Source organism: Kitasatospora sp. NPDC092039, from assembly GCF_044756065.1.
Lineage (GTDB): Bacteria > Actinomycetota > Actinomycetes > Streptomycetales > Streptomycetaceae > Kitasatospora.
Genome location: NZ_JBIVSD010000002.1, coordinates 1 through 113061, shown reverse-complemented (window position 1 = coordinate 113061; position 113061 = coordinate 1). Strand labels below are relative to the sequence as shown.

Sequence of the window (113061 nt, the reverse complement as noted above, 5' to 3'; positions counted from 1 at the left end):
TCAGCTTTCCGGCGGCCGCCTTGGCGTGCGGGGGCAGGGCGCCGATCTCGCGGTTGGCGAGAGAGAGCGCGGAGCGGTCGCCGGTGTGGGCGACCTTGGCCTGCTTCAGCTCGTCCAGGGAACCGGCGGCGGCGAACGCGGCGACCGCCTCGTCCCGCGCCTGCTCCACCACCTCGGGCTTCAGGGCCTCGACCTCGACCGGGTCGTACGACTTGTTGGGTGCCGACATCTCTATCTTTCCCGTGCTCCTGCTCGTCCGTGCTCAAGGTCTTTGGGCCAACGCCAAAGGTCGAGTGTAGTCGCAGCGGGTATCACCGCTGCCGCGAAGCCCGTCCGGGGAGCGACGTCCGGCCCGCTCGGGAGCGGCCGGTACGGCACGGAGCACTCGGTGCTCGTCGTCCACGCTCCTTCAGAGCATGAAGTCGGGTACCCCGGCGGGCAGGATGAATCGGAACCGGGCGCCGCCGCCGGGCGCGCGGTCGACGCGGATCGAGCCGCCGTGGGCCTCCACGATGCCCTTGACGATGTAGAGGCCCAGGCCCGTGCCGCCGCGCTTGGAGCCGCGCCAGAAGCGGGTGAAGACGCGCGGCATCGACTCCTCGGGGATTCCGCTGCCTTCGTCGCTCACGGTGACCGCTGTGCCTTCCACGATGCGGGGCGGGGTGCCGCCGCGCTCCCAGAGGGGCGCCTCGACGACCTCCTTGGCCGGTGCCACCTCGATGGTGACAGTTCCCTCGCCGTGCCGCACCGCGTTTTCCAGCAGGTTGGCGAGCACCTGGTCGATCTTGTCCGGGTCGGCCCACAGGACGGTCAGCGGCTCGGCGATCCGGATGTCGAAGCGGTCCTCGGCGATGCCGGTGGCGACCTTGCGCTCGACGTGCCGGCGCACCGCCGCGGCCAGGTCGACCACCTGCTTGCGCAGCTCCAGCCGGCCGGAGTCGATCCGGGAGATGTCCAGCAGCTCGGCGATCAGCCGGGTGACCCGGTCGGCGTCGGCGTCCACCGTCTCCAGCATCAGCCGCTTCTGCCCGTCGGTGAACCGCTCCCACTTGGCCAGCAGCGTCGCCGTGAAGCCCTTGACGCTGGTCAGCGGGGAGCGCAGCTCGTGCGCCACGGTGGCGATCAGCTCGGCGTGGCTGCGCTCGGTGCGGCGCCGGGCCTCGGTGCCGCGCAGGGCGATCACCAGCCGCTCCAGCGGCCCGCCCGGCGCGCTGCGCACGTACCGGGCGGAGACCAGCACCTCGCGCCCCCCGGGCAGCAGCAGGTTGCGCTCCGGCTGGCGGGTGCGGATGGCCAGGCCGCCGTACGGGTCGGTCAGCTGCCACCAGCGGCGGCCGTCCAGGTCCTCCAGCGGGAGGGCGTCCTCCAGCACGCTGCCGAGCGCGGCCTGCGGGAGCACGCCGGTGAGCCGGGCCGCGGCCCGGTTGAAGCAGACCACCCGGCCCAGCGCGTCGGCGACCACCAGGCCGTCCGGCAGGTCGTCCGGGTCGAGCTCGGGCCCGCTGCCGACCATGGGTTGCCTCCCCGATTACCCACCGTGCCGTTCCCCCCACCGAGGCAGACCCTAGCGCCTCCCAGGCCCGTGCAGTAGGGCTTGCAACGGGTGATCCGGACGCGCCCCCGGCCGGGTCAGGCGTTCGAGCGGCAGCCGCCGGGCGAACGCTGGGCGCGGGCCGAGGCGTACAGGCAGACGGCCGCGGCGGTGGCCAGGTTGAGGCTCTCCGCGTGGCCGTGGATCGGGACGCGCACGACCTCGTCGGTGAGCGCGCGGGTCTCCTCCGGAAGCCCCCACGCCTCGTTGCCGAACACCCACGCACCGGGCGCGCCCAGGGTGCCCTCGTCCAGCTCCCGGTCCAGGTCCCGCTCCCCCGCGCCGTCCGCGGCGAGCACCCGGACGCCGGCCTCGCGCAGCTTCCCGACGGCCTCCTCGACCGGCACGCCGACCGCCACCGGCAGGTGGAACAGGCTGCCCACGGAGGCCCGGACGGCCTTCGGGTTGTAGAGGTCCACCGAGGCGTCGGTGAGCACCACGGCGTCCGCGCCGGCCGCGTCGGCGGTGCGCAGCACGGTGCCGGCGTTCCCGGGGTCGCGCACGTGGGCGAGGACCGCGACCAGCTTGGGGCGGGCCCTGAGCACCTCGGCGAACGGGGTGTCGATGAAGCGGCAGAGCGCCACGATGCCCTGCGGGGTCACCGTGTCGCAGATCCCGGCGATCACCTCGTCGGTGGCGGTCAGCACCGGCAGCCCCTCCGCCAGGGCGGCGTCGACGATGCCGGCGTGCCGCTCGGCGGCCTCCGGCGTCGCGTAGACCTCGACCACGGCGTGCTCGCCGGTGCCCGGCAGCCTGCCGAAGGCAACGGCCTCCCGGACCGCCTGCGGGCCCTCGGCCAGGAACCGGCGCTCCTTGGTGCGCTGGTTGCGCTTGGCCAGCCGGCGGGCGGCGACGACGCGCGGCGAGCGCAGGGAGGTCAGCAGGGGGGTGTCGGTGCTCGGCATGGTCTCGTTCTCTGGAGGCGCTGAAGGAGGGGCAGAAGCAGGACCGGACCCGCAGGCGAACCTGCGGGCCCGGTCGGAGCTCAACCGATCTCGGAAGATCAGGCGGCGTCGGCGGCGGCCTTCGGGGCGTTCACGTCGGCCGGCAGCGCCTTCTGGGCGACCTCGACCAGGGAGGCGAACGCACCCGGGTCGTTGACGGCCAGGTCGGCCAGCATCTTGCGGTCGATCTCGACGCTGGCGGCCTTCAGGCCCTGCACGAAGCGGTTGTAGGTGATGCCGTTGGCACGGGCCGCAGCGTTGATGCGCTGGATCCACAGCTGACGGAAGTCGCCCTTGCGCTTCTTGCGGTCGTTGAAGTTGTAGACCAGCGAGTGGGTGACCTGCTCCTTGGCCTTGCGGTACAGGCGCGAACGCTGGCCACGGTAGCCGCTGGCGCGCTCCAGGATGACCCGGCGCTTCTTGTGGGCGTTGACTGCCCGCTTGACGCGTGCCACTTGATTACTCCTTGGGTTGGACCACGGACTACTTCACGTGGTCCGTCATTCGAATGGGTCGGGAAGGATCAGCTGCCCCGCTTGCGGCTCGCGCCGGGCGGGAGGGCGATCACTTGCCGAGAAGCTTCTTGATCTTCTTGGCGTCAGCGGGGGCCAGCTCGATCGTCCCGGCCAGCTTGCGGGTCAGCGTCGAGGGCTTGTGCTCCAGGAGGTGGCGGCGGCCGGCGCGCTCGCGCAGCACCTTGCCAGAGCCACTGATCTTGAAGCGCTTGCTGGCGCCACTGTGCGTCTTCTGCTTCGGCATTTCGCCGTATCTCCTCGTCGGTCCCGTCCACGCCCGCGCGGCGGCTGCCACGCGGGCGTGAACTGGATGGATCTGCGGTGACCGGGCGGGCCGCCCCGTCACCCTGTGGGCCGGTCTCCCGGACCTCCTGGCCGGTGAAGGCTCAGGCGCCCTGGGAGGCGGCCGGCTGCTCGACCGGAGCGTCGGCCTCGGCGGCCGGCGCCTCGGCCGGGGCGTCCTGCGCCTCGGTCACGGCGTCGTCGGTCACGGCGTCGTCGTCAACCGCCACGTCGTCGTCCGCGGCGGCGTCGGAGCCGGCGGTGCGGCCCTGACGCTCGGCCTTGCGGGCGTCCGCGAGGGCGCGGGCCTCGGCCATCGCCTCGGTCTTCTTCTTGTGCGGGCCAAGGACCATGATCATGTTACGGCCGTCCTGCTTCGGCGAGGACTCGACGAAGCCCAGGTCCTGGACGTCGTCGGCGAGCCGCTGGAGCAGACGGAAGCCCAGCTCGGGGCGGGACTGCTCACGACCGCGGAACATGATCGTGATCTTGACCTTGTCGCCCTGCTTGAGGAACCGGACGACGTGACCCTTCTTGGTGTCATAGTCGTGCGGGTCGATCTTCGGCCGGAGCTTCATCTCCTTGATGACCGTGTGCGCCTGGTTCTTGCGCGCCTCACGGGCCTTCATGGCCGACTCGTACTTGAACTTGCCGTAGTCCATGAGCTTGCACACCGGCGGCCGGGCGGTCGCCGCGACCTCGACCAGGTCGAGGTCGTACTCCTGCGCGAGCTCCAGCGCCTTGGCAAGCGGCACGATGCCGACCTGCTCGCCGCTGGGACCGACGAGTCGCACCTCGGGGACGCGAATCCGGTCGTTGATGCGGGGCTCGGTGCTGATGGGGCCTCCTCGGTTGCACCTTCTGCGATGCGGCCGTCGGACGGCGGTCGCACGTAGTGGACTCGACCACTGGGCGGGGCTTCATTCGTGCTGCGCTGCCCGGTGGGTACACCGCCGCACGAAAAAAGCCCCGCTCGGTACAAGCGGGGCTCCACACAACCGGGGGCGACGCCCGGTGAGGGGCGTTGCGGGCGACTCGGCGCCAGGGGCGCCCGTCGCGGACCGGGACCCGTCGACCGCGAGGCCGATCGGGTGGGAGACTTTCGTGGCTTGCCCTCTCGGGCCTCCTCGGTGGAGCCTCCTCTTGCTGGCCAGGGACCCGTGAGGGAACCCGGCCGGTCAGTCTCGAAGCTTACAGCGTCGTGCCGTCGAACGCTATTCCGCCCCGCCGCGGGGCCCCTTGTACGCTCCACGTGTACCCACACGGCACAACGGAACGAGCCCCCCTTGAGCAGCGAGCCCACCCAGAACCCCGGCGCTGAGGACGACGCGATCGGCTTCGACGACCTCACCCGCGACATCGCCGAGGTCCCGGCCGTCGAGGTGATCACCACCGTCGCGGTGCACCTGATGAGCGCCGCCGCCGTCAAGTGCGGTCTCGCCGAGGGCGGCGAGAAGGACAAGGACCTGGACGAGGCCCGCAAGCTGATCACCGCGCTGGCCGGGCTGGTCAGCGCCGGCGCCCCGGAGATCAGCAACTTCCACGCCGCGCCGCTGCGGGACGGGCTGCGCTCGCTCCAGCTCGCGTTCCGCGAGGCCTCGGTCGTCCCGGACGCCCCGGGCGCGGGCCCGGGCGAGAAGTTCACCGGGCCGGTCTACTCCTGAGCCCGCTCGCGAAGGGAGCGCCCCGCCCGGGGCGCTCCCTTCGCGTCCACCACTGCCCGCGCCCACCGGCCCTCGGGGGTACCGGCTTTCGGGGGGGGTGCCGGCCTTGGGGGGCTACCGCTTGTAGAGCGGCTCCCCCGGCAGCTCCGCGCCGGGCGGCAGCACCGCGAGGTCCAGCCCCCGGTCCAGCCGCACCCGCAGCACCGGGTCGGCGGCCACCGCCTGCCCGACCCGCTGCGCGGCCGCCTGCAGCCCGGCCTGGTCCAGCGCCGGGTCGAACACCACCGCGAGCACCCCGTCCGAACCGTCCGAGGCCGCCAGCAGCCCGGTGACCACCTGCGGCTCGGCCGCCAGCAGCCCGCGGACCGCCTCGCGCACCTCCGGGTCCCGGACCGGCGGCAGGAACGGGCGGTTCTCCGCCAGCGCCCGCAGCCGGGCGCCGCTCAGCTGGAACGGCACCGGCCCGGCCGGGTCGATCAGCAGGGTGTCGGCACGCTCCGCGAAGGCGACCATCGCGGCCTGCGGGGCCGCCGTCGGCGCCGGGCGGGCGTCGGCGCGCCAGCGGGTCAGCGATTCGAGCGAGGTGAAGGCCGGCAGCGCGCGGCGGCCGTCCGGGGCCTCCAGCACCGGCACGGCCATGTCACTGGTCTTCTCGTGCCGGTGCCCCTCCGGGCTCACCTCGACCTCGCCGAGGATCGCGACGATCGGGACCATCAACCGGGTGGGGGTCAGCGCCGCGAGCACCTCCGGCTCGGCCGCGCGGTCCCGCGACCAGCGGTCGAGCGCCTCGGTGAGCGCCGGGTCGGCGGTGCCGTCGTCGTCGGAGAAACCGGGATTCGGGATGCTCTTGCCGACGAACGCCGGGTTGGAGAAGTCTTTGCGGTCCACCCGCCCGACCCTATGCCACCGCGCCCGAGCGGCCCCATTCCGCTGCACGTCCCCCGCCCGCCAGGGCCTCCCCGCAGTTTCCCCGCACGGGGCCTACCCACCGGTAGTGCGGTGTGGCACCCTGCGGCCATGGTGATCCTCGACGCACCCGCGACCGCGCCCGCCCCGGTCTCCGACCGCCTCCGGTACGACCGCGCCACCGCCCACCTGGACGGGCCCGTGGCCGTCGTGGACCTCGCCGCGTTCGACGCGAACGCCGCCGACCTGGTCCGCCGGGCGGGCGGCAAGCCGATCCGGCTGGCCAGCAAGTCGCTCCGCTGCCGGGCGCTGCTGGAGCGGGCGCTGGCGGTGGACGGCTACCTCGGGGTGATGAGCTTCACCCTGGAGGAGTCCCTCTGGCTGGCCCGCGCCGGCCTCCGCGACATCCTGCTCGCCTACCCGTCCGCCGACCGGGCCGGCTTCGCCGAGCTGACCGCCGACCCGGAGGCCGCCCGCGGGATCACCGTCGTCCTGGACGACCCGGCCCAGCTGGACCTGATCGACGAGGCCCGCGGCGGCGACGCCGAGGTGCGGGTCTGCCTGGAGCTGGACACCTCGCTGCACCTGCTCGGCGGCCGGGTCCGGGTGGGCGCCCGGCGCTCGCCGCTGCGCACCCCCGAGGACCTCGGCGCCTTCGCCGAGCTCGTCCAGCGCCGCCGGGGCTTCCGGGTGGTCGGCCTGATGGCGTACGAGGGGCACGTCGCCGGGGTGGGCGACCGGGTGCCCGGACGGCCGGTGCGCTCGCAGCTGATCCGGCTGATGCAGGCCAAGGCCCGGACCGAGCTGGCCGAGCGCCGGGCGGCGGCGGTCCGGCGGCTGCGGCAGGTCGCCGACCTGGAGTTCGTCAACGGCGGCGGCACCGGCAGCGTGGAGTCCACCGTGACGGAGCGCGCCGTCACCGAGGTGGCGGCCGGCTCCGGGCTCTACCAGCCGCAGCTGTTCGACAACTACCGCTCCTTCCGGGGCCGGCCGGCCGCGCTGTTCGGCCAGCCGGTGGTGCGCCGCCCCGGCCTCGGCGTGGTCACCGTCCTCGGCGGCGGCTACCCGGCCTCCGGCGCGGCCGGGCCGGACCGCTCGCCGGTGCCGTACCTGCCCGCCGGGCTGCGCTACGACCCGATGGAGGGCGCCGGGGAGGTGCAGACCCCGCTGCTCGGCCCGGCGGCGGACGACCTGCTGATCGGCGACCGGGTCTGGTTCCGGCACGCCAAGGCGGGCGAGCTGTGCGAACGCTTCGCCGAGCTGCACCTCATCGAGGGCGACCGGATCGTCCGGACGGTGCCGACGTACCGGGGTGAGGGGAAGACGTTCCTCTGACGCTCCGTCCGACCTGTGCCCTACCGTGGTACCGACACCACGAACAAGCAAGGGGACCGCATGGACGCCGAACTCGTGCAGGAGATGGTGAGGTCCGGGGCGACCTCCGTGGCCGGCCTGATGGCCACCGCCGCGTGGAACCAGGCCAGTTCGCGATTCGCCCGGCTGTTCGGCCGCGGCGAGCGGGACGAGGAGGCGGGCGCCGAGCTGGAGCTGATCCGCGCCGAGGTGCTGGAGGCCGACGGCGACGAGGAGGTCCTGGCCGACCAGGCCGCCGCCCTCCGCAACCGGCTGCGCGCGCTGTTCCGGGCGGAACCGGAGGCGGCCGAGGAGCTCTTCGAGATCCTCGAGGAGTTCGCGCCCGGACGGTTCAGCAAGGTCGGCGGGACGTACATCATCAACACCATCGACGGGAACTCGACCGTCAACAGCGATCTCGTGATCCAGGCCGGCATCATCCACGACTTGCGACGCTGACCTTTCCGGAGCCTTAAAGGGGCCCGATGGAACGGCTAACCACAGCCGTCCGTCGGGCCTTTGCGCTGCTCGGGGCCCTACAGTCCGTCAACAAGCACAGCACGCGCGACTATTGCCATCTGGTCCAGACCAATCCTACGCTCTGGCCGGGGGCCGCGCGCCGGGCCGGCGGCTCCCGAACGGGCAGGCGTGCCCGTTCCCCCACACTCGCCCGGAACGACGGTCAAGGAGTCCCCACCCCATGTCCATCAAGCGAAGTGCCCTGTCCGTCGGCGTGATCGGCGCCGCGGTCGTCGCGGTGGCCGGTGCCACCGCCGGCACCGCCAGCGCCCACGGCACGATGACCAACCCCGTGAGCCGGATCGCCGCCTGCTTCGCCGAGGGCCCCGAGCACCCGGTGTCCCAGATCTGCAAGGACCTCGTCGCCGCGAGCGGCACCCAGCCGCTGTACGACTGGAACGAGGTCAACATCGGCAGCGCCGCCGGCAACCACCAGGCGCTGATCCCGGACGGCAAGCTCTGCTCGGCCAACCGCGACAAGTACGCGGCGCTGGACTGGCCGCGCACCGACTGGCCGGCCACCGCGGTGAAGGCCGGCGCCTTCACCTTCCAGTTCCGCGCCACCGCGCCGCACGTCGGCACCCAGACCGTCTACATCACCAAGGCGGGCTACGACCCGACCAAGCCGCTGAAGTGGTCGGACCTCGACCCGACCCCGGTGGCCAAGGTGCAGGTCGACCGCAACACCGTCAACGGCTCGTACTCCTACTCCGGCACCCTGCCGCAGCGCACCGGCCGCCAGGTGCTGTACACGGTGTGGCAGCGCAGCGACAGCCCGGAGGCCTTCTACGCCTGCTCCGACGTCGACTTCGGCGCCTCCGCCACGGCCGTGTCGGCGCTCGCCGCCCAGGCCCCGGCCGCGCCGAGCGACGCCCAGATCGCGGCCGACGCGTCCAGGTCCACGGTCGCCCACCACGGCCACGGCGGGGACCCGGACTCCCCGGCCGGCCAGGTGGTCCCGACCGCCGCCGCGGCCGTGGGCGGCACCTCGGCCACCGGTCCGCTGCTGCTCGCGGGCGCGGCCGCGATCGGTGCCGGCTGGGCCGGCATGGTGCTCCGGCGCCGTCGTGTCGAGGCTGTTCGACGCGACTCCTGACGCCGGGCGCGGGACCGGGCCGGCCACACCCCCGTCCGGCCCGGTCCCGTGGCACGTTCCAAGAGCGGCGGCCCACCCGGAGGGTTCCCTCCCGGGTGGGCCGCCGCCGTGTGAGGAGCGCGGGGCTCAGGTGGTGGTGCCCCCGGGGCCGCCGGAGCCGGAGCCCGTCCCGGGCAGTCCGGGGATGCCCGGCAGCTTGCCCTTGTAGTCGGTGATGCCCTGGAGGATGGTGTCCATCACCGCGACGTCCGGCGACTTGTCGGCGATGTCGAAGCCGAAGTGCACCGAGACCAGCGACTTCCCGTCGGCGGACGGGAAGACCACGGTCTGCACGGTGCCGTTGTTGCCCTTGGGCGCGTCCACCTTCCAGCGGACCAGGTAGCCGTCCTTGCCGTTGACCTTCACGGCCTCGGACTTGAGCTCCTGGTGCCCGGTGACCTCGCCGTACGCGTCCTTGGCCGCCGACGCGATGTCGGCCTTGGCCGCCGCCTGGACGTCGGTGCCGCCGCCGTCGATCCGGCCGGTGTTCACCCCGCCGAGGGAGCACTCGCCCTGGCCGCCCGCACAGGTGTACGAGCCGACGCTGAGCACGGCGTAGCCCTTGTCGGTGGTGCCGGCCTCCCAGCCGTCCGGGACGGGCAGGGTGAGCCGGTTGACCACGTCGATCGCCTGGTCGGCGCTCGGGCGGGGCTTACCGCCGCCCTTGCCGCTGCCGCCGTTGCCGCCGCTCCCGCCCTTGCCGCTCCCGCCGCCGTTCCCGTCACCGCCGTTGCCGGGGTCGCCGAAGTCCGGGACGCCGCCCCACGGGCCGTTGCCGTCGGACTGCGGGGCCGGGCGGGCGCTGCGCTTGGGGCGGTCCCCGTGGCCGTCCATCGCGAGGTAGGTGATGCCCGAGCCGGCGCCCAGGCCGAGCAGGGCGGCGACGGCCGTCGCCAGCACCAGCTTGGAGGGCCGGCGCCGGGGCCGGCGCGGCGGTCCGGCGGGCGAGCCGTAGGCGGTGCCGAAGGGCGGCGGCTCCGGGTAGCGGACGGTCGGGCCGCTGTCGAGCACCTCGCCCTCCAGCACCGTGGGCCGCCCGGCCGGTCCCGCCCCCGGGTCCGCGGCGGCGGCCGGTCCCTGGTCCGCGGCAGCCGGCTCCGGCGCGGCCGGTGCCGGGGCGTCCGAGGGTGCGGGCCGGGTGTCGGCCGTCCAGCCCCTGCCGTCCCACCACCGCTGGGGCCTCGGGTCACTGGTGGTGTCCTTGGGGTCCGGGTACCACCCGGCGGGAATCTGCTCACTCACGACAGAGAATCTAAAGGCAGCCGGATAAACGCGAAATCAGCGCAGCACGGAATTCCCGCCGTTTTCGATGAGATTCCGGTGAGAACCCGCGCGCCGGGCCGGGCGGACCCTACAGCGGCGTCACGTAGGCCCCGGAGATGCCCCCGTCCACCAGGAACTCGCTCGCGGTGATGAACGAGGAGTCGTCGCTGGCCAGGAAGGCCACCGCGGCGGCGATCTCCTCGGCGCGGGCGAACCGGCCGAGCGGGATGTGCACCAGCCGGCGGGCGGCCCGCTCCGGGTCCGCGGCGAACAGCTCGCGCAGCAGCGGGGTGTCCACCGGTCCGGGCGAGAGCGCGTTGACCCGGATGCCCTCCCGGGCGAACTGCACGCCCAGCTCGCGGGACATCGCCAGCACCCCGCCCTTGGAGGCGGTGTAGGAGATCTGCGAGGTGGCCGCGCCCATCCGGGCCACGAAGCTGGCGGTGTTGATGATCGAGCCCCGCCCGTGCCGGCGCATGTACGGCAGCGCGGCCTTGCAGCACAGGTAGACCGAGGTCAGGTTGACCTCCTGGACCCTGTGCCAGGCGTCCAGGCCGGTGGTCAGGATCGAGTCGTCCTCGGGCGGGGAGATGCCGGCGTTGTTGAACGCGACGTCCACGCTGCCGCAGGTCTCGTACGCCTCGTCGAACAGCGCCTCGACCATGTACGGGTCGGTGACGTCGGTGTGCACGAAGAGCCCGCCGACCTCCTTGGCGGCGGCCCGTCCGGTCTCCTCGTCGAGGTCGGCGCAGACCACCTTCGCCCCCTCCGAGGCGAGCCGCCGGGCGGCGGCCAGGCCGATGCCGCTGCCCGCGCCGGTGACCACGGCGGTGCGGCCGACCAGCCGGCGGCAGACGGGTCCGTCCTGCGCGGCGTGCTTCTCGCTCATCGGGCTGTCACTCCTCGCTGTGGATGAAGACGTTCTTGGTCTCGGTGAAGTGGCGCAGCGCGTCCGGTCCCAGCTCACGGCCCACCCCGGACTCGCCGAAGCCGCCGAAGGGCGTCCAGTAGCGCACCGAGGAGTGCGAGTTGACCGACAGGTTGCCCGCCCGTACGCCCCGGGCCAGGCGCAGCGCGCGGCCGACGTCCCGGGTCCAGATCGACCCGGACAGGCCGTAGCGGGTGGCGTTGGCCAGCCGCAGGGCGTCGGCCTCGTCGGTGAACGGCAGGACGGCGGCGACCGGGCCGAAGATCTCCTCGGTGACGGCCGGGACCTGCGGGTCCGCCGGGGCGACGACGGTCGGCGGGTACCAGTAGCCGGGCCCGTCCGGGACCTTGCCGCGGGCCAGCACCGGCAGTTCGGGGGTGAGGTAGGAGGCCACCCGGCGGACCTGGGCGGCCGAGATCAGCGGGCCGAGCTGGGTCTGCGGGTCGGTCGGGTCGCCGGTGCGCAGGGTCTCGACGGCGGGCAGCAGCAGGGCGAGGAAGTCCTCGTACACCTCGCGCTGGACCAGGATCCGGCTGCGGGCGCAGCAGTCCTGGCCGCTGTTGTCGGCGAAGGACATCGGGTCGGCGGCGCGGGCGAGGTCGGCGTCGGCGAAGACGATGCTGGGGCTCTTGCCGCCGAGTTCCAGGGTGACCCGCTTGGCGCGGGCGGCGCAGCGGGCGGCGACCTCCTTGCCGACCACGGTCGAGCCGGTGAAGACGATCTTGCGGACGGCCGGGTGGTCCGCCAGGGCCCGGCCGGTGGTGGCGCCCGCGCCGGGGACGACCTGGAACAGGCCCTCGGGCAGGCCCGCCGCGAGGGCGAGTTCGGCCAGCCGCAGGGCGGTCAGCGGGGTGGCCTCGGCGGGCTTGAGCAGGACGGCGTTGCCGGCCGCCAGGGCGGGGGCGAAGCCCCAGGCGGCGATCGGCATCGGGAAGTTCCACGGCGCGATCACCCCGACCACGCCGACCGGCTCGTGGAGGGTCACGTCCAGGCCGCCGGCCACCGGGATCTGCCGGCCGGTCAGCCGCTCCACTCCCCCGGCGGCGTACTCCAGCAGGTCCCGGACGTTGCCGGCCTCCCAGCGGGCGTTGGCGGGCAGGTGGCCGGCCTCGTCCACCTCCAGGGCGGCCAGCTCGGGGACGTGCACCTCGACCTGGTCGGCGAAGCGGCGCAGCAGCCGGGCGCGTTCGCCGGGGGCGAGCGCGGCCCAGCCGGCCTGGGCCCGCACCGCCCGCCGGACGGCCGCGTCCAGCTGCTCGGGGGCGGTGTCCGGGACGGTGGCGAGCACCTCGCCGGTGGCGGGGTTGCGGACGGTGCTCGCGGCGCCCGCGGCGGGCTCGGTCATGGGTCACATCCGTCGGTCATGGGTCACATCCGTTCGAAGGATCGGTAGCGCTCCCAGTCGGTGACCGCCCCGTCGTAGGCGGCCTGCTCGACCCGGGCCATGTTCAGGTAGTGCTCGACCACGTCGTCGCCGAAGGCCTCGCGGGCCAGTTCGCTGCCGGCCCACAGCTCGGCCGCCTCGCGCAGCGATCCGGGCACCCGGGGGTACTCCTCGACCGCGTAGGCGTTGCCGAGGCAGGGCGCGGGCAGTTCCAGCTTGCGCTGCAGCCCGTGCAGGCCGGCCGCGATCATCCCGGCCACCGCGAGGTACGGGTTGACGTCGCCGCCCGGTACCCGGTTCTCCATCCGCAGGCCGGGGCCGTGGCCGACCACCCGGTAGGCGCAGGTGCGGTTGTCCCGGCCCCAGGCGACGGCGGTCGGGGCGAAGGAGCCCGGGCGGTAGCGCTTGTAGGAGTTGATGTTCGGCGCGTACAGCACGCTGAACTCGCGCAGCGCGACCAGCTGGCCGGCCAGGAAGTGCCGCATGGTGTCGGTCATCCGGCCGTCCCGGTCGGCGAAGGCGGGCGCGCCGACGGCGTCGCGCAGCGAGAGGTGGATGTGGCAGCTGTTGCCCTCGCGCTCGTCGTACTTGGCCATGAAGGTGAGCGCGCAGCCGAGTTGGGCGGCGATCTCCTTCGCGCCGGTCTTGTAGACGCTGTGCTGGTCGCAGGTGGTGAGGGCGTCGGCGTAGCGGAAGGCGATCTCGTGCTGGCCGAGGTTGCACTCGCCCTTGGCCGACTCCACCACCAGGCCGGCGCCGGCCATCTCGGTGCGGATCCGGGACAGCAGCGGCTCGACCCGGGCGGTGCCCAGCATGGAGTAGTCGACGTTGTAGAGGTTCGCCGGGGTCAGGCCGCGGTAGCCGCCCAGCCAGGCCTGCTCGTAGGTGTCGCGGAAGACCAGGAACTCCAGTTCGGTGCCGATGTCGGCGGCCAGGCCGTGCTCGGCGAGCCGGGCGATCTGGCGGCGCAGCAGCTGGCGCGGGGCGGCGTCCACCGGGTGGCCGCCGTGCCGGGCGAGGTCGGCGGTGACCTGGGCGGTGCCGGGCTGCCAGGGGGTGAGCCGCAGGGTGTCGAGGTCGGGGCGCATCGCGAAGTCGCCGTAGCCGGTGGCCCAGGAGGAGAAGGCGTAGCCGTCCACGGTGTTCAGGTCGACGTCGACGGCCAGCAGGTAGTCGCAGGCCTCGGCGCCGTGCTCGGCGACCTCGTCGAGGAAGAACCGGGCGGCGAAGCGCTTGCCCTGGAGGCGGCCCTGCATGTCGGTGAAGGCGAGCGCGACGGTGTGCACCTCGCCGGCGTCCACCAGGGTGCGCAGCCCGTCCAGGGTCAGCGGCGGCCGGGGCGGTGAGCCCGCGGCGACCTGTTCGGACCTATCGGACATTTCAGACATGGCCGAACCCTCCTCCTCGATCACTCTTCGAGATCAAGCGGTCACAGCGAACCGTACGGCCTGCGACTCGCGGGGCGGAAGAGGGCGGGTGGGTGTCGGGTGCCCGTGGCGCGCCGACGCGCGTGGCTGACGGTGGATCAGGTGCCGCGGAGGGAGAATGCGCGCCATGGATCGCAGGCCTTTGATCGGCGTCAGCACCTACCTGGTGGACGCGAGTTGGAGCGATTGGCGGGACCGCCGGGTGGCGCTGCTGCCCGAGCGGTACACCGCGCAGGTCCGGGACTCCGGCGGGATCGCGGTCCTGCTGCCGCCGGACGCGCCGGAGCGCGCGCCGGAGGTGCTGGCCCGGCTGGACGGCCTGGTGATCGCGGGCGGGCCGGACATCGACCCGGCGTACTACGGGGAGCCGGCCCATCCGGCGACCGAGGTGGACTCGCCGGAGCGGGACGCCTGGGAGGTCGCGCTGCTGCGGGCGGCGCTGGCGGCGGGGATGCCGCTGCTGGCGGTCTGCCGGGGGATGCAGGTCCTGAACGTGGTGTGCGGCGGGACGCTGGTGCAGCACCTGCCGGACGTGGTGCCGGTGGACGTGCACGGCGCACCGCCCGGGTGCTACGGCACCCACGCGGTGCGGCCGGTGCCGGGGACGCTGCTGGGCGGGCTGCTGCCGGAGAGCGAGCTGGAGGTGCCGACCTTCCACCACCAGGCCGTCGACCGGGTCGGGGCGGGGCTGCGGGTGAGCGCCCACGCGCCGGACGGGACGGTGGAGGCGGTGGAGGGCCCGGGGTTCGCGCTCGGGGTGCAGTGGCACCCGGAGCAGGGGGACGACCTGCGGCTGATGCGGGCGCTGGTCCGGGCAGCCACCGCGGCGGTCCTCGACGCGCTGGCGCTGGGATAGCGCAACTGGGCCCGGCAGCAGGGGATTTCGGCTGTTCGGACGGGTGCGGAGTACGGCGGATCCGGCCCTCCGAACGGCAACGACAACGGTCACCAGTACAGCCTTTGGATCTTTGTCGATTCTGCGGTTCACTTCGGTTGCGGGGCGGTCGCAGCGCGCCCCCTTTCGCACCCGTGCGCCCAGAGAGGACTTTCATGGCCGGGCACGAGCATTCGCACGATGATCATGCGCATGACCACAAGCACTCGGGTTCGCCGTCGCAGCCGCACTCGCGCTCGCACTCGCACTCGCACGGGAAGGGCGGCCACGGACACGGGCCCGGGGGTCACTCGCACGGACCGGGGGGCCACGGCGGCCATTCGCACGGCGTCGCCGCCGACGCGGACCGCCGCTGGCTGCTCAGCGCCCTCGCCCTGATCGTCGTCTTCATGGCCGGCGAGGTCGTGGTCGGCTTCGCCGCCGGCTCCCTGGCGCTGATCTCGGACGCGGCGCACATGCTCACCGACGCCGCGTCCATCGTGCTCGCGCTGATCGCCATGCGGCTCGCCGCCCGCCCGGCCCGGGGCGGCTACACCTACGGCCTCAAGCGTGCCGAGATCCTCTCCGCGCAGGCCAACGGGGTCACCCTGCTGGTGCTGTCGGCCTGGCTGGGCTACGAGGCGGTCACCCGGCTGTTCGAGCCGCCGGAGGTCACCGGCTCACTGGTGCTGGTCACCGCGCTGGTCGGGATCGTGGTCAACCTCGCGGCCACCTGGTGCATGTCCAGGGCCAACCGCAGCTCGCTGAACGTCGAGGGCGCCTTCCAGCACGTGCTGACCGACCTGTACGCGTTCGTCGCCACCGCCGTCGCCGGTGTGGTCGTGGTGACCACCGGCTTCGCCCGGGCCGACGCGATCGCCTCGCTGATCGTCGTCGCGCTGATGCTCAAGGCCGGCGTCGCACTGGTCCGGGACTCCGGACGGATCTTCCTGGAGGCCGCCCCGGCCGGGATCGACCCGGACGCGGTGGCCGACCGGATGGTCACCGAGCCGCTGGTCGAGGAGATCCACGACCTGCACATCTGGGAGATCACCTCCGGCCAGCCCGCCCTGTCCGCGCACATCCTGGTCACCCCCGGCGGCGACTGCCACGCGGTGCGCCGCCGGCTCCAGGGCCACCTCGCCGCCGAGTACGGGATCACCCACAGCACCCTCCAGGTCGACCACGTCGGCGAGGACGAGTCCGGCGGGCTGCTCCAGATCGCCGGCCCCGGAGCATCGGCCGTCGACGCCGAGCACTGCGCCGACGCCCACGGCCCGGTCCACCGCGCCGGGCCGCACGAACACTGACAACCACCCCGTCCGTCACCGCGGTGCGGCATGATGCTGAGTCGTGACCGCACCGCGACTGATGCTGCTCGACTCCGCCAGCCTGTACTTCCGGGCCTACTTCGGCGTACCGGACACCCTGCGCTCGCCGCAGGGCGAGCCGGTCAACGCCGTCCGCGGCCTGCTGGACTTCATCGCCCGGCTGGTCCACGACCACCGCCCCGCGGAACTCGTGGCCTGCATGGACGCCGACTGGCGCCCGCAGTGGCGGGTGGACCTCGTCCCCTCCTACAAGACCCACCGGGTCGCCGAGGCGGCCGAGGACGGCGAGGAGGAGGTGCCCGACACGCTGGCCCCGCAGGTCCCGGTGATCGAACAGGTGCTGGACGCCCTCGGCATCGCCCGGGTCGGCTCCCCCGGCTACGAGGCCGACGACGTGATCGGCACCCTCACCGCCCGCGCCACCGGGCCGGTGCAGATCGTCACCGGCGACCGCGACCTCTTCCAGCTGGTGGACGACGCCCGCGGGATCACCGTGCTCTACCCGGTCAAGGGGATGGGCAACCTCCAGGTCACCGACGACGCGCTGCTCCTGGAGAAGTACGGCGTGCGCGGCGCCCAGTACGCCGACATGGCCGCCCTGCGCGGCGACCCGTCGGACGGCCTGCCCGGCGTCAAGGGCATCGGCGAGAAGACCGCCGCCCAGCTGATCGACGAGTACGGCGACCTCGCGGCCATCCGCGCCGCCGCCCTCGACCCCGGCTCCAGGCTCACCCCGGCCCGCCGCCGCAACATCGTCGAAGGCGCCGCCTACCTCGACGTCGCCCCCAAGGTCGTCCGGGTCGCCGACGACGCCCCGCTGCCCGCCTTCGACCCGGCCCTCCCGCGCGAGCCGCTGTACCCGATGACGCTGGAGGAACTCTCCACCCGCTGGGGCCTCGGCACCTCCCTGGACCGCCTCCTGGAGGCCCTCGCCACCCGCTGAGCCGCCGTACGCCGAGGGCCCGCACGTTCCCGCCGGAGCGTGCGGGCCCTCGGCGTTCCTTGACGCCACGTCACTTTGCAATGCAAAGTTCATGGCACAGCAAAGCGGAAACGCGTGACAAGGGGTGGATCATGGCGTCAACACACCGGGCCGGCCCGGCCGAACTCCTCGCCGAGACGGAAGGGCTCCGGGCCCGGGCCCGGACCCGGCTGCGCGGCTCGGGGGTGCCGCTGCTCGGCTTCGGCCTGCTCGCCCTGGCCGCCGTGCCGGTCTCCGGCCAGGCCTACAACTTCGGCGCCAACGGACGGTTCGTCGCCTCGTACCCGTCCTTCGCCTACTCCGAGCTCATCGACCTCTGCGTGCCGCACGCACCGGACGGCTCGTGCCGGACCGGCGACTTCGACGGCGCCGTGCTCCGCTTCCTGGCCTGGGGCGTCTGGTACGCCCTGCTCCCGCTCGCCTGGCTGGCCGTGGCCCGCTGGTACCGGCGGCGCGGCGAGGCCCGCGGGATCGTCCCGCACCGCGACGGCTGGGTCGGCGCCGCGGTCGGGATCGGCGTGCTGCTCACCGCCGTGCTGCTCGGCCTGGTCTTCGCGCGCCATGTGCCGTTCGGGCTGTCCCTGCTCGTGAACACCTACGCCTCGCCCTGGTACGTGGTCGGCATCGGCCTGATCATCCTCGGCCTGACCGAACGCAGCCCCCTGGTGACCGCCGCCGGCCTCGCCCACACGGCACTGCTCACCGCCTACCTCGCGGCCCCCTGGGAGAGCGGCTGGCTGCCCTGGCTCGACCGCGGAAACGGCGGCTGGGCCGACGGCCCCCAGCCGAAGGCCCTGCTGCTGGCGGCGGTCCTGCTGGCCGCCGGCCTGGCGCAATGGACGGCGGCCCGCCGCACACCGGGGGCGTCCCGTACGGTCACCTCTTGACTTCCTCCCCTCCTGAAGGAAGGGATTCCCCTCAGCCTCGCGGCTGAGCCGCTGCGCGCGAGCGCGGCGGTGGGACGACTTCCTGCTTCACCGACGACCGCCCGCCCGGAGTTCTCCGTTGAGGTCTTACACCGTCTCCACAGGCTGCTGCCGCCAGCCCGGCGGCCAGGATGTTCTCAGCTGCGTTCACGTCCCGGTCGTGGGTCGTCCCGCATCCGCACGTCCACTCGCGGACGTTCAGCGGCATCCTGCCCTGCAGGATGCCGCAGGCCGAGCACAGCTTGGAACTGGGGAACCACCGGTCAACGGTGATCAGCTCGCGGCCGTACCACTGGGCCTTGTACTCAAGCATGGACCGCATCTCAGTCCACGAAGCGTCCGAGACGGCTCGGGACAGCTTCCGGTTCTTGAGCATGTTGCGGACCGTCAGATCCTCGATCACGACCGTTTGGTTCTCACGGACGAGTCGGGTGGTGAGCTTGTGCAGGAAATCACGGCGCCGGTCGGCGATCCGTGCGTGGACGCGAGCAACCTTGAGCCGGGCCTTGTCCCGGTTCGCGCTGCCCGCGGCCTTGCGGGACAGTTCCCGCTGGGCCCTGGCCAAACGCCGGCGGTCACGGCGTTCATGCTTCGGGTTGGTGATCTTCTCCCCGGTGGAGAGCGTCACCAGGCTGGTGATCCCGGCGTCGATCCCGACCGCGGCGTTCACCGGGGCCGGCATCGTCGGCCGGTCGTCGCACAGCATCGAGACGAACCAGCGTCCCGCACCGTCCTGCGACACGGTCACCGTGGACGGGACCGCATCCTCCGGGAGCGGCCTCGACCACACGACGTCCAGCGGCTCGGCCATCTTCGCCAAGGTCAGCACGCCGTCCCGGTAGCGGAACGCGGAGCTGGTGTACTCAGCAGACCTGCGGGACTTCTTCCGGGACTTGAACGTCGGGTACTTCGCCCGCTTGAGCCAGAAGTCGACGAACGCCCCTTGCAGATGCCGCAGAGCCTGCTGCAACGGAACGGAGGAGACCTCGGACAGGTAGGACAGTTCCTCGGTCTTCTTCCACGCCGTCAGCATCGCAGAGGTGGCATCGTAGTTGACCCGCTCCTGGCGCAGCGTCCACGCCTCGGTCCGGGCCTGCAACCCCAGGTTGTAGACCTTGCGCACGCATCCGAACGTACGCGACAGCTCGGCCGCCTGCGCATCGGTCGGATAGAAGCGATACTTGAACGCCCGCTTCACATGGTTCGCGGTCACACTCTCAACCTAGCGCGATCACTTGTAACGATCGAATCTCCCGGTCAGAGCACTACGGTCCGCCCAACGGCGAAACGCGGCCCGTTGCCCTGCTCCGCAGGAGATCCATTTCCTCCCCCGGCTGAAGCCAGGGGTATCCATGGAGGACCCCGATGAGCGTTGCTGACGAAGCCGAGGAGCAGCACCCGACCCTGGCCCTGGACGACACCGTCCACCAGCGGGTCCGGCTCGGCATCCTGGCGATCGCCCGCGAGGCCGACCGGGTCGAGTTCGGCTTCCTCAAGGAGCAGCTGGGCGCCACCGACGGCAACCTGTCCCGCCACCTCAAGGTCCTGGAGGAGTCCGGCCTCGTCGCCGTCGCCAAGGGCTACGTCGGGCGCCGCCCCCGCACCTGGATCACCCTCACCCCCCACGGCGCCGAAGCCCTCGACCGCGAACTCCGCGCCCTGCGCGCCCTCGTCCGCCGCCTCGACGCCGCCGGCCCGGGCCACGCCCCGGAGTAGGAAGTCGGCCGGGCCGACTTCCTACTCCCCGGGGGCACCGGGGGCATCGGCCATTCGGCCCAGGTCAGGCAGCGGCACCGTACTCGCGTGTCAGCCTCCGGACCTCGGCGTCCTTGAAGGCCTGCACCTCTTCCACGATCCCGCTCCTCGGCAGCTCGGCCAACGGAACGCAGAGGTCCATCCGCTGAATGCAGACGCCCACCATGTACTTCCCCTGCTCTGTGAGGTACAGGCGGATGCCGTAGTAGCCCTCCTCGCAGTCCGTGTCGTTGTTGAACCGGCACGACGCGCAGGTGTCGGGGAGCCGTACGGGCAGCAGTCGCTTGACGTAGACCGCCCGGCTGCCGAGCGCCCGGTAGAGGGTGCGCTCGTCGGAGGTGCCGGCGGTGAACGTCCGGAGCACCGGTTCCGCGCCGACACGGGCCAGCACTTCGGAGATCGCCGCGGTCGACTCCGCTCCGTCGTGGATGCTGGTGAGCATCCGCACGTCCGCGAACTGGCCGTACGACTCGACCAGGTTGACGACCCGGTCCACGTGCGCCATTCCGGGAACGACGATGTTCACGGATACCTTGACACCGTTGGCGACGGCAGCCCGGACGGTCTGCTCCGCGGCGCGGATCTTCGTCCCGGCCAGACCCGCTGACCTGAACCGCTCGGACTGGACGGCCCCGAGCTCCTCGGCGGTCGTGCCGAAGACCGAGACGTTGACCCGGTTGAGTCCGGCCGCCGAACACTGCGGCATCACCTGCCGACCGCGCTCCCCATTGCTGGTCATTCCGACGCTCAGCCCCATGCCGGTGAGCGCCGCGACCAGCGCGGGCACCTCCGTGTGGAGAGTGGGTTCCCCTCCGGTGAGGTGGACCTCCCCGGCGTCGAACGCGCTCGCCACGGCTCGCACCGCCCGCCGGAAGGACATGTCCGGAGCCATCCTCGCGGCCAGGAAGCCGACTCCGTTCGTCTCGCTGTAGATCGATACGCGGCCGGTCCTGCCCGGACCGGCCGCGAAGGGCAGTTCGGTGCGGCCTCGATGGTCGGCGGTGACCGGCGTTCCCTCGTTGTGGCAGAACGTGCAGGCCAATCCGCAGTCGTCGATCACCTTGATGCGGATGGTCCTGTCCCGGACGACCCTGACTGCCGGACGTTGGGTTGCTGACAAGGCTCGTCTCCTGTCACTCGAACATAAGCCGGGCGATCGACTCGATGTCGATCCCGTACCGGCGGTAGACCTTGGTCGTGTTCTCGCTGGTCAGCTCCTCCAAGGGGAGCTTCAGCGCGAGCGCGGTCGCGTGGACGTGTTCGGCGCTGTCGCCCTCGATCTCCAGGTACGGGGGGATCAACGGCCAGTGGTCGATCTCGATGGCCGCCCCGCCCAGCGTCCAGGAGGACCGGCGGTTTTCCTGGTACGCCTTCGGCTGGTAGCCGAGCTTGCCGAGGAGCGCGTTCGTGACGTCGAAGTCGCCGACGGTCGTCTCCGTCTCGCTCACGCCGTCGATCGCGTCGGAGTGGATCTCCTTGACGCACAGGGTGACGTCGGTACCGGTGTCACGCAGCCGGACCCACGCGCCCGATCGACCAGGGATGTCGTAGACGTAGCGGCGCTGGAAGCGGTCGCCCAGGTGCTCGGCCCCGGCTGCGGTCAGGAGCGCGCGCATAGCCTCCGGATCGACGTTGAGGATCTTTGCCTCGAACTCAATTGCGGTCATGGAAAGTTGCCTTCCTCGATGCGGTAGGGACGTACGAGCGCACGACGTCGGCGATGCCGTACGCCACCTCCTCGGGCGTACGGCCGGTGCCGTCCACCGGCAGCAGGCCGAACGCCCGGTACACGCGAGAGCTCTCCGCCACGTTCGGCTCCTCACGCTTGTGCCAGTAGGTCAGCGTCCCTTGAACGGCCCGCTGATGAAGCCGCTCCTGGCGCACGCGTTCGTCCACTTCCAGGAGGATCGGCACGTCCGGAACCAGCACTTGGTCCGGATACTCCGGCGCGCAGTCGTGCCCCATCGCCCTGTGCGTGGCGATGGTGCGCGGGAAGTAGGACTCGACCACCACCGTTCGGCCGGCCTCGATGAGCGACCGGGCCGTCTCCGACTTGATGTGGTTGGCCATCATCCACCAGTGGAAGCGCGCCGGCAGGATCCCCGTGGCGTCGACCTCCGCGCGCGTGCGGGCGAACATCGGCAGCGTCCCGTCCATGAGGTGAACGCCATTGACGAGGGCTGCGACCAGCGGGGCGACGGTGGTCTTTCCGCTCGCACTGAGACCGTCAAGGGTGATGAAGAGCCCTCGGGTCACGTCCATGTGCACTCCATTCGCTGGCCCCAGTTCCACGGGGCCGAGGGGGCTCCGCGCAGGCACGCGACGCGGTGGGCGGCCTTCCTGCGGGTGTCGGCGTCGAGGTGGGTGCGGCGCACCGTGTCCATCACCGTGGTGAGGACGACGACGTCGCGCACGACCTGGTAGCCGGACCAGGCGCCGATGTAGGGATGGGCCGGGATCCGGCCCTCCCGCTCGTAGGAGAAGTAGGTGTCGGCGTAGGTCCGGTGGTCCTCGCGCGGGCCGGTGAGCAGTTCGGAGCGCCAGCGGGCCGCGACCAGGTCCCACTCGCGGTGACCTCGCATCAGCGGGCGGCGCAGCAGGAGCCCGACGTGGACACCGTCGTCATGGACCGGGACCATGCCGAGGGCGCCGAGGACGACCGTGTCCGGAGTCGGCCAGTCCAGGTAGTCCCACTCCTCGCGCAGCTGCGCCGTGCGCTCGCGCAGGAAGCGGCGGGCGGCATCGTCGAGCGGGGCGTCGTCCAGGCCGTCCAGCAGGTGGGCGAACGGGTCGTGCTCCCTCAGCCACGGCGCCGACGCGGGGTCGATGCGGTGGGTGAGAGCGGTCACCCACGCGGACAGGGACGTGTCGGCGCTCGGTTTCCCCGGGTCCGGCCAGAAGGTGACGGCCCGGCCCTCGGTGCCCGTCCGGACGTCGGTGTACCAGGGGGCCGTGACCGCGACCCGGTGCTCCCGGAGGAACTGTGCGCCCTTGATCAGAGCCCAGGCCTCGTCCAGGTCCGGGTGCACGACAGCCAGTGTGCGCGACGCGGGCAGCGACCACAGGTGGTTCGGGCTGTCGCTGACCAGCTCGGCCTGCCTGGCGTCGTCAGCGGTAGCCACGTAGGCCTGCGTCAGAGCCTCATAGGAGGCCGCAATGTCCAGCCTGCGGGCGGGGGCCGTGGTCTTGAGCAGCGTTCTGGTGCGCGGTCCGACGCTCACGGCGCAGTCCTCGGGTACGGAGTGGATGGATGGGCTGGAAGGGAACTCGGTCCGGCACGGCCAGCCGGGCGCCTGCGCAATTCGACATCAGCAAGCCGGGGCCGAGGGTTCCCTACGGCAATGTCCGAGCGCAGCGACCCGATTCGTCTGCCGATCTGCTCGATCACGGCGGCCTCCGGCCGTGCCGGAGGAGGCAGCTCGATCTCGGCCCAGATCTCCTTGCCACCCTCGGGAAGGTTCTCAACACCGAAGCGGGACACGACCCCCATCACCAGTCTCAGGCCTCGTCCACAGGTCGCCTCGTCGCTCGCCGACCGGTACTCGGGCTTACCGCCTCCCGGGTCGGTCACGGACACGCGCAGCACGCTCGGGGCGTACGCCAGGGATGCGGCCAGATTCGCGTCCGGCCGGTCCCCGCCACAGCCGTGCAGGACGGCGTTGGCTCCGAGTTCGGACAGGACGAGTTCCACGTCGTACAGCACGTCACCGCGCTGCCGGTCGTCCAGGACGAGCAGCGGTAGGACTGTTCTGGCCCAGCGACGGAGCTCGCCGACCCGTTCCCGTTCGGCGGGAAAGCTTGTCGTGATGATGGGTGATCCAGGCTCCATGGAGGGCGCCTCACTCACTCGCAGTCGGAGCTCTTGGGCGGGAAGTCGTACTGTCGCCCAAACATGACGGAACATTCGCGCTGCGGCCGGTAGCCGCCTTGCACGAACAGCAAACCGTCCGAGCTGGCCGAGAGTAAGGTGTTGGCTACCGTCAGTTGTTAAACCGGTTAAACGGCATCGCCAGGAGACCCCCATGGGGCGTACTCGCCAACCCAATGAGCGGCTGGGCCAGCTCATCCGGGAATCCGGCCGACCGAACGAAGCCCTCGCCCGGGCCTTGTGTGCCGTCTCGGCCCGCCACAACGATCCGGCACGACCGAGCCGAGTATCCGTCACGCAGTGGGTCCGACACGGTGTGATGCCTTCCGGGAACATTCCGCAGTACATCGCTGAGGTGCTCACCAACTGGCTGAACCGTGACATCACCCTGGCGGCCATGGGGTTCGGGGACGATCAGCCGGATCTACGCGACTGGGGCTTGGATACGCTGAAGGCTCTGGCGGCTCTTGGACGGATCGACGTTGAGGTGGAACGCAGACAACTCCTCCGCACGCTCACGTACTCGCTGGGGGCGCTGGGCATTCCCCCCGACAGTTGGTGGGAACACATGGCCCGTACCGGTGACCGAGGAATCACCCAGCGCCGGGCCGGTCAGGCCGACGTGGACGCCGTTCGGGAGATGACGGCACTGTTCTCCCAGCTCGACCAGCGCCGTGGTGGCGGGCACGGACGCACAGCCGTCGCGCAGTACCTCCTCACGGACGTCGGGGAGTTCCTCCAAGGCACCTTCTCCTCCGACGAGATCCGGCGCTCCATGTTCTCCGCTGCATCCGAACTCGCCTACCTGGCCGGGTGGACAGCGTTCGACAACGGCGAGCACCCCACCGCTCAGCACTACTACACCGTCGCTGTGAAACTGGCGGCCGAAGCCGACGACCCCTCGATGGCCGGTCACGTCCTGCGCGCCATGGCCCACCAGGCCGTTGACCTCCACAAGCCGCACCACGCAGTCCGGGTCGCTGAGGCGTCCATGGCCGGCGACCGGTATGGGCTCGCCAGCTTGCGCGAACGTTCCCTGCTCGGCGTCGTCCACGCGCGCGCCCTGGCCGCCGCGGGCCGAACCGCCGAGGCGAACGCCGCGCTGCTCCAGGCCGAACGCGACCTGTCTGCGGCATCCGCCGGCGACGACGAGCCGGCGCGGGTGTTCTTCTTCGGCGAGGCGTCCTTGGCTCACGAAACAGCATCGGCGCTACGCGACATCGGCGATCTGGAAGGCGCAGCAAGGGAGTTCGAACGCAGCGTCGCGACCCGCAAGGCCTCTGCCTTCACCCGGACCCACGCAGTCACTCTCGGCCACCTCGGCCTCGTGAAGGCCCGGCAACACTCTATCGAGGAGGCCTGCACGATCTGGTCACAGTCGCTCGACGCCATGCAGACCGTCCGCTCCGCCCGCACCCGAGACGTCGCATTGCAGATTCGCAGTGCGCTGTCGCCCTATCGCGGGCGGAAGGTGTCGACCATCGATACCGTCGACAGGCGCGCCGCCGAGTATCTGGCCGCCACCATCTGACCCGCTGTCCTGGCGCGGTCCGTTCAGAGGAGGGGAAGTACGTGGGTGATGTCTTCAGCGTGGAAGCGCTCGGGCACGTCGTGGGAGGCCGCACGGAACCGACCGACGACTACTGGGGAGGGACACGCGCCATCATCCGACTGGATGGCGACAGATTCCCGCTCGACGCGACGAAGGGGCTGGAGGAGTTCTCCCACCTCGACGTGATCTTCCGGTTCCACAAGACCGACCCCAGCGACCTGAACTTCGGTGCACGTCGCCCCCGGGACAACCCCGACTGGCCCGAGGTCGGCGTGTTCGGCCACCGGAACATGCGGCGCATCAACTGGCTCGGGTCCTCCCGCTGCCGCCTCCTCAAGGTCGACGGCCTGGACCTGCACGTCGAGGACCTGGACGCCATCGACGGCACCCCGGTCCTCGAAGTGAAGCCGTGGTTCGAGGAGTTCGGCCCGCGTGGGCAGGTGCGTCAACCCGTATGGACCACCGAGATGCTTCGAGACTACTTCGCCCCGGCGTCCCCCTGGTCCTGATCCAATGTCGCTAATCACAGTCTCCCTTCATCTGCACAGCAGGGAGACTGTGGTTGATGCCCTCGCTCGAATCGAGCGAGGGCATCAAAGCCAAGTATGGAGGTCTCGTTCGCTGCAGGAAGTCGGCTGAGCCGACTTCCTGCAGCGCTTCACTCAAGTCCGTTGCCGCCTCGGCCTGCCGAAGCGGCAACGGTAATCCCCCGCGAAATCGCCTATGCCTCTGCCCCCGCCGTCGGCGGGGGCAGAGGCACTTCTCTTCTGCGTAGGAAGTCGGCTGGGCCGACTTCCTATGCAACACGGTGGAGGCCAAAGCGGCGAGGCGAAGCCGAAGCTGCGCAGGGGGTGGGGGGTGGGGGGTGGGAGCTGCCATGACCGAAGGCCTGGCGGCTCCCACCCCCCACCAAAACGTCGTTGAAGAGGTCAGCCGACGGAGGAGTAGGCGATGATGCCGCGGCGGAGGCCGTCGACGGCCTTGCGGGCCGTCCGGCGGAGTTCGGCGTCCTCGCCGGCGGCGTCCTGGATCTGGCCCAGCACGTCGATCAGCTGCTTGGTCCAGCGGACGAAGTCGCCGGCCGGCATGTCGGCGTCGCGCAGCACCTGGTCGAGGTTGTGGCCGAGCGCCCAGCGGTAGGCGACCCAGGCGAAGCCCAGGTCGGGCTCGCGCTGGCCGACTCCCTCGGCGGTGTTGATCCGGTGCTGCTCCTCCAGGGCGTCCAGGTGGCCCCAGATCCGGACCATCTTGCCGAGCGCCTCCTTGGCCGCGCCCTCCGGCACCCGGGGGGCGCCGGCGTCGTCGGACTGGCGGGCCTCGTACACCAGCGCCGAGGCGCAGGCGGCGAGTTCGGCGGCGGCCAGGCCGCTCCAGACGCCCTCGCGGATGCACTCGGAGGCGAGCAGGTCGAGCTCGCCGTAGAGCCGGCCGAGCCGCTTGCCGTCGTCGGTGACGGTGTCGCCCTGAAGGTAGCCGAGGTCGGTGAGCAGCGCGCAGACCCGGTCGAAGGTGCGGGCGATGGTGTGGGTGCGCGAGCGCATCCGGCGTTCCAGCAGCTCGGTGTCGCGGTGCAGCCGGTGGTAGCGCTCGGCCCAGCGGGCGTGGTCCTCGCGGTCGGAGCAGCCGTGGCAGGGGTGTTGGCGCAGTTCGGTGCGCAGCCGGGTGATCTCCGGGTCGTCGGCGGCGGCCGCGCGGCCGCGCCGGAACCGCTCGGGCTCCAGGTGGCCGGCCTTGGTGCGCAGTGCCGAGGCGAGGTCGCGCCGGGACTGCGGGCTGCGCGGGTTGAAGGACTTGGGGATGCGGACGCGTTCGATCGCGGCGACCGGGTGCGGGAAGTCGATCATGGCGAGCCGCTTGACCTGCCGCTCGGCGGTGAGCACCACCGGGCGCGGGCCGTCCTGGAAGTCGGGGTGGCGCGGGCCGCCCCGGCCGGAGCGGTTGACCGGCGGCAGGCCCGGGTCGAGGACCAGGGCGAGGCCGGCGAACTTGCCGGTGGGCACGTGGATGACGTCGCCGGGCTTGAGCTGCTCGATGGACTCGACGGCGGCCGCGCGGCGCTGGCTGCTGCCCTCGCGGGCCAGCTCGTTCTCGCGGTCCTTGAGCCGGCGGCGCAGTTCCATGTACTCGTCGAAGTCGCCGAGGTGGCAGGTCATCGACTCGCGGTAGCCCTCCAGCCCCTCCTCGTTGCGCTGCACCTGGCGGGCGATGCCGACCACCGAGCGGTCCGCCTGGAACTGGGCGAAGGAGGTCTCCAGCAGCTCGCGCGAGCGGTGCCGGCCGAACTGGGAGACCAGGTTGACGGCCATGTTGTAGGAGGGCCGGAAGCTGGACTTGAGCGGGTAGGTGCGGGTGCCGGCCAGGCCGGCCAGTGCCTCCGGGTCGAGGCCGCGCTGCCAGAGCACCACGGCGTGGCCCTCGATGTCGATGCCGCGCCGCCCGGCCCGGCCGGTGAGCTGGGTGTACTCGCCGGGGGTGATGTCGGCGTGGGTCTCGCCGTTCCACTTGACCAGCTTCTCCATGACCACCGAGCGGGCGGGCATGTTGATGCCGAGCGCCAGGGTCTCGGTCGCGAAGACGGCCTTGACCAGGCCCTTCACGAAGAGCTCCTCGACCACCTCCTTGAACCGCGGCAGCATCCCGGCGTGGTGCGCGGCGATGCCGCGCTCCAGCCCGTCCAGCCACTCGAAGTAGCCCAGGACGTGCAGGTCCTCGTCGGGGATGTCGGCGCAGCGCTCCTCGACGATCGCCCGGACCAGGGCGCGGTCGGAGTCCTTGTTGAGCCGCAGGCCGGAGCTGAGGCACTGCTGGACGGCGGCCTCGCAGCCGGCCCGGCTGAAGATGAAGGTGATCGCGGGCAGCAGGCCCTCGGCGTCGAGCCGGTCGATGACGTCCACCCGGCCCGGTGTCCAGACCCGGCCGGGACGGCCGTTGGGCATCGAGCGGCCCCGGCCGCGGCCGAAGCGGTCGCGCGGGTTGCGGTCGAGTTCGGAGCGGGCGAGCCGGACCAGCTCGGGGTTGACGGCCTTGCCGGGGTTCTTCAGGTTGTTCTTGGGGCGGCCGTCCCGGTCGGGGTTCGCGAACAGGTCGTACATCCGGTTGCCGGCCATCACGTGCTGCCACAGCGGCACGGGCCTGGTCTCGGAGACGATCACCTTGGTGCCGCCGCGCACGGTGTCCAGCCAGTCGCCGAACTCCTCGGCGTTGGAGACGGTCGCGGAGAGCGAGACGAGGGTGACCGACTCGGGGAGGTGGATGATGACCTCCTCCCAGACGGCGCCGCGGAAGCGGTCGGCGAGGTAGTGCACCTCGTCCATCACGACGTAGCCGAGGCCGTCGAGGGTGCTGGAGCCCGCGTAGAGCATGTTGCGCAGCACCTCGGTGGTCATGACCACCACGGGTGCGTCGCCGTTGACGGTGTTGTCGCCGGTGAGCAGGCCGACCTTGGCGGCGCCGTAGCGCTTGACCAGGTCGCCGTACTTCTGGTTGGAGAGCGCCTTGATCGGCGTGGTGTAGAAGCACTTGCGGCCCGCGGCCAGGGCCAGGTGCACGGCGAACTCGCCGACGATGGTCTTCCCGGAGCCGGTGGGGGCGGCGACGAGGACGCCGGATCCGGCCTCCAGCGTCTCGCAGGCCTCCAGCTGGAAGTCGTCCAGCGGGAAGTCGTACAGCTGCTGGAAGCCGTACAGGGCGGTGGCCTGCTCCTGGGCCCGGCGACGGCTGGCCGCGTACGCCTCGGCGGGGCTGAGCTCCTGGTCGCCCTGGGGCTCTGGATCGGGGGTGTTCATCGCCGTCCGGGTGTGGTTGGTGTGATCTCGCATCTCAGCGAGAGGTTACCCGGCAGGACTGACATCGATAGCACCGTTTTTCCGTGCGACGAGATCACCCCCGGGGTCGCTACCGAGGTCACTTCCCTCTCAGATCCATAGTGGCAAATGTCTTCAAGTGATCGGGAGGGGGCCAGGTCCGAACGTCTCCGATCATTCCCGGTGGCGTCCGGTGGCCGCTCCCTACCGTCGTGGTCACAGCCGCGGACAGGCGCGGAACGAGCCGCGGAACACCCGCCGACCCACGGGAGGACAGCCACGATGGCGAACCTGGAGACGACCCTCAAGGAGGCCATGGCGATCGACGGCGCCATCGGCGTCGCCCTGGTCGACTACGGCAGCGGCATGGCCCTCGGCACCCTCGGCGACGGCGGCGAGCTGGACCTCAACGTCGCGGCGGCCGGCAACACCGACGTGGTCCGGGCCAAGATGCGCGCGATGGAGGCGCTCAACCTCCTGGACAACGAGATCGAGGACATCCTGATCACGCTGACCCACCAGTACCACGTGGTCCGGCCGATCACGACGCCCAGCGGGCGCGGGCTGTTCCTCTTCCTGGCGCTCAACCGCAGCCGCTCCAACCTGGCGATGGCCCGCCACCGGCTCAAGCAGATCGAACTCGCGCTGGAGATCTGAGCCCGGACCGGCCCCGGGAAGGGGCCCGTGACGACGGGGGCACGGCCGGCCCGGGCCGCCGCACCGCCTACCGGCGCAGCAGCTCCGCCAGCCCCTCCGCCAGCCGCTCGTACTCCCCCGGCCGGTTGTACAGCTGCGCGCTGACCCGCAGCACCCCGCCGCCGGCCCACGGGCGGACCGCGACCCGGGTGCCGAGCCGGCGCCACACCTCGGCCATCAGCGCCTTCACCTGCGGCTCGGTCTCGCCGCAGCCGGCCGGCAGCCGGACGGTGCGCATCCACACCCCGGGCGTCGCGGGCAGCGCCGGCAGGCCCGCCCGCTCGACCAGCACCCGGTGGCCGTACCCGGCGAGGGAGGTGTTGTGGGCGGTCACCGCGGCGCGGCCGAGTCCGCGGAGCAGTTCGAATCCCGCCGGGGCGGCCAGCCAGGGCGTGTAGTCGCAGGTGCCGCGCCACTCGACGTTCCCCGGGAAGCCCCCGTCGTGCTCCCAGGAGAGCGCCAGCGGGCGCACCCGGCCGGTCCACTCGGGGCGGACGGCGAGCACCCCGGTGGCGCGCGGGGCGAAGGCCCACTTGTGCAGGTTGCCGAACCAGAAGTCGGCGTTCGGGTCGATCGGGGCGGGCAGCATGCCGGGGGCGTGGGCGCCGTCCACCACGGTGGTCACACCGCGGGCGCGCAGGTCGGCGAGCAGGGCCGGGCCGGCCACCAGCCGGGCGGTGGGCGAGGTCAGCTGGTCCAGGACCGCGACGGTGGTGCGCCCGTCCACGGCGGCCAGCACCGCCTCCCGGACGGCCTGCTCGTCGGGAGCATCCAGCGGCACCCGGGCGACCACCACCTCGGCGCCCGTCTCGGCGGCCTTGCGGGCGGCCGCCCGGGTCACCGCGCCGTAGCCGTGGTCGGTGACCAGGATCCGGTCGCCGGGCGCGAACGGGATGCTGTCCAGGGCGATCGCGGCGGCCTCGGTGACGTTGGCGACCAGCGCGAGCCGGTCCGGGTCGGTGTCCAGCTCGGCGGCGATCAGGGCGCGGGCGGCGGCGATCCGGGCCGGGAGGTCGGCGAAGAAGCCGTCCGGGTCCCGTTCGTGCTCGGTGCGCAGCCGCTGCTGCGCCCGCTGCACCGGGAGGGGCACGGCGCCGAAGGAGCCGTGGTTCAGGTGGGCGGTCCCCGGGGACACGCTGAACAGTCCGTCGGCGGCGGGCAGCGGTGCCGGGGGTTCGACGGTCCGCAGGTCCTCGATCACGGTTTCCTCCGCTTGCGCAGACTGATGTGTGACATTTCACATGACAGACTACTGGTCGGGACCCGCACCCCGCGACCACCATCGGGCCGTGACCATCACCGACGCCTTCCTTGCCCTCAGCGCCCGTACCGGTCGGTTCACCTTCGGCGCGCCGCGTGCGTTCACCCTCGCCGAGGACGGTACCCGGCTGCTGCTGCTCCGCTCGACCGGTCCGGAGGATCCGGTCGACCGCCTCCACCTGCTGGACACCGCCACCGGCGAGGAACGGCTGGTCGCCGACCCGGCCGCACTACTGCCCGGCCGCACCGGCCGGCGCGACGACCTGCCCGCCGTCGAGCGCCGGCTGCGCGAGCGCACCCGGCTGGTCGCCGCCGGCATCGGCACCTACGCCGCCACCGCCGACCTCGCCACCGCCGTCTTCACCCTGGACGGCCGGCTGTTCCGCACCGACACCGCCGCCGGCACCAGCGACGAACTCCCGGTCGCCGGGCCCGCGTTCGACCCCCGGCCGGACGCCACCGGGCAGCGCGTCGCCTACGTCGCCGAGGACGCCCTGTACGTCACCCCCGCCCTCGAACCGTTCTCCCCCGCCGACGGCGCCCGCTGGGGCGTCGCCGAGTTCGCCGCCGCCGAGGAGCTCGGCCGCGCCCGCGGCCACTGGTGGCGCCCGGACGGCGGCGCGCTGCTGGCCGCCCGGGTGGACGAGTCCGCCGTCCCCCGGCGGTACTTCGCCGACCCGGCGCACCCCGGCGAGGCGCCCGAGGACTTCGCCTACCCGCAGGCCGGCGGCCCCAACGCGGACGTCCAGCTCTGGGTGCTCGGCCTCGACGGCACCCGGGTCCGACTGCGCTGGGACGCCGAGGAGTTCCCGTACGTCTGCGCCGCCTCCTGGGCCTCCGCCGAGGAGGTGCTGCTCACCGTCGCCGACCGCCTGCAGCAGACCGTACTGCTGCTGAGCGCCGCCCCGGCCACCGGCGAGACCGGTGAACTCTCCCGCACCACCGACGAGTTCTGGGTGGACGACCTGCCCGGAACCCCCGCCCGGCTGGCCGACGGCCGGCTGCTGACCGTCCACGACACCCCGCAGGCCCGCGGCCTCGCGCTGGACGGCAAGCCGCTGGACACCACCGGCCTGCAGATCCGCCGGGTGGTCGGCCGGCTGCGCGGCCGGCTGCTCTGCGAGACCGGCGAGGGCGACCCCTTCGACCAGTACGTCCACCTGATCGACCCGGACGGCGGCGCGCCCGAGCCGCTCACCACCGGCCCCGGCCTGCACTCGGCCCTCGCCGCCGCCGACGTCCTGCTGCTCGCCTCGGCCACCGCCGACGGCGTGCGCCGCGTCGTCAGCCGCGACGGCCGCGAGCTGCCGCTCACCGACCGCAGCGCCCCGCTGCCCCACCGGGTGGAGCCGCGGCTCGCCCGGGTCACCGAACGCGCCCTGCCCAGCGCCGTGGTGTACCCGCGCGACCACGTCCCCGGCCGGCGGCTGCCCGTCCTGCTGGACGTCTACGGCGGGCCCGGCTACCAGGCGGTGGCCGCCGAGCCGCGCCGCTGGCAGCTCAAGCAGTGGTGGGCCGACCAGGGCTTCGCGGTGGTCACCGTCGACAACGGCGGCACCCCGTTCGTCTCCCCGGACTTCACCCGGACCATCTTCCGCCGCTTCTCCCGGGTGGCGCTGGACGACCAGGTCGACGCCCTGCACGCGCTCGCCGAGCGCCACCCGGACCTCGACCTCGGCCGGGTCGGCGTGCGCGGCTGGTCGTACGGCGGCTACTTCGCGGCGCTCGCCGTGCTGCGCCGCCCGGACGTCTTCCACGCCGCCTGCGCGGGCGCCCCGCCCACCGACTTCCGGCTCTACGACACCGCGTACACCGAGCGCTACCTCGGCCTGCCGCAGGACAACCCCGAGGGCTACGCCGACGACTGCCTGATCACCGACGCGCCCGGCCTGAGCAGGCCGCTGCTGCTGATCCACGGGCTGGCCGACGACAACGTCCACCCCTCGCACACCCTGCTGCTCTCCCAGGCGCTGACCAGGGCCGGCCGGCCGCACAGCGTGCTGCCGCTGCCCGGGGCCACCCACATGACCCCGGGCGGGCTGCTGGAGCAGCTGGCGCAGGCCGAACTCGCCTTCCTGCGGGCCTCCCTGGGGTGATCCGTCGCGCCACCCGGGCCCGGTGAGGAGAGGGCGCCGCCACCCGAGGGTGCGGCGCCCTCTCGCTTGCTCCCGACCCCTTCACGTAATCCGTGACATGTGAAATATTACCTGCGCTTCAGCTACCGCCCCCGGAGCACCGGAACACCCTCCGAAGCACCCCATCCCCCGAAAGGACCGGTCAGTTGCGCAGACTGTCCGCGGCCCTCGCTGCCGCGCTCACCACGAGCGCGATAGCGGCCACCCTGCTGGGCACCCCCGCCCAGGCCGCTCCCCCCGCCACCCTCACCGCCACCGCGGCCGCCGAGTCCGCCCAGCAGGGCGCCGAGGCCCCGCCCGCACCGATGGCCCCGCAGGAGCGCGAGCGCCAGGCCCTGCGCGGCAAGGCCCTGGAACAGCTCAACAAGGGCGCGCTCGACCAGGGCGTCGCCGCCGAGTCCGCCGCCAAGCGGGCCCCGGCGAAGGTGCGGATCGGCGACGACTACGTCCAACTCGCGCACCAGCGCACCGACAAGGTCTTCGTGATCCTCGCCCAGTTCGGCGACCAGGTGGACGACACCACCCAGTGGAACGGCCAGCCCCGCTACGGCGGCACCCCGGGCCCGCTCCACAACCGGATCCCCAAGCCGGGCAAGGACGACAACCACACCCTGTGGTCGGCGGACTTCGACCGCGCCTACTACCAGAAGCTGTTCTTCGACGACACGCCCGGCACCGTGTCGATGCGCAACTACTACCGCACCCAGTCCTCCGGCCGGTACGACGTCGAGGGCACCGTCAGCGACTGGGTCACCGTCCCGTACAACGAGGCCCGCTACGGCAGCAACAAGGGCCCGCAGGGCTCCGGCGCCTGGACCCAAGGGCAGGAGTTCATCCGGGACGCCGTCAAGGCCTGGTACGACGGCGAGATCGCCAAGGGCCGCTCCGCCGCCGACATCAGGGCGCAGCTCGCCCAGTACGACGTCTACGACCGCTACGACTACGACAAGGACGGCGAGTTCGGCCGGCCGGACGGCTACCTGGACAACGTCGTCGTGGTGCACGCGGGCGTGGACGAGACCTGGGGCGGCGGCGCCCAGGGCGCCGACGCACTGTGGGCGCACCGCAGTTGGGCCTTCCCGGACGCGACCGGGCAGACCGGCCCGGAGGGCAACCGGATCGGCGGCGCCCCCGTCGGCGACAGCGGCCTGTACGTCTACGACTACGTCCAGGGCGGCGAGAACAGCGGCGTCGGCCTGTTCGCCCACGAGTACGGCCACAACCTCGGCCTGCCCGACCTGTACTCCACCACCGGCGGCGACAACAGCGTCAACTTCTGGTCGCTGATGTCCTCCGGCTCCTACCTCGGCAAGGGCCCGAACACCACCGGCGGCTACCCCGGCGACCTCGACGCCTGGAGCAAGCTGCAGTTCGGCTGGCTGGACTACGACGAGGCGCAGGCCGCCACCCGCTCCACCCACGCCCTCGGGGTGAGCAGCTACAACACCGACCAGGCCCAGGCCGTCCTCGTCCACCTGCCCGACGGCACCACCCGCACCGACCTCGCCGACCCGTACGAGGGCGGCAGGCAGTGGTGGAGCGACACCGGCGACAACCTCGACAACTCCCTCGCCCGGGAGGTCGACCTGCGCACCGCCGCCGGCCCGGCCGCCCTGGACGCGGCGGTCTGGTACGACACCGAGCAGGACTACGACTTCCTCACCGTCGAGGCCTCCACCGACCAGGGCCAGCACTGGACCGCCCTCGGCGGCACCGTGGACGGCGCCCCGATCGGCAGCACCAACGCCAACGTCCCCGGCCTGAGCGGCAGTTCCGGGAGCTACAAGCAACTGCACATCCCGCTGGACGGCTACCTCGGCCGGCAGGTCAGGCTGCGCTTCCACGTCACCTCGGACGGCAACACCCACGGCCGGGGCGTGCTGGTGGACGCCGTGAAGGCCACCGCCGGCCCCGCCGTGCTGTTCGCCGACGGCGCCGAGAACGGCACGGACGGCTGGACGGCCAACGGCTTCACGGTCATCACCGGCCGCACCGCCGTCAAGCAGCACCCGCGCGCCTACCTCGCCGAGAACCGCCGCTACACCGGCTACGGGGCGTTCCTGAAGACCGGCCCGTACAACTTCGGCTACACCGGCGTCGCGGGCAAGGCCAACGTGGTGGACAACTACCCGTACCAGGAGGGCGTCCTGATCTGGCTGTGGGACACCTCGTACGGTGACAACAACACCAAGGACCACCCCGGCGGCGGGCTGATCCTGCCGATCGACGCCCGCCCGGCGCCGGTCCGCTTCGCCGACGGCACGCTGGTCAACGGGCGGGCGCAGACCTACGACGCGACCTTCTCGCTCAAGCCGACCACCGCGTTCACCCTGCACAAGGGCGGCGTCGCGGTGCGGGTGCCGGCCAAGCCGGCCGTCCCGGTGTTCGACGACCGCACCGGGGTGTACGGCGACGCGGCCACGCCGCAGCTGACGGTGAAGGTGCCGGACACCAACACGAAGATCGAGGTGGTCCGGGAGTCCCAGGGCGGGAGGGTCACCACCGTCCGGGTAGGCCCGGCCTCCTGACGACGACCAAAGGCGCGAAACGGCCCCGGATCCCCCCGACGAAAAGGGATCCGGGGCCCGCTCGTGCGCCCGGAGCCGGGCCGGTGCCCCTCAGCGCCCCGGACCGCGGGCGGTGCGCGCGGCGGTGGCCACCCCGAGGACGGTGATCGCGGCGATCCCGAAGGTCATGTACCGGGCCGCGTCGACCGGGGCGTCCCCGCCCAGGTTGACCAGGGTCCCGGCCAGCGCCGAGGTCACCGAGAAGGCGATCAGCTGGGTGGTGTTGACCGCCGCGGCCGCCTTGCCGCCCTCCGCCGGGTCGTCGCTGCTGCGCATCGCCGCCACGCTCAGGTGCGGGAAGGCCAGCCCGATCCCGGTGCCGGCGACGAACAGCGCCGCCGCCCACAGCACCACCCGGAGCCCGGAGGCGTGCCCGGTCTGCGACAGCCCGTAGACCAGCAGGCCGCCGACCAGTACCAGCGGGGCAGTGCGGACCGCCAGGGCCCGGCCGCGGGCCGACTCGATCCCCACGCTGAACAGCTGGGCGGTGGTCCAGCCGGCCGAGACCGCGGCGCCGAGGAATCCGGCCACCAGCGGGCCGAGGCCGCCCAGCTGCTGGCCGAACAGCGGGATGAAGTTCTCCGCCACCACGCCCGCGCAGAGCACCGCGACGGTCAGGTAGAGCCACTTCAGCGGGCTGCCGGCCCGGTAGGTCTGCTGCGGCAGCACCGTCGCCGCCGCGCGGCGCTCGACCGCCACGAAGCCCGCCAGCAGCGCCACACCGGCGAGCAGGCAGACCGCCGTCGGCCAGCCGCCCGGCACGGTCGAGCTGACGCTGAAGGCCGCCGCCGCCAGGGTGAGCAGCAGCAGCGAGGGCATCGGCACCGGGCCGCTGCCGTGCCCGTCGCCGGAGCGTCCGGGCAGCACCCGGCGGGCCAGCAGCGCCAGCACCAGCGCGGCGACCAGCAGCAGGACGTACGCCCCGCGCCAGGCGCCGAGCTGGGCGAACAGCCCGCCCAGCGACGGTCCGACCAGGGTGCCGACGCCCCACATCGCGGAGACCAGCCCGGCCGCGCGGGTCCACAGCCGCTCCGGCAGGGCGCCGCGGATCACGGCGTAGCCGAGCCCGGCCACCAGCCCGCCGCCGAGGCCCTGCACCACCCGGCCGAGGATCAGCGCCGCCATCGACGGGCTGAGCGCGTTGAGCACCGCGCCGGCGCCGAACACCAGGAAGCCCAGCACGTAGGCCCGGGCGGCACCGAGGCGGTCCAGCAGCCGGCTGACCAGCATCGAGGCGATGACGGCCGCCATCAGGAAGCCGGTGGCCACCCACGCGTAGTACCGCTCGCCGCCGATGTCGGCGACGATCGAGGGCATCAGGGCGGCGGTGAAGTAGAGGTTCATCGCGTACAGCGCGACGCCCCCGGCCAGGATCGAGGCGGCGGCGGCGTACCGGCGGGAGAAGAGTTCACGCCACCCGCCGCAGGCTCCCGCGGCCGGCGTCTCCGACGGGTAACCATCCAGCTCGGCAGCGGTGGTGGCGTTCTTGACGGCAGCTGATTCGGTCACGTCCGGTACGCTAGGACTTCAACAGAACTTGAAGTCAAGGAGTCCGCCATGACCACCGCGCCGGTCGATCTGCTGAGCGTCGGCGAGGTGGCCCGGCGGGCCGGGATCGCCACCTCGGCGGTGCGCTTCTACGAGGACCAGGGGCTGATCTCCTCCGAGCGCACCACGGGCAACCAGCGGCGCTACCGGCGGCACGTGCTGCGCCGGATCTCGCTCATCCTGGTCGCCAAGCGGCTCGGCATCCCGCTCGCCGAGGTCGCCGAGGTCTTCACCGGCCTGCCCGAGGACCGAATGCCCGGCAAGCACGACTGGGAGCGGATCTCCCGGCGCTGGGCCGAGCAGCTGCGCGCCCGCCGGGCCGAGCTGGAGCGGCTGGAGGACGAGCTGACGGGCTGCATCGGCTGCGGCTGCGTGTCGCTGCGGCGCTGCCGGGTGCTCAACCCGGGGGACGAGCTGGCCGCCGAGGGCCCGGGCCCGCGCCGGCTGCTGCCGGAGGAGGGCCTGCTGCCCGTCGAGGAGTGACCTGGCCGAGGAACGACCGGGACGGGGAGCGACCGGGACGGGAAGTGACCGGGACGGGAAGTGCCGGAGCCGGGTGGAACCCGGTCGGACGCGGCCCTCGCAGGGTTCCCCGCCGCGTCCGACCGGGGGTCTTGTGGCGCCTCAGGCCTCCGGGAAGTGGCAGGCCGCCCGGCGCTCGCCTGGCCCGGCGATCCTCAGCAGCGGCCGCTCGGTCCGGCAGAGGTCCTGGGCCTTCGGGCAGCGCGGGTGGAAGCTGCACCCGGGCGGCGGGTCGGCCGGGCTCGGCGGGTCGCCGAGCAGGACGATCCGCTCCCGGTTCCGCTCCGCCTCCGGGTCCGGCAGCGGGACGGCGGACAGCAGCGCCCTGGTGTACGGGTGCGCGGGGCTGCCGTACACCTCGGCCTTGTCGCCGATCTCCACGATCCGGCCCAGGTACATCACCGCGACCCGATCGCACACCCGCTTGACCACCGAGAGGTCGTGCGCGATGAACACGTACGCCAGTCCCAGTTCCTGCTGGAGCCGCTCCATCAGGTTGACCACCTGGGCCTGGATGGAGACGTCCAGCGCGGAGACCGGCTCGTCGGCGACCACCAGCCGCGGCGAGGTGGCCAGCGAGCGGGCGATGCCGATGCGCTGGGCCTGGCCGCCGGAGAACTCGTGCGGGTAGCGGTCCAGGTGCTCGGGGATCAGCCCGACCAGCTCCATCAGCTCGGCGGCCCGCTTGCGCGCCGCCGTCGCGCTCTCGCCCTGGACGAGCAGCGGCTCGGAGATGATCCGGGCCACCGTCTGCCGGGGGTTGAGCGAGGAGTACGGGTCCTGGAAGACCATCTGGAGGTCGCGCCGGTGCGGCCGCAGCCTGGCCTGGGAGAGCCCGCCGATCTCGGTGCCGTCGAAGGTGACGGTGCCCGAGGTCGGGTCGAGCAGCCGGACGATCATCCGGCCGGTGGTGGACTTGCCGCAGCCGGACTCGCCGACCAGGCCGAGCGTCTCCCCCGCCCCGACGTCGAAGCTCACCCCGTCCACCGCCCGGACCGGCGCTCCGGGCCGGCCGGTGCGGCCGCGCCGGCCGGGGAAGGTCTTCACCAGGTCCCGTACGGACAGCAGCGGTTCGGCCGCGCCCTTCGTCGACGGCGTGGTCATCACAGCACCCCTTCCGGCACCAGCGGCAGGTGGCAGGCGGCCTGGTGGCCGGGGGCGAGCAGGTCGAGCGGGGGGCGCTCGGCCAGGCAGCGGGCGTGCTCCTCGGCGGACGCGGCGGTGGTGCGGGCGCAGCGCGGGGCGAAGGAGCAGCCGGGGACGGGGGCGATCAGCGACGGCGGGCTGCCGGGGATGGCCCGCAGCGGGGCGTCGTCGGTGTCGTCCAGGCGCGGCAGCGAGTCCAGCAGGCCGCGCGTGTACGGGTGCGCCGGCCGGGCGAACAGCCGGTCCACCGGGGCCTGTTCGGCGGCCCGGCCGCCGTACATGACCAGCACCTCGTGGGCGACCCGGGCGACCACGCCGAGGTCGTGGGTGATCATCACGACGCCGAGGCCGCGCTCCTGCTGGATCCGGGCGATCAGGTCGAGGATCTGCGCCTGGACGGTGACGTCGAGCGCCGTGGTGGGCTCGTCGGCGATCAGCAGCTCGGGCTCGCAGGCGAGCGCCATGGCGATCATGACGCGCTGGCGCATGCCGCCGGAGAACTGGTGCGGGTACTCGTCGACCCGGCGGGCCGGCTCCGGGATGCCGACCTCGGCCAGCATCTCCACCGCCCGGGCCCGGCCGGCCTTGCGGCCGGCCTTGAAGTGCACCCGGTAGTGCTCGGCGATCTGCTCCCCGACCGTGTAGAAGGGGTGCAGGCTGGACAGCGGGTCCTGGAAGATCATCGCGATCCGGCGGCCCCGGACGGTGCCGAGCTCCCGCTCCCCCAGGCCGCCCAGCTCCTGCCCGTTCAGCCGGATCGAGCCGGTGACGGTGGCGCCGCGGTGCAGGCCCATGACGGCGAGCGAGGTGACGGACTTCCCGCTGCCCGACTCGCCCACCAGGCCGAGGGTGCGCCCGGCCCGGACGGTGAAGGAGATCCCGTCCACCGCCCGGACGCTGCCGCGCGGGGTGTCGAAGGCGACCTTGAGGTCCTCGACCTCCAACAACTCGGTCATCAGTACCTCACTCTCGGGTCGACGAACGCGTAGAGCAGGTCGACCAGCAGGTTCGCCGCGACGATGAAGAAGGCCGCGAGCAGGGTGACCCCGAGGATGACCGGCTGGTCCGACCGGGCCAGGCCGTCGTAGAACAGCCGGCCGACGCCGGGCAGGCCGAAGATCGACTCGGTGATGACCGCGCCGGCCAGCAGGCCGCCGAGGTCCATCCCGAAGATGGTCAGGATCGGCGTCATCCCGGAGCGCAGCCCGTGCTTGACGGTGACCGTCCGCGGTGGCAGGCCCTTGGCCCGGGCGGTGCGGATGTACGGTTCGGCCATCGCCTCGATCATCGAGTTGCGGCTCTGCCGGGCGTACATCGCCGCGTACAGCAGGGCCAGCGCGATCCACGGCAGCAGCAGGTTGGAGCCCCACTGCAGGGGGTTCTCGGTGAACTCGTGGTACGCGGGGTAGGGCAGCACGCCGGCCGTCCTGACGACGCCCCAGATCAGCATGATCGAGGTGAAGTAGACCGGCAGCGAGGCGGTGCCGACGGACAGCACCATCAGCGCCCTGTCGAGCGGCCGGCCCTTGCGCAGCGCCGAGGTGACGCCCGCGCCGAGGCCGAGGACCAGCCAGAGCACGGCCGCGCCGAGCGCCAGCGAGACGGAGACCGGCAGACGGTCGGTCAGCAGATCCCACACCGGCAGCCCGTACTCGTAGGAGTAGCCGAGGCAGGGGAAGCCGCAGTGCACCGCGCTGGGGCCGGAGCCGTAATCGCGGCCGGCGAAGATGCCGCCCAGGTAGGCGAGGAACTGCTCCCAGAGCGGCTTGTCCAGGCCCATCGCCGCCTTGACGTCGGCGAGCCGCTCGGGGCTGCAGGTCTTGCCGCAGGCGGCCGCGGCCGGGTCGTTGGGCAGCAGGTAGAAGATGGTGAAGGTGATGGCGCAGATGGCGAGCAGGATGCCCGCCACGCCGAGCAGCCGGCGGCCGAGGTAGAGGATCACGACCGGCCTCCCCGGGGGTCGAGGATGTCGCGCAGCGCGTCTCCGAGCAGGGTGAAGGCGAGCACGGCGACGAACAGGAAGGCGGTCGGGATCAGGAAGTAGGTCGGGTCGGTCTCGTAGTGCACGATGCTCTCGGCGATCATCTGGCCCCAGGACGCGGTCGGCGGGCGGACGCCCACGCCGAGGTAGCTGAGCGCGGCCTCGGTGGCGATCATCCCGGGGATGAGCAGGGTGGTGTAGGCGATGATCGGGCCGGAGACGTTCGGCAGGATCTCGCGGGTGAGGATCCGCCAGGAGCGCGCCCCGCCGACCTTGGCGGCCTCGACGTACTCGCGGTGCTTGAGCGAGAGGGTCTGGCCGCGCACCACCCGGGCGATGCCGGGCCAGGTGAAGAGCCCGATCACCAGGGTGATCAGCAGGATCCGGTTGACGTCCTTGGCCACCGACATCATCGCGATCATGAAGATCAGCGAGGGGAAGGACATCGTGAGGTCCATCAGCCGGGACAGCACGGTGTCGGTGCGCCCGCCGAAGTAGCCCGCCGCGATGCCGGCCAGGGTCCCGACGACCACGACGACGGCGGTCGCGGTGAACGCGATCAGCAGGGAGACCTGCCCGCCGTGCAGCACCCGGGCGAACAGGTCGCGGCCGGTGATGGGCTCGACGCCCAGCCAGTGCCGGGCGCTGATGCCGCCGAAGTCGCCCCGGGGCAGGCCGCCCAGGTACGGGTCGACGGCGCGCTTGTCGAACTCCTCGGGGGTCCAGCCGCCGAGCGAGCTGAGCGGGCCGGCCAGCGCGGCTGCCAGCAGCAGCACGCCGACGGTGACCAGTCCGAACCGGGCCGGGCCCTTGGCCCACAGCTGGTCCCAGACCAGCCGCCAGGGCCCGCGCCCGGAACTCCTCCCGGCGCCCGGCGCCGTGGACCCGGTCACGGCGACGGGCTCGGGCACGGCGACGGACCCGGCCGCGGCGACGGGCTCGGGCACGGCGACGGACCCGGTCACGGCGACGGGCTCGGGCACGGCGACGGACCCGGTCACGGCGACGGGCTCGGGCACGGCGACGGACCCGGCCGCGGCGACGGGCTCGGGCACGGCGACGGACCCGGTCACGGCGACGGGCTCGGGCACGGCGACGGACCCGGTCACGGCGACGGGCTCGGGCACGGCGACGGACCCGGCCGCGGCGACGGGCTCGGCCGTTCCCCGCCCGGCTCCGGCCGTTCCTGGTCCGGTGCCGACGCTCCCCGCTCCGGCACCCTCCGCGCTCGCCCGTCGCTCGTCACGCTCGGCACCGGCGCGTCCTTCGGCTCCCGAAGGTGTGGTGGTGTTGCTCATCGCTGCCGGTCCCTCACTTGCCCTTGGCGGGGTCCTTGAGGCCGACCGTGGCCAGGTCGATCATGCCGGCGTAGCCCGAGTTGCCGAACGCGCCGGCCACGTTGGTGCCGACCAGCAGCGGGCGGCGCTGCCAGAGCAGCGGAACGGCCGGGGCCTTCCTCATCAGCTCCTCGTCCAGCTGCTTCCAGGCCTTGTTGGCCTCGGCGACGTCCGTCATGGCCGCGATCTGGTCCATCCGGTCCATCGTGGCCTGGTCCTTGAACTGGCTGTAGTTGCCCTGGTTGCCCTTCTCCTTGATGGTGCGGCCGTCGAAGAGGAACGGCAGGAAGGTCGCGCCGGAGGGGTAGTCGGGGCACCAGCCGCTGAGGGTCAGCTCGGGGGCGTTCTTGATGTCGCCGACGGTGTCGGCGAAGGCGGACGCGTCGACGGTGTTCACGGTGACCTGGACGCCGGCCTTGGACAGCGACTGCTGGATCGCCTCGGCGCGGGTCTTGTCGCCGGTCGAGACGGTGAGCGAGACCTTGAGGTCGGTCCTGCCCGCGTCCTTGAGCAGCGCCTTGGCCTTCTCCGGGTCCCCGGCCACCGGGATCTTCAGCGGGTCGGACTTGGCGCCGCCGGTCAGCGACGGCGGCAGGAAGGAGGTCGCCGCGTCGGTCACCGCGGGCCCGCCGAAGGCGGTCACCTGGGCCTCGCGGTCGACCGCCCACATCATGGCCTCGCGCACCTTCGGGTCGTCGAAGGGGGCCTTGGCGGTGTTCAGGTAGAGCATGTCGGTGCAGCCGGTCTGCTCGGCGACCATGCGGGACCTGACGTCCGCCTTGGGCAGCACCTTGGCGACGGTCTCGTGCTGCATCCAGGGCATGTTGATGGCGTTGGCGTCGGCGCCGTCGCTGGCGATGATCCGGTCGTCGGCCTGGCCGCCCTTGATGCCCTGGGTGACCACGACCCGGTCCGGGTAGGCCTTGCGGACCGTGTCGGTGGACTGGTCCCAGTTGGTGTTGCGGACCAGCACCAGCTGCTTGCCGCGGTCGTAGCTCTCGATCTTGTACGGGCCGGAGGAGAACGGCCGGGCGTCGTACTGGGTGCCCCTCTCCTGGGACTGCGGCACCGGGGAGAAGGTCGGCAGGGTGACGGTGTCCGAGAACTCGGCGACCGGGCGCTTCAGGTGGAAGACGATCGTGCGGTCGTCCGGGGTCTCGATGCTCGCCAGGTGCTCGCCGTTCAGCGGGCCCTTGTAGTTCTCGCCGCCCTCCATGTACTGGATCGCGTAGTCGGGGCCGCCGGTGAGGTCCGGGGAGAAGGATCGCTCGACGTTGTACTTGATGTCGGCGGACCGGATCGGCGTGCCGTCCTCGTACTTCAGGCCTTCCTTGAGGGTGAAGGTCCACACCTTGCCGCCCTCGGAGGACTTGCCCAGGTCGGTGGCGAGGTCCGGGACGATCTCGCTGCCGGCCGCCCCCGGCTCGGACTTGAAGGTGGTCAGGGTCCGGTAGATCAGCCGGGTGCCGAAGTCCATGTGCGGCACCACCCAGTTGCGGGCCGGGTCGAGGTGCGCGAAGTCCTGGTTGGTCAGGACGGTGAGGGTGCCGCCCTTGGCCGGGGTGCCGCCGACGACCGAGCCGGCCGCCGCGCCCGGGCCCCTGCTGTCGGACGGGGCGGCGCCGCTGCCGCTGTCGCTCTTGTCGTTCGAGCAGGCCCCGAGGCCGAGAGTGATTGTCGCCGCGAGGGCCGCCGCGAGGGCGGCGTGGGTGCGCCTGGTCATGTGCAACTCCGCTGTGGGGGGCCTGATCGTCCGACCTGGCCGCTGCGCTGTGTGACCCGTAACATAGTAATGTGAAATTGCACTGCACAAGAGGTGACGCCACCCGTTACCGAGCTGTGTCCGTGCCCCGCATCTTCCCAGCCCCGCCTAGGAGTTCACCGGTGACCCTGCCCCCGACCGGCCTCAACACCGGGAGCCACGACCTCCCGGTCTCCGCCGCCCTCGCCTCCTACATGGCCACCCAGTGGGCCGCCACCCCCCTGCCCGCGGACCGGCGCGTACCCGGCCACGACCGCTTCCCCGGCCGCCGCGCCCGGCTCTCCGCCGCCTTCCCCGGCGAGCGGCTGGTCGTCCCCGCCGGGCGCCTCAAGGTCCGCTGCAACGACCTCGACCACCGCTTCCGCCCGCACAGCGCGTACGTCTGGCTCACCGGCCTCACCGGCGAGGACCAGGCCGACCACCTCCTGGTCCTCGAACCGGCCGGGCCGGACGGCCACGAGCCGGTCCTCTACCTGCGCCCGCGCTCCCCGCGCGACGGCGGCGAGTTCTACCGCGACCGCCGCTACGGCGAGTTCTGGGTCGGCGCCCGGCCCGACCTCGCCGAGGCCGCCCGGCTCACCGGGGTGCGCACCGAACACCTCGACGACCTCGGCAAGCTGCTCACCGGCCCGCAGCCGCCCACCCGGGTGCTGGCCGGCACCGACCCGCTGGTCGACGAGGCCACCGGGCGGCCCGCCGGGGACCACCGGGACGGCGAACTGGCGGCCGTGCTATCCGAGTTGCGCCTGGTCAAGGACCAGTGGGAGGTCGGACAGCTGCAACTGGCCGTCGACCACACCGTCACCGGCTTCGAGGACGTCGTCCGCGCCCTGCCCACCGCGCTGCGCCACCACCGCGGCGAACGCTGGATCGAGGGCGTCTTCGACCTGCGCGCCCGCGCCGAGGGCAACGGCACCAGCTACACCACCATCGCCGCCTCCGGCGCCCACGCCTGCGTGCTGCACTGGATCCGCAACGACGGCGCCCTGGACCCCGGCTCCCTGCTGCTGCTGGACGCCGGCGTCGAGACCGACACCCTCTACGCCGCCGACATCACCCGCACCCTCCCGCTCAGCGGCACCTTCAGCCCGGTCCAGCGCCAGGCCTACGACCTCGTCCTCGCCGCCCAGAGCGCCGGCATCGCCGCCCTGCGCCCCGGGGCCCGCTTCCGCGACTTCCACCGCGCCGCCATGCGGGTCATCGCCGAGGGCCTCGCCGACTGGGGCGTCCTGCCCGTCTCCGCCGAGGAGGCCCTCGCCGAGGACAACGGCCTCCACCGCCGCTACACCCTCTGCGGCAGCGGCCACATGCTCGGCCTCGACTACCACGACTGCGCCAAGGCCCGCGCCGACCGCTACCTCGACGGCACCCTGGAGGAGGGCATGGTCCTCACCGTCGAACCCGGCCTCTACCTCCAGCCCGACGACGAGACCCTCCCCGCCGAACTCCGCGGCCTCGGCATCCGCATCGAGGACGACCTCGTCATCACCCCCGACGGCGCCCACCTGATGTCCGGCGCCCTTCCCCGCGAGGCCGCGGCCGTCGAGTCCTGGATGGCCGACCTGCTGAGCTGAGGCAGCGAGCGGACGATCAGGCCACCTTGATCGTCCGCTCGCCCCGCCGGACCGTCACCTCGACCTCGCCGCCGATCGCCGCGGAGTACGCCCGCAGGTTGTCCAGGCTGTCCACCTGCCCGTGCTCGATCTGCGACACCCGCGCCTGGCTCACGCCCATCAGCGCGGCGACCTCCTTCTGGGTCAGCCCTGCCGTCTTCCGCATCTCGGCCAGCTCGTAGCCGCGGATCCGAGCCAGGCTTTCCTTCCGGATCCGAGCCCGGTCGGCCTCCGCCTCCGGCGAGGCCAACCAGGGATTGATCCGCTGCGCCTCAGCCCACACCTCGGTCCAACTACGGCCCTTCATGCTCACGCTCCCTCGTCGCTCTCATCGACGTACTGCTCATAGCGAGCTTCCGCCAGCGGGATGTTGGTGTCGTACCACCGGGACAACTCCCCGTTCTTGTCACCGGCGACCAGGAAGATCGCCTCCCGCTCGGCATCGAAAACGAAGAGCATTCGAACCTCGGAGCGCCCAGTCGAACCGGGCCGAAGTTCTTTCAGGTTGTGCAACCTGCTTCCATGAATCCGGTCCACCATCGGGCGCCCGAGTAGCGGCCCCCTTCTGGCGAGCAGCTCGATCGCATCGGCGATCTGGTCGGCCGTGTCCGGGTCCTTGGCAGCGATGTCCAGGAACCAGTCGTTCACCGGACCAACGAGTGTGATCTCCCACATGGCGCCAAATTAAGTTATCCCTTATACGTTACCGCGCGCTTCCCCGCTCAATCCACTCCTGCGAGGGACAACACCCACCACCCGGCGCGCCCCCGGCGCGCTACCCCCGCGCCGCGTGCCAGAGGTCGGTGACGACGGCCTCCGCCGGGCCCGTGCGGGCGAGCTTGTGGGCGGTGCCGGCCCACAGGTGCATGGCGGCCGTGTCGCCGCGGCGGGCGGCGGCGGTGCGCAGGGGGGTGGTGAGGTGGTGGACCTCGGGGTAGGCGGGCGGGGCGTACGGGCCGTGGCGGTCGATGAAGGCGTTGCGCAGGCCGCGGGCCGGCCGACCGGTGAATGCGCGGGTGACGGCCGTCTCCGGGAGCTCGACGAGCGCCGCCCGGTGGGCGGCCGAGGCGCCGGACTCGTCCGACCGCAGCAGCGCCGTGCCCAGCTGCACCGCCACCGCCCCCGCCCGCAGTGCCGCCGCGACGGCCGCGCCGTCGCCGAGCCCGCCCGCGGCGACCAGCGGCAGCGCCGTCACCTCCCGTACGGCGGCCAGCAGTTCGAGCAGCGGCAGCTCACCCGGCCGGTCCGCCACCCGGTGGGTGCCCCGGTGGCCGCCCGCCTCCGGGCCCTGCACGCAGAGCGCGTCCATCCCGACGGCCTCCGCCGCCCGCGCCTCCTCCGGCGTGGTGACGGTGCCGACCTGGGTGGTGCCGGCCGCCCGCACCGCCGCCGCCTCCTCGGCGGTCGGCAGCCCGAAGGTGTACGAGACCACCGGCACCGGGTCCGCGAGCAGCGCGGCGAGCTTGGCGTCCCAGTCGTCCCGGTCCGGCCCGATCTCCTCCGGCAGCGTCACGCCCCGCTGCTCGGCCTCGGGCCGCAGCCGCTCCCGGTACGCCGCGACGGCCGCCGCGTCCCCGGGCGGGCCCGGCACGAAGAGGTTCACCCCGTACGGCCGGTCGGTCGACCTCCGTACCGCGGCGATCTGCTCGGCCATCCCGGCGGCGGTCCTCATCCCGGCCGCCAGGAACCCCAGCCCACCGGCCCGGTTCACCGCCGCCGCCAGCTCGGGCGTCGAGGGGCCGCCCGCCATCGGGGCGGCGATCACGGGTACGGCGAGCCGGTCGAGCCGGACGGTCATCGGGCGCTCCTCACACGGCCGCGGGCACGGAACACTGCTGCGGGTACGGACCGCTGCCGCGGGTACGGCCCGCTGCCCACCCTACGCTCGCCGGATCAGCCCCCGCCGCCGCGCCTCGCGCACCGCCGCCGTGCGCGAGTCCACCCCCAACTTGGTGTAGATGTGCACCAGGTGGGACTTCACCGTGGCCTGGCTCAGGTGCAGCCGCTGGCTGACCTGCTGGTTGGTCAGCCCGTCCGCGACCAGCCCCAGCACCTCGGTCTCCCGGGCGCTGAGCGCCGCCGCCGGCGTCCGCATCCGCTCCAGCAGCCGGTCCGCCACGCTGGGCGCCAGCGCGCTGCGCCCGGCCGCGGCCGCCCGTACCGCCTGGGCCAGCTCCTCCGGCGGCGCGTCCTTCAGCAGGTAGCCGGTGGCGCCCGCCTCCAGGGCCGGCAGGGTGTCCGCGTCGGTGTCGTACGTGGTGACCACCAGCACCCGCGGCGCGCCCGCCCGGGCGGTGATCGCCGCGGTGGCCTGCGCGCCGTTCATCGCCGACCCCGGCCCGAACTGGAGGTCCATCAGCACCACGTCGACGCCCGCCTCGGCGGCCAGCTCGACGGCCCGCTCGGCGGTGGCCGCCTCCGCCACGATGGCGAAGTCCGGCTCGCACTCCAGCACCGCCCGCAGCCCGGCCCGCACCACCGGGTGGTCGTCCGCGATGAGCAGCCGGATCACGGGCCGGCCTCCGGGGCGACCGGCAGCTGCACCGCCACCGTCGTCCCCTGCCCGGGCGCCGACTCCACCGTGAAACCGCCGCCGAGCGCCCGTGCCCGGGCCCGCATCGACGGCAGTCCGAACCCGCCGTCCCCGCCGGCGCGGCCGGCGGCCGCCGCCGGGTCGAACCCGGCCCCGTCGTCGTACACGTCCAGTGCCACCTCACCCTCCATGTAGCTGAGTGTCACCTCGGCCCGCGAGGCCCCCGCGTGCCGGACGGTGTTGCCGAGCGCCGACTGCGCGATCCGCAGCAGCGCGACCTCCTGCGCGGCCGGCAGCCGGACCGGGTCGCCGGAGACGTGCAGGTGGACGGGCAGCGCGCCGTGCGCCGTCGTGGTGGCGCAGAGCCGCTCCAGCGCGACCGGCAGCGGGTCGCCGTCCAGCGCGGGCGGGGTGAGCGCCCGGACGAACCGCCGCGCCTCGTCCAGGTTGTCCTGGGCGGCCTGCCGCGCCTGCTCGACGTACCCGGCGGCGGTCTCGGTGCGCTCCGGCAGGGCCCGTTGGGCCGCCCGCAGCAGCAGCTGGATGGAGCTGAGGCCCTGTGCGAGGGTGTCGTGGATCTCCCGGGCGAGCCGCTCGCGCTCGGCCAGCACGCCGGCCGCGTGGTGCGCGGCGGCGAGGTCCGCGCGGGCGGCGGTCAGCTCGTCGATCAGCCGGCGGCGCTCCTCGCTCTCCCGGTACAGCGCCTGGTAGCCGAGCACGGTGGCGGTGGCGACGGCCGCGCCGAGCGCGGGCCCGATCGAGGCGGCGAAGCCGAAGCTCTGCTGGTGCCAGGACCACGCGGCGATCGCCGCGGCGGCGGTCAGCCCGACGGCGACCAGCCCGCCGCGCCGCCCCAGCAGGTGCAGCTCCAGGAAGTACAGCGGGAACGCCAGCCAGACCCCGTCCTGGGTGGCGATCAGCACGCCCGCCCAGGTGACGCCGAGCAGCGCCAGCCAGAGCGCGGCCGCCCGGCGCGAGCGGCGCACGGCGGCCAGCTGCGGTCCGACGGTGTAGACGGCGGCCATCGCGGTGGCCGCGGCGGCGACGGCGGCCGGATCGCCGCCCCGGTCGACCAGGACGGCCCGGGCGACGGCGAGCGCCAGCAGGCCCGCCACGAGCAGGTGCAGGCAGACCTGGAGGACGCGGGCGACGGGGGTGGTCCTGGATCGTTCGGTCGCCATCCGTCCAGCCTAGGTTCCGCACTCGGAACCCGGCATCAATCAAAAGGTTGAACTCCGCTTCTGCCCTTTGATGCCCAGGATGCAATCCCCGGCGCGATGCCTCAGGGCCCCCTGGTCCAGGACGGTGGAAGCGTCGAGAACACCTGTGCAGAGGAAGGCTCACCTTGTTCGTCGCCTGGAGGGACCTGAGGTTCGCCAAGGGGCGGTTCGCCCTGATGGGAACCGTCATCGTGCTGATCACCGTCCTGGTCGGCCTGCTGTCCGGGCTGACCGCCGGACTCGGCCGGCAGAACATCTCCGCGATCACCGGCCTGCCCGCCGACCACCTGGTCTTCGGGAAACCCGCCGACGGCCAGAAGCTCTCCTTCACCGACTCCCAGGTCACCCCCGAGCTGTGGCAGGCCTGGGCCCGCGAGCCCGGCGTCACCTCCGCCGAGCCGCTCGGCATCACCACCACCAAGGCCGCCGCCGGCCGGCGCACCGCCGCGCTCTCCGCCTTCGGCGTCCCGGAGGGCTCCGGGCTCGCCCCGCAGGGCGCCCGGATCGCCCCCGGCCAGGCCGTGCTGTCCAGGACCGCCGCCGAGAACCTGGGCGGCCTCGCCCCGGGCGCCGACCTCACCCTGGCCGGGCACCAGCTGCGGGTCGCCGCCGTCGAGGGCGACGCCGCGTACAGCCACACCCCGGTGATCTGGACCAGCCTCGCCGACTGGCAGCAGGCCGCCCCCGGCGGCGCCGGCCACGCCACCGTCATCGCCCTCCGCACGGCCGGCGGCGCCGACCTGGCCGGCGCCGACGCCCGCCACGGCACCGAGACCCGCACCCGCGACGACGCCCTCACCGCGATCGGCTCCTACACCTCGGAGAACGGCTCCCTCCAGCTGATGCGCGGCTTCCTGTTCGCCATCTCGGCCCTGGTGATCGGCGCGTTCTTCACCGTGTGGACGATCCAGCGCAGCGGCGACGTCGCCGTCCTCAAGGCCCTCGGCGCCTCCACCCGCTACCTGCTGCGCGACGCCCTCGGCCAGGCCGTCCTGCTGCTGGTCGGCGGCACGGTCGTGGGCACCGCGATCGCCCTCGGCGCGGGCTCGCTGATCGGCTCCGCCGTCCCCTTCGTGCTCGACGCCCCGACCCTCCTGCTGCCCGCAGCCGTCATGATCGCCCTCGGCGCGATCGGCGCGGCCCTGTCCATCCGCCGGATCACCTCCGTCGACCCGCTGACCGCCCTGGGGAGTGCCCGATGACTCTGATCCTCGACCGCATCACGCTGACCTACCCGGACGGCGACGGCCGGCTCACCGCACTGGACGAGGTCTCGCTGACCGTCCCCAAGGGCACGCTCACCGCCGTCGTCGGCCCCTCCGGCTCCGGCAAGTCCAGCCTGCTGGCGGTGGCCGCCACCCTGATCGCCCCGGACTCCGGGCAGGTCGTCATCGACGGCACTGACACCACGGGCCTCGACCGGGCGGAGCTCACCGCGCTGCGCCGCACCAGGATCGGCATCGTCTTCCAGCAGCCCAACCTGCTGCCCTCGCTCACCGCCGTGGAGCAGCTGCAGGTGATGGCCCACCTCGACGGCCGGGCCCCGCGCGGTGCGCTCCCCCGCGCCCTGGAACTGCTGGACGCCGTCGGCCTGCGCGACCAGGCCGGCCGCCGCCCGCACCAGCTCTCCGGCGGCCAGCGCCAGCGGGTCAACATCGCCCGCGCCCTGATGAACGACCCCACCGTCCTGCTGGTCGACGAACCCACCAGCGCCCTCGACCACGAACGCGGCGCCGCCGTCCTCGACCTGATCACCGACCTCACCCACCGCCGGGCCACCGCCACCGTGCTGGTCACCCACGACCGCACCCACCTGACGGCCGTCGACCAGGTCGCCGAGGTCCACGACGGGAGGCTCACGCTCCCGGCGGCGGCGGTCTGAGCTACTTCTTGGCCGTCAGCACGTCGTCCACCGAGAGCGTCACCGACGCTCCGATCGACTCCGGCAGGGTGAACGACTGCCCGGGGTGGTGGACGGCGTGCACGCGGTACTCGCCCTCCTGCGGGTCGGTAAGCACCATGACCCGCTGGTTCGCCCGATCCACGATCACGTAGACGGGCACCCCGGCCTGGGCATACAGCGTCGGCTTGATCCTCAGATCAGTCGAGTGATTCGACGACGTCACTTCCAGGACGAGACGGAAGATCGCCGGGTCATAGCAACCGTTCTCAAGAGTCCGGTCGTCGCTGTCCGCGTCGATGACCACCAGGTCCGGCACTACGAAGTCGAACGGCCCGGTCGGCAGCCGAATACCGATGTTCTGGAATACCTCGGTTTCACCGCCATCCAGACCCGCCGCCTCGAACAGACGGTCAAACCTCTTGATCGATCGACCGTGCTTCAGGTTCTGCGGCGGCGGCGTCGCGGTGATCTGGCTCCCGACGATCTCGACCCGGAAACCGGGGAGCTGCTCGGAGATCAGCTCTGCGGCTTCGAGCAGCGTTGGCTGCCGTACAGGTTCTTCTTCCAGCGCGGCATGCTCGAAAGGCTCTTCCACTGCTGCGGCAGACATGGATTCCTCCTGGCTGCCGATGTCGAGAGCGTCATCCTAGAACCGGCATGCTTCCCGGCGCCCGATCGTCAATCCTCACTCGAACGAGTGGTTTGGCTCTGGCAAGCCACTACCGGGACCGCAGGCGCAGGGCCGAGGGCTCCTGCTCGGCGGGCTTGTCCTCGCCGGCCCACAGGGAGCGGACGTGGCTGAGGTGGCGGGTCATGCAGGCCTCGGCCCCGGCCGCGTCGCCGGCCAGGAGCAGGTCGAGCAGCTCCAGGTGCTCCTCCGCCGAGGAGACCAGCTCGCCGCGCTCGTCGAGCCGGTTGAGGCCGTAGAGCCGGGAGCGCTTGCGCAGGTCGCCGACCACCTCGACCAGCCGGGCGTTGCCGGCCAGCCCCAGCAGGTCCAGGTGGAACTGGCGGTCGGCCTCCAGGTAGCCGATCAGGTCGTGCTTGCGGGCCGCCGCGACGATCGCCTCGGCCTGCGGGCGCAGCCGCTCCAGCTGCTCCTTGGTGGCGGTGCGCGCGACCCGGCCGACGGTCGGGACCTCGATCAGGGCGCGGATCTCGGTGTAGTCGTCGAGGTCGCGGTCGGTGAGTTCGGTGACCCGGAACCCCTTGTTGCGGACGGCCTCGACCAGGCCCTCGCGGGCGAGGTCGAGCATGGCCTCGCGGACCGGGGTCGCGGAGACGCCGAAGTCGGCGGCGAGCGCGGGTGCGGAGTAGACGACGCCGGGGCGCAGTTCGCCGGAGATCAGGGCCGCCCGGAGCGCGTGGGCGACCTGGTCGCGAAGCCGCTCCTGTACGGAGATCAGGGTGCGGGATTTGAGGTCGGCCATGGTGTTCCTCCGGGTGGGTGCAGAACACCAGCGTACAATGTCACGTTACGTTGCGTACGCAACCTCCCATGATTCGAACACCCGCCACGGCAGGCTCTCGTGACACCGAAAGCCATGGTGGCAGTGGCCGTCGGCCGTGACAACGGCCGACGGCACACGACCTTCGGGTCCGCACGGAGGGCTACGCCCGGCGGAACCGGCCCACCAGCGAGGTCAGGCTGGCCGCACCGTCGCCGGCCGCCACGCCCCGCCGGACCGCCTCCGCCAGGACGGCCGGCAGCGCGCCGTCCACCCCGGAGGCCTCCGCGGTGTGCTGGACGTGCTCGATGCTCGCCAGCGCCATGGCCAGCCGGTCGACGTCCCCGCGGTGGTCCCCGGCGGTGATCCGCGGCGCGTAGAACTCCATCAGCCGCGGCACCAGCGAGGCGGTGGGCAGGGCGTACGGCAGGAACTCCTCGGCCGGGATGCCGTTGGCCTCGGCGATCGACATGGCGTGCAGGTAGCCGACCATCGAGGACCAGAACAGGTCCATCTGGATCTGGTAGTACAGCTGCGCCAGCCCGGGGTCGTCGCCCCGGTAGTCGGCCCCGGTGAGCACCTCCAGCGCGGCCCGGTGCCGCTGGAACAGCTCGACCGGGCCGCTGTAGAAGGTGGACGACTCGGGGCTGCCGATGCCCGACGGCGGCACCTGCACCCCGCCGGTCAGGTGTCCGGCACCGCGCTCGGCCAGCCAGCGGGCGGCCTCCCGGGCCCGCCCGGGGGTGTCCGAACTGAGGTTGGTGATCACCTTCCCGCCGAGCGCCGGCTCGACCGACTCCAGCACCTTGAACACCGCGTCGTAGTCGGTGAGGCTGAGCACCACCAGCTCGTTGGCGGCCACCGCCGCCTGCGCGCCGGACGCCTCCCGCGCACCCCGGGCGACGAGCTCGTCGGCCCGCCCGGCCGTGCGGTTCCACACCGTGACGGCGTACCCGGCGTCCAGGAACGCCCCGGCCATGGCGTGCCCCATCGGGCCGAGCCCGATCACCGTCACGGATCGCTTCGACTGCTGCTCCACGGACATGCGTCTTCCCCTCCTCTGGAACGAACGCTCTATTCAGAGCGCCGGAGCCCGACGCTAGCACAGGAGTGGAACGAACGCTCTACTCAGAATCTCGGCTAGGATCGCGACGTGAAGACGCCCGAGAGAGTCGCCGCGAAGACAGCCGCGAAGACAGCCACGACGGCCGTCGCGAAGGCACCCGCGAGGACGACCGCGCAGGCCGAGGCGAAACCCGGCACCCGCGAGCGGATCGTCCGGGCCACCTCCCGGCTGCTGCAGCGCCAGGGGTACGAGGGCACCGGGATCAAGCAGATCTCCCGCGAGGCCGAGGCCACCCTCGGCTCGGTCTACCACTTCTTCCCGGGCGGCAAGCAGGAGCTGGCCGCCGAGGCGATCCGGCACGGAGACGAGGAGTTCGCCGTCCTGCTGCGCGCCGGGTTCGACTCCTCACCGGACCTGGGCGAGGCGATGACCGCCTGCACCCGGCTGCTCGCCGGGGAACTGCGCGCGTCCGACTGGCAGGACGGCTGCCCGATCACCAGCACCGCGCTGGAGACGGTCGGCCGGGTGCCGGTGATCGAGGAGGCGGTGACCGAGGCCTTCGCCAACTGGCAGGCTGTCGTGGCGGAACGGCTGAGCGCCGCGGGCATCGGCGAGGAGGACGCCCGCGAGCTGGCCGGCACCGTGATCAGCGCCCTGGAGGGCGCCGAGCTCGCCGCCCAGGTCGCCCGCAGCGAGGAGCCGCTGCTGGTCGCCGGCAAGCACCTGGCACGGCTGCTCGGCTCCTACCTCGACGGCCGGCCCTGACACCCCGACGCCGAACCGCCGCCGCCGGCGCCGCCACCACCGCCATCACCGTCGGAGAACGTGAGGAGCCGGCGCAGCGGGGGATCCCTTCCCGCTGCGCCGGCTCCGGCTTCACAACTCCCGACCTCGGCCAGGAGTAACGGACTTGTCGATCGATATCGCGCTGTACGACGGCCGCCCGAACAGCGGCCACCGGACCGCCCCCAGGATGCTGCACCTCTCCAGTCCGGGCGAGGCCCTCGACGACGCCCTGGCCCGGCACACCGATCCGGCCCGCCACCGGCTGGGCCGGATCGACCCGTACCGCGACACCCTGTTCAACGAGCAGGACGCCGGCGCGGCCTTCGAGGAGGCCACCGCCCTGATCGCCCGCTGCACCACCGAGGCGCAGCGGGCGGCCGTCCGCGAGCTTCGCAACCTGCTCGCCAACTGCGCCGCCATCCCGGGCAGTTGGCTCGTCCTGCAGGGTGACTGAACGGCTACTGCCGCCGGTACACCTCCGCCGCGACGGCCAGGTCCTCCCAGGCCATCCCGACGCTCTTGAAGAACCGCGGCCGCCCGTCCGGCACCAGCGCGTCGCCGCGCACCAGCTCCGCGAGGTTCCACAGCTGCCGCCCGGCCACGCCCGCCATCACCAGGTCCCCGGCCTCCCGGTCCGCGACCGCGCGGGCCTCCACGTACAGCTCGGCCCGCTCCACCAGCAGCCCGTCCACCTCCCGCGCGTCCGGCTCGTGCGAGCCGACCGCCGCCACCGCCGCGTGCGCGGGCACCAGTCCGCCGTCGAACAGCGGCGTGCGCGCGGTGGTGCAGCAGACCACCAGGTCCGCGTCGCGGACCGCCCGCGGCCCGCCGACCTCGGCCGTCAGTCCGAGCTTCCGCCCGTACGCCGCCAGCGCCTCCGCCCGTTCGGCGTTGCGCGCCACCACGGTGAGCCGGCGCAGCGGCCGGACGGCGAGCAGCGCGTCCAGGTGCCCGTACGCCTGCGGCCCGGAGCCGAACAGCACCAGGTGCTCGGCCTCCGGCACCGCCAGCCGCCGCAGCGCGGCCGCGGTGACGGCGGGCGTGCGCAGCGCGGTGAGCGCGGCGCCGTCCAGCACGGCGAGCGGCTGCAGGGTGGGCCCGTCCAGCAGCAGGTAGCTGCCGGTGATCCGGGGCAGCCCCCGCTCCGGGTTGGCCGGCGCGACCCCGGCGATCTTCACGCCCGCGTACGGCCCGGCGGCGGCCGGCATCATCAGCAGTTCGCCGGCGGGCACCGGGACGGCCGATCGGGCGGGTGCCGCCTCCGGGTCGAACCCGTCCAGCAGCACCCGCTCGATCGCCCCCACCGCGCCGGCGGGCCCGACCCCGCCGGTGCCCGGCACGGTGTACTGGAGCGGCACAACCTCCGTACCGGGCGGTGCGGGCGGGCTCGTGGCAGCCGATGGCTCCCCTACGGCCGGGCTCGTGGCGGCCGGCTCCCCGGCGGACGGGCTCACAGCAGGAACCCCGTTCCCAGCTCGTCGCCCGGCTCCAGGACGAAGCCGTGCTCGCCAGTGCGGAAGGCCGTCCCGCCGACCTCGGTGACCACGCCCGCGCCCTGCGGGTCGCCGCCCGCGAGGAAGCGGCCGGTGAACACCGTCCCGATGACCGACTCGTGGCGCAGCGGCTCGCCGGGAGCCAGCCGGCCCTCGGCGGCGAGCACCGCGAGCCGGGCGGAGGTGCCGGAGCCGCAGGGCGAGCGGTCGATCTGGCCGTCGGCGAAGACGGTGACGTTCCGCTGGTTCAACGCCCCGTCCTCGGAGGGCAGTTCGTCGTACAGCACGACCCCGTACACGCCCGACAGCCGGACGTCCGTCGGGTGCGCGACCGCCGCCGACCCAGCCAGCGCCGCTCTGATCTCCCGGCCCACGGCGGTGAGTTCGGGCAGCTGAGCCGGTTCCACGGCGAGCCCCAGGGCGGCGGCCGGCACCGAGGCGTAGCAGGCGCCGGAGTGCGCCACGGCGACCTCCACGGTGCCGCGCGAGGTCTCCACCGGGAGCTTCAGCGCGGTCACCCGGCTGGGCACGTTGCGGAAGGTCACCCCGGTGGTCCGTCCGCCGCTCCGGTGCACCAGGGCGGTGACCCGGCCGGACGGCACGTCGATCCGCACCCGCGCCACGCCGTCCGCGGGGGCAGCCACGAGTCCGGACTCCACCGCCCAGGCGCCGAGCGCGATGGTGCCGTGGCCGCAGGCGGTGGAGTAGCCGTCCTTGTGCCAGAAGAGCACGCCCAGGTGCGCCTCGTCGTCGTCCGGCGGCACCAGGAAGCCGCCGTACATCCCGACGTGGCCGCGCGGCTCCCGGCTGAGCAGCTGCCGGACCTCGTCCAGCGCGCTGGGCCGGGGCGCGGTCGCGCTGCCGCCCGCGCCGAGCGCGATGGCCCGGCGCTCGGCGACGGTGTCGCCCGGGATCGGCGGTACGCCGTCCAGCACGATCCGGAACGGCTCGCCGGCCGTGTGGTAGTCGACGGTGCGGACGAACATCAGGCGCCACCTCCCGGCAGCACGCTGACGGTCCGGCTGACGGTGTAGAAGTCCAGGGCGGCCTGGCCCTGTTCGCGGTCGCCGTGGCTCGCGCCCTTGGCCCCGCCGAAGGGCAGGTGGAAGTCGACGCCGCTGGACGGGGCGTTGATCCGGATCATGCCCGCGTCCAGCCGGTCGGCGGCGGCCAGCGCCACGTCCAGGCTGCCGGTGTGCACCGAGGTGGAGAGGCTGTGCGGGGTGTCGTTGGCGAGCGCGACCGCCTCGTCCAGGTCGGCGGCGGCGTGCAGCACCGCGATCGGGCCGAAGAACTCCTCGCGCGCCAGCGGGTGTTCGGCCGGCACCTCGGCGAGCAGGGTCGGCTCGACGTACCAGCCGGCCCGCTCGGGCACCCGGCCGCCGGCCAGCACGGTGGCCCCGGCCTCGACGGCCGAGGAGACGGCGCCGGTCAGCCGCTCGCGGGCGGCGGCGTTGATCACCGGCCCGCAGACCGCGTCGTCGACCGCGTCCAGCGCCTTGACCAGCGCCTCGCGCAGCGGCTCGTACGCGGCGCCGACCGCGATCACCCGGCTGGTGGCGGTGCACTTCTGCCCGGCGTACCCGGCGACGGCCGCGGCGATGTGCCCGGCGGCCTGCGCGATGTCGGCGTCCGGCAGCACCAGCGCGGCGTTCAGCCCGCCGAGTTCGGCCTGCACCGGCACCCCGCGCTCGGTGGCGGCCCGCACCACGGCCCGGCCGACGCCGGTCGAGCCGGTGAAGGAGACCACGTCCGCGGACTCCACCAGCGCCGCGCCCTCCGCCGCCGCGCCGGGCAGCACGGTGAACACGTCCTCGGGCAGCCCGGCCAGCTCGGCCAGCCGCAGCGCGCAGGCCGTCGCCTCGGGCGCCGGCTTGAGCACCACCGCGTTGCCGACGGCCAGCGCCGGCGCGGCCTTCCAGGTCGGGATCGCCAGCGGGAAGTTCCACGGCGTGATCAGCCCGGCCACCCCGTACGGGCGGCGCCGGGTGAGCAGCAGGCCGGCCCCGGCGGCGGTCTCGTGCACCGCGCCGGAGGGCGCGTACGGCGCCTGGGCGTAGTAGCGCCAGATCGCCGCGGTGCGGGCGACCTCGCCGAGCGCCTCGGCCGACGGCTTGCCGACCTCGCGCACGATCAGCGCGGCCAGCTCGTGGGCGTGCGCCTCCACGGCGTCCGCGATCCGGCCGAGCGCCGCCGACCGGGCGCCCGCCCCGGCGGAGAGCCAGTCGCCCTGCGCCGCCCGGGCCCGCCCGACGGCGGCCCGCACGGCCTCGGCGCCGGGCTCCTCGACGGCGACCACGAGGTCGTCCGGGTCGGCGGGGTTGTACGAGGTGATGGTCACGGCCGGCAGCCCTTCGGAGGAGGTACGGGGAGCAGGTGGGGAGGGGGTCAGAGCAGGAAGCCCGCCGGGAACGGGTCGCTCGGGTCGAGGAAGTACTGGGCGGTGCCGGTGACCCAGGCCCGCCCGGTGACGGTGGGCACCACCGCGGGGCGCCCGGCCACCTCGGTCTCCTCGACCAGCCGCCCGGTGAAGGTGGTCCCGATGAAGGAGTCGTTGCGGAAGTCCCGCCCGAGCGGCAGTTCGCCGCGCGCGTGCAGCTGGGCCATCCGCGCCGAGGTGCCGGTGCCGCAGGGCGAGCGGTCGAACCAGCCGGGGTGGATGGCCATCGCGTGCCGGGAGTGCTCGGCGGTGGAGTCTGGGGCGAGCAGCTGGACGTGGTGGCAGCTGTGGATGGACGGGTTCTCCGGGTGCACCGGCCGGTCCGGGCCCGCGTTGATCGCGTCCATCATCGCCAGGCCGGCGTCCAGGATCTCCTGCTTGCGCTCGCGCTCGAAGGGCAGCCCGAACTCGGCGAGCGGCAGGACGGCGTAGAAGTTGCCGCCGTACGCGAGGTCGTAGGTGACCGTGCCGTAGCCGGGCACCTCGATCCTGCGGTCCAGGGCGACGGAGTACGAGGGCACGTTGCGGATGGTCACCGCCTTGGCGGCGCCGTCCTCGACCCGCACCTCGGCGACCACCAGCCCGGCCGGGGTGTCCAGCCGCACGGTGGTGACCGGCTCGACCACCGGGACCATCCCGGTCTCGACCAGGACGGTGGCGACCCCGATGGTGCCGTGTCCGCACATCGGCAGCAGTCCGGAGACCTCGATGTAGAGCACGCCGAAGTCGGCGTCCGGCCGGGTCGGCGGCTGGAGGACGGCTCCGCTCATCGCCGCGTGGCCGCGCGGCTCGTACATCAGCAGGGTGCGGAAGTGGTCCAGGTGCTGCTGGAAGTGCACCCGTCGCTCGGCCATGGTGGCGCCGGGGATGACGCCGAAGCCGCCGGTGATCACCCGGGTCGGCATGCCCTCGGTGTGCGAGTCGACGGCGTGGAACACGTGACGGCTGCGCATGGCTCACAACTCCCGTGCGAGTTCGAATGGTTGGTGCGGGCCGGGCCGGCTGCCGCCGCAGCCGGCCCGGAGGCCCGGGATCGGACGGACGTCGGACGTCGGACGGACGTCGGACGGGGCTCAGACCAGCCCGTCGGCCAGCGCCTTCTCGGTGGCCGCGCGGACGGCCGCCTCGACCTCGGGGTCGAGCGGCCGGCGCGGGGCGCGCACCGGCCCGCCGGGGCGCCCGGCGATGTCCATGGAGAGCTTGATGGCCTGGACGAACTCGGTCTTGGAGTCCCAGCGCAGCAGCGAGTGCAGCGACCTGTAGAGCGGCAGCGCGTTCTCCAGGTCCTTGGAGACGGCGGCGTCGTAGAGCGCCACCGAGGCGGCCGGCAGGGCGTTCGGGTAGCCGGCGATCCAGCCGACGGCGCCGGCGAGCGCCAGCTCCAGCAGCACGTCGTCGGCGCCGATCAGCAGGTCGAGGCCGGGGGCCAGCTCGGCGATCTCGTACGCCCGGCGGACGTCGCCGCTGAACTCCTTGACGGCGACGATCGAGCCCTCGGCGTGCAGCTGGGCGAGCAGTGCGGGGACGAGGTCGACCTTGGTGTCGATCGGGTTGTTGTACGCCACGATCGGCAGCCCGGCCTTGGCGACCTCGGCGTAGTGGGCGCGCACCGAGGCGTGGTCGGCCCGGTAGGCGTTCGGCGGCAGCAGCAGGACGGAGCCGGCGCCGGCCTCGGCGGCCTGCTCGGCCCAGCGGCGGGACTCGGCGCTGCCGTAGGCGGCCACGCCGGGCATCACCCGGGAGCCGTCGCCGGCCGCCTCGACGGCGACCTCGACGACCTTGGCGCGCTCCTCGGCGGTGAGCGTCTGGTACTCGCCGAGCGAGCCGTTGGGGACGACGCCCTCGCAGCCGGAGTCGATCAGCCAGCGGACGTGCTCGGCGTAGGCGTCGTAGTCGACGGAGTGGTCCGGGCGCAGCGGCAGCGTGGTGGCGACCATGATGCCGCGCCAGGGACGGTCGGTGTCGTGCTGGGTGATGGACACATGAGCTCCTTGATGAGGTGTGACATTTTACTAGAGGGGGCGGGCCGGAGACAAGGTCCCCGGCCCGCCGTCCGACGACGGGCCGCTACGGCGCCTCCGGGCCGGGCCCCGCCGCCAGCTGGGAGAGCGGCACCGGGCAGCCCAGCGGCCGCCGGTCCGGTCCGGGCTCACCCGGGCCGGACAGGCAGGCCACGGCCGGACCGCACATCCGGCCCTGGCACCAGCCCATCCCGGCCCGGGTGAGCAGCTTGACGGTGCGCGGATCGCCCGCGCCCAGCTCCTCGACGGCCTCCCGGATCGCCGCGACCGGCACCTCCTCGCACCGGCAGACGTCGGTGTCCGGGCGCAGCCAGCCGGTCCAGCCGGGGCCCGGCCGGTGGGCGGCGGCCATCAGCTCCGCGAAGGCCCGCAACCGCGCCCGGCGGCGCAGCAGCGCGGCCGCGGGCGGCTCCCCGGCCACCGCGTGCGCGGCCAGCTCACCCTCGGCGAGCGCGAGGTCCGCGCCGCCGACGCCGTTGGTCTCCCCCGCCGACCACAGGCCGGGCACGCTGGTGCGCAGCCGGGCGTCGACCTCCAGCGCCACCGCGCCGTCCGGCCCGGTGCGGGTCCGCGCGCCCAGCTCGGCGGCCAGGTCGATCTGCGGCAGCAGGCCGTGGCCGACGGCGAGCGCGTCGCAGTCGATCCGCCGTCCGGTGCCCGGCACCGGACGCCAGTCGGCGTCCAGCCGGGCCACCGTGACGCCGGTGACCCGGTCCGTCCCGTGCGCCTCGACCACCGCGCTGCGCGGGCGCAGCCGCACCCGGTACCGCAGCAGCGCACCGCCGTGCCCGGCGCCCTCGACCAGCTTGCCGGGCACGCCCGCCAGCACGCCGGGGCGCCGCGCGTACCCGAGGTAGGCGGTGGCCTCGACCACGGCGGGCACCTCGGCCCCGGCGGTGACCAGCGAGGAGGCCGCCGCGAGCAGCAGCGGGCCGCTGCCGGCCACCACGATCCGCTTCCCGGGCAGCACCAGCCCGGCCTTGAGCATGGCCTGGGCGCCGCCCGCGGTGACCACCCCGGGCAGGGTCCAGCCGGGGAACGGCAGCTGCCGCTCGTACGCGCCGGTGGCGAGCAGCACCGACCGGGACCGGACGGTGGCCCGGTCGGTGCTCTCCGGCCCGCGGGTGACGTGCACCGCGAAGCCGTCCCCGGTGCGTTCCAGCGCCCAGACCTGGTACCCGGCCCGGAAGCCGGCCCGCCCAGTGCGCTCGTGCGCGGCGAGCCGGTCGGCCAACCCGGTGTAGGCGGACCAGCGGTGGTGCAGCCGGTCCGGCCGGGCCGCACCGAGGCCGGGCGCCGGGTGGCGGTAGTACTGCCCGCCGGTGCTCCGCCCGCCGTCCAGCAGGGCGCAGCGCAGCCCGAGGTCGGCGGCGGTGACGGCGGCGGCCAGCCCGGCGGGGCCGGCGCCGACCACCACGAGGTCGAACGGCGGGGAGTCAGACGGCGAGGTCGGCACGGCCGTGGCCCTCCTGGGTGGTGACGGTGGTGCCGGGCTCGGCGGGGAGCAGGCAGGTGCGCTGGTTGGGGCGGCCGTCGACGGTGGCCAGGCAGTCGAAGCAGGCGCCGATCCCGCAGAACGCCCCGCGCGGCCTGCCGCCGACCCGGGTGGTGCGCCAGGCGAGCACGCCGTCGGCCCAGAGCGCGGCGGCGATCGACTGGCCGGGCAGCGCGGGGACGGGCCGCCCGTCGAACTCGATGTGGTGGGCGGGCCCGGGTTCGGCCTCGACCAGCCCGGCGGGGGTGCGGCGGCGCATCGGCGGCTTCTCCAATCTCGGATCTCACGGTGAACAGTCGGGAAGGGCTCGCGCGCGGAACGCGGACCCGGGCGGCCGGGCCGTCACCCGGCCGGGCTGCTACGTCGGGGGGAACCGGTCCGCCCGGAACGGCGCGAGGTCCAGCTCCGGCCGCTTGCCGGTGAGCTGCTCGCTGATCAGCAGCCCGGTCGCCGGAGCCAGCCCGATGCCGGCCCCCTCGTGCCCGCAGGCGTGGTACAGCCCGGGCACCCGGGGGTCCGCCCCGATGGCCGGCAGGTGGTCCGGCAGGTACGGGCGGAAGCCCCGGTAGGCGCGCATCACGGTGACGCCGGCGAGCACCGGGAACAGTCGGGCGGCCTGGGCGGCGAGCCGGCTCAGCACCTCCTGGGAGAGCGTGCGGTCGAAGCCGACCCGCTCCCGGCTGGCGCCGATCAGCACCGGCCCGCCCGGGGTGCCCTCGATCACCGCGGAGGTCTCCAGCCCGGCCGACCCGCTGGCCACGTTCGCCACGTAGTCGGCGGCGTAGACCTTGTGCCGAACGACCCGCGGCAGCGGCTCGGTGACCAGCACGAAGCCGCGCCGGGGCAGCACCGGCAGGTGGACCCCGGCCAGCGCGGCGACCTCGCCGCCCCAGGTGCCGGCCGCGTTCACCACGGCGGCGGCGGGCAGCGTCCGCCGGTCGGTCCGCACACCGCGCACGGCGCCGTCCGGGCCCCGGTCGACGGCGGTGACGCTCTCCCCGGTGATCAGCTCGGCGCCCCTGCGGCGGGCCTCGCGCAGCAGGTGGGCGGCGGCGAGGGCGGGCTGGACCTGGGCGTCCTGCGGGTAGTGGAAGCCGCCGGCCAGGCCGTCGGCCAGGTGCGGCTCCAGCTCGCGCAGCCGCTCGCCGGGCACCTCCTCGGCCTCGACCCCGACGGCCCGCTGCCCGGCGGCGAAGGCCCGCAGCGCGTCCTGCCCGGCGGCGGTGGAGGCGACCACCACGCCGCCCTTGGGCTCGTACTCGATCGCCGGGCCGAGCAAGTCGGCGAGTTCGCGCCAGAGCCGGGTGCTGAGCAGGGCGAGGTCGAGTTCGGGGCCGGGCTCCTTGTCGGAGACCAGCAGGTTGCCCTCGCCCGCACCGGTGGTGCCGCCGGCCACCGGGCCGCGGTCCACGACGGCGACGGCGAGGCCGGCGCGGGCGGCGTAGTAGGCGCAGGCGGCGCCGACCACACCGGCGCCGACCACGACGACGTCCAGGGGAGGTCTCTCGGTCTTCAGCACGCCAGTAATATGTCACATGCCATGCAGGCTGCCAAGACCGCCCCGCCGAAACCCGGAGCACCCCCGACCAGCACGAAGCCCCGGCCCACCGCTCGACGGAGCGACGGACCGGGGCTCCCTCAGGGCCCACCGGCTCGGGCCGGGGCCTGCCGGCTCAGGTGATGTCGTCCATCTCCTCGCGGCGGGACGCCGGCACCACCGCGCCGGCCGCCGGGGCCGCCGAGGCCTGGACGGACTCCGCACCGGCCACCGGCTGCACCGAGAGGTCCAGGTGCGAGGCCTCCTCGTCGTCCAGCCCGGCGTCCGGGTTGCGGCGGGCCTTGCGCCTGTCGAAGAAGAGCGCGATCCCCACCGCGATGAAGTACAGCGCCCAGATCGGCGCGGCCAGGGCCAGCATGCTCAGCGGGTCGGCGCTCGGCGTCGCGAAGGCCGCGAAGATCGTGATGCCCATGACCATGCCGCGCCACCAGCCCAGCAGCCGCTTGCCGGTGACCACGCCGATGAGGTTCAGCATCACCAGCAGCAGCGGGAACTCGAAGGCCAGGCCGAAGACCAGCACCATCCTGGTCGCGATGTCGAAGTAGTCCTCGGGCGGCAGGATCGGCGTGGTGTTGTTCGGGGTGAACGAGATCAGCACGTCGATCGTGGTCGGCAGCACCAGGATGGCCACGGCCACACCGGCCAGGAACAGCGGCGTCCCGCAGAGCAGGAAGACGACCGTGTACTTCTTCTCGTGCCGGTGCAGACCGGGCGCCACGAAGGCCCAGACCTGGTAGAGCCAGATCGGCACCGTCCCGACCACGCCCGCCGTCAGGGCGACCTTGAGCATCCAGGTGAAACCGGCGGTCAGACCGATGTTGGAGACCTGGGCGCACTTGCCCTTGTAGTGCTCGGCCAGCTCCATGGTGTCGCACCTCGGCAGCGGCTTCAGGAGGAAGTCCTCCAGCTGCTTGTGGTAGACCGCCGCCACGATGGTGATCAACACGATCGCCAGGACCGACTTGACCACGCGGTTGCGCAGTTCCCGCAGGTGGTCGGCGAGGGCCATCCGCCCCTCAGGATCCTTTGACGCCTTCGGCGCCTTGGAGAGCTTGCTCAACCCCGGTCCTCAACTCGTGCGTCGGGGCCCACCGGTCGGCGGGCCTCCGTGGTCGCGCGCGTCGCGCAGGTGGTGCGCGCGGCGCGCGTCGGGTGCCTCACGTGCGCCGCGCTCAGTGCGGGCGGTCGCCGTCGGGCGCGGAGGTTCCGGCGGCGGGCCCGCCCACCGGACGGGCCGTGGCCGACGCGCCCGGGGCGGCCTGGACGGTCCTGCCCTCGGCGCCGTCCACCGGGGCCGGCGCGGGCCGGGCCGGCTGCTCCGAACCGTCGTCCGAACGCATCGCCCGGGCCTCGCTCTTCAGGATCCGCATCGACTTGCCCAGCGAGCGCGCCAGGTCCGGCAGCCGCTTGGCTCCGAACAGCACGATGGCGAGAACCACGATCACCACGATCGCGGTCATCGAGATGCGCATGCGCGACCACCTTCAGTCATGGCGGCCCGACGGGCCGTCCGCTGCGGATGGTAACCGCTGCGGATGACGCCACGACGACGGCCGCCCGAACAGGACAGCGGCCCCCGGTTCGCGGTTCAGGAGCCATCTGAGAGCGTAACCCGCCCCTGCCCGCGCGCAGCAGTCCCCGTACCGCCCCGGGCCCGGCCGTGCTACGCGACCGGGACGGTCCGCTCCGCCGCCGGGGGGTCCGCACCCGGCACCGCGTCCGCCAGGTCCCCGGCCGCGGCGGCCAGCGCCCGCGAGGCCCGGTCCACGCCCTGGGCCAGCGCCCGCACGTCCAGCCAGAGCCGGATCGCGAGGACCCCGAGGACCAGCAGGCCCGCGGTGGCGAGCAGGACGGCGGCGACGAGCATCCAGGACATGCGCCCCACCCTATACGCGTACTACCCCTCGGCCGGGACGAGCCGCATGGTGCGGACCCCCGCCTCGGTGAGCGCCTCGACGATCTTCTCCCCGGCCGGCTTGCGCACCGCCGCCCCGCAGCGCGGGCAGGCGAAGCTGTAGTGCGCCTGGGCCGGGGTGCGGCCGAGGGTCAGGCGGAAGTCCTCGGCCGGGAGCTCCACCTTCTCCCGGCAGTCGGAGCAGTACACCTTGAATCTGGTCCCGGGTTCCACCGCTCAGGCCCGCCCCTCCCCGTAGGCGGCCAGCGCCTCCCGCGCGGCCGAACGCGCCTGCTCGGCCAGCTCGGGCGGCGAGACGATCCGGCCGTCCCGGCCCAGCCGCAGCGCCAGCGGGCGCAGCTGGGAGGGGTCGGCACTGCGCAGGGTGATCCGCAGCCCGCCGTCGGGCAGTTCCTCGGCCCGGTCGTGGGTGTAGTACTCGGCCACCCAGCGCCCGCCGGAGGAGACCTCGACGACCACCTCGGGGTCGTCCGCCGCCGGGTTGACCAGCCCGCCGCTCAGATCGCGCGGCTCGCGCCGGGGCGGGTCGGCCGGGACGTCCAGGACGCGGATCTCGGCGACCCGGTCGAGCCGGAACATCCGGTGGTCCTCGGAGGTGCGGCACCAGGCCTCGAGGTAGGTGTGGCCCTCGGTGAGCAGCCGGATCGGGTCGACCTCGCGCTCGGTCATCCCGCCGCGCCCGTGGGAGTAGTAGCGCAGCCAGAGCCGGCGGCCCTCGCTGAGCGCGCGGTCGATGTCGGCGAAGACGTGGCTCTCCGCCTCGAAGGTCACGCCGACCCGGGCACTGCCCTCGGCGCTCTCCCCCGCCGCGTTCTCGATCTTGGCGACGGCCCGGGTGAGCGCCTCCCGGTCCCCGGCCCGCAGGCCCGGCAGCCCGGCCACCGCCCGGGCGGCCACCAGCAGCGCGGTCGCCTCGTCGGCGGCCAGCCGCAGCGGCTGGGCCACGTCGTCGACGTTGTGCCACCAGATCCGCTCGCCGTCGGTGTCGATGTCGAGCAGGTCGCCGCCGCGGAAGCTGGTGCCGCACATCGGCAGCACGTTGAGGTCGGCGATCAGCTCGCGCTCGCTGATCCCGAACGCCCGGGCCACCTCGGCGACCTCGGCCCCGGGCCGCTCGCGCAGGTAGGTGACCAGCGACAGCATCCGTCGCGTCTGGTCGATCGCATTGCTCATGCCCGCACATCCTCGATACCAGCGACCGCCCGCAGCCGGTCGACCACGTCCGCCCGCAGCTCCTCCGGCCCGAGCACCAGCACGTCCGGCCCGAACTCGGCCAGGTCCGCGCCCAGCCCGTTGCCGTACGGGATCTCCAGTTCGTCCCAGGCCTCGTCCACCCGGGTGCTGGCCAGCGCCTTGGTGCGCAGCGGGAACCCGGCGCCCCGGCGGACCCGGACGGTCGCGGTGGCGGTGGCCCCCTCCCCCGCGAACTTCGCCACGGTGGCCCGGACGTCCACGTGCTCGGGCACGGTGCCGAGGAAGGCCCCGGACCTCGCCTTCACCCTGCCGGTGATCCGGCTGAGCCGGAACACCCGGGCGTCGCCCCGGTCGCGGTCGTACCCGGCCAGGTACCAGTGCCCGCGCCAGCACTCCAGCGCCCACGGCTCGACGCTGCGCTGCTCGACGGCGGCGGCACCGGCCTTGCGGTAGTCGAAGGTGACCGGACGGCGGTCCCGGGCGGCGGTGAGCAGCGGCTCGAACGCGGCCTCCCGGGCGGGGATGCGCGGCTCCAGGGCGGTACGGCCCTCGGCCTCGGCGAACGGCACCCCGGCCGCGCGCAGCTTCTGCAGGGCGCCGCTGGCGGCGCCGGACATCTTGGCCTGCTGCCAGACCCGGGCGGCCAGGGTCAGCGCGGCCGCCTCCTCGGCGTCCAGGGCGATCTCGGGCAGCCGGTTGCGGTCGGCGCGGGCCAGGTAGCCGAGCTCGCCGTCCAGGGTGCTCTCGTCGACGTCGATCACCAGGCCGAGCTCGCGCAGGTCGTCCTTGTCCCGCTCGAACATCCGGTTGAAGGCGTCCTCGCTGCTGTTCTGCCAGGCCTCGCGGTACGCCTCGATGGATTCCCGCAGCTCCTTCTTGGAGAGCGGACGTCTGGTGTTCATCAGGCACAGGGCGAGATTCATCAGCCGCTCTGCCTTGGCGATCGCCATCGCTGACCCTTCCGGTGTGCCGCGCCGCGCGCGGGGTGCGCCAACCGGGCGCTCACCACCCGGCGGGACCGACCGTACCGGTAGCGGTACGCACTGCAAAAGCCGCGTCCCGCACCCCGGGCCCGCACCGTGCCGTTCGGGCCCGGACACGCCCGTGGGCCGGGCCCCCGGAGGGGTCCGGCCCACGGTGCGGGCAGGCTCAGACGGCCAGCAGGTCGACCACGAAGATCAGGGTCGAGCCGGCCGGGATCAGCGGCGACGGCGACTGGTCGCCGTACGCCAGGCGCGCCGGGATGGTCAGCTCGCGGCGGCCGCCGACCTTCATGCCGACGACGCCCTGGTCCCAGCCCTTGATGACGCGGCCGGCGCCCAGCGGGAAGCGGAACTCGTTGGGGCTCCGGTTCCAGCTGGCGTCGAACTCCTCGCCGGTCTCGAAGGTCACGCCGACGTAGCGGACGGTGACGTTCTGACCCTTCTTGGCCTCGGCGCCGTCGCCCACGACGATGTCACGGACCTGCAGCTCCGTCGGGGCGTCGCCGATCGGGAAGTCGATCTCAGGCTTCTCGTTGAGGTTGACGCTCACAGTCCCTCTTCTCACGTTTCGCTGGCATTCACGACCAAGCGGCGGGCGCCCGCACCCGGTCCCTCTCAGGACCACCGTACGGGCGCCCGCCGCCCGTCCGGGCCCGGCCACGCGGCCGGACCCGAAGGTCACACGTGCACCATTGTCACCCGAAAGCGGGTCAGCCCTGACCGGCGTCCAGGATGTCCACCACGAAGACCAGCGTCGCGCCGGGCGGGATGTCGCCCTGGCCCTTGTCGCCGTAGCCCAGCGCGGCGGGGATCACCAGCTCGACCCGGCTGCCGACGGTCTGGCCCTCCAGGCCCTGGTCCCAGCCCTGGATGACCTGGCCGCCGCCGACCGGGAAGGTGAACGCCTGGCCCTTGCTGAGCGAGGAGTCGAACACCTTGCCGCTGGAGAACAGCGCGCCGGTGTACTGGACGACGACCTTCTCGCCCTTCTCCACCTTCGGCCCGGTGCCCTTGATCAGGACGTGCGACTTCAGCTCGGTCGGGTCCTTCGCCCCGGCCACCGGGGTGATCTCGGCCGGCTTCTTGCCGTTGTCCTTGACCTGCGGGAAGTCCGCCGGCGGCGGGGTGACGGTCCCGCTCACCACGGCGTCCGGCGCGTTGGCGTTGCGGATGTCGATCACGAAGATCAGGTCGTCCTTGGCGCCGATCGACATGTCGGCCTTGCCCTGGGAGCCGAACGCGGCGGCCGGCGGGGCCACCACCAGCAGCCGGCTGCCGGCCTTCTTGCCGATCACGGCCTGGTCCAGAGCCGGGATCAGCGCGTCGGTGCCGGCCTGGAAGATCTGCGGCTTCCCGTTGGCGTCGTACGAGCTCGGGATGTCCTTGCCGGTGGTCCAGTCCTTGGCGGTGTAGTCCACCGACGTCCAGGAGTTCTTCTCGACCTTGGCGCCGGTGCCCTCGGTGAGCACCTTGACGACGAAGGAGCCGTCGGAGGCCTCGCCCGGCACCTGGATCTCGGCCTTCTTGCCGAAGTCTCCGGCGATCGTCGGCAGCACCTTGGCGCTGTCCTTGATCGGCGGCACCGGGTCGGCGGTCGGCGTGGGCGGCGCGGTCTTGGCGGCGTCCGGCTTGGCCGCGGCGGTGTCCTTGGAGTCGTCCTTGTTCACCATGTAGAGCGTGATGCCGCTGCCGACCAGCAGCACGGCCAGCACCGTGCCGAGGATCACACCCAGCTTGCCGACGCCGGGCGGGTTCTCGTCGTACCCGGCCTCCGAGGTGTCGGACTTGCGCACGTTGGAGGCGAAGATCTGCGGGGCGTCGTCCGTCTTGGTCCCGCCCTGGACGCGCGGCGCCTCGCCGGGCTGCGCCCAGCCGGCCTGCTGCGCCAGGATCGCCGGGGGAACGACGATCGACTCGCGGTCCCCGACCGGGCCGCCGGGGCGAGAGGCGGCCGGGTCACCCGCAGAGCTGTCGTTCGCCGCGGTGCCGGCCCCGCCCGGGCTCGGCGTCTTCTCAGTCATGACTCCCCATCCATCTCGCCACGAGGTCTTCCAGGTCTGCGCCCGGCGTGGGCACGCCGACCTGCGGTCGCACCGCCCGCCCCGGACCTCGGCACCGGGCGGCGCCTGCCACAGTGCGTGGGCAGTATGACAGCTCAGGATGAGGGCGGACGCTTCGCTGTACGAGCGTCCGCCCAAGCGTACGGAATCCCCGGGGTGACTTCGAGAGCCGGACCTAGACCGCTTCGAGAATGTCGATCACGAAGACCAGGGTCGAGTTCGCCGGCACCGAGCCCTGCGCCTTGTCCTGGTAGCCGAGCGCCGGCGGCACCACCAGCAGCACCCGGCTGCCGACGTTCTGCCCGACCAGGCCCTTGTCCCAGCCCTCGATCACGCTGCCGGTGCCGATCTGCACCGCCTGCGCTCCGCCGTGCGTCCAGGAGGCGTCGAACTGCTGGCCGTTGGCCCACAGCACCCCGGTGTACTGCACCACCAGGGTCTGCCCGCTCTTGACCTGCTTGCCCTCGCCCTTGATCAGCACCGCCTGCTGGAGGTCGGTGGGCGCGGCCTGCCCGGCCGGGACGGTGATCGTCGCCGGCGCCTTGCCGTTGTCCTTGACCTGCGGCAGGGTCGCGGCCGGCTCGGTCATCGCCCCGCTCAGCGTGGAGTCCGGCGGCAGGCTCTCCATGACGTCCAGCACGAACACCACGGTGTCGCCGTTGTTGACGCCCAGCTGGGTGGAGCCCTGCTCGCCGAAGGCGGCCGAGGGCGGGGCCACCACCAGCAGCCGGCTGCCCACCTTCTTCCCGATCACGCTCTGGTCCAGCGCCGGCACCAGCTGCCCGCTGCCGGCCTGGTAGAGCTGCGGCTTGCCGTTGGCGTCGTACGAGCTGGGCAGGTCCTTGCCGGTGGTCCAGTCCTTGGCGGTGTAGTTGACCGTCACCCAGTCGCCCTTGTTGACGGTCGTGCGCTCGCCCTCGGTGACCGTGTTCACCACGAACTGGCCGCTGGGCTGCTGGCCCTCGGGGATGGTGATGGTGGCCTTGCTGCCGAATCCGCCACCCGAGAGCGTGGGCATCGGCGACGCCTCGCCGACCGGCGCGGGCACCGTCGGGGCGGCACTCGCCGGGGAGGGCGACGACGGGCCGGCCGCCTTGGGGGAGCTGCTGCAGGCGACCGCGAGCAGCAACGGCAGGGTGAGAAGCAAACCGGCGGTGCGGCGCACGGTGGTCCTAACTGTCGGTCGAAGTCGGCTCTCCGGACTCGACGGACAGCGTATGCCCGGCACGCGGCCGGCCCCGGTAGACACCACCGGGGCCGGCCGCCGCCTTGACCACGCCGCTTCGCGGCTACATCCCCGCGATCAGCTTCTCCACCCGCTCGTCCACCGAACGGAACGGGTCCTTGCACAGCACCGTGCGCTGCGCCTGGTCGTTCAGCTTCAGGTGCACCCAGTCCACCGTGAAGTCCCGGCGCTGCTCCTGCGCCCGGCGGATGAAGTCCCCGCGCAGCCGGGCCCGGGTGGTCTGCGGCGGGATCGACTTGGCCTCGAAGGTCTTGAGGTCGGTGGTCACCCGCTGCGCCTGGCCCTTGCCCTGGAGCAGGTAGAACAGGCCGCGGCGGCGGTGGATGTCGTGGTACGCGAGGTCGATCTGGGCAACCCGCGGGTTGGACATGCTCATCTGGTGCTTCTCGCGGTAGCGCTCGATGAGCTTGTACTTCATGATCCAGTCGATCTCCTGGGCCACCCCGTCCAGCCGCTCGGTGCGGACGGCCTCCAGGGTGCGGCCCCACAGGTCGAGCACCCGGGCGACGGTGCCGGTGTTGATGCCCTTGCGGTCGGCGAACTCCAGGGCCTTGGTGTAGTACTCCTCCTGGATGTCCAGCGCGCTGGCCTCCCGGCCGTTGGCGAGCCGCACCTGGTGGGTGCCGGTGAGGTCGTGGCTCACTTCGCGGATCGCCCGGATCGGGTTCTCCAGGGTGAGGTCGCGCATCACCACGCCGGCCTCGATCAGCCGCAGCACCAGGTCGGTGGTGCCGACCTTGAGCAGCGTCGTGGTCTCGGACATGTTGGAGTCACCGACGATCACGTGCAGCCGGCGGTAGCGCTCGGCGTCCGCGTGCGGCTCGTCCCGGGTGTTGATGATCGGACGCGAGCGGGTGGTCGCCGAGCTGACGCCCTCCCAGATGTGCTCGGCCCGCTGGCTGACGCAGAACACCGCGCCGCGCGGGGTCTGCAGCACCTTGCCCGCGCCGCAGATCAGCTGGCGGGTGACCAGGAACGGGATCAGCACGTCGGCCAGCCGGGAGAACTCGCCGTGCCGGGCCACGCAGTAGTTCTCGTGGCAGCCGTAGGAGTTGCCGGCCGAGTCGGTGTTGTTCTTGAAGAGGTAGACGTCCCCCGCGATGCCCTCCTCGTGCAGCCGCCGCTCGGCGTCCACCAGGAGCCCTTCGAGGATGCGCTCGCCGGCCTTGTCGTGCGTCACCAGCTCGACGACGTCGTCGCACTCGGGGGTGGCGTACTCGGGGTGGGAGCCGACGTCGAGGTAGAGGCGGGCGCCGTTGCGCAGGAAGACGTTGCTGCTGCGGCCCCAGGAGACGACCCGGCGGAACAGGTACCGCGCCACCTCGTCCGGGGACAGCCGTCGCTGCCCGCGGAACGTGCAGGTCACGCCGTACTCGTTCTCCAGCCCGAAAATCCGGCGGTCCATGAGCACTCCATTCTCTGTCGGAGCTGTCCGAAACCGCCTCCACGACGACTGGGCCGCCGCAGGGGCACCGGAGTCCCGGACGGCGGCGGCAGGGCCGCCGCACGGGACTCCGCAGGCACTGCTACACCGGCGTGCCGTCCGCCGGGTCGTCCTCGTCGTCCGCCTCGGCGGACTGGTCCCCGTCGAGCAGCCGGCCCAGCTGGTTGCCCAGGATCCGCTTGAACTTGCGCTGTTGGAACCGCTGGCGGTCGAGGACCGCCACCTCCAGCTGTTCCGGCGTGAGGCTGCGCGGGCTGCCCCCGTTGGGGTCGCGGGCGAGCGAGTCCACCGCGACCTTCACCGCCTCGGTGAGGCTCAGGCCGGCCCGGTGGCGCTGGCCCAGGTAGTTGCCGATCGAGTCGGCGTTGCCGCCGACCACCACGTAGTTCTTCTCGTCCACGACCGAGCCGTCCGGCGTGAGCCGGTAGATCTGGTCGTTGTCGGGGGTGCGGCCGACCTCGGCCACGATCAGCTCGACCTCGTACGGCTTCTCGCCGACCGAGGAGAAGATGGTGCCCAGGGTCTGGGCGTACACGTTGGCCAGGCCCCGGGCCGTGACGTCGGCCCGGTCGTAGGAGTAGCCGCGCAGGTCGGCGTAGCGGACGCCGCCGATGCGCAGGTTCTCGAACTCGTTGTAGCGGCCGACCGCCGCGAAGGCGATCTTGTCGTAGATCTCGGAGACCTTGTGGAGCGCCCTGGAGGTGTTCTCCGCGACGAAGACGATGCCGTCGGCGTAGGTGAGCACGACCACGCTGCGGCCGCGCGCGATGCCCTTGCGGGCGTACTCCGCGCGGTCCGCCATGGCCTGCTGGGGTGAGACGTAGAACGGTGTCGACACCGGCGGTCGTCCCTTTCCTGTGAGGTGGTGGCTAGATCAGCGGGGCCTGCGGGCCGTTGGGCCGGGCCAGGCGCTCGTCGGTGATGGCCACGACGACCTCCGTGACCTCCTCCTCGGTGAGCCGGCGGAAGCCGTCCTCGGTGATCAGCGAGACGATCGGGAAGATCCTGCGGGCGAGGTCCGGGCCGCCGGTGGCGGAGTCGTCGTCCGCCGCGTCGTAGAGCGCCTGGACGACCATGGTGACGGCCTGGTCGGCCGTCAGGTCGTCGCGGTAGAGCTTCTTCATCGAGCCGCGGGCGAAGACCGAGCCCGAGCCGGTGGCGGTGAAACCGCGCTCCTCGGACCGTCCGCCGGTGACGTCGTAGTTGAAGATCCGGCCGCGGCCGAGGTCCAGGTCGTAGCCGGCGAACAGCGGCACCACGGCGAGGCCCTGCATCGCCATGCCCAGGTTGCCCCGGATCATGGTGGTGAGCCGGTTCGCCTTGCCCTCCAGGGAGAGCGTGGCGCCCTCGATCTTCTCGTAGTGCTCCAGCTCCAGCTGGAACAGCCGGACCATCTCGATCGCGAGGCCCGCGGTGCCGGCGACGCCGACCGCGCTGAACTCGTCGGCCGGGAAGACCTTCTCCATGTCGCGTTGGGCGATCACGTTGCCCATCGTGGCCCGGCGGTCACCCGCGATCACCACGCCGCCGTCGAACACCGCGGCCACGATGGTGGTCCCGTGCGGGGCCTCGACCACGGCCCCCTCGGGGAGCCCGCGGTGGCCGGGGACCAGCTCCGGCCGGTGCTCGGCGAGGAAGTCGATGAACGAGGACGACCCCGGGGTCAGGAAGGCAGCCGGTAGACGCCCGGTGCCACGAGTGTTGGCTTCCACACGATTCCTTCCAGGTAGCTTGAAGCGCGCGCTGCCCGCACCCTACCCGCCCGACGATCACTGTCCACGGGTGGTGGGGCCGGTGCCGGACGGCCGGGCGGTGCTCGCCGCCCGGCCGCCCCGGACGGTCGCGACCGTGAATTCGGAATGTCCGGTGCCGGGCTATTGCCCGCCCTTCTGGACGAATCCGCGCACGAAATCCTCGGCATTCGACTCGAGGACCTCGTCGATTTCGTCCAGCACCGCGTCGACGTCGTCGCTCAGCTTTTCCTGGCGCTCCTTGAGGTCCTCGGAATTCTGGCTTTCCGCGGCCTGCTCCTCGACCTCCTCGGAGGAACGGTTTGCCCGCTGCTGGCCGCCGCCGGTGTCCTTGCCCGCCATTTCCCTCACCCCGCTCGATTCGTCTGGCACGGTTCGGTCGCTGCTCGCTGCAACGACCCTATACACAAGGTGCGACTGCCGCTCCCGGTTCGCCGGTGGCGCTTCCTGTCCAACACCCGCTGCCACCCCGGATGATTCCCATTCGGCGGACGTTCACCCGTGGTGATCGAAAAGTTACCCGCCGGACAGCACCCGGAGCAGGTCCTCGGCCGTGCGACAGCGGTCCAGCAGCTCCTTGACGTGGTTGCGGGTGCCGCGAAGCGGTTCCAGGGTGGGCACCCGCTGCAGCGAGTCCCGGCCCGGCAGGTCGAAGATCACCGAGTCCCAGGAGGCCGCCGCGACGTGCTCCGCGTACTGCTCCAGGCAGCGCCCGCGGAAGTACGCCCGGGTGTCCTCCGGCGGCCTGGAGACGGCCCGCTCGACCTCGTCCTCGGTGAGCAGCCGCTCGAACCGCCCACGGGCCACCAGGCGGTTGTAGAGGCCCTTCTCGGGCCGTACGTCGCTGTACTGGAGGTCGACCAGGTGCAGCCGCGGGTTGTCCCACTCCAGGGCGTCCCGGCTGCGGTAGCCCTCCAGGATCTCCCGCTTGGCGACCCAGTCCAGCTGCCGGGAGAGCGACATCGGGTCGCGCTCCAGCCGCCCCAGGACGTCCTCCCAGCGCGTCAGCACGTCCACCGTCTGCTCGTCCGCGTCGGTGCCGAAGCGGTCCTCGACGTACTTGCGGGCCAGCTCGAAGTACTCCAGCTGGAGCTGGACGGCGGTGAGCCGGCGCCCGTTGCGCAGGGTGACCAGGTGCTTGAGGGTCGGGTCGTGGGAGACCCGGTGCAGGGTGCGCACCGGCTGGTCGACGGCGAGGTCCGCGGCGATGAACGAGTCCTCGATCATCGACAGGACCAGCGAGGTGGTGCCCAGCTTGAGGTAGGTGGAGATCTCGGAGAGGTTGGCGTCCCCGATGATCACGTGCAGCCGGCGGTACTTCTCGGCGTCCGCGTGCGGCTCGTCGCGGGTGTTGATGATCGGGCGCTTGAGCGTCGTCTCCAGGCCGACCTCGACCTCGAAGTAGTCCGCCCGCTGGCTGAGCTGGAAGCCGTGTGCCGAGCCGTCCTGGCCGATGCCCACCCGGCCGGCGCCGGTGACCACCTGGCGGGAGACGAAGAACGGGGTGAGGTGGCGGACGATGTCGGCGAACGGTGTCGCCCGCTTCATCAGGTAGTTCTCGTGGGTGCCGTAGGAGGCGCCCTTGTTGTCGGTGTTGTTCTTGTACAGGTGGATGTTCTGCCCGTTGGGCAGTTCCAGCGCGCGTTGCGCGGCGGCGGCCATGATCCGCTCGCCGGCCTTGTCCCAGAGCACCGCGTCACGGGGGTTGGTCACCTCGGGCGAGCTGTACTCGGGGTGCGCGTGGTCCACGTAGAACCGGGCCCCGTTGGTGAGGATGACGTTGGCGAGGCCGATGTCCTCGTCGGTCAGCTGGCTGGCGTCCGCGACCTCGCGGGCCAGGTCGAACCCCCGTGCGTCGCGCAGCGGATTCTCCTCCTCGAAGTCCCAGCGGGCCCGCCGTGCCCGGTGCATCGCCGCCGCGTACGCGTTGACGATCTGGGACGAGGTGAGCATGGCGTTGGCGTTGGGGTGCCCCGGCACGGAGATCCCGTACTCGGTCTCGATGCCCATCACTCGCCGTACGGTCATGCGGCCCTCCTTGCCCGGTGCACCGCCCCCGACGGGCGGCGCACTCTGACGTACCGCCGAACAACACCGACGCCGGGCCTCTGCCCGCGGACGGTGGGTCGAGCCTAGAACCCGGCGCCGAGCGGCGGGCCCGGAGACGCGCCGTCCGGCTGCGGGGCCGCGAGGCGCCACAGCCGGACGGGGTGCGTACAGCTCCGGGGACCGCTGCCGGCCCGGACAACCGCGTGTTTACAGGTACTGCCCCGTGTTGGCGACAGTGTCGATCGAGCGGCCGGACTCGGCGCCCTGCTTGCCGGTGACCAGCGTGCGGATGAAGACGATCCGCTCGCCCTTCTTGCCGGAGATGCGGGCCCAGTCGTCCGGGTTGGTGGTGTTCGGGAGGTCCTCGTTCTCCTTGAACTCGTCCACGCAGGCGGCGAGCAGGTGGGAGACGCGCAGACCGCGCTGACCGTGGTCGAGGAAGTCCTTGATGGCCATCTTCTTCGCGCGGTCGACGATGTTCTGGATCATCGCGCCGGAGTTGAAGTCCTTGAAGTACAGGACCTCCTTGTCACCGTTCGCGTAGGTGACCTCCAGGAAGCGGTTCTCCTCGGTCTCGGAGTACATCCGCTCCACCACCGACTGGATCATCGCCGCCACCGTGGCCTCGACGGAGCCGTCGTGCTCCTTGAGGTCGTCCGGGTGGAACGGCAGCGAGTCCTTCAGGTACTTGGAGAAGATGTCCTTCGCGGCCTCGGCGTCCGGGCGCTCGATCTTGATCTTGACGTCCAGGCGGCCGGGCCGCAGGATCGCCGGGTCGATCATGTCCTCGCGGTTCGAGGCGCCGATGACGATGACGTTCTCCAGCCCCTCCACGCCGTCGATCTCGGCGAGCAGCTGCGGGACGATGGTGTTCTCCACGTCCGAGCTGACGCCGGAACCGCGGGTGCGGAACAGCGACTCCATCTCGTCGAAGAAGACGATGACGGGCGTGCCCTCGCTCGCCTTCTCCCGGGCCCGCTGGAAGACCAGGCGGATCTGCCGCTCGGTCTCGCCCACGTACTTGTTGAGCAGCTCGGGGCCCTTGATGTTGAGGAAGTAGCTCTTCCCCTGGGGGCGGCCGGTGACCTCGGCGACCTTCTTGGCCAACGAGTTGGCGACCGCCTTGGCGATCAGCGTCTTGCCGCAGCCGGGCGGGCCGTAGAGCAGCACGCCCTTGGGCGGGCGCAGCTCGTACTCCTTGAAGAGGTCGGCGTGCAGGTAGGGCAGCTCGACCGCGTCGCGGATCTGCTCGATCTGGTTGCTCAGACCGCCGATCTGCCGGTAGTCGATGTCCGGGACCTCCTCGAGGACCAGCTCCTCGACCTCGGACTTCGGCACGACCTCGAACACGTAGCCGGAGCGGGGCTCCAGCAGCAGGGCGTCGCCCGCCCGGATGGTCAGCCCGCGCAGCGGCTCGGCGAGGCGCACCACGCGCTCCTCGTCCGTGTGCCCCAGGACCAGGGCGCGCTCGCCGTCCTCCAGGAGTTCCTTGAGGGTGACGATCTCGCCGATGTTCTCGAAGGCCATCGCGTCCACGATGTTGAGGGCCTCGTTGAGCATCACTTCCTGGCCGCGCCGCACCTCGTCGAGGGCGACGTTGGGGCTGACGTTCACGCGGAGCTTCCGCCCGCCGGTGAAGATGTCCGCGGTGCCGTCCTCGTTCGCGTCGAGGAAGGTGCCGAAGCCGGCCGGGGGCTGTGCCAGCCGGTCCACTTCCTCCTTGAGGGCCACGATCTGGTCGCGGGCCTCACGCAGGGTGGAGGCGAGCCGGTCGTTCTGGGCGGTCACGCCCGCCAGGTTGGTCTGGAGCTCGACGATCCGCTCTTCGAGGATCCTCGAATTGCGCGGCGAGTCGGCGAGCTTGCGGCGCAACACGGCGATTTCCTGCTCAAGGTACGAGACCTGAGCGGCCTCGTCGGAACCACGAGCGGGCCTGCCGGTGCTGCGGTTGTAGTCGTCATCGTGGGCTGCCACGGTCCTCACCTCCTCCGGGGAGCTGGACGCTTCCAGACCCTACCTGGGACCAGGGGTCCGTAAACCCCTAGATCAAGAAAGATGGAACGGGCGTGTCCGATCTTCGCCCCAGCGTGCTTCCCCTCTGCTAACTGGGATACCCACCGCGCACCGCCCAAAGCGGGCCAGATGTATCGTCGACCGAAGCGATATCCGATCGCGACCACGAGTCTGGGTCCGATCGTTGTACGAATGGCGGGATTGCTCCAGGAATAGGGGCGACCCGGGACAGAAACGGCAGGGGACCATGTCGGTGACCGAGCAGACGGCGGCGGCCGAGGCGCTGGAGGTGTGGATCGACCAGGATCTGTGCACCGGTGACGGCATCTGCGCGCAGTACGCACCCGAGGTCTTCGAACTCGACATCGACGGGCTGGCCTACGTGAAGGGGCCGGACGACGAGCTGCGCCAGCAGCCCGGGGAGACCGCCCCGGTGCCGCTGACGATCCTTCAGGACGTGGTGGACTCGGCGAAGGAGTGCCCCGGCGACTGCATCCACGTGCGCCGGGTCGCCGACCGGGTCGAGGTGTACGGGCCGGACGCGCAGTAGCCGGTCCGTCACACGGCGGAGACCGGGGCGGCGGTCCGGGAGAGGTCCCAGCCGCCGCCCTTGCGCGTCCAGGTGAGGTCGAGTGAGATGTCGGGCCGGAACCGCGGCACGTCCTCGCTGGAATACCCCTGGGCGTGGCCGGTGATGGCGCCGTCCGAACGCACCGCTATCCGGCTCACGGTGAGGTTCTCGCGCTCGGCGAGCAGGGTGGCCACGACCTCCGGGCGCTCGCCCGGGCCGAAGCCGAGCAGGAAGACGGCGTCCGGCGGGGTGCCGGTCTCGGTGGCGCAGTGCGCGGCGACCACCGTGCCGGGGCGTCCGTCGCCGAGCCGGGCGGGCACGCTGAGCGCCGTCTTCACCGGGAACGGGCCGCAGTCCAGCGGGAGTTGGGCCCGGGTCGGGTCGGGGGCCGCGGTCCCGGCGAGGGCCTGGGGGGTGCCGTGCGCGGGGACCGGGGTGCCGGTGGCCGGGGAGGCGGCCAGAGCGGCCCCCACGACCGCGCCGCAGCCGGCCAGGGCGACGGCCCAGTGCCAGGGGGCGGTGCGTGCGCGCCCGGGTCCGGAGCGGCCCCGCGGTCCGTGCTGTCCAGCCGTCGCCGTCGTCGTCCCGACCGCGGTCTCCACCAGGCGTCCCCTCCAGAGCTCCAAGCGCCAAGGCGTGAGCGAGCATCGTCCCACACGGCGTCCGCGGCCGAAGAGGAAGGGGTGGTACGAGCGGAGCGCTCGTACCACCCCTTCCGTGGGTCCGGGGCTCAGCCCAGGTCGGGCTGGTCCGCCTCCGTCGCGCGGGCGGCCTTGCGGGCGGCGGCGCGCTCCTGGAGGGAGGGCTCGGGGGAGCCGTTGTCGTAGTCCTCGCCGTACGCGCCCTTGGCCGGACGGCGGCGGCGCAGCGGCGGCTCCACGCCGTCCGCCAGGCGGCGGGCGGTGAGCAGGAAGCCGGTGTGGCCGATCATCCGGTGGTCCGGGCGGACCGCCAGGCCCTCCAGGTGCCAGGTGCGGACCATGGTCTCCCAGGCCTGCGGCTCGGTGAAGGTGCCGTGGTCGCGCAGCGCCTCGACGGTCTTCGACATCTGCGTGGTGGTGGCCACGTAGCAGCAGATGAGGCCGCCGGGGACGAGCGCCCGGGAGGCGACGTCCAGGCACTCCCAGGGAGCCAGCATGTCGAGGATGACGCGGTCGACGTCGGTCTCGACCAGGTTGTCCTGGAGGTCGCCGACGGTCAGCTTCCACGCCGGGTGCGGGCCGCCGAAGTAGCGCTCGACGTTCCCCCGGGCGATGTCGGCGAAGTCCTGCCGGCGCTCGTAGGAGGCCAGCATGCCCTGCTCGCCGACGGCGCGCAGCAGGTACGTGCTGAGCGCGCCCGAGCCGACACCGGCCTCGACCACGCGGGCGCCCGCGAAGATGTCGGCCATCGCCAGGATCTGCCCCGCGTCCTTGGGGTAGATCACGGCGGCGCCGCGCGGCATGGACAGGACGTAGTCGGGGAGCAGGGGGCGCAGCGCGAGGTACGGGACGTTACCCGTGGTGCGCACGACCGTGCCTTCGGGGGCGCCGATCAGCTCGTCGTGGGGGAACGCACCCTTGTGGGTGTGGAACTGGTTCCCGGCCTGGAGCGTGAACGTGTAGTGGCGACCCTTGGGGTCGGTCAGCTGGACCTGGTCCCCGACCTGGAAGGGCCCGCGTCGGCGGGCGGCACCGGTCGGTTCGGACATGCGGCCAATCCTAAGGGAAGCGGACCGGCCCGCCGGACGCGGGTGATCGTCGGCGGCGGTCAGCGGCCGGTGACGGCGGCGGTCAGCCGCTGTTCGATGTCGCTCAGCGCGGCGACGCCGTACACCCGGCCGTCCGGCTCGACGACCAGGTACTCCCCCGCCGGGGTCGTCTGGACGGCCCGCAGCAGGTCCTCGCCGCCGAGGTCGGCGCTCAGCCGCAGCCCGGGTTCGAGGTCCCGGGCGAGCGGGCCGACGGCCACCCAGGGGCGGCGGTGCTCGGGCACCGACCGGACCGCGGACTCCCGTACGAGGGCGATCGGCTCGCCCCGGCCGTCCACCACGATCACCGCGCCGGCCTGGGCCTCGCGGGCCCGGCGCAGCGCCTCGCCGAGCGGGGTGTCGGCGGTGACCTCGACGGCCCGCCGGGCCAGCTCGCGCAGCCTCAGGCCGGGCAGCACCGCCTTGAGCCGGGCGTTGCGCAGGCTGCCGGTGGCGCCGTTCCAGATGATCGCGGCGAGCACCGCGGCCAGCACCGCGTCCACCAGGGTGTCGGTGGTGGTGCGCTCGACGCCGCGGGCGGCGCTCAGCAGCGGCAGGCCGACCAGCACGGCGACGGCCAGCCCGCGGCCGACCCAGGCGGCGGCCACCGTGCCGGTCATCGGCTTGCCGGTGACCGCCCAGACGACCGCGCGCAGCATCCGGCCGCCGTCCAGCGGCAGACCGGGCAGCAGGTTGAAGGCCGCGACCACCAGGTTGGAGACCATCAAGCCGGTGAGCAGCACCCCGGGCACGGTGGACAGCTCCACCGCCCGCACCGCGAGGTAGAACACGCCGCCGAGCAGCAGCGAGAGCAGCGGGCCGACGAAGGCCAGCCAGAACTCCCGCCAGGGGCTCTCCGCCTCGTTCTCGATCTCCGAGACGCCGCCGAAGAACTGGAGCTGGATCCGCCGCACCCCGAGCCGGTAGCGCAGCGCGACCAGGGTGTGGGCGAGCTCGTGCACCAGGACGGAGGCGTAGAAGGCGACCGCGAAGAAGAACGCGACCAGGTAGCGGGCGCCGCCGAGGTCGGGCAGCACCTCGCCCAGCTGTCCGCCGAACACCCAGGTGATCAGCGCGGCGATGACGAACCAGGAGGGGGTGACGTAGACGGGCACACCGAAGGGGCGGCCCATCAGGATGCCGCCGCGGCGCTCGGGCGGCGGCGCGGCCGGACGCCCGTCTTCCGCCTGCGGTGGCCGGTCGGAGGGCTGCTGCCCCCTGCTGTCGCTCACCGTGATCCCTTCGGTCGTCTCCCCCGTCGTGCCCGGTGCGCCCACGCTACGTGATCGCGGCCGTCCGGCGCTGCGCGGCCCTCCTTCCGGCTTCATACCCACTCGGCCGCCCCTGTGGCAGCACCGTGGCAGCGGGATGACAGCGAAGGGCAATAGGGTCGTAGCCATGCACACCGAGACCAGCAGTGCCGCCGCGCGCCCGGCGGCACCCCCGACCGGCCTCTCGCCGTCCCGAGCGGGGGACTTCCTCACCTGTCCCCTGCTGTACCGGCTGCGGGTGATCGACCGGCTGCCCGAGCCGCCGAGCTCGGCGGCGACCCGGGGCACGCTGGTGCACGCCGTGCTGGAGCGGCTGTTCGACAGCCCGGCGGCCGAGCGGACGCCGGAGCGGGCGCTCGGCCTGCTGCGCCCGCAGTGGGAGCGGCTGCTGGGCGAGCGCCCGGAGCTGGCCTCGCTGTTCCCGGAGGACCCGGACGGCGCGGCGCTGACCCGCTGGCTGGCGGACGCCGAGAAGCTGGTCGGCCAGTGGTTCCGGCTGGAGGACCCGACCCGGCTGCACCCGGTGGAGCGGGAGCTCTACGTGGAGACGGCCCTGGAGTCGGGGCTGCTGCTGCGCGGCTACATCGACCGGGTGGACGTCGCCCCGACCGGTGAGGTCCGGCTGGTGGACTACAAGACCGGCCGGGCGCCCTCGCGGGACTTCGAGGGCAAGGCGATGTTCCAGATGAAGTTCTACGCGCTGGTGGTGTGGCGCTGGAAGGGCGTGATCCCCAAGCGCCTCCAGCTGGTCTACCTCGGCGGGGGCGGGGACGTGGTCAGCTACGACCCGGACGAGGCGGACCTGCTCGCCGTGGAGCGCAAGCTCCAGGCACTGTGGGAGCGGATCGGCCTGGCGGTGGCCACCGGGGACTTCCCGGCCACCCGCAACCGCCTCTGCGACTGGTGCGACCACCAGGCCAGCTGCCCGGAGTTCGGCGGCACCCCGCCGCCGTACCCGCTGCCGGTGCCGCCGGCCCGTACGTCGGATGAGAGTGATCCCACGGGGGATCCGATGAGCAAGGAGTCCTAGGTGACGATCCGAGTGCTGCTGGTCGACGACCAGCCGCTGCTGCGCACCGGTTTCCGGATGATCCTGGAGGCCGAGTCCGACCTGGTGGTGGTCGGGGAGGCCGGCGACGGCCAGCAGGCGCTGGACCAGGTGCGGGCGCTGCAGCCCGACGTGGTGCTGATGGACATCCGGATGCCCAGGATGGACGGCGTCGAGGCGACCCGCCGGATCGCCGGCCCGGGACGGGACGGCCCGGCCAAGGTGCTGGTGCTGACCACCTTCGACCTGGACGAGTACGTGGTGGAGGCGCTGCGCGCGGGCGCCAGCGGCTTCCTGCTGAAGGACGTCCCGGCCGAGGAGCTGGTGCAGGCGATCCGGGTGGTCGCGGACGGCGCGGCGATGCTGGCGCCGAGCATCACCCGCCGGCTGCTGGACATGTACGCCACCAAGCTGCCCTCGGGCGACGAGGCGCCGCCGCAGGCGCTGAGCGCGCTGACCGAGCGGGAGCTGGAGGTGCTGAAGCTGGTGGCGCGCGGGCTGTCGAACGCGGAGATCGCGGCCGAGCTGTTCGTCAGCGAGACCACCGTCAAGACGCACGTGGGCCATGTGCTGACCAAGCTCCAGCTGCGCGACCGGGTCCAGGCGGCCGTGTACGCCTACGAGAGCGGGCTGGTGCGCCCGGGCGCCCTGTAGGGCCCGTGGCGGCCCCGCGGGGCCGCCGGAACACGACGGCGGCCCGTCCGCTCCCCCGTACCGACGGGGAAGCGGGCGGGCCGCTGTGCTGCGGGCGCTACTTGTTGGTCCGGCTGATCTCCCAGAAGCGGAAGTAGCCGGTGGTGTCGACGGTGGACTCGACGCCGGTGACGTACGAGCGGGCCGCGAAGAAGGACTTGTTCTGGTACAGCGGGACCAGCGGCACGTTCTCGGCCTCGATCTGCTGGATCTGCGCGTAGGTGGCGGCCGCGGCGCTGCGGTCGGTCTGCTTGAGGCCGTCCGGCACCAGCTTGCCGCTGATCCGCGGGTCGTCCCAACCGTGGTGGTAGGCACCGCCGTTGACCAGCAGCGGGGCGAGGTAGTTGTCCGGGTCCGGGTAGTCGGCGAACCAGCCGATGACGTACGCCTGGTACTTGCTCTCGGCCCAGCCCTTGCGGTACGAGTCCCAGTCCGGCTCCTGGGCGAGCGTCACCTGGAAGAGGCCGCCGGTCTCCAGCTGCTTCTTCAGCGTCTCGGCCTCGTTGCTGCCGGCCCGCGAACGGGACCAGGTGAGGGTGAACTTGACCGGGGTCTGGACCTTGGCGTCGGCCAGGATCTTCTTGGCCTTGTTGACGTCCTGGTCGCCGTAGCGGTCGAAGAAGGCCGTGCTGTGGCCGGGCAGGCCGGCCGGGACCATGGAGTAGAGCGCCTGGACGGTGCGGGCGAAGACGTCGCGGGCCAGCGCCTTGCGGTCCATCATCTGGGCGATGGCCTGGCGGACGGCGACGTTGCTCATCAGCGGGTCCTTGGTGTTGAGGACCAGCGAACGGGTGTCGTTGCTGTCGCCCTCGGTCACCTGGAGGTCGGTCTTGCCGCCCTGCTGGTCGGAGCGGACCTGGGCGGCGGTGTTCGGCTCCAGGCTGTTGTCGGTGAGGTCGACCTCGCTCCGGTCCAGCGCGGCCTTCAGGTCCTCCGACTTGTCGAAGTACCGGACCGTGAACTTGTTGTTCCGCAGCTTGGCGTCGCCGCCGTACTTGTCGTTGGCCGACAGCACGACCTTGCCCAGCTGCTTGCCGCCGTTCAGGTTCTCGACCGAGTCGATGCGGTACGGGCCGGAGCCGATCAGCTTGTCGTTGGCGACGAGCTTGTCGGCGGGGTAGGCCTGGTGGTCCACGATGGCGCCGGCCGGGGTCGCCAGCTTGGCCGGCAGGGTGGCGTCGGGCGCGGAGAGGTGGAAGAGCACCTCGTTGTCGCCCTTGGCCTCGACGGACTTGATCGAGTCGAGCAGTTCGACCGGGCCGTTCGGGTCGTTGATCTTCTTGGTGCGCTCGATCGAGTAGACCACGTCCTGGGCGGTCATCGGGTGACCGTTGGAGAACTTCAGGCCGGGCTTCAGGGTGCAGTGGTACTCGGTGGCCTCGGCGCTGGTGAACTCGCAGGACTGCGCGGCGTCCGGGGAGGGCGAGCTGGCCGCGGCCTGGAAGGTGAGCAGCGACTGGAAGGTGTTGCGCAGCAGCAGCCAGGATCCGGAGTCGTAGGCGGCGGCCGGGTCCAGGACACCGGTCAGCTGGCTGGTGCCCATGGTGATGGACTTGCCGCTGTCCCCCTTGACCACGTCGGTCACCGATCCGCAGCCCGCCACCGACACGGCGACCAGGCCGGCGCAACCGAGTACTGCCAGGCGTTCAGCTGAAGTCTTCACGAGGCGCGTCCTTCTGGGTGGCACGAACTGGAGTAGCGTGCCATATCGAACACGCACGACCGGTACCCGTGCAGATGACGTTTGGGACACGGTGGTTCAGGGCATCACGGCACGCCCGACGAGTTGTCAGCCAATGCCCGTTTTCTCCCCCGGCGACTTCGTCCCGGAGGCCCGCGAGGTCGCTTACCGGCCGGTAAGGCCGGGTCGCAATGAGACGACAATCACACTCGCGAGGTGACCAGGGAGCGCAACAGGTCGAGGTCGACCCGCTCCAGCGAGGGCAGCACCAGCCGACCCGGAGCCGGCTCGATCGCCGCCACCGAGGGCACCGCGATCACCGGGCAGCCGGCCGCCTCGCCCGCCCGCACCCCGGTCGGGGTGTCCTCGATCACCACGCAGCGGGCCGGCTCCGCACCCAGCCGCCGGGCCGCCTCCAGGTACGGGTCCGGGAACGGCTTGGTGCGCGGCACCTCGTCCCCGCCGATGGTGAAGGCGAAGTGGTGGGCGCCCAGCGAGCGCAGCACGATGTCGATCACGTGCCGGTGCGAAGCGGACACCATGGCGGCCGGGATGCCGTGCGCGGCAAGGGTGTTGAGCAGCCGTTCGGCGCCCGGCATGAGCGGCACCCCGCCGGCCAGCAGGTCGACGAAGCGCTGGTTGACCAGCACGCCGAGGTCGGTCGGCGCGATGTCCGCCCCGGTCCGGGCGACCAGGTAGTCCATCACCCTGGCCATCGGGCCACCGACCACGTGGGCGCGGTCCGCCTCGTCCAGCTCGTGGCCCAGCTCGGCGAAGAGCGAGGCCTCGGCCTGCCACCAGAAGTCCTCGGTGTCCACCAGCGTCCCGTCCATGTCCAGCAGCACCGCCTGGAGCCCGCGGTCGTCCCCGTGGTCGAGGATGCGCGCGGAGGTGGGGCTGGTCGTCATGGCAGGTGTCCTTCCGGCAGGCCCGGGGCGTTCCGGGGAAGGCACGGGCCGGCCCGCTGGTGAGCGGACCGGCCCGTTCAGGATCATCCAGGATACGCCCGCTTCGCCCGGAAGGAGCGAACGCGGCACGAACCGGGCGTTACCGGGCGTTGAAGTACTTCGCCTCCGGGTGGTGGATCACGATCGCGTCGGTGGACTGCTCCGGGTGCAGCTGGAACTCCTCGGAGAGCACCACGCCGATCCGCTCCGGCTTCAGCAGCTCGGCGATCTTGGCGCGGTCCTCCAGCTCGGGGCAGGCCCCGTAGCCGAGCGAGAAGCGGGCGCCGCGGTACTTGAGCGCGAACATGTCCTTGACGTCCTGCGGGTCCTCGCCGGAGAAGCCCAGCTCGTAGCGGACCCGCGCGTGCCAGAACTCGGCCAGCGCCTCGGCCAGCTGCACCGACAGGCCGTGCAGCTCCAGGTAGTCCCGGTAGGAGTTTCCGGCGAACAGCTCGTTGGCCGCCTCCGAGATCCGGTTGCCCATGGTGACCACCTGGAGGCCGACGACATCCCGCACCCCGGACTCCTCCGGGCGGAAGAAGTCGGCCAGGCAGAGCCGGCGCCCGCGCCGCTGGCGCGGGAAGGTGAAGCGGGTGCGCTCGGTGCCGTCCTCGTGGAAGACGATCAGGTCGTCGCCCTTGGAGTTGGCCGGGTAGTAGCCGTAGACCACGGCCGCCTCCAGCCAGCCCTCGGTCTGCAGCCGGTCCAGCCAGGCCCGCAGCCGCGGCCGGCCCTCGGTCTCCACCAGCTCCTCGTACGAGGGGCCGTCCCCGCTGCGGGAGGCCTTCAGGCCCCACTGCCCCTTGAACAGCGCGTCCTCGTCCAGCCAGGAGGCGTAGTCGGCGAACGGGATGCCCTTGACGATCCGGTCGCCCCAGAACGGCGGGGTCGGCACGGTGTTGTCGACCGCGACGTCGGAGCGGATCTGGCCGAGGTTGACCTCGGGCTCCGGCTCCTCCACCTCGACCCGGGCGTGCCGGCGCTGCTTGAGCTCCGGCAGGGCCGCGCCGGGCACGCCGCGCTTGACCGCGATCAGCGCGTCCATCAGCCGCAGGCCCTCGAAGGCGTCCCGGGCGTAGCGGACCTCGCCCTCGTAGATCTCGTGCAGGTCCTGCTCGACGTAGGCCCGGGTGAGCGCGGCGCCGCCGAGGATCACCGGGTAGCTCGCGGCCAGCTTGCGCTGGTTCAGCTCCTCCAGGTTCTCCTTCATGATCACGGTGGACTTCACCAGCAGCCCGGACATCCCGATGACGTCCGCGTTGTGCTCCTGCGCGGCGTCCAGGATCGCCGAGACCGGCTGCTTGATGCCCAGGTTGACCACGTTGTAGCCGTTGTTGGACAGAATGATGTCGACCAGGTTCTTGCCGATGTCGTGGACGTCGCCCTTGACGGTGGCCAGCACGATGGTGCCCTTGCCCTCGCTGTCGGACTTCTCCATGTGCGGCTCCAGGTGGGCCACCGCGGTCTTCATCACCTCGGCGGACTGGAGCACGAACGGCAGCTGCATCTGGCCCGAGCCGAACAGCTCGCCGACCACCTTCATGCCGGCCAGCAGGGTGTCGTTGATGATCTCCAGCGCCGGGCGCCCGGCCAGCGCCTCGTCCAGGTCGGCCTCCAGGCCGTTCCGCTCGCCGTCGATGATCCGGCGCTGCAGCCGCTCCTCCAGCGGGAGCGCGGCCAGCTCCTCGGCCTTGGAGGCCTTGACCGAGGCGGCGGAGACGCCCTCGAACAGCTCCAGGAGGCGCTGCAGCGGGTCGTAGCCGTCCCGGCGGCGGTCGTAGACCAGGTCCAGCGCGGCCTCGCGCTGGTCCTCCGGGATCCGGGAGATCGGCAGGATCTTGGAGGCGTGCACGATCGCCGAGTCCAGGCCGGCCTCCACGCACTCGTGCAGGAAGACCGAGTTGAGCACCACCCGGGCGGCCGGGTTGAGGCCGAAGGAGATGTTGGACAGGCCGAGCGTGGTCTGCACCCCGGGGTGGCGGCGCTTGAGCTCGCGGATCGCCTCGATGGTCTCGATGCCGTCCCGGCGGGACTCCTCCTGGCCGGTGGCCAGGGTGAAGGTGAGGCAGTCGACCAGGATCGAGCCCTCGTCGATGCCGTAGTCGGTGGTGAGTTCGGCGATCAGCCGCTCGGCGATCGCGACCTTCGCCTCGGCGGTGCGGGCCTGGCCCTGCTCGTCGATGGTCAGCGCGATCAGGCCGGCGCCGTGCTCGCGGGCCAGCGAGGCGATCCGGCCGAAGCGCGAGTCGGGGGCGTTGCCGTCCTCGTAGTTGACCGAGTTGAGCACCGCACGGCCGCCGAGCGCCTCCAGGCCGGCCCGCAGCACGGGCGGCTCGGTGGAGTCCAGCACGATCGGCAGGGTGGAGGCGGTGGCCAGCCGGCCGGCGATCTCCTTCATGTCGGCGACGCCGTCGCGGCCGACGTAGTCCACGCAGAGGTCCAGCAGGTGGGAGCCGTCCCGGATCTGGTCGCGGGCGATCTCCACGCAGGCCTGCCAGTCGCCGGCCAGCATCGACTCGCGGAACTTCTTGGAGCCGTTGGCGTTGGTGCGCTCGCCGATCGCCAGGTAGGAGGTGTCCTGGCGGAACGGCACCGCCTGGTACAGCGAGGCCGCCGAGGGCTCCGGCCGCGGGTCGCGCGGGGCGATCGGACGGCCCTGGACCCGCTCGACCACCTGGCGCAGGTGCTCGGGGGTGGTGCCGCAGCAGCCGCCGACCAGCGAGAGGCCGTACTCGCGGGTGAACACGTCGTGGGCGTCGGCCAGTTCGGCCGGGGAGAGCGGGTAGTGGGCGCCGTCCTTGCCGAGCACCGGCAGGCCCGCGTTCGGCATGCAGGACAGGCCGATCCGGGCGTTCTTGGCCAGGTAGCGCAGGTGCTCGCTCATCTCGGCCGGGCCGGTGGCGCAGTTGAGGCCGATGTAGTCCACGCCCAGCGGCTCCAACGCGGTGAGCGCGGCGCCGATCTCGGAGCCGAGCAGCATGGTGCCGGTGGTCTCCACCGTCACCTGCACCAGCACCGGCAGGTCGAGCCCGGCCTCGGCCAGCGCCCGCTTCGAGCCCAGGATGGCGGCCTTGGTCTGCAGCAGGTCCTGGCTGGTCTCCACCAGCAGCGCGTCGGCGCCGCCGGCGATCAGGCCGGCCGCGTTCTGCTGGAAGCCGTCGCGCAGCGTCGCGTACGGGGCGTGGCCGAGGGTCGGCAGCTTGGTGCCGGGGCCGATCGAGCCCAGCACCCAGCGGACGCGGCCGTCGGCGGCGGTGTGGGCGTCGGCCGTCTCGCGGGCGATCCGGGCGCCGGACTCGGACAGCTCGAAGATCCGCTCGGAGATCTCGTACTCGCCCAGCGCGCTGAAGTTGGCGCCGAAGGTGTTGGTCTCCACGCAGTCCACGCCCACCCCGAAGTAGGCCTCGTGGACGGACCGGACGATGTCCGGGCGGGTGATGTTGAGGACCTCGTTGCAGCCTTCGAGGTTCTGGAAGTCCTCCAGCGTCGGGTCCTGCGCCTGAAGCATGGTGCCCATGGCACCGTCGGCGACCACCACCCGGGTGGCGAGCGCTTCACGCAACGCGTCCGCGCGGCTCTGCTGAGTGATGGACGGGGTGGCTGCTGTGGCCATGGGGCTTCTCCCTGGTGCGACGGCTGTCGGCTTTGCGCACCCGCTTGGTCGGGCGCGCACGTGGCCAGGGTATCCGGCCCGCCGGTCGGCCCGCCGTGCCATTCCGTATCCTGAGCGCTCGATCGCGAGGGGGAGCATGCGCGTGACCCGATTCCGGACCTCCGCACAGCGTGTCGGCCGGGCCGTGACGGCCCCGTTCCGCGTGCTGCGCGACCGCTGGCGGGCCTGGTCCCGGTGGCGCCGGGCCCTGCTGGTGCTGGTGCTGGTGGCGGCCGTCCCGGCCACCGCGCTGGGATCGGCGTTCGTGGTGTTCCGGCTGCACTACACCGGCGAGCCCGCCGCCGACGCCCGTACCCGGGGCCGGGACGCGCTCTGGCTCGGCCACGCCTGGGTGGACGGCCGCAAGACCGAGGCCGACGTGGCGGCGCTGGCCCGGCAGCTGGCCGGCACCGGCATCCGGGACCTGTACGTGCACACCGGCCCGCTGGAGCACGACGGCTCGCTGCCGCCCGCCGTCCACCCCCGGGGCCGCTGGTTCACCGACACCGTGCACCGGGCGCTGCCGGGCGTGCGGCTGCAGAGCTGGCTGGGTGACGAGGTCAAGCCGGAGAAGGACGCCCTGGACCTGGAGGACGCGCCCACCCGGGGCCGGGTGACCGCCTCCGCCCGGCAGGTGCTGGACCTCGGCTTCGACGGCGTGCACTTCGACATGGAGCCGATCCGCCCCGGTTCGGCCGGCTGGCTGGCCCTGCTCGACCAGGTCCGCCCGGTCACCGCGGCGCGCGGCGCCCAGCTGTCGGTGGCGGCCCCGCAGATCGACCCGGTCCCGGGCCTGCACACGGCCGGCATCCTGCTCACCGACCACGGCAAGTGGTGGGACCGGGCGTACTTCACCGAGACCGCCCGCCGGGTCGACCAGATCGCGGTGATGAGTTACGACACCTCGATGCCCACCGAGCCGCTGTACGGCGGCTACGTCGCCCGGCAGACCGAACTCGCGCTGCGGTCCACCCCGGCCGACGTGGACCTGCTGATGGGCCTGCCGTTCTTCTGGGACGACAAGTGGGGCCACTGGGGTGACGCCGAGACCGTCCGGGCCGCCGTCCGGGGCGTGCGGCTGGGCCTGGGCCGGGAGGACCGGCGGCGGGCCAACTTCGGCGTCGCGCTGTACGTGGACTTCGCCTCGCTGCCGGAGCACTGGGCGGCGTACCGCAGCGGCTGGGTGGGCACGTCCTGAAGCGTGCCCGGGCTTCCGGCACCCGGCCGCCCCGTCGCTCCGCGTCACCGGGCGGGCATGGTCCGTATCCGAACCGGTGGCTGACGAACCGTCAGCCCGGGGCCTCCCGATATCCGGTGGATCCCGGCCGTCCGCTCCCCCAGACTGTCCCGGTGCCCGGCCGTGGTGCGCATCAAAGCCCGTAGGCTGGGCAGGTAGGGACCGTGGAGCGAGGCGTTCCACGGGAGACGAGAGGTTCGACAGTCGGCAGCCGGCCGTCGGCGCCCCGGCAGGCCAGCCGGGGCGGCGCGGGTCCGACCGCCGACCGGAGGGAGACGCTGGGTGATCGAGTTGGAAGATGTTCCCGAGTTGATCGACCCGGTGATGGTCTGCGCGTTCGAGGGCTGGAACGACGCGGGCGACGCCGCCTCCGCGGCTCTGGCGCATCTGGACGAGACCTGGAGCGGCAAGGTGTTCGCCGCCCTGGACGCGGAGGACTACTACGACTTCCAGGTCAACCGGCCCACGGTCTGGCTGGACGGCGGCGTCCGCCGGATCACCTGGCCGACCACCCGGCTCTCGGTGGTCCGGGTGACGGAGCCGACGACCAGGGACGTCGTGCTGGTCCGCGGCATCGAGCCGAGCATGCGCTGGCGCTCGTTCTGCAACGAGCTGCTGGGCTTCGCGCACGAGCTGGGCGTCGAGCTGGTGGTGATCCTGGGCGCGCTGCTCGGCGACACCCCGCACAGCCGCCCGGTGCCGGTGAGCGGCGTCACCTCCGACCCGGAGCTGGCCCGCCGGCTGGACCTGGAGGAGAGCCGCTACGAGGGCCCCACCGGCATCGTCGGGGTGCTCCAGGAGGCCTGCACCCACGCCGGGGTGCCGGCCGTGACGCTCTGGGCCGCGGTGCCCCACTACGTCTCGCAGCCGCCGAACCCCAAGGCCACGCTGGCCCTGGTCAACAAGCTGGAGGACCTGCTGGACCTGCGCATCCCGCCGGGCGAGCTCGCCGAGGACGCCCGGGCCTGGCAGCTCGGCGTGGACCAGCTGGCCGCCGAGGACAGCGAGGTGGCCGAGTACGTCCAGCAGCTGGAGGAGGCGCAGGACACCGCGGAGCTGCCGGAGGCGTCCGGCGACGCGATCGCCCGCGAGTTCGAGCGCTACCTGCGCCGCCGGGAGAACGTCGGGCCGACCGGCGAGAAGCCGGTGGCCGGGCACGCCACGGCGGAGCGGCCGGCCGAGCCGGAGGCGCCGGGCGGCGCCCGGGAGGGGCAGGACGGCTCCGAGGAGGAGTGACCTCCGCACGACCGTCGTACGGCGGGCCGTCCGGCCCGCCGTACGACGGGCCGGACAGCCGAAGGGGCGTCAGGACATCCGGTCCTGACGCCCCTTCGGCGTGTGGTGCGGGGTGTTACAGCGCGACGCCCAGCAGGGCGTCCACGGTGCGGGTCACCAGGCCGGGCGCGCCGGTGTCGGTGCCGCCGTCGGCCTCCTGCCGGGCCGCCCAGCGGTCGACCGCGGCCAGCGCGGCGGGCGCGTCCAGGTCGTTCGCGAGCGCCGCGCGCACCTCGGTGAGCAGCTGCTCGGCCGCCGGGCCGTCCGGGCGGGAGACCGCGGCGCGCCAGCGGGCGAGGCGCTCGACGGCGTCGTCCAGGGTGCTCTTGGTCCACTCCCAGTCCGCGCGGTAGTGGTGCGAGAGCAGCGCCAGGCGGATCGCCGCCGGGTCGACGCCCTCGCGGCGCAGCGCCGAGACGAAGACCAGGTTGCCGCGGGACTTGGACATCTTGTGGCCGTCCAGGGCGACCATGCCGGCGTGCACGTACGCCTTGGCGTACGGGTGGGTGCCGGTGGCGACCTGGGCGTGCGCGGCGCCCATCTCGTGGTGCGGGAAGGAGAGGTCGCTGCCGCCGCCCTGGATGTCGAAGGACATGCCGAGGTACTGCAGCGCGATGGCGACGCACTCGATGTGCCAGCCGGGGCGGCCGTGGCCGAGCTCGGTGTCCCAGGCGGGCTCGCCCGGGCGGGCGGCCAGCCAGAGCAGGGCGTCCAGCGGGTTGCGCTTGCCGGGGCGGTCCGGGTCGCCGCCGCGCTCGGCGAAGACCGGGCGCATGGCCTCGCGGGTGAGCCCGGAGACCTCGCCGAAGTGCTGGTCGGCGTCGACCGAGAAGTAGATGTCGCCGTCCACCTCGTAGGCGGCGCCGGAGGCCAGCAGCTTCTGGACGATCGGGACGATCCACGGGATCGACTCGACGGCGCCGATGTAGTGGGCCGGCGGCAGCATCCGCAGCGCGGTCATGTCCTCGCGGAACAGGGCCGTCTCGCGCTCGGCCAGGGCGGTCCAGTCCTGCCCGGTCTCGACCGCGCGGGCGAGCAGGGGGTCGTCGACGTCGGTGACGTTCTGGATGTACAGGACGTCGTGACCGGCGTCCCGCCAGACGCGCTGCACCAGGTCGAACGCGTTGTAGGTGGCGGCGTGGCCCATGTGGGTCGCGTCGTAGGGGGTGATGCCGCAGACGTAGATCCGGGCGGTGCCGTCCAGCGGCACGACCTCCCGGACCGTGCCCGCTGCGGTGTCGTGGATACGAAGGGGGAGCCCCTGACCAGGCAGGGCGGGAACCTCGGAGGCGGGCCAGGCATGCATGGCAACAACTTTAACCTTGCGAACATTTGAAAGCCTAACCAGTACGAAAGATCGACTGGATTCGCTTCCTGCCGTTGCCCGGTGGTTTCCCGACTGGTAATGCACGGAAACCGGCCGCCGTTCCGGGCGCGCCCGGCCCTGCTCGGGGCACCCGTGGCCCCGGTTCCGGACACGGTTGAGCGCCCGGCCGGCCCTGCCGCCGACCGGGCGCCCGGCGCCCCCGGGGGACGCGGTCGGAGCCGCTACGACCGCTTCCAGAGGGCCGGCACGTTCGGCGGCTCCCAGCCGACCATGGCGGTGTGCGCCTGGAGGCAGGTGTAGGAGACGCCGGAGTAGGTCGCACGGTCGCCCGCGCCGTACGAGGTGCCCGGGGCCCAGGTGCCGCCCGGCGGCGTGGTCGGGGTGGAGGTGGCGGTCGGGGTGGGCGTGGGCGTCGGGCTCGGCGTGCCCGGGGTCTGCGGCACGTTCAGCACGAAGTCGAAGGTGCCCTCGCGGGTCGGCCCGTTCTGCCGGACGTTCATCAGCAGCCGGGCGTCGTAGATGGTGTCCGTGCTGTTGCGCGGCTCCCCCGGGAAGTACAGCTGGGTGGTGACGATCGGGCGGCCGGGGGCCTGGAGCTTCACGTGGATGTGCCGGGTGCGGCCCGGGTAGAGGCCCGGCACGATGGTGTCCAGCTTGTACGCGCCGTTGGCGTCGGTGAACTGGTGGCCGCGGAAGGTGTAGGTGACGTTGTCGTAGTCGCCGTCGTTGTCGGCCTGCCAGAAGTCCAGCAGCACGCCGGAGATGGGCCGGCAGGCGCGGCCGAACACGTAGCCGCTGACGACCAGGTGGGTGCCGGGGCCGTCGTTGACCATCGAGCTGCGCAGCGGGGAGTTGGGCTTGAAGTACGGGCCCTCGGTCTGCTCGATGGTGGGGGCGTCCCCGTCGTGGCACTCGGGGGTGAAGCTGAGCGGCTCGCCACTGCTGATCCGGTCCCGGGCCAGGGCGACTCCACCGCCGACCAGCAGCGGGGCGGCGCTCAGCGCGGCGGCGGCCTTCAGGACGGTCTTGCGGCTGATCATGCCGTCGGGCGTGGGCATGCGCCGTCTCCTTTTCGTGAGGCGGGGAGGTGGGGGCGGCCCTTGCCATGGTGGGGGCATGACAAGGGCCGAACCGGCGACCGGTTCGCGCGCGCCGGACCGGCCACCGGTGGCCAGCAGCAAAGTTACGGGCCGTCCGGCGCCACCGCGATGGACATGATCCGGGGATCGTGGTGATTTCCGTCGACCCTGGACCGGAACTCCCCCGGCGTCATCCCGGTCTCCCTGCGGAAGAACCGGCAGAAGTACGCCGGGTCGGCGAAACCCGCCTCCTTGGCGACCTGACGGATCGTCAGGTCGGTGCAGGCGAGCAGCCGTTTGGCCTCCAGGGTCTGCTGGCGGCGGATCAGCCCGCCCGGGGTCCGGCCGGTGGCCTGTTTCACCAGGGTCTGCAGGTGTCCCGGGGAGACCCCGAGCTCCTGCGCGGTGGAGGCCACCGAGTGCCGCACCCCGCCCGGCCGGGCGATCAGCCGGGTGAAGGCGGCGGCGACTTCGGCCGGCCGGCTGGGCACCGCCGGGCGGTCGGCCGGGGCGCTGGCGCGCAGCGCCCGGACGATCAGGATGTGCAGGCTGGCCCGCAGCACACCCTGGTAGCCGGGCGCCCTGGTCCGGTACTCGTACTCCATGTCGGCGAGCAGCCCGGCGACCGCGTCGGCCTGCTCGCCGAGCGCGAGGGCCGGGCGGGTGGCCAGGGCCCGCAGGGCGGCGAGGTCCTGGGGGTGGCCGAGCAGGAAGTCCTCGTTGAACAGGACGACCCGTCCGACCAGGTCCTCGGTGTCCGCCCAGTAGTGCACCTGGCCGGGGGTGATCACGCACAACTGGGGTGGCGCCAGCGGCCGGTGCACGAGGTCCAGGACGTGGGCGCCGTGGCCGCCGGTGACGTGGACGATCTCGTAGAAGGAGTGCCGGTGGGGGAAGCCGGCCCGGGACAGCGGGCCGATCGCGTCGAAACTGCCGATGGCGAAGGGGAGGAGCTGGGGCAGCGGGACCTGGAGCCGGTGTAACGGCAGGTCCGGCGCGGTTCGGGGGGTGGGGGTGGTCCGTCGCACATCCATCGGAGCAGTGTGCGACCTGTTCCGGGGACAGGTCCAGACCATCTGTGCGCCGTTTTCCTGAACCGGTCCAGACCACTGACCCTTCCGAAGGGGTGGCAGGGGTCCGCCCCGGGGAGCGGCCCGCCCCGGCTACACCGGCGGCCAGGGGATCGCGGGCCAGTCCTCGGGCGGCAGCGGATGCCGCCCGGAACCGCGCAGCCCGGCCACCCGGGCCCGGGTCGCGTCCAGTTCGGCCGCCGTCAGGTGCGGGGCGAGGCGCTCGGCGAGCTCGCCGTCCAACTGCTCGGCCAGCCGGGCCAGCACCTCCAGCGCCTCGGCCGGCAGCGGGTCACCGGCCCAGCCCCAGAGCAGGGTGCGCAGCTTGTCCTCGGTGTTGAAGGTGACGCCGTGGTCGATGCCGTACACCCGGCCGTCGGCGGCCGGGATCAGGTGGCCGCCCTTGCGGTCGGCGTTGTTGAGCACCGCGTCCAGGACGGCGAGCCGGCGCAGCCGCCGGTCGTCGTGGTGCACCAGCAGGGCCGTCCGCCCGCCCTCGACCTCGGCCCGGACGATCGGCAGCCAGCCCGCCTCCGGGCCGCGCGGGTCCTGGAGGGCGAGCAGCGGCTCGGCCCCCGGGTCCGGCTCGACCCACAGCTGCACCATGCCCGGGCCGTGCGGGCCCTCGCGCAGCACGGTGGGCGGGACCAGCCCCCAGCCGGTCGCGGCGGACAGCTCGTACGCGGCGACCTCGCGCCCGGCCAGCGTGCCGTCCGGGAAGTCCCACAGCGGGCGTTCGCCGGCCACCGGCTTGTAGACGGCCTGGGCGCTCAGCGAGCCGTGCGCCACCGTGCAGTACAGCGCGGCGTTGGAGGCGTCGGTGAGCCGGCCGTGCACGGTCAGCTCGCCCTGGCGCAGCAGCGCGAGGGCGGTGGGCACGTCGGCGGCCAGCGCGGCGGCGGCCGACGGGTCGGCCTGCGGCGGGGTGTCGGTGTTCAGCGCCGGTAGCCGTTCGCGCGCGGGCACAGGTGGCCCTCCGGGTCGAGCGGCAGGTTGCAGAACGGGCAGGGCTTGCGGCCGGCCGCGACCAGGTCCAGCGCGCGCTTGGCGAAGACCCGGGCCATCGCGCCGGACAGCCGCACCCGCAGCATGTCCGGGCCGGTGTCGTCGTCGGTGAAGACCGTCTCGGCGGCCTCCTCGTCCTCCTCGTCCTCGACCAGCGCCTGTGCCTCCACCACCAGGCAGCTCTCCACGCTGTCCCAGGCCAGGGCCATCGTGCCGACCCGGAACTCCTGCTCCAGCGGGAGGTCCAGCGGAGCGGTGTCGAGCAGGTCCTTCGGGGCGGCGGCCGGGATGGCGGCGTCGCCGCCGCTGCGCCGCAGCGCCTCGTCCAGGACCTCCTCGATGCGCTCGGCGAGCGCCGCGACCTGGTTCTTCTCCAGCAGCACGCTGGTGATCCGGCCCCGGGCGCTGGCCTGAAGGTAGAACGCCCGGGCGCCGGGCTGGCCGACGGTGCCGGCCACGAACCGTTCGGGCTGGTCGTAGAAGAAGACCTGACGGGGCACGCTCTCGCTCCGGATCGTGTCGGTCGGCGCGGTTCCGCCGGGGGCGGGTCGCGGCCGGATGGACTCGTTAGTCACCCTACGACCTCCGGGCTCCGGCCGGGGAGCCGAGCCGACGGCCGCGGGCGGGGTGGCACCCGGGGAAGCGGACGGTGCCGCCCGGACGGCGCCTCCCCGGACGGCCCGTCGGCGGCGCGGGTCAGACGGTGCCGCCGACCACCGCGTCGCCGGCCGGGGTGGCCGCGGCGGGGCCGGGCTTCGGGGCGAGCGGGCCGAGGTCGCCGGTGTCGCCCATCCTCAGCACGAAGGGCCGCTGCGGGGTGTAGCGGATCGCGGTGACCGAACAGGGCTCGACGCTGATCCGCTGGAAGTGGTCCAGGTGCAGCCCGAGCGCGTCGGCCACCACCGCCTTGATCACGTCCCCGTGCGAGCAGGCGATCCAGACCGCGTCCTCGCCGTGCTCGGCGGCGATCTTCTGGTTCCACTCGCGCACCGCGTCCACCGTGCGGTGGCTCAGCGCGCGCAGCGACTCCCCGCCGGGGAAGGCGGCCGCGGCGGCGTGGTCCTGCACGGTCCGCCAGAGCGGCTCCTTGGCCAGCTCGGCCAGCGGGCGGCCGGTCCAGTCGCCGTAGTGGCACTCCCCCAGCCGCTCGTCCGCGGCCGGCGGGCCGAGCTCGGGCCGGACCGCCAGCAGCGGCTCCAGCGTCTGCCGGCAGCGCTCCAGCGGGCTGCTGACCGCCTGCACCAGCGGGATGCCGGCCAGCCGGCCGGCCAGCGCGGCGGCCTGGTCGCGCCCGGTGTCGTCGAGGTCCACGCCGGGGGTCCAACCGGCCAGGATCCCGGCGGTGTTCGCGGTGGAGCGGCCGTGACGGACGAGCAGCAGGGTGGGCATGGGGTCAGCCTACGGCCTCCGGGCCCGGCCGTGGGGCCCGGTTCTCCGCCCGGTCCTCCGCCCCGGCCGCCGGGTCGGGCGCCGCGGGCCCGGTGGACGGGGCACCGGGACGGGCGCCGTGGACGGATGGACGGTGGACCGGTTCCTCCCGGGTCCTCGCCGGACGGCCCCGCCCGGGTGACAATGGCCCGCATGATCGTCCACTGCGCCGCCTACCACGACGGCCGCCGGATCGAGGCCCCCGAGGACCTGGCCGGCGCGCTCGCCGCCGCCCGCGCCGCCGGTCCGGACGGCTTCGTCTGGATAGGCCTGTTCGAGCCCACCACCGAGGAACTCGACCAGGTGGGCCAGGAGTTCGCACTGCACCCGCTGGCCGTCGAGGACGCCGTCAGCGCCCACCAGCGTCCCAAGGTGGAGGCCTACCAGGGCTCGCTGTTCGTCACCCTGAAGACCCTCGGCTACCACCCCGGCGCACACGTCGTCACGGTCGGCGAGGTGATGGTCTTCCTCGGCCGGGACTTCGTGATGACCGTCCGGCACGGCGAGGACAGCCCGCTCAGCGACCTCCGCGCCACCCTGGAGCAGGACCCCGAACTGCTGCGCTACGGGCCCAGCTCGGTGCTGCACTCGGTCTGCGACACCATCGTGGACGGCTACATGGACGTGGCCACCGCGCTCCAGAGCGACCTGGACGAGCTGGAGGCGGACATCTTCGCCCCGGGCCGGGTCGGCCGCGACACCGCCGGCCGGATCTACGGCTACAAGCGCCAGGTGATGTCCGTGCGCCGGGCCACCGGCCCGCTGCTGGAGCCGATGCTCGCCCTGGAACGCGGCGCCCGCTTCGTCCGCTCCGAGACCGCGCCCTACCTGCGGGACGTCGCCGACCACGTGGCCCGGGTGAACGACCAGGTGGACGGCATGGACCGGCTGCTGTCCGACATCCTGAGCGCCAACCTGGCGCAGGTCAGCGTCCAGCAGAACAACGACATGCGGAAGATCTCGGCCTGGGCGGCGCTGGCCGCCGTGCCGACGATGATCGCGGGCGTCTACGGGATGAACTTCGACGACATGCCCGAGCTGCACCAGGCCTGGGGCTACCCGGCGGTGCTGGTGGTGATGGTGGTGGTCTGCCTGGTGCTGCACCGGGTGTTCAAGCGGCACGACTGGCTGTAGCGCCGGTCGTGCCGCCCGCCCGCCGCTCGTCCGGTCAGGCCAGCCCGGCGCGCTCCAGCGCCTCGACGCCGGTGCGCAGCGCCAGGATCCGCTCGTCCAGGGTGAACCCGGCCGGGGCCAGGGTGAGCGTGCTGACGCCCGCGTCGGCGTAGGCCTGCATCCGGTCGGCGATCCGGGCGGTGTCGCCGATCAGCGAGGTGGCGTCGATCAGGTCGTGCGGGACGGCGGCCGCGGCGCCCGCGTAGTCCCGGGCGAGGTACTTCTCCTGGACCTCGTCGGCGGCCTGCTCGTAGCCCATCCGCCGGGCGAGCTGGTTGTAGAAGTTCTTCTCCTTGCTGCCCATGCCGCCGATGTAGAGCGCGGCGTACGAGCGCAGGGCGTCCACGCCGGCCTTGATGTCCTCGCCGACCGCGAGGTTCACGGTCGGGCAGAGGTCGAAGCCCTCCAGGGTCCGCCCGGCCTTGGCCCGGCCGGCCGTCAGCGGGTCCAGGGAGAGCGCGGCGTGCTCGGGCGAGAAGAAGATGCCGAGCCAGCCGTCGGCGATCTCGCCGGTCAGCTCCAGGTTCTTCGGGCCGATCGCGGCGATGTACAGCGGGATGTGCTCGCGCACCGGGTGGACGGTGAGCTTGATCGGCTTGCCGGGGCCGCCGGGCAGCGGCAGCGTCCAGTGCGCCCCCTCGTGGACCAGGCGCTCGCGGGACATCGCCTTGCGGATGATCTCCACGTACTCGCGGGTGCGGGCGAGCGGCTTGTCGAACTTCACGCCGTACCAGCCCTCGGACACCTGGGGGCCGGAGACGCCGAGGCCGAGCCGGAACCGGCCGCCGGACAGGGTGTCCAGGGTCGCGGCGGTCATCGCGGTCATCGCCGGGGTGCGGGCCGGGATCTGGAAGATGGCCGAGCCGACGTCGATCCGCTCGGTCTTCGCGGCGACGAAGCTGAGCACCGTCGCCGCGTCCGAGCCGTACGCCTCCGCCGCCCAGCAGACCGAGTAGCCGAGCCGGTCCGCCTCCTGGGCCACGGCGATGTTGTCGGCGTCCATGCCGAGCCCCCAGTAGCCGAGGTTGATCCCGAGTCGCATCTGCCGCACCTTCCAGTGGGTTGGGGTTGTGGCGAGGGTAACCGCGCCCGCGCCGGACATGCTACTGACGGGTAGTGGTGGGCTGGGTCACACTCGCCCGGGTTTCCGCCCCGGTGATCGTTCTGCGGGTCGGCACCCCTGTCCGGGTACCGGCCGCTACGCTCAGCCGACGTGGGGAGTGCTCTTCCCACCTGCGCGTTTACCGGCTCCCGGGGCCACCGGGGCCACCGGCCAGTGGAGGGCCCGTCCGATGGAACAGCGTCACCTCGGCCGTACCGGCCTTCAGGTCTCCCGGCTCGGTCTCGGCACCATGACCTGGGGCCGCGACACCGACGAGCATGAGGCCGCGGAGCAGCTGAAGGAGTTCGTGGACGCCGGCGGCAACCTGGTCGACACCGCCGACGTGTACGCGGACGGCGGCGCCGAGTACCTGCTCTCCCGGCTCACCGACAGCCTGATCCCGCGCTCCGAGCTGGTCATCGCCACCAAGGCCGGCAGCGTCCCCGAGTCCGCCCGCCGCTTCGACGGCTCGCGCGGCCACCTGCTCGCCGCCCTCGACGCCTCGCTGCGCCGGCTCGGCACCGACTACGTCGACCTGTGGCAGGTGCACGCCTTCGACCCGGCGACCCCGGCCGAGGAGACGCTCAGCGCCCTCGACATCGCCGTCGCCTCCGGGCGCACCCGCTACGTCGGCGTCTGCGACTACAGCGGCTGGCAGCTCGCCAGGGCCGCCACCTGGCAGCGCGCCCACCACGGGCGGGTGCCGCTGGCCGGGGCGCAGCTGGAGTACTCGCTGCTCCAGCGCGGCATCGAGCGGGAGGCGCTGCCCGCCGCGCTGGACGCCGGGGTCGGGGTGCTGGCCGGCTCCCCGCTCGGGCGCGGGGTGCTCACCGGCAAGTACCGGCACGGCATCCCCCAGGACTCGCGCGGCGCCTCGCCGTACCTGACCGGGTTCGTCCAGCCGTACCTCGGGGAGCGCTCGCGGCGGATCGTGGACGCCGTCGCCACCGCCGCCGACGGGCTCGCCAGCACGCCGCTGGCGGTCGCGCTGGCCTGGGTCCGGGACCGGCCCGGGGTGGCGAGCGCGCTGGTCGGGGCCCGGACGGTGGCCCAGCTGCAGGCGGCGCTGTCGGTGGAGGCGCTTACGCTTCCGGATGAGATCCGTGGTGCGCTGGACGACATCTCGTCGCCGGTGCACCACTACCCGGACCAGGGGTGGACGGAGCTGTGACCCCCGGCCCTGGCTGTCGAGCAGAACCTGCAGTGGAGTGACCTTGGAGCGGACGACGATGACTGACACGGGCAACGGCGCTCCGGAGGTGACCGCCGGGGGCCGGCTGAGCCCGGAGACGAAGGCGGCGAAGTTCGCGGAGCTGGCCCAGCGGATCCGCGGCATGCAGTCGGAGGACGCCGCGGCGAGTGCCGCGCGGGCGGGTGCCGCCCGGGCGGAGGCCTCGATGGCGGAGGCTGCGACGGCAGAGGCCGTGACGGCGCAGGCCCCGGAGCCCGAGGGGGCGGAGCCCGCCGCCCCGACCGCTCCGGCGCCCGTCCCTGTCGCCCCGACTCCCGCCAGGGCCGTGACGGTCTCCGCCCCGGCCGCTCCCGCCCCGGCGGTGTCCGACCGGCAGCGCGCCGAGGCGATCCGCGCCACCGCCGAGGTGCTGGCCGCCGGCGGCGCCCCGGCCGAGCTCGCGGCCGCCGCCGTGGCCGAGTTCGGCGAGGAGGCCCCCCGGCGGCTGCGCCAGGACCCGTGGGCGGTGCTGGGCCTGCCCGGTGTCCGCCCCGAGCACGCGGACGGCTTCGCCCGTGAGCTGCTCGGCCCCGAAGCCGGCCCGGGCGACGAGCGCCGCGCCCGGGCGCTGGTCGCGTGGCTGCTGGAGCAGGCGGCGCTGCGCGGGCACTCGGCCCAGGAGGCGGCCGAGGTGGCGGCCGGGCTCGAACGGCTCCGGATGCCCGACCCGGGCGCCGCGATCCAGGCCGCCGTCGCGGACGGCCGGGTGCTGCCCTTCCAGGAGGAGCTGACCGGCGCCGAGGCGCACGCGGCGGGGGGCGGCGAGGAGGACGAGGCGCCGACCCGCACGCTGCTCGCCCTGGAGGGGCTGGCGATGGCCGAGGACAGCCTCGCCGAGAAGCTGCTCCAGCTGATGGCCACCTTCGTGCCGGGCGAGGACCCGGCCGGCGAGGCCACCGACTCCGACGAGGCCGAGGAGGGCACCGGCCCCGACGAGGCCGAGGAGGACACTGGGGAAACCGGGGCCGCCGAGGACTCCGCCGAGCGGGCCCCCGCGGCCCCCGGCCCGACCGCCTGGGCGGCCGCCGCCGAGGCCGCCCCGTCCTCCTCCGCGACCGCCCTGATCACCGCCGTCTCCGAGCACGCCCTGGTGCTGCACACCGGCGGCGAGGCCGCCCGCGCCGAGCCGGCCGCGCTGGTCACCGCCGCCCGGGGCCTGGGGCTGCGGGCCTGGGCCGCCACCTGGACCGACCAGGGCCGGGACTCCCTCGCCGCGCTCGCCGGGGCCGGCACCGGGGCCGAGGCTCCCGTGGTCACCCTCGCCGAGTTGCTCTCCGGCGCCGCCGGCCCCGGCCGCGCCCCGGACGGCACCCTCGCCCTGGACCTGCTGGTCCTCCTGGACGCCCCGCTGCTGGACGTCGAACTGGCCGCCACCGTCCTGGAGTCGCTGGCCGACGGCACCCGGCTGGTGCTCAGCGGGGACCCGGGCCAGCTCTGGTCGGCCGGCCCCGGCCGGTTCTTCGCCGACCTGCTGGCCGCCAGGGCCTGCCCGGCGGTCGCCTCCCGCACCCCGGACTTCGGCCCGATCGGCGAGCTGGTCTCCGGCATCGGCATCGGCGAGCTGCAGCCGGTCGAGGCGCCGGACAAGGAGGTGGTCATCCTGACCGCCAAGGACGCCGGCGAGGCCGTCCACCGCGCCGTCCAGCTGCTCACCGACTCCATCCCGCGCGCGCTGGGCATCCCCGTCGAGCAGGTGGTGCTGCTCACCCCGGGCCATGGCGGCGCGGCCGGCACCCGGGCGCTGAACGCCGCCGCCAAGGCCCGGCTCAACCCCGGCCCCGGCCGGTTCGGCGGCTTCGACCCGGGTGACCGGGTGGTCGACTCCCCCGCCCCCGGCGTCACCCGCCCGGCCCGGGTGCTGGACGGCGACGCCACCGGTCTGCACCTGGAGTACCCGGACGGCTCGCGCCGGACGGTCCCGCCGGCCGAGGCCGCCCGGCTGCGGCACGGCTGGGCGCTGACCGTCCACCAGGCGCTCGGCCGGCGCTGGCCGGGCGCGGTCGTGGTGCTGCCGGAGGACGCCGCCCCGGCGCTCACCCGGCAGTGGGTCTACACCGCCTTCGGGCGCGGCGAGCGGCACCTGTCCGTGGTGCACGCGGCGGGCCCGGCGCTCGCCCAGGCCGTCGCCGAGCGCCCGGCGCAGCCGCGCACCACCCGGCTGCGGGCGGTCCTCGCCGAGAACACCGCAGCCTCGGAGAACTGACCGGCGTTCCGGCCGGCCCCGTCGCGTCGTGCGTTCCGGCCCGCCGGCCGGGCCGGAACGCATGACGGGCGGGCCCCGGTGGTCCCGGGCCCGCCCGTCGGCTCGTCCTGGACGGCGTCAGTCGTCCGGGTCCTCGTCGTCGTAGACCTCGCTGACGTCGAACCGGCAGATCAGCAGCTGCGGGTCGGCGTGCTCGAAGGGTTCGGGCAGCCACTCGCCCGGCTCGGTCGGCTCGGCGGCCGCGACCCAGAGCGTCGAGTCGGCCTCCTCCAGGCCGAACTCCTCGCTGCGGGCGGCGATCTCGTCGGGCTCGTACTCGCCGAACAGCACGCCGATCGCGGCGTTCACCTCGCCCGCGCCGACTCCGCCCGGAGTCAGCGACTCGTCCAGCCGCTCCGCCTGGGCACGCAGCCGCTTGGGGTCGACGACGTGGTAGTCGCGGCGGATCAACACACTGATCGCCTCGGGCTGTTCGGGGCCGTGGTAACCGCCGGGGCCCTCGTCCCCGGGGATCTCGAAGGGCGTCACCTCGTCGTAGGCCTCGTACAGGAGCTGGTCGTAGGCGATGGCCGCCGTGGCGAGCTGCTCGTAGGCGGCGGACACGGCGGGATCATCGGCTGCGTTGGGGCTTGACACCGCTTCCAGATGACGGTCGATGGCGGCCTTGACCGCCTCAGCGGCGGCGCGTACCTCGGCAATGGTGGGCTGCGCGGCATCAGACATGGTGCAGACGCTATCTCCCCGCGGCGCCGGTACGCACAGCGGTTGTCACCTACACCCGCGATTTCACCGCAACTTCCGCCCTGATGTCCGATCCCTTCCGTTTCGTCCTCCGGTGACACCGGCGCGAAGCGGGAGCGAAGGGCGCGCGCCGGGCCCGCCGAGGCCGCCCGGGTGCCGCTTCGCGCGCCGGGATCGGGGTATTCCCTTCACAGTGGCAACAGAACTGATGGACTGTCAGTCGACCGCGCGGGTCGTCGCCCTCCGGGCCGCCGCCTCCGCACGGGAGGACGGCCGGAAATACCCGGGCCGACTGTCCGGGGCAGGCCGTAGGCTTGCCCGAGGTGATCCCCAGGAGGAGCGTCTTGATCCCACGGAAGCCGGTCCGGCAGCCGGAGTACGAGTACCAGTCCCTGCGCATGCCGCGCGGCACCACGCGCAACGCGGCGCGCCAACTGCTCACCGAGCACGCCGAGTACGGGCACTGGGAGCTCGACCGGCTCAGGTTGTTCCCCGACGGCAGCCGGACGGTCCGGTTGAAGCGGCGGATCATCCGGCAGGTCCGGAGCTGGTGACGGGCAGGGCACCGCCGCCCCGGGCAGGGCACGCACCGAGCCCTCACCCACCCGCGGCCGCCCGTTCGCTCGGCGGCCGCGGGTGCGTCGTTCCCGCGGCGGGTGCGCGGGCCGGGTTCGGCACGCACTCCCGAAGGCCTTCCCCAGGCCCCGGGCCCGTCGACGACAGGCCCTCAGCGGGTCAGCGGGCGCCGGCCCGGGCCCGGCGGTAGAGCACGCCGCCGCCGAGCAGCAGCGCGAGACCGGCGGCGCCGAGCAGCTCGACGCCGCCGGCTCCGGTGGAGGCCAGCTGGGCGGCCGGAGCGTCCGGGGCGGCGGGCGCCGCGACGACGGCCGCGGGGGACACGCCGCCGATGCGCGGGTTGGTCACCTCCTCGGCGGAGACCTGCGGCGGGGTCGGGCAGGCCTCGGCGCAGCCCTCGACCGGCGGGGCCGGGGTGGGCGGCACGACCTTCTCCACGTTGGCGCAGTCGTTGCCGAACGCCGGGTTGCCGACGCCGACCACGTTCACCGAGTTGCCGCAGGCGTTGACCGGGACGTCCACCGGAGCCTGGACGCTGTTGCCGGAGATCACGCCCGCCGAGTTGGTGGCGGTGCCGGAGGCGCCGGCGCCCGGAACGCCGGCACCCGGGACGTTGGCACCCGGCACCGTGGTGCCCGGAACGCCGGTGCCCTGGCTCCCGCCGGTGCCGGAGCCGTCGACGCCGCCCGCGCCACCACCGGTGTGGCCGCCACCGCCGGTGCCGCCGCCGGTGGCCCCCGAGCCGCCGCCGGGCTGGCCGCCCTGGGCCGGCTTGCCGGCCGGGTGGCCTCCGCCGTTGACGTTGGCGCAGTGGTTGCCGAAGGACGGGTTCAGCAAGCCGACCACGTCGATCGTGTTGCCGCAGGCGTTGATCGGCACCTGGATCGGCACCTGGACCGAGTTGCCCGAGACGACGCCGGGCGAACCGGTGGCCACCCCCTGTGCCTCGGCTCCCCCCGCATAGGCGTAGCCGGCGGTCGAGGCCAGCACACTGCCGGTGGCCACGGCCGTGAGGATCCCCTTCTTGGCTACATTCCTCATGTTTTCCCCTGACATTTCGAGACGACGTGTCGACCTTGACGTGAACCTTCAAGAAAGTCGGAATTTCGGTATATCCGTAAATCACGCAAGGGCTTCGGCTGCACACGGGTTAACGAGGGGCCAACCGGGAGGTTGAGCCGAACGAATCAGCTTCACCCGATCGAGCGATCGTGTCGGGTGCCGTGTATCCGGCGGCCCCGGGAGGGCGGCCGACGGGCGCCGACGGGCCGCCGGGAAGGCGAAGGCCCCCGGCACGGCGCGTCCGCCGCCCGGGGGCCGTTCCGAGTTCGGCTCAACAGGCCTCGGCGGCCCGGAGGTCGACTCAGACGTTGGCGCAGTGGTTGCCGAAGGTCGGGTTCAGCACGCCGACGACGTCCACGGTGTTGCCGCAGAAGTTGATCGGGATGTGGACCGGGACCTGGATCTGGTTGCCCGACAGCACGCCCGGGGAGCCGGCGGCCACACCCCCGGCGCCCGCGTGAGCGGACGCGACGCCGGCGGCGGCGAGCACCAGACCACCGGTGGCGGCGGTGACAGCGGCGATCTTCTTGACCTTCATCATTCCTCCTGTATGGACAACGCAACCCGTTCGGCGGGCTGCACAGGGATGAACGACGCTGCGGCAAACGGGGTACGGAGTCGATCTCCCATTCACCCGCAACGGTGAGGTCTCGCACAAATGATCAACCAGGAAATTCCGGAGGAACCGTTTCTGTCGATCTCCTTCTCCCGGTCCCACAATCATCAGCTCGGACAATGCGGCCGGCCCGCCCCCGGCTCTCCGGGAACGGGCCGACCCAGTCGCCTGATCAGGGATTCAGCAGGCGTCGATGAAGCGGTCCAGCACCCGGGCGCCGAACTTCAGGCCGTCCACCGGCACCCGCTCGTCCACGCCGTGGAACATCCCGGCGAAGTCCAGGTCCGGCGGCAGCTGGAGCGGCGCGAAGCCGAAGCAGCGGATGCCCAGGTCCTGGAAGGACTTGGCGTCCGTCCCGCCCGACAGGCAGTACGGGACCGCGCGGGCGATCGGGTCCTCGGCCCGCAGCGCGGTCTGCATCGCCTCGACCAGGGCGCCGTCGAAGCCGGTCTCGATCGCCTTGTCCGAGTGGATGCTCTCGCGCTTCACGCGCGGGCCGAGCACGCTGTCCAGCTCGGCCAGGAACTCCTCCTCGTAGCCGGGCAGGAAGCGCCCGTCCACGTGCGCGGTGGCCTGGCCGGGGATCACGTTGACCTTGTAGCCCGCGCCGAGCATGGTCGGCTGGGCGGTGTTGCGCAGGGTGGTGCCGATCATCTTGGCGATGCCGCCGAGCACCCGCAGCGTCTCGTCCATGTTCTCCGGGTCCAGCTCGACCCCGAGCGCGTCCGACAGCTCGTCCAGGAAGGCCCGGACGGTCTTGGTGATCCGCAGCGGGAACTGGTGCCGGCCGAGACGGGCGACCGCCTCGCACAGCTCGGTGATCGCGTTGTCGTCGTTCTCCATCGAGCCGTGGCCGGCCCGGCCCTCGACCGTCAGGCGCATCCAGTGCATGCCCTTCTCGGCCGTCTCCACCAGGTAGAGCCGGACCTGGTCGTTGACCGTGAAGGAGAAGCCGCCGACCTCGCCGATCGCCTCGGTCACGCCCTCGAACAGCCCCGGGTGCTTGTCCACCAGGAAACGCGCCCCGTAGGTGCCGCCGGCCTCCTCGTCGGCGAGGAAGGCCAGCACGATGTCGCGCGGGGGCTTGCGCCCGGTGCGGAGCCGGTCGCGGATGACCGCCAGGGTCATCGCGTCCATGTCCTTCATGTCGACCGCCCCGCGCCCCCAGACGCAGCCGTCCGCGATCTCGCCGCCGAACGGGTCGTGGGTCCAGTCCGCGGCGTTGGCCGGCACCACGTCGGTGTGGCCGTGGATCAGCAGGCCGGGACGGGAGCGGTCCTCGCCCTCGATCCGGACCACGGTCGAGGCCCGACCCTTGGCCGACTCGAAGATCTTCGGTTCGAGGCCGAACTCGGCGAGCTGCTCGGCCACGTACTCGGCCGCCTTCCGCTCGCCCGGGCCGGAGCCGTCCCCGTAGTTACTGGTGTCGATCCGGATCAGATCGCGACAGATCTCGGCGACCTCCGACTCCGCCGTCACCTTCGGGGCCGCCGACTCGCTCCGCTCGCTCACGGTCACTCCTCGTCTTGGGCCCGCACCGACGCACCAGCGCGCCACCCCCAGGACCTGCACCCGGGCCGTACGAGCACGTCCGCCCATCCTCCCCCAGCCCCGTATCCCGATCCAGCCCCCGCACCTTCCCGAAACCCCCTGGTCACGCCCTCGCCACAGACCGCCCCTTGCCGCCGCCACCGGCCCCGCTCCCCCGCCGGGAACCGTTTTGGGAGCCCAAGCCGATCTTTGCTACAGTTACATCTGTCAGCGCGACGGACGAGAGATCGGAAGCCGCGAGGACGACACCTGGTCCGGGTGGCGGAATGGCAGACGCGCTAGCTTGAGGTGCTAGTGCCCTTTATCGGGCGTGGGGGTTCAAGTCCCCCCTCGGACACCGACGGAAGGCCCCAGTTGATCTGGGGCCTTCCTGCTTTTCGGCTTCTTCCGGCGCGGCTTTCCGCCGGGGCTGCCCCCACCGCTCTCCCCCGGGTACGACCGGCCGGATGCCCGGCCGGTGGGCACCGGCCGGGCATCCGGGGTGGGTCTGTTCCGACGGGACGGCGCCCGGGTCAGGCCCGAGCGGGTCGGGTCAGCCCTCGACGAACGTGGCGCCCGAACCCGTGAAGGAACCGGAGACGCCGTTGTCGTCGGCCCAGATCCAGAAGTCGGCGTGCGAGACGCCGTCCGGGCCGACGTGGGATTCGACGGCCGCGAGACCGGCACCGTTCTCGTTCGCGGTGAAGTAGCCCTTGCCGTAGTTCGCGTCGATGCCTTCTGCGGCCGACGCCAGGCCGGCGCAGCCGAGGACGAGCGGGACGGTGAGAGCGCCGACGGCCACGACTCGCTTGAGAGCACGCATGAAGATCTCCTCCACGGAGTTTTCCGGATCTGGTGGCGGCGCCGGTCGGCCCCGCCGCGATTCAGACAGCCACGGCCCGCATCCCGTCGCAACCGGCGCCGCACCCCGTCCGGCCTCACGTCCCCTCGGACTCGCCGCTCTCACCAGCGGAAATACAGTTCGTATGCCCATCTCACAGGATCATTCGGCCGGAGCACACCCGCGTCACTCTCCGTGCTGACCCCGACCCCGGCGCCGACCCGCGGTCGCGCCGCCCCCGATCCCCGGCGGCATCATTCGAACGGCCCGATACGCGGCTCGGACGTACGGGAACAGTTGGCTAGCGCCTCGGGACCTGACGGGTTCCCGCAGGGGCCCACCCCGACCCCCGCCGAAGTCTCCGCCCTGGCCGACGAGTCGGCGGGCCACCCCTTGACAGGCGTCCCGAGCAGTGCAGAATGACTTCATTATGAAGCAGGTAAATAACTCGGGGGAAGCGACGACCGGCCCGTTGGGGCGCGATGACGAGGGCCGGCTGTACGACAGCAGGGTGCGGACGGCCATGGGCGTGTTCACCAAGGGCGGGGACACCCTGGCGCTGGAGGCGGCGGCCGCCGCGCGGTCGGCGTTCCACGCGGTGGAGAGGCTGCGGGCGCACGGATCACGGGGGCGGGGGTTGAGCGCGGGGGCGTTGGACGTGCTGGTACGGCTCGGTGCGGCGGGTGGGACCGGGGAACCGGGGCTGACGGTGGGCGAGTTGGCCCGGGCCGGCGGGGTGAGCCCGCGCAACGCGACCGGGCTGGTGGACACCCTGGAGCGGGAGGGGCTGGCCCGCCGCTCCCCCGACCCGAAGGACCGGCGGGCGGTGCTGGTCACCGCGACGGCCGAGGGGCTGGCCTGGCTGGACGAGTTCCGGGTGCCCACCGAGCGCGCGATGGCCGCCGTCTTCCGCGGCTTCAGCCCCGAGGAGCTGGCCCAACTGCGGCACCTGTGCCTGCGATTGGTGGAGAACCAGCAGCAGATCGAGCAGTACCTCGGCGCGGGCCCGGAGGCCGCTGTCAGCTGACGGCCGGGGCGGCGTCCCGCTTCGGCCGGCCGCGCAGCGACTGCGCGGTGACGAAGGCCGCCACCGTGGACACGATCAGCAGCGGCATCGAGTTGGCCGCCTCGCCGCCGAGCAGCATGGCGGCCAGGACGGTGCTGGTGACCGGCAGGCCGGTGACGGCTGCGCTGGAGGCCGCGAGGCCGACGGCCAGGGCGGGCGCGGCACCGAAGCCGGGCAGCGGCGCACAGGCCGTGCCGAGGGCCGCGCCGAGCAGGATCGCCGGGAAGATCGGGCCGCCGCGCAGACTGCCGAGGGCGACCGACCAGGCCAGCCCCTTGCAGAGCACCAGGGCGAGCAGCGCGCCGACCGGCCAGGCGGCCGGGTCGGCGGCGAGCGCGCCCAGGGTGGCCTGCCCGGAGAGCGCGGCCTCCTCCGGGGAGCGGCCGGTGAGCAGGGCGTAGGCGGCGAGGCAGCCGCCGACGGCGACCGCGCACAGCACCGTGCGCAGGGCGGTCTGCCGGGCGGTGCCGGTCGTGGTGAGGGCCTTCACCCGGTGGCCGACGCTCTGCCCGGCCACGCAGACCACGGCGATCGCGACGGCCAGTGGGACGCCCCAGAGGAAGTCCCCCGGGTCGGGCACCCCGCTCTTCGGCAGGCGCGGCAGCGAGAGCGCGCCGATCGCCAGGCCGGTCCAGTGGCCGAAGCCGGTGAAGACCAGCGCCCCGAGCCCGCCGGCCAGCAGACTGGGCAGGATCAGCGCGATCAGCTGCGGGCCGCCCAGCCCGGCCGCCTCGATCAGCATCACGGCGGCCACCAGCGGGCTGCCGAAGATGGTGGAGATCGCCGCCGCCGCACCCGCCGTGCCCAACACCACCACCAGCCGCGGCTGTTCGGCCCTCCTGGCGGAGCGGACGGCGAGCAGGGCGAGGCCGCCGCCGAGCGCCATCAGCGGCGCCTCCGGGCCGAGCACCACGCCGAGCGGCAGACAGGCGAGCGCGGCCAGCACCACGCCGGGGACGGCGGCCGGCGGTCCGGGCGGGCCGCCCAGCCCGTCCACCGGGACGTGGCCGCCGCGCCCGGGCAGCCGGGTCACGACCGGGGCGAGCAGCAGGCCTGCCAGCAGCAGCGCCGGCAGCGGCCACCACCAGGGCGCCCGGCGGTAGCCGGCCGCGGTCGGCAGGCTCTCCCAGACCCAGTGCTGGAGTTGGTGTTCCAGGCCGACGAAACCGAAGGCCGCCAGCGAGACCGGGATGCCGACCAGGGCCGAGATCAGCAGCAGCCGCAGGTAGCCCCTGTGCGGCAGCACCTCGCGCGGGGTCGGGCCGCCGCCCGGCTGCCGGGACGTCGTCGGCATCGCCGCTCCCTCGCGCTCCCGGGCCGCCCGCCGCCCGGGAGGCCCCGTCCTGCGACCGAGTCTCGCCCCGGGCCGGAGGCCCCGCACGGCGCGGGGGCCGTCGCCCGGGGCCACGGCGGCCCCGGCTGCGCCGTACGGGTGATGGTCAGACCTGGCGGGCGTCGGTGCCCAGCGCGCTCTCGATGCCCTGGACCATCCGCCACAGCGGCGCCCGGCGGCTGGCGACCAGCACCACGACGTCGTCGGGGTCGCCCTCGGCGGCGGCCTCGGCCGGGCGGTCGCTCCAGGTGCCGGTGACGAAGGCCATGGCCGCGTCCACCTCGGCCACCCAGTCGCTCTCCCCGCCCGAGCGCAGCCAGGTGCGCAGGGCGTGGTTGTGCGCGGCGACGACGGCCGCGGCGGTCACGTCCGCGCGCAGCGGGCCGTCCGGGCGGTCGGCGTAGCGGCCGCGCAGGTAGGCGGCGAGGGTGTGCTCGTAGCGCCAGACCACGGACAGCTCGTACGCCCGCAGGCCGGGCACCTTGCGGGTCAGGCGGTAGCGCTGGACGGAGAAGGACGGCTGCTCGGCGTACATCCGCAGGACCAGGCGGGCGGCGTCGCAGGCGTGCTTGACCGGGTCCTCCTCGCCGGTGCCGGAGTCCAGGAACTCCGTCATCTCGGCGAGGCTGCGCTCGTGGTCGGGGAAGACCACGTCCTCCTTGGCCGGGAAGTAGCGGAAGAAGGAGCGCCGGCCGACACCGGCCAGCGCGACGATGTCGTCGACGGTGGTCTGTTCGAAGCCGCGCTCCAGGAAGAGCTCGAAGGCCGCGGCCACCAGCGCCTCGCGCATCGCCGGCTTCGAGGGCCCGTCAGTCATGGGCTGGTCCTGCTCTTCCTTCTCGCTCATCCACCGGAACCTAACATCCGCGCCCAGGGGGCGGCGCCGTCGGCCGGGCCTCTCGCGGGCCCGGCCGTCGGTGCACGTCCTGAGCGGGTTACGGGAGGTTGCGGGCCATCACGATCCGCTGGACCTGGTTGGTGCCCTCGTAGATCTGCGTGATCTTCGCGTCCCGCATCATCCGCTCCACCGGGTAGTCCCGCGTGTACCCGTACCCGCCCAGCAACTGCACCGCGTCCGTCGTGATCTCCATCGCCGCGTCCGACGCGTAGCACTTCGCCGCCGCACCGAAGAACGTCAGGTCCGCGTCCCCGCGCTGCGACTTCGCCGCCGCCACGTACGTCATCTGCCGCGCCGCCTCCAGCTTCATCGCCATGTCCGCCAGCATGAACTGCACACCCTGGAACTCCGCGATCGCCTTCCCGAACTGCCTGCGCTCCTTCACGTACCCCCAGGCGTAGTCCAGCGCCCCCTGCGCGATCCCCACCGCCTGCGCCGCGATCGTCACCCGCGTGTGGTCCAGCGTCCGCATCGCCGTCGCGAAACCCG

107 protein-coding genes, 1 tRNA gene and 1 pseudogene (1 of these 109 only partly in view) are annotated in these 113061 nt (G+C 73.0%); 31 read left to right on the top strand and 78 right to left on the bottom strand.

Annotated elements, in window-relative coordinates; translation table 11 throughout:
• From pheS to infC, 6 genes are all read right to left on the bottom strand, one after another.
• Positions 1–229 carry the 5' end (the start) of a phenylalanine--tRNA ligase subunit alpha gene (gene pheS, locus ACIQI7_RS03855; RefSeq protein WP_401104809.1) on the bottom strand. It extends 893 nt beyond the left edge of the window, so 229 of the gene's 1122 nt are visible here — the first part of the coding sequence; its start codon is at positions 227–229; the stop codon falls past the left edge of the window.
• A gap of 180 nt (positions 230–409) precedes the next feature.
• Positions 410–1513 carry an ATP-binding protein gene (locus ACIQI7_RS03850; RefSeq protein ID WP_401104807.1) on the bottom strand — a complete coding sequence of 368 codons (1104 nt, stop codon included), beginning with the start codon at positions 1511–1513 and terminating at the stop codon, positions 410–412.
• A 116-nt stretch (positions 1514–1629) separates the two neighbouring features.
• A complete protein-coding gene (locus tag ACIQI7_RS03845; protein ID WP_401104805.1) occupies positions 1630–2496 on the bottom strand; it encodes a TrmH family RNA methyltransferase in 867 nt (288 codons plus the stop codon).
• Positions 2497–2594: 98 nt separating this feature from the next.
• The gene (gene rplT, locus ACIQI7_RS03840; RefSeq protein WP_030055649.1) at positions 2595–2990 is read right to left on the bottom strand and encodes a 50S ribosomal protein L20; all 396 of its coding nucleotides are present in this window, start codon (positions 2988–2990) and stop codon (positions 2595–2597) included.
• A 109-nt stretch (positions 2991–3099) separates the two neighbouring features.
• Positions 3100–3294 (bottom strand): 50S ribosomal protein L35, encoded by a 195-nt coding sequence (rpmI, locus tag ACIQI7_RS03835; RefSeq protein ID WP_045701618.1) that lies wholly within the window; start codon positions 3292–3294, stop codon positions 3100–3102.
• 142 nt (positions 3295–3436) lie between these two features.
• Entirely contained in the window at positions 3437–4171 is a 735-nt protein-coding gene (gene infC / locus ACIQI7_RS03830; protein WP_401105671.1) for a translation initiation factor IF-3, read from the bottom strand.
• A gap of 447 nt (positions 4172–4618) precedes the next feature.
• On the opposite strand from infC, the gene ACIQI7_RS03825 reads away from it, so the two are divergent.
• On the top strand, positions 4619–4996 hold the full coding sequence (locus ACIQI7_RS03825; RefSeq protein ID WP_401104803.1) for a DUF1844 domain-containing protein: 378 nt from the start codon (positions 4619–4621) through the stop codon (positions 4994–4996).
• 114 nt (positions 4997–5110) lie between these two features.
• On the opposite strand, the gene ACIQI7_RS03820 is transcribed toward ACIQI7_RS03825, so the two are convergent.
• Positions 5111–5884 (bottom strand): SseB family protein, encoded by a 774-nt coding sequence (locus tag ACIQI7_RS03820; RefSeq protein ID WP_401104800.1) that lies wholly within the window; start codon positions 5882–5884, stop codon positions 5111–5113.
• Positions 5885–6013: 129 nt separating this feature from the next.
• Here ACIQI7_RS03820 and ACIQI7_RS03815 point away from each other — a divergent pair, with 129 nt between their 5' ends.
• From ACIQI7_RS03815 to ACIQI7_RS03805, 3 genes are all read left to right on the top strand, one after another.
• Positions 6014–7237 carry an amino acid deaminase/aldolase gene (locus ACIQI7_RS03815; protein ID WP_401104797.1) on the top strand — a complete coding sequence of 408 codons (1224 nt, stop codon included), beginning with the start codon at positions 6014–6016 and terminating at the stop codon, positions 7235–7237.
• 60 nt (positions 7238–7297) lie between these two features.
• The gene (locus ACIQI7_RS03810) at positions 7298–7714 is read left to right on the top strand and encodes a hypothetical protein (RefSeq protein ID WP_401104795.1); all 417 of its coding nucleotides are present in this window, start codon (positions 7298–7300) and stop codon (positions 7712–7714) included.
• A gap of 241 nt (positions 7715–7955) precedes the next feature.
• Positions 7956–8870, top strand: a complete 915-nt coding sequence (locus tag ACIQI7_RS03805; RefSeq protein ID WP_401104791.1) for a lytic polysaccharide monooxygenase — start codon at positions 7956–7958, stop codon at positions 8868–8870.
• 126 nt (positions 8871–8996) lie between these two features.
• Here ACIQI7_RS03805 and ACIQI7_RS03800 read toward each other — a convergent pair whose 3' ends face one another.
• From ACIQI7_RS03800 to ACIQI7_RS03785, 4 genes are all read right to left on the bottom strand, one after another.
• The gene (locus tag ACIQI7_RS03800; protein WP_401104789.1) at positions 8997–10151 is read right to left on the bottom strand and encodes a DUF2510 domain-containing protein; all 1155 of its coding nucleotides are present in this window, start codon (positions 10149–10151) and stop codon (positions 8997–8999) included.
• Between the two features lie 109 nt (positions 10152–10260).
• Complete coding sequence (locus tag ACIQI7_RS03795) at positions 10261–11061, bottom strand: 3-oxoacyl-ACP reductase (protein ID WP_401104786.1); 801 nt, start codon at positions 11059–11061, stop codon at positions 10261–10263.
• A 7-nt stretch (positions 11062–11068) separates the two neighbouring features.
• Positions 11069–12445, bottom strand: coding sequence for an aldehyde dehydrogenase family protein (locus ACIQI7_RS03790; protein WP_401104783.1), 1377 nt, complete (start codon positions 12443–12445; stop codon positions 11069–11071).
• 23 nt (positions 12446–12468) lie between these two features.
• Positions 12469–13872, bottom strand: coding sequence for a glutamine synthetase family protein (locus tag ACIQI7_RS03785; protein ID WP_401104780.1), 1404 nt, complete (start codon positions 13870–13872; stop codon positions 12469–12471).
• Positions 13873–14038: 166 nt separating this feature from the next.
• Here ACIQI7_RS03785 and ACIQI7_RS03780 point away from each other — a divergent pair, with 166 nt between their 5' ends.
• The 4 genes from ACIQI7_RS03780 (at position 14039) to ACIQI7_RS03765 (ending at position 17985) form a co-directional block, all read left to right on the top strand.
• Positions 14039–14767 (top strand): gamma-glutamyl-gamma-aminobutyrate hydrolase family protein, encoded by a 729-nt coding sequence (locus ACIQI7_RS03780; protein WP_401104778.1) that lies wholly within the window; start codon positions 14039–14041, stop codon positions 14765–14767.
• A 194-nt stretch (positions 14768–14961) separates the two neighbouring features.
• The gene (locus tag ACIQI7_RS03775) at positions 14962–16095 is read left to right on the top strand and encodes a cation diffusion facilitator family transporter (RefSeq protein ID WP_401104774.1); all 1134 of its coding nucleotides are present in this window, start codon (positions 14962–14964) and stop codon (positions 16093–16095) included.
• A 61-nt stretch (positions 16096–16156) separates the two neighbouring features.
• Positions 16157–17059 (top strand): 5'-3' exonuclease H3TH domain-containing protein, encoded by a 903-nt coding sequence (locus tag ACIQI7_RS03770; RefSeq protein ID WP_401105670.1) that lies wholly within the window; start codon positions 16157–16159, stop codon positions 17057–17059.
• Positions 17060–17190: 131 nt separating this feature from the next.
• Positions 17191–17985 (top strand): hypothetical protein, encoded by a 795-nt coding sequence (locus ACIQI7_RS03765; protein WP_401104772.1) that lies wholly within the window; start codon positions 17191–17193, stop codon positions 17983–17985.
• A 31-nt stretch (positions 17986–18016) separates the two neighbouring features.
• On the opposite strand, the gene ACIQI7_RS03760 is transcribed toward ACIQI7_RS03765, so the two are convergent.
• The gene (locus ACIQI7_RS03760) at positions 18017–19237 is read right to left on the bottom strand and encodes an RNA-guided endonuclease InsQ/TnpB family protein (protein ID WP_401104769.1); all 1221 of its coding nucleotides are present in this window, start codon (positions 19235–19237) and stop codon (positions 18017–18019) included.
• 152 nt (positions 19238–19389) lie between these two features.
• Here ACIQI7_RS03760 and ACIQI7_RS03755 point away from each other — a divergent pair, with 152 nt between their 5' ends.
• The gene (locus ACIQI7_RS03755; protein WP_401104766.1) at positions 19390–19740 is read left to right on the top strand and encodes a winged helix-turn-helix domain-containing protein; all 351 of its coding nucleotides are present in this window, start codon (positions 19390–19392) and stop codon (positions 19738–19740) included.
• Between the two features lie 64 nt (positions 19741–19804).
• Here ACIQI7_RS03755 and ACIQI7_RS03750 read toward each other — a convergent pair whose 3' ends face one another.
• The 5 genes from ACIQI7_RS03750 to ACIQI7_RS03730 form a co-directional block, all read right to left on the bottom strand.
• On the bottom strand, positions 19805–20899 hold the full coding sequence (locus tag ACIQI7_RS03750; protein WP_401104764.1) for a radical SAM protein: 1095 nt from the start codon (positions 20897–20899) through the stop codon (positions 19805–19807).
• Between the two features lie 13 nt (positions 20900–20912).
• Positions 20913–21446, bottom strand: a complete 534-nt coding sequence (locus ACIQI7_RS03745) for a class IV adenylate cyclase (protein ID WP_401104762.1) — start codon at positions 21444–21446, stop codon at positions 20913–20915.
• Positions 21433–22041, bottom strand: coding sequence for a hypothetical protein (locus ACIQI7_RS03740; RefSeq protein WP_401104760.1), 609 nt, complete (start codon positions 22039–22041; stop codon positions 21433–21435). Before ACIQI7_RS03740 ends, ACIQI7_RS03745 begins: the two co-directional genes overlap by 14 nt.
• Positions 22032–22901 carry a hypothetical protein gene (locus ACIQI7_RS03735; protein WP_401104757.1) on the bottom strand — a complete coding sequence of 290 codons (870 nt, stop codon included), beginning with the start codon at positions 22899–22901 and terminating at the stop codon, positions 22032–22034. The genes ACIQI7_RS03740 and ACIQI7_RS03735 overlap by 10 nt, the downstream gene beginning before the upstream one ends.
• Positions 22902–22996: 95 nt before the next feature.
• Positions 22997–23608 carry an ATP-binding protein gene (locus ACIQI7_RS03730; protein WP_401104754.1) on the bottom strand — a complete coding sequence of 204 codons (612 nt, stop codon included), beginning with the start codon at positions 23606–23608 and terminating at the stop codon, positions 22997–22999.
• A 193-nt stretch (positions 23609–23801) separates the two neighbouring features.
• Between ACIQI7_RS03730 and ACIQI7_RS03725 the strand changes: the two genes are divergently transcribed.
• Both ACIQI7_RS03725 and ACIQI7_RS03720 read left to right on the top strand, forming a co-directional pair.
• The gene (locus ACIQI7_RS03725) at positions 23802–25178 is read left to right on the top strand and encodes a Tat pathway signal protein (RefSeq protein ID WP_401104751.1); all 1377 of its coding nucleotides are present in this window, start codon (positions 23802–23804) and stop codon (positions 25176–25178) included.
• 41 nt (positions 25179–25219) lie between these two features.
• A complete protein-coding gene (locus tag ACIQI7_RS03720) occupies positions 25220–25708 on the top strand; it encodes an SAM-dependent methyltransferase (protein ID WP_401104748.1) in 489 nt (162 codons plus the stop codon).
• A gap of 420 nt (positions 25709–26128) precedes the next feature.
• On the opposite strand, the gene ACIQI7_RS03715 is transcribed toward ACIQI7_RS03720, so the two are convergent.
• Positions 26129–28984: a DEAD/DEAH box helicase gene (locus tag ACIQI7_RS03715; RefSeq protein WP_401105669.1), complete on the bottom strand. Its 2856-nt coding sequence runs from the start codon at positions 28982–28984 to the stop codon at positions 26129–26131.
• A 300-nt stretch (positions 28985–29284) separates the two neighbouring features.
• Here ACIQI7_RS03715 and ACIQI7_RS03710 point away from each other — a divergent pair, with 300 nt between their 5' ends.
• Positions 29285–29659, top strand: coding sequence for a hypothetical protein (locus tag ACIQI7_RS03710; protein WP_401104744.1), 375 nt, complete (start codon positions 29285–29287; stop codon positions 29657–29659).
• A 67-nt stretch (positions 29660–29726) separates the two neighbouring features.
• On the opposite strand, the gene ACIQI7_RS03705 is transcribed toward ACIQI7_RS03710, so the two are convergent.
• The gene (locus ACIQI7_RS03705; RefSeq protein ID WP_401104741.1) at positions 29727–30899 is read right to left on the bottom strand and encodes an aminotransferase class V-fold PLP-dependent enzyme; all 1173 of its coding nucleotides are present in this window, start codon (positions 30897–30899) and stop codon (positions 29727–29729) included.
• 88 nt (positions 30900–30987) lie between these two features.
• On the opposite strand from ACIQI7_RS03705, the gene ACIQI7_RS03700 reads away from it, so the two are divergent.
• Both ACIQI7_RS03700 and ACIQI7_RS03695 read left to right on the top strand, forming a co-directional pair.
• A complete protein-coding gene (locus ACIQI7_RS03700) occupies positions 30988–33054 on the top strand; it encodes a prolyl oligopeptidase family serine peptidase (RefSeq protein WP_401104738.1) in 2067 nt (688 codons plus the stop codon).
• 185 nt (positions 33055–33239) lie between these two features.
• Positions 33240–35621 carry an immune inhibitor A domain-containing protein gene (locus tag ACIQI7_RS03695; RefSeq protein WP_401104736.1) on the top strand — a complete coding sequence of 794 codons (2382 nt, stop codon included), beginning with the start codon at positions 33240–33242 and terminating at the stop codon, positions 35619–35621.
• Between the two features lie 90 nt (positions 35622–35711).
• Here ACIQI7_RS03695 and ACIQI7_RS03690 read toward each other — a convergent pair whose 3' ends face one another.
• Positions 35712–37169 carry an MFS transporter gene (locus ACIQI7_RS03690; RefSeq protein ID WP_401104733.1) on the bottom strand — a complete coding sequence of 486 codons (1458 nt, stop codon included), beginning with the start codon at positions 37167–37169 and terminating at the stop codon, positions 35712–35714.
• 48 nt (positions 37170–37217) lie between these two features.
• Between ACIQI7_RS03690 and soxR the strand changes: the two genes are divergently transcribed.
• Positions 37218–37691 carry a redox-sensitive transcriptional activator SoxR gene (gene soxR, locus ACIQI7_RS03685; RefSeq protein ID WP_387759915.1) on the top strand — a complete coding sequence of 158 codons (474 nt, stop codon included), beginning with the start codon at positions 37218–37220 and terminating at the stop codon, positions 37689–37691.
• 141 nt (positions 37692–37832) lie between these two features.
• Here soxR and ACIQI7_RS03680 read toward each other — a convergent pair whose 3' ends face one another.
• From ACIQI7_RS03680 to ACIQI7_RS03660, 5 genes are all read right to left on the bottom strand, one after another.
• Positions 37833–38834 carry an ABC transporter ATP-binding protein gene (locus tag ACIQI7_RS03680; RefSeq protein ID WP_401104730.1) on the bottom strand — a complete coding sequence of 334 codons (1002 nt, stop codon included), beginning with the start codon at positions 38832–38834 and terminating at the stop codon, positions 37833–37835.
• Positions 38834–39832 carry an ABC transporter ATP-binding protein gene (locus ACIQI7_RS03675; protein ID WP_401104727.1) on the bottom strand — a complete coding sequence of 333 codons (999 nt, stop codon included), beginning with the start codon at positions 39830–39832 and terminating at the stop codon, positions 38834–38836. Before ACIQI7_RS03675 ends, ACIQI7_RS03680 begins: the two co-directional genes overlap by 1 nt.
• Positions 39832–40818, bottom strand: a complete 987-nt coding sequence (locus tag ACIQI7_RS03670) for an ABC transporter permease (RefSeq protein ID WP_401104725.1) — start codon at positions 40816–40818, stop codon at positions 39832–39834. Before ACIQI7_RS03670 ends, ACIQI7_RS03675 begins: the two co-directional genes overlap by 1 nt.
• The gene (locus ACIQI7_RS03665) at positions 40815–41750 is read right to left on the bottom strand and encodes an ABC transporter permease (protein WP_401105667.1); all 936 of its coding nucleotides are present in this window, start codon (positions 41748–41750) and stop codon (positions 40815–40817) included. The genes ACIQI7_RS03670 and ACIQI7_RS03665 overlap by 4 nt, the downstream gene beginning before the upstream one ends.
• Positions 41751–42168: 418 nt before the next feature.
• Positions 42169–43917, bottom strand: coding sequence for an ABC transporter substrate-binding protein (locus ACIQI7_RS03660; RefSeq protein ID WP_401104723.1), 1749 nt, complete (start codon positions 43915–43917; stop codon positions 42169–42171).
• Between the two features lie 161 nt (positions 43918–44078).
• Between ACIQI7_RS03660 and ACIQI7_RS03655 the strand changes: the two genes are divergently transcribed.
• On the top strand, positions 44079–45530 hold the full coding sequence (locus tag ACIQI7_RS03655; protein ID WP_401104721.1) for an aminopeptidase P family protein: 1452 nt from the start codon (positions 44079–44081) through the stop codon (positions 45528–45530).
• 16 nt (positions 45531–45546) lie between these two features.
• On the opposite strand, the gene ACIQI7_RS03650 is transcribed toward ACIQI7_RS03655, so the two are convergent.
• From ACIQI7_RS03650 to ACIQI7_RS03630, 5 genes are all read right to left on the bottom strand, one after another.
• Positions 45547–45876 (bottom strand): XRE family transcriptional regulator, encoded by a 330-nt coding sequence (locus ACIQI7_RS03650; protein ID WP_401104718.1) that lies wholly within the window; start codon positions 45874–45876, stop codon positions 45547–45549.
• 2 nt (positions 45877–45878) lie between these two features.
• On the bottom strand, positions 45879–46244 hold the full coding sequence (locus ACIQI7_RS03645) for a type II toxin-antitoxin system RelE/ParE family toxin (protein ID WP_401104715.1): 366 nt from the start codon (positions 46242–46244) through the stop codon (positions 45879–45881).
• A 100-nt stretch (positions 46245–46344) separates the two neighbouring features.
• Positions 46345–47367: a nitronate monooxygenase gene (locus ACIQI7_RS03640; protein WP_401104712.1), complete on the bottom strand. Its 1023-nt coding sequence runs from the start codon at positions 47365–47367 to the stop codon at positions 46345–46347.
• Between the two features lie 81 nt (positions 47368–47448).
• Entirely contained in the window at positions 47449–48081 is a 633-nt protein-coding gene (locus tag ACIQI7_RS03635; protein ID WP_387759901.1) for a response regulator, read from the bottom strand.
• Positions 48078–49283: a sensor histidine kinase gene (locus tag ACIQI7_RS03630; RefSeq protein WP_401104708.1), complete on the bottom strand. Its 1206-nt coding sequence runs from the start codon at positions 49281–49283 to the stop codon at positions 48078–48080. The genes ACIQI7_RS03635 and ACIQI7_RS03630 overlap by 4 nt, the downstream gene beginning before the upstream one ends.
• Positions 49284–49447: 164 nt before the next feature.
• Here ACIQI7_RS03630 and ACIQI7_RS03625 point away from each other — a divergent pair, with 164 nt between their 5' ends.
• Together ACIQI7_RS03625 and ACIQI7_RS03620 are read left to right on the top strand one after the other, a co-directional pair.
• Complete coding sequence (locus ACIQI7_RS03625; RefSeq protein ID WP_401104705.1) at positions 49448–50524, top strand: ABC transporter permease; 1077 nt, start codon at positions 49448–49450, stop codon at positions 50522–50524.
• Positions 50521–51204: an ABC transporter ATP-binding protein gene (locus ACIQI7_RS03620; RefSeq protein WP_401104702.1), complete on the top strand. Its 684-nt coding sequence runs from the start codon at positions 50521–50523 to the stop codon at positions 51202–51204. Before ACIQI7_RS03625 ends, ACIQI7_RS03620 begins: the two co-directional genes overlap by 4 nt.
• 1 nt (position 51205) lies before the next feature.
• On the opposite strand, the gene ACIQI7_RS03615 is transcribed toward ACIQI7_RS03620, so the two are convergent.
• The 3 genes from ACIQI7_RS03615 to ACIQI7_RS03605 all read right to left on the bottom strand — a co-directional run bounded on the left by ACIQI7_RS03615 (position 51206) and on the right by ACIQI7_RS03605 (position 53718).
• Entirely contained in the window at positions 51206–51835 is a 630-nt protein-coding gene (locus tag ACIQI7_RS03615; protein WP_401104699.1) for a Uma2 family endonuclease, read from the bottom strand.
• A 109-nt stretch (positions 51836–51944) separates the two neighbouring features.
• Entirely contained in the window at positions 51945–52655 is a 711-nt protein-coding gene (locus tag ACIQI7_RS03610) for a GntR family transcriptional regulator (RefSeq protein ID WP_401104696.1), read from the bottom strand.
• Positions 52656–52836: 181 nt separating this feature from the next.
• Entirely contained in the window at positions 52837–53718 is an 882-nt protein-coding gene (locus tag ACIQI7_RS03605) for an NAD(P)-dependent oxidoreductase (protein WP_401104694.1), read from the bottom strand.
• Between the two features lie 228 nt (positions 53719–53946).
• On the opposite strand from ACIQI7_RS03605, the gene ACIQI7_RS03600 reads away from it, so the two are divergent.
• On the top strand, positions 53947–54504 hold the full coding sequence (locus tag ACIQI7_RS03600) for a TetR/AcrR family transcriptional regulator (RefSeq protein WP_401105665.1): 558 nt from the start codon (positions 53947–53949) through the stop codon (positions 54502–54504).
• Between the two features lie 145 nt (positions 54505–54649).
• Positions 54650–54979, top strand: coding sequence for a hypothetical protein (locus tag ACIQI7_RS03595; RefSeq protein WP_401104691.1), 330 nt, complete (start codon positions 54650–54652; stop codon positions 54977–54979).
• A 4-nt stretch (positions 54980–54983) separates the two neighbouring features.
• Here the strand turns inward: ACIQI7_RS03595 and ACIQI7_RS03590 are convergent, their stop codons facing one another.
• The 24 genes and pseudogenes from ACIQI7_RS03590 to arc form a co-directional block, all read right to left on the bottom strand.
• Positions 54984–55883, bottom strand: a complete 900-nt coding sequence (locus tag ACIQI7_RS03590) for an ornithine cyclodeaminase family protein (RefSeq protein WP_401104689.1) — start codon at positions 55881–55883, stop codon at positions 54984–54986.
• 92 nt (positions 55884–55975) lie between these two features.
• Positions 55976–57004, bottom strand: coding sequence for a proline racemase family protein (locus tag ACIQI7_RS03585; protein ID WP_401104687.1), 1029 nt, complete (start codon positions 57002–57004; stop codon positions 55976–55978).
• Positions 57004–58368 carry an aldehyde dehydrogenase family protein gene (locus tag ACIQI7_RS03580; RefSeq protein ID WP_401105664.1) on the bottom strand — a complete coding sequence of 455 codons (1365 nt, stop codon included), beginning with the start codon at positions 58366–58368 and terminating at the stop codon, positions 57004–57006. Before ACIQI7_RS03580 ends, ACIQI7_RS03585 begins: the two co-directional genes overlap by 1 nt.
• A 38-nt stretch (positions 58369–58406) precedes the next feature.
• The gene (locus tag ACIQI7_RS03575) at positions 58407–59411 is read right to left on the bottom strand and encodes a proline racemase family protein (protein WP_401104684.1); all 1005 of its coding nucleotides are present in this window, start codon (positions 59409–59411) and stop codon (positions 58407–58409) included.
• Between the two features lie 120 nt (positions 59412–59531).
• Positions 59532–60395: a dihydrodipicolinate synthase family protein gene (locus tag ACIQI7_RS03570; protein ID WP_401105663.1), complete on the bottom strand. Its 864-nt coding sequence runs from the start codon at positions 60393–60395 to the stop codon at positions 59532–59534.
• A 130-nt stretch (positions 60396–60525) separates the two neighbouring features.
• A complete protein-coding gene (locus ACIQI7_RS03565) occupies positions 60526–61935 on the bottom strand; it encodes an NAD(P)/FAD-dependent oxidoreductase (RefSeq protein ID WP_401104681.1) in 1410 nt (469 codons plus the stop codon).
• Positions 61916–62233, bottom strand: coding sequence for a (2Fe-2S)-binding protein (locus ACIQI7_RS03560; RefSeq protein ID WP_355250421.1), 318 nt, complete (start codon positions 62231–62233; stop codon positions 61916–61918). The genes ACIQI7_RS03565 and ACIQI7_RS03560 overlap by 20 nt, the downstream gene beginning before the upstream one ends.
• Before the next feature lie 99 nt (positions 62234–62332).
• Positions 62333–63493 (bottom strand): NAD(P)/FAD-dependent oxidoreductase, encoded by a 1161-nt coding sequence (locus ACIQI7_RS03555; RefSeq protein ID WP_401104677.1) that lies wholly within the window; start codon positions 63491–63493, stop codon positions 62333–62335.
• A gap of 154 nt (positions 63494–63647) precedes the next feature.
• Complete coding sequence (gene tatC / locus ACIQI7_RS03550) at positions 63648–64592, bottom strand: twin-arginine translocase subunit TatC (RefSeq protein ID WP_387759880.1); 945 nt, start codon at positions 64590–64592, stop codon at positions 63648–63650.
• Positions 64593–64704: 112 nt separating this feature from the next.
• Positions 64705–65004 (bottom strand): Sec-independent protein translocase subunit TatA, encoded by a 300-nt coding sequence (gene tatA, locus ACIQI7_RS03545; RefSeq protein ID WP_401104675.1) that lies wholly within the window; start codon positions 65002–65004, stop codon positions 64705–64707.
• A 191-nt stretch (positions 65005–65195) separates the two neighbouring features.
• Entirely contained in the window at positions 65196–65408 is a 213-nt protein-coding gene (locus ACIQI7_RS03540; RefSeq protein ID WP_401104673.1) for a hypothetical protein, read from the bottom strand.
• A 21-nt stretch (positions 65409–65429) separates the two neighbouring features.
• Positions 65430–65660: a hypothetical protein gene (locus tag ACIQI7_RS03535; protein ID WP_401104671.1), complete on the bottom strand. Its 231-nt coding sequence runs from the start codon at positions 65658–65660 to the stop codon at positions 65430–65432.
• Positions 65661–65663: 3 nt separating this feature from the next.
• Positions 65664–66620, bottom strand: a complete 957-nt coding sequence (locus ACIQI7_RS03530; protein WP_387759875.1) for a helix-turn-helix transcriptional regulator — start codon at positions 66618–66620, stop codon at positions 65664–65666.
• Positions 66617–67591, bottom strand: coding sequence for a helix-turn-helix transcriptional regulator (locus ACIQI7_RS03525; protein ID WP_401104668.1), 975 nt, complete (start codon positions 67589–67591; stop codon positions 66617–66619). Before ACIQI7_RS03525 ends, ACIQI7_RS03530 begins: the two co-directional genes overlap by 4 nt.
• Positions 67592–67790: 199 nt before the next feature.
• Positions 67791–68174 carry an FKBP-type peptidyl-prolyl cis-trans isomerase gene (locus tag ACIQI7_RS03520; RefSeq protein WP_401104666.1) on the bottom strand — a complete coding sequence of 128 codons (384 nt, stop codon included), beginning with the start codon at positions 68172–68174 and terminating at the stop codon, positions 67791–67793.
• A 160-nt stretch (positions 68175–68334) separates the two neighbouring features.
• Positions 68335–69645 carry an FKBP-type peptidyl-prolyl cis-trans isomerase gene (locus ACIQI7_RS03515; protein ID WP_401104664.1) on the bottom strand — a complete coding sequence of 437 codons (1311 nt, stop codon included), beginning with the start codon at positions 69643–69645 and terminating at the stop codon, positions 68335–68337.
• Positions 69646–69859: 214 nt separating this feature from the next.
• Complete coding sequence (locus ACIQI7_RS03510; protein ID WP_401104662.1) at positions 69860–70849, bottom strand: FKBP-type peptidyl-prolyl cis-trans isomerase; 990 nt, start codon at positions 70847–70849, stop codon at positions 69860–69862.
• A 124-nt stretch (positions 70850–70973) separates the two neighbouring features.
• A complete protein-coding gene (gene pafA / locus ACIQI7_RS03505; protein WP_387759868.1) occupies positions 70974–72335 on the bottom strand; it encodes a Pup--protein ligase in 1362 nt (453 codons plus the stop codon).
• A gap of 121 nt (positions 72336–72456) precedes the next feature.
• The gene (prcA, locus tag ACIQI7_RS03500) at positions 72457–73212 is read right to left on the bottom strand and encodes a proteasome subunit alpha (RefSeq protein WP_359819840.1); all 756 of its coding nucleotides are present in this window, start codon (positions 73210–73212) and stop codon (positions 72457–72459) included.
• Between the two features lie 31 nt (positions 73213–73243).
• Positions 73244–74041 carry a proteasome subunit beta gene (gene prcB / locus ACIQI7_RS03495; protein WP_387759925.1) on the bottom strand — a complete coding sequence of 266 codons (798 nt, stop codon included), beginning with the start codon at positions 74039–74041 and terminating at the stop codon, positions 73244–73246.
• Positions 74038–74115: pseudogene (locus ACIQI7_RS03490) on the bottom strand (recombination endonuclease VII); the annotation flags it as partial. The gene prcB and the pseudogene ACIQI7_RS03490, both read right to left, overlap by 4 nt.
• A gap of 133 nt (positions 74116–74248) precedes the next feature.
• A complete protein-coding gene (locus ACIQI7_RS03485; protein WP_355250385.1) occupies positions 74249–74467 on the bottom strand; it encodes a ubiquitin-like protein Pup in 219 nt (72 codons plus the stop codon).
• A 174-nt stretch (positions 74468–74641) separates the two neighbouring features.
• Positions 74642–76153 (bottom strand): depupylase/deamidase Dop, encoded by a 1512-nt coding sequence (gene dop, locus ACIQI7_RS03480; protein WP_401104658.1) that lies wholly within the window; start codon positions 76151–76153, stop codon positions 74642–74644.
• 228 nt (positions 76154–76381) lie between these two features.
• On the bottom strand, positions 76382–78148 hold the full coding sequence (gene arc / locus ACIQI7_RS03475) for a proteasome ATPase (RefSeq protein ID WP_387759865.1): 1767 nt from the start codon (positions 78146–78148) through the stop codon (positions 76382–76384).
• A 286-nt stretch (positions 78149–78434) separates the two neighbouring features.
• Between arc and ACIQI7_RS03470 the strand changes: the two genes are divergently transcribed.
• Complete coding sequence (locus ACIQI7_RS03470; RefSeq protein WP_387759863.1) at positions 78435–78737, top strand: ferredoxin; 303 nt, start codon at positions 78435–78437, stop codon at positions 78735–78737.
• 8 nt (positions 78738–78745) lie between these two features.
• On the opposite strand, the gene ACIQI7_RS03465 is transcribed toward ACIQI7_RS03470, so the two are convergent.
• The 3 genes from ACIQI7_RS03465 to ACIQI7_RS03455 form a co-directional block, all read right to left on the bottom strand.
• The gene (locus ACIQI7_RS03465; protein WP_401104654.1) at positions 78746–79360 is read right to left on the bottom strand and encodes a hypothetical protein; all 615 of its coding nucleotides are present in this window, start codon (positions 79358–79360) and stop codon (positions 78746–78748) included.
• Between the two features lie 128 nt (positions 79361–79488).
• Complete coding sequence (locus tag ACIQI7_RS03460; RefSeq protein ID WP_387759860.1) at positions 79489–80448, bottom strand: tRNA (adenine-N1)-methyltransferase; 960 nt, start codon at positions 80446–80448, stop codon at positions 79489–79491.
• Positions 80449–80507: 59 nt separating this feature from the next.
• A complete protein-coding gene (locus ACIQI7_RS03455; protein ID WP_401104650.1) occupies positions 80508–81719 on the bottom strand; it encodes a site-2 protease family protein in 1212 nt (403 codons plus the stop codon).
• Between the two features lie 166 nt (positions 81720–81885).
• Between ACIQI7_RS03455 and ACIQI7_RS03450 the strand changes: the two genes are divergently transcribed.
• Together ACIQI7_RS03450 and ACIQI7_RS03445 are read left to right on the top strand one after the other, a co-directional pair.
• Positions 81886–82788 (top strand): RecB family exonuclease, encoded by a 903-nt coding sequence (locus ACIQI7_RS03450; RefSeq protein WP_387759858.1) that lies wholly within the window; start codon positions 81886–81888, stop codon positions 82786–82788.
• Entirely contained in the window at positions 82789–83460 is a 672-nt protein-coding gene (locus ACIQI7_RS03445) for a response regulator transcription factor (protein ID WP_188299078.1), read from the top strand.
• A 97-nt stretch (positions 83461–83557) separates the two neighbouring features.
• Here the strand turns inward: ACIQI7_RS03445 and ACIQI7_RS03440 are convergent, their stop codons facing one another.
• From ACIQI7_RS03440 to metH, 3 genes are all read right to left on the bottom strand, one after another.
• A complete protein-coding gene (locus ACIQI7_RS03440; protein WP_401104647.1) occupies positions 83558–85162 on the bottom strand; it encodes an ABC transporter substrate-binding protein in 1605 nt (534 codons plus the stop codon).
• 221 nt (positions 85163–85383) lie between these two features.
• A complete protein-coding gene (locus ACIQI7_RS03435) occupies positions 85384–86088 on the bottom strand; it encodes an HAD family hydrolase (RefSeq protein WP_401104644.1) in 705 nt (234 codons plus the stop codon).
• A gap of 139 nt (positions 86089–86227) precedes the next feature.
• Positions 86228–89740 (bottom strand): methionine synthase, encoded by a 3513-nt coding sequence (gene metH, locus ACIQI7_RS03430; protein WP_401104641.1) that lies wholly within the window; start codon positions 89738–89740, stop codon positions 86228–86230.
• A 136-nt stretch (positions 89741–89876) separates the two neighbouring features.
• Here metH and ACIQI7_RS03425 point away from each other — a divergent pair, with 136 nt between their 5' ends.
• Both ACIQI7_RS03425 and ACIQI7_RS03420 read left to right on the top strand, forming a co-directional pair.
• On the top strand, positions 89877–90977 hold the full coding sequence (locus ACIQI7_RS03425; protein WP_401104638.1) for a hypothetical protein: 1101 nt from the start codon (positions 89877–89879) through the stop codon (positions 90975–90977).
• Between the two features lie 321 nt (positions 90978–91298).
• Positions 91299–92252: a PAC2 family protein gene (locus ACIQI7_RS03420; protein WP_387759852.1), complete on the top strand. Its 954-nt coding sequence runs from the start codon at positions 91299–91301 to the stop codon at positions 92250–92252.
• A 115-nt stretch (positions 92253–92367) separates the two neighbouring features.
• Here ACIQI7_RS03420 and mshC read toward each other — a convergent pair whose 3' ends face one another.
• The 6 genes from mshC to ACIQI7_RS03390 form a co-directional block, all read right to left on the bottom strand.
• The gene (gene mshC, locus ACIQI7_RS03415; protein ID WP_401104634.1) at positions 92368–93597 is read right to left on the bottom strand and encodes a cysteine--1-D-myo-inosityl 2-amino-2-deoxy-alpha-D-glucopyranoside ligase; all 1230 of its coding nucleotides are present in this window, start codon (positions 93595–93597) and stop codon (positions 92368–92370) included.
• A gap of 242 nt (positions 93598–93839) precedes the next feature.
• On the bottom strand, positions 93840–94676 hold the full coding sequence (locus ACIQI7_RS03410) for a carbohydrate-binding protein (protein WP_401104631.1): 837 nt from the start codon (positions 94674–94676) through the stop codon (positions 93840–93842).
• A 125-nt stretch (positions 94677–94801) separates the two neighbouring features.
• The gene (locus ACIQI7_RS03405; protein ID WP_401104628.1) at positions 94802–95731 is read right to left on the bottom strand and encodes an AraC family transcriptional regulator; all 930 of its coding nucleotides are present in this window, start codon (positions 95729–95731) and stop codon (positions 94802–94804) included.
• Positions 95732–95860: 129 nt separating this feature from the next.
• The gene (locus ACIQI7_RS03400) at positions 95861–96658 is read right to left on the bottom strand and encodes an SCO1664 family protein (RefSeq protein WP_387759924.1); all 798 of its coding nucleotides are present in this window, start codon (positions 96656–96658) and stop codon (positions 95861–95863) included.
• Positions 96659–96702: 44 nt separating this feature from the next.
• Positions 96703–97272: a DUF3090 domain-containing protein gene (locus ACIQI7_RS03395; RefSeq protein ID WP_401104625.1), complete on the bottom strand. Its 570-nt coding sequence runs from the start codon at positions 97270–97272 to the stop codon at positions 96703–96705.
• 196 nt (positions 97273–97468) lie between these two features.
• Positions 97469–98161 (bottom strand): histidine phosphatase family protein, encoded by a 693-nt coding sequence (locus ACIQI7_RS03390; RefSeq protein ID WP_387759845.1) that lies wholly within the window; start codon positions 98159–98161, stop codon positions 97469–97471.
• Between the two features lie 192 nt (positions 98162–98353).
• Here ACIQI7_RS03390 and ACIQI7_RS03385 point away from each other — a divergent pair, with 192 nt between their 5' ends.
• On the top strand, positions 98354–99334 hold the full coding sequence (locus ACIQI7_RS03385) for a magnesium and cobalt transport protein CorA (protein WP_401104621.1): 981 nt from the start codon (positions 98354–98356) through the stop codon (positions 99332–99334).
• Between the two features lie 34 nt (positions 99335–99368).
• On the opposite strand, the gene ACIQI7_RS03380 is transcribed toward ACIQI7_RS03385, so the two are convergent.
• Positions 99369–100415 (bottom strand): LLM class F420-dependent oxidoreductase, encoded by a 1047-nt coding sequence (locus ACIQI7_RS03380; protein WP_401104618.1) that lies wholly within the window; start codon positions 100413–100415, stop codon positions 99369–99371.
• A gap of 250 nt (positions 100416–100665) precedes the next feature.
• Here ACIQI7_RS03380 and ACIQI7_RS03375 point away from each other — a divergent pair, with 250 nt between their 5' ends.
• A complete protein-coding gene (locus tag ACIQI7_RS03375; RefSeq protein ID WP_401104615.1) occupies positions 100666–101646 on the top strand; it encodes an aldo/keto reductase in 981 nt (326 codons plus the stop codon).
• Positions 101647–101704: 58 nt separating this feature from the next.
• On the top strand, positions 101705–103909 hold the full coding sequence (locus ACIQI7_RS03370; RefSeq protein ID WP_401104612.1) for a helix-hairpin-helix domain-containing protein: 2205 nt from the start codon (positions 101705–101707) through the stop codon (positions 103907–103909).
• Between the two features lie 117 nt (positions 103910–104026).
• Here ACIQI7_RS03370 and ACIQI7_RS03365 read toward each other — a convergent pair whose 3' ends face one another.
• On the bottom strand, positions 104027–104632 hold the full coding sequence (locus tag ACIQI7_RS03365; protein WP_401104609.1) for a hypothetical protein: 606 nt from the start codon (positions 104630–104632) through the stop codon (positions 104027–104029).
• Positions 104633–104997: 365 nt separating this feature from the next.
• Here ACIQI7_RS03365 and ACIQI7_RS03360 point away from each other — a divergent pair, with 365 nt between their 5' ends.
• A complete protein-coding gene (locus ACIQI7_RS03360; protein WP_360261758.1) occupies positions 104998–105204 on the top strand; it encodes a DUF5703 family protein in 207 nt (68 codons plus the stop codon).
• 181 nt (positions 105205–105385) lie between these two features.
• Here ACIQI7_RS03360 and ACIQI7_RS03355 read toward each other — a convergent pair whose 3' ends face one another.
• The 3 genes from ACIQI7_RS03355 to ACIQI7_RS03345 all read right to left on the bottom strand — a co-directional run bounded on the left by ACIQI7_RS03355 (position 105386) and on the right by ACIQI7_RS03345 (position 108416).
• Positions 105386–106231 carry a chaplin gene (locus ACIQI7_RS03355; RefSeq protein WP_401104607.1) on the bottom strand — a complete coding sequence of 282 codons (846 nt, stop codon included), beginning with the start codon at positions 106229–106231 and terminating at the stop codon, positions 105386–105388.
• 358 nt (positions 106232–106589) lie between these two features.
• On the bottom strand, positions 106590–106826 hold the full coding sequence (locus tag ACIQI7_RS03350; protein WP_401105660.1) for a chaplin: 237 nt from the start codon (positions 106824–106826) through the stop codon (positions 106590–106592).
• A gap of 258 nt (positions 106827–107084) precedes the next feature.
• A complete protein-coding gene (locus tag ACIQI7_RS03345; RefSeq protein ID WP_355267768.1) occupies positions 107085–108416 on the bottom strand; it encodes a M20/M25/M40 family metallo-hydrolase in 1332 nt (443 codons plus the stop codon).
• A 291-nt stretch (positions 108417–108707) separates the two neighbouring features.
• Between ACIQI7_RS03345 and ACIQI7_RS03340 the strand changes: the two genes are divergently transcribed.
• A tRNA-Leu gene (locus tag ACIQI7_RS03340) sits at positions 108708–108792 on the top strand.
• 195 nt (positions 108793–108987) lie between these two features.
• Here the strand turns inward: ACIQI7_RS03340 and ACIQI7_RS03335 are convergent.
• The gene (locus ACIQI7_RS03335; RefSeq protein ID WP_401104604.1) at positions 108988–109257 is read right to left on the bottom strand and encodes a hypothetical protein; all 270 of its coding nucleotides are present in this window, start codon (positions 109255–109257) and stop codon (positions 108988–108990) included.
• A 448-nt stretch (positions 109258–109705) separates the two neighbouring features.
• Here ACIQI7_RS03335 and ACIQI7_RS03330 point away from each other — a divergent pair, with 448 nt between their 5' ends.
• The gene (locus ACIQI7_RS03330) at positions 109706–110302 is read left to right on the top strand and encodes a MarR family winged helix-turn-helix transcriptional regulator (RefSeq protein WP_401104601.1); all 597 of its coding nucleotides are present in this window, start codon (positions 109706–109708) and stop codon (positions 110300–110302) included.
• Here the strand turns inward: ACIQI7_RS03330 and ACIQI7_RS03325 are convergent.
• From ACIQI7_RS03325 to ACIQI7_RS03315, 3 genes are all read right to left on the bottom strand, one after another.
• Positions 110295–111635 (bottom strand): chloride channel protein, encoded by a 1341-nt coding sequence (locus ACIQI7_RS03325; RefSeq protein ID WP_401104598.1) that lies wholly within the window; start codon positions 111633–111635, stop codon positions 110295–110297. The genes ACIQI7_RS03330 and ACIQI7_RS03325 overlap by 8 nt on opposite strands.
• Before the next feature lie 145 nt (positions 111636–111780).
• Positions 111781–112464: a TetR family transcriptional regulator gene (locus ACIQI7_RS03320; RefSeq protein ID WP_401105658.1), complete on the bottom strand. Its 684-nt coding sequence runs from the start codon at positions 112462–112464 to the stop codon at positions 111781–111783.
• A gap of 145 nt (positions 112465–112609) precedes the next feature.
• A partial coding sequence (locus tag ACIQI7_RS03315; RefSeq protein WP_401104596.1) for an acyl-CoA dehydrogenase family protein occupies positions 112610–113061 on the bottom strand: 452 nt, incomplete at its 5' end.

Coding starts and splice junctions, on each gene's coding strand:
- ACIQI7_RS03770 (WP_401105670.1), top strand. CDS start 16,157: ATGCTGCTCGACTCCGCCAGCCTGTACTTCCGGGCCTACTTCGGCGTA.
- ACIQI7_RS03585 (WP_401104687.1), bottom strand. CDS start 57,004: ATGTTCGTCCGCACCGTCGACTACCACACGGCCGGCGAGCCGTTCCGG.
- ACIQI7_RS03365 (WP_401104609.1), bottom strand. CDS start 104,632: ATGTCTGATGCCGCGCAGCCCACCATTGCCGAGGTACGCGCCGCCGCT.
- ACIQI7_RS03405 (WP_401104628.1), bottom strand. CDS start 95,731: ATGGATGTGCGACGGACCACCCCCACCCCCCGAACCGCGCCGGACCTG.
- ACIQI7_RS03460 (WP_387759860.1), bottom strand. CDS start 80,448: ATGTCCGAACCGACCGGTGCCGCCCGCCGACGCGGGCCCTTCCAGGTC.
- ACIQI7_RS03320 (WP_401105658.1), bottom strand. CDS start 112,464: ATGCGCGAGGCGCTGGTGGCCGCGGCCTTCGAGCTCTTCCTGGAGCGC.
- rpmI (WP_045701618.1), bottom strand. CDS start 3,294: ATGCCGAAGCAGAAGACGCACAGTGGCGCCAGCAAGCGCTTCAAGATC.
- ACIQI7_RS03675 (WP_401104727.1), bottom strand. CDS start 39,832: ATGACCGAGTTGTTGGAGGTCGAGGACCTCAAGGTCGCCTTCGACACC.
- dop (WP_401104658.1), bottom strand. CDS start 76,153: ATGACCGTACGGCGAGTGATGGGCATCGAGACCGAGTACGGGATCTCC.
- ACIQI7_RS03790 (WP_401104783.1), bottom strand. CDS start 12,445: ATGACCGAGCCCGCCGCGGGCGCCGCGAGCACCGTCCGCAACCCCGCC.
- ACIQI7_RS03425 (WP_401104638.1), top strand. CDS start 89,877: ATGCGCGTGACCCGATTCCGGACCTCCGCACAGCGTGTCGGCCGGGCC.
- ACIQI7_RS03680 (WP_401104730.1), bottom strand. CDS start 38,834: ATGACCACGCCGTCGACGAAGGGCGCGGCCGAACCGCTGCTGTCCGTA.
- ACIQI7_RS03385 (WP_401104621.1), top strand. CDS start 98,354: ATGATCGTCCACTGCGCCGCCTACCACGACGGCCGCCGGATCGAGGCC.
- ACIQI7_RS03610 (WP_401104696.1), bottom strand. CDS start 52,655: ATGGCCGACCTCAAATCCCGCACCCTGATCTCCGTACAGGAGCGGCTT.
- tatA (WP_401104675.1), bottom strand. CDS start 65,004: ATGCGCATCTCGATGACCGCGATCGTGGTGATCGTGGTTCTCGCCATC.
- ACIQI7_RS03605 (WP_401104694.1), bottom strand. CDS start 53,718: ATGTCCGTGGAGCAGCAGTCGAAGCGATCCGTGACGGTGATCGGGCTC.
- ACIQI7_RS03660 (WP_401104723.1), bottom strand. CDS start 43,917: ATGACCAGGCGCACCCACGCCGCCCTCGCGGCGGCCCTCGCGGCGACA.
- ACIQI7_RS03575 (WP_401104684.1), bottom strand. CDS start 59,411: ATGCGCAGCCGTCACGTGTTCCACGCCGTCGACTCGCACACCGAGGGC.
- ACIQI7_RS03370 (WP_401104612.1), top strand. CDS start 101,705: ATGACTGACACGGGCAACGGCGCTCCGGAGGTGACCGCCGGGGGCCGG.
- ACIQI7_RS03780 (WP_401104778.1), top strand. CDS start 14,039: ATGGATCGCAGGCCTTTGATCGGCGTCAGCACCTACCTGGTGGACGCG.
- ACIQI7_RS03615 (WP_401104699.1), bottom strand. CDS start 51,835: ATGTCTGCCGCAGCAGTGGAAGAGCCTTTCGAGCATGCCGCGCTGGAA.
- ACIQI7_RS03850 (WP_401104807.1), bottom strand. CDS start 1,513: ATGGTCGGCAGCGGGCCCGAGCTCGACCCGGACGACCTGCCGGACGGC.
- ACIQI7_RS03725 (WP_401104751.1), top strand. CDS start 23,802: ATGGGGCGTACTCGCCAACCCAATGAGCGGCTGGGCCAGCTCATCCGG.
- ACIQI7_RS03715 (WP_401105669.1), bottom strand. CDS start 28,984: ATGAACACCCCCGATCCAGAGCCCCAGGGCGACCAGGAGCTCAGCCCC.
- ACIQI7_RS03645 (WP_401104715.1), bottom strand. CDS start 46,244: ATGTGGGAGATCACACTCGTTGGTCCGGTGAACGACTGGTTCCTGGAC.
- ACIQI7_RS03375 (WP_401104615.1), top strand. CDS start 100,666: ATGGAACAGCGTCACCTCGGCCGTACCGGCCTTCAGGTCTCCCGGCTC.
- ACIQI7_RS03710 (WP_401104744.1), top strand. CDS start 29,285: ATGGCGAACCTGGAGACGACCCTCAAGGAGGCCATGGCGATCGACGGC.
- ACIQI7_RS03815 (WP_401104797.1), top strand. CDS start 6,014: ATGGTGATCCTCGACGCACCCGCGACCGCGCCCGCCCCGGTCTCCGAC.
- mshC (WP_401104634.1), bottom strand. CDS start 93,597: ATGCATGCCTGGCCCGCCTCCGAGGTTCCCGCCCTGCCTGGTCAGGGG.
- ACIQI7_RS03805 (WP_401104791.1), top strand. CDS start 7,956: ATGTCCATCAAGCGAAGTGCCCTGTCCGTCGGCGTGATCGGCGCCGCG.
- ACIQI7_RS03325 (WP_401104598.1), bottom strand. CDS start 111,635: ATGCCGACGACGTCCCGGCAGCCGGGCGGCGGCCCGACCCCGCGCGAG.
- ACIQI7_RS03810 (WP_401104795.1), top strand. CDS start 7,298: ATGGACGCCGAACTCGTGCAGGAGATGGTGAGGTCCGGGGCGACCTCC.
- pafA (WP_387759868.1), bottom strand. CDS start 72,335: ATGGACCGCCGGATTTTCGGGCTGGAGAACGAGTACGGCGTGACCTGC.
- soxR (WP_387759915.1), top strand. CDS start 37,218: ATGACCACCGCGCCGGTCGATCTGCTGAGCGTCGGCGAGGTGGCCCGG.
- ACIQI7_RS03485 (WP_355250385.1), bottom strand. CDS start 74,467: ATGGCGGGCAAGGACACCGGCGGCGGCCAGCAGCGGGCAAACCGTTCC.
- ACIQI7_RS03470 (WP_387759863.1), top strand. CDS start 78,435: ATGTCGGTGACCGAGCAGACGGCGGCGGCCGAGGCGCTGGAGGTGTGG.
- ACIQI7_RS03785 (WP_401104780.1), bottom strand. CDS start 13,872: ATGTCTGAAATGTCCGATAGGTCCGAACAGGTCGCCGCGGGCTCACCG.
- ACIQI7_RS03450 (WP_387759858.1), top strand. CDS start 81,886: ATGCACACCGAGACCAGCAGTGCCGCCGCGCGCCCGGCGGCACCCCCG.
- ACIQI7_RS03620 (WP_401104702.1), top strand. CDS start 50,521: ATGACTCTGATCCTCGACCGCATCACGCTGACCTACCCGGACGGCGAC.
- ACIQI7_RS03745 (WP_401104762.1), bottom strand. CDS start 21,446: ATGACCGCAATTGAGTTCGAGGCAAAGATCCTCAACGTCGATCCGGAG.
- ACIQI7_RS03730 (WP_401104754.1), bottom strand. CDS start 23,608: ATGGAGCCTGGATCACCCATCATCACGACAAGCTTTCCCGCCGAACGG.
- ACIQI7_RS03775 (WP_401104774.1), top strand. CDS start 14,962: ATGGCCGGGCACGAGCATTCGCACGATGATCATGCGCATGACCACAAG.
- ACIQI7_RS03515 (WP_401104664.1), bottom strand. CDS start 69,645: ATGACTGAGAAGACGCCGAGCCCGGGCGGGGCCGGCACCGCGGCGAAC.
- ACIQI7_RS03540 (WP_401104673.1), bottom strand. CDS start 65,408: ATGTCCTGGATGCTCGTCGCCGCCGTCCTGCTCGCCACCGCGGGCCTG.
- metH (WP_401104641.1), bottom strand. CDS start 89,740: ATGGCCACAGCAGCCACCCCGTCCATCACTCAGCAGAGCCGCGCGGAC.
- ACIQI7_RS03350 (WP_401105660.1), bottom strand. CDS start 106,826: ATGAAGGTCAAGAAGATCGCCGCTGTCACCGCCGCCACCGGTGGTCTG.
- ACIQI7_RS03330 (WP_401104601.1), top strand. CDS start 109,706: ATGAAGCAGGTAAATAACTCGGGGGAAGCGACGACCGGCCCGTTGGGG.
- ACIQI7_RS03390 (WP_387759845.1), bottom strand. CDS start 98,161: ATGCCCACCCTGCTGCTCGTCCGTCACGGCCGCTCCACCGCGAACACC.
- ACIQI7_RS03570 (WP_401105663.1), bottom strand. CDS start 60,395: ATGGTCGCCACCACGCTGCCGCTGCGCCCGGACCACTCCGTCGACTAC.
- ACIQI7_RS03335 (WP_401104604.1), bottom strand. CDS start 109,257: ATGCGTGCTCTCAAGCGAGTCGTGGCCGTCGGCGCTCTCACCGTCCCG.
- ACIQI7_RS03650 (WP_401104718.1), bottom strand. CDS start 45,876: ATGAAGGGCCGTAGTTGGACCGAGGTGTGGGCTGAGGCGCAGCGGATC.
- ACIQI7_RS03530 (WP_387759875.1), bottom strand. CDS start 66,620: ATGAGCAATGCGATCGACCAGACGCGACGGATGCTGTCGCTGGTCACC.
- ACIQI7_RS03795 (WP_401104786.1), bottom strand. CDS start 11,061: ATGAGCGAGAAGCACGCCGCGCAGGACGGACCCGTCTGCCGCCGGCTG.
- ACIQI7_RS03410 (WP_401104631.1), bottom strand. CDS start 94,676: ATGCCCACGCCCGACGGCATGATCAGCCGCAAGACCGTCCTGAAGGCC.
- ACIQI7_RS03630 (WP_401104708.1), bottom strand. CDS start 49,283: ATGGCGACCGAACGATCCAGGACCACCCCCGTCGCCCGCGTCCTCCAG.
- ACIQI7_RS03845 (WP_401104805.1), bottom strand. CDS start 2,496: ATGCCGAGCACCGACACCCCCCTGCTGACCTCCCTGCGCTCGCCGCGC.
- ACIQI7_RS03560 (WP_355250421.1), bottom strand. CDS start 62,233: ATGCGCCGCCGCACCCCCGCCGGGCTGGTCGAGGCCGAACCCGGGCCC.
- ACIQI7_RS03740 (WP_401104760.1), bottom strand. CDS start 22,041: ATGGACGTGACCCGAGGGCTCTTCATCACCCTTGACGGTCTCAGTGCG.
- ACIQI7_RS03755 (WP_401104766.1), top strand. CDS start 19,390: ATGAGCGTTGCTGACGAAGCCGAGGAGCAGCACCCGACCCTGGCCCTG.
- ACIQI7_RS03525 (WP_401104668.1), bottom strand. CDS start 67,591: ATGGCGATCGCCAAGGCAGAGCGGCTGATGAATCTCGCCCTGTGCCTG.
- ACIQI7_RS03435 (WP_401104644.1), bottom strand. CDS start 86,088: ATGACGACCAGCCCCACCTCCGCGCGCATCCTCGACCACGGGGACGAC.
- ACIQI7_RS03765 (WP_401104772.1), top strand. CDS start 17,191: ATGGCGTCAACACACCGGGCCGGCCCGGCCGAACTCCTCGCCGAGACG.
- ACIQI7_RS03640 (WP_401104712.1), bottom strand. CDS start 47,367: ATGACCGTCCGGCTCGACCGGCTCGCCGTACCCGTGATCGCCGCCCCG.
- ACIQI7_RS03380 (WP_401104618.1), bottom strand. CDS start 100,415: ATGCGACTCGGGATCAACCTCGGCTACTGGGGGCTCGGCATGGACGCC.